The 115343-nt window shown below is 57.7% G+C and carries 106 protein-coding genes, 4 tRNA genes and 1 pseudogene (1 of these 111 running past the window's edge); 73 read left to right on the plus strand and 38 right to left on the minus strand.

Features of this window, described 5'->3' with window-relative positions; genetic code table 11:
• Nucleotides 1-83: 83 nt before the first annotated feature.
• The 8 genes from DIT71_RS06205 to DIT71_RS06240 form a co-directional block, all read right to left on the minus strand.
• Nucleotides 84-800, minus strand: coding sequence for a sensor histidine kinase (locus DIT71_RS06205; RefSeq protein ID WP_114612368.1), 717 nt, complete (start codon nt 798-800; stop codon nt 84-86).
• The gene (locus tag DIT71_RS06210) at nt 797-2440 is read right to left on the minus strand and encodes a tetratricopeptide repeat-containing response regulator (protein WP_114612369.1); all 1644 of its coding nucleotides are present in this window, start codon (nt 2438-2440) and stop codon (nt 797-799) included. The genes DIT71_RS06205 and DIT71_RS06210 overlap by 4 nt, the downstream gene beginning before the upstream one ends.
• The gene (locus DIT71_RS06215; protein ID WP_114612370.1) at nt 2437-5955 is read right to left on the minus strand and encodes a PAS domain-containing hybrid sensor histidine kinase/response regulator; all 3519 of its coding nucleotides are present in this window, start codon (nt 5953-5955) and stop codon (nt 2437-2439) included. The genes DIT71_RS06210 and DIT71_RS06215 overlap by 4 nt, the downstream gene beginning before the upstream one ends.
• Before the next feature lie 42 nt (nt 5956-5997).
• Nucleotides 5998-6504, minus strand: a complete 507-nt coding sequence (locus DIT71_RS06220; protein WP_114612371.1) for a hypothetical protein — start codon at nt 6502-6504, stop codon at nt 5998-6000.
• 96 nt (nt 6505-6600) lie between these two features.
• The gene (locus tag DIT71_RS06225) at nt 6601-8367 is read right to left on the minus strand and encodes a sodium:solute symporter family protein (protein WP_114612372.1); all 1767 of its coding nucleotides are present in this window, start codon (nt 8365-8367) and stop codon (nt 6601-6603) included.
• Nucleotides 8368-8372: 5 nt separating this feature from the next.
• Nucleotides 8373-8636 carry a DUF4212 domain-containing protein gene (locus tag DIT71_RS06230; RefSeq protein WP_114612373.1) on the minus strand — a complete coding sequence of 88 codons (264 nt, stop codon included), beginning with the start codon at nt 8634-8636 and terminating at the stop codon, nt 8373-8375.
• Between the two features lie 207 nt (nt 8637-8843).
• Complete coding sequence (locus DIT71_RS06235; RefSeq protein ID WP_114612374.1) at nt 8844-9554, minus strand: 3'-5' exonuclease; 711 nt, start codon at nt 9552-9554, stop codon at nt 8844-8846.
• Between the two features lie 17 nt (nt 9555-9571).
• Nucleotides 9572-11488, minus strand: coding sequence for a putative nucleotidyltransferase substrate binding domain-containing protein (locus DIT71_RS06240; RefSeq protein WP_114612375.1), 1917 nt, complete (start codon nt 11486-11488; stop codon nt 9572-9574).
• Between the two features lie 183 nt (nt 11489-11671).
• Here DIT71_RS06240 and smrA point away from each other — a divergent pair, with 183 nt between their 5' ends.
• The 6 genes from smrA to DIT71_RS06270 are packed head-to-tail and all read left to right on the plus strand — an operon-like array spanning nt 11672 to nt 15512.
• On the plus strand, nt 11672-12250 hold the full coding sequence (smrA, locus tag DIT71_RS06245; protein ID WP_114612376.1) for a DNA endonuclease SmrA: 579 nt from the start codon (nt 11672-11674) through the stop codon (nt 12248-12250).
• A gap of 45 nt (nt 12251-12295) precedes the next feature.
• On the plus strand, nt 12296-12487 hold the full coding sequence (locus DIT71_RS06250; protein WP_114612377.1) for a hypothetical protein: 192 nt from the start codon (nt 12296-12298) through the stop codon (nt 12485-12487).
• Nucleotides 12488-12541: 54 nt separating this feature from the next.
• On the plus strand, nt 12542-13168 hold the full coding sequence (locus tag DIT71_RS06255; protein ID WP_114612378.1) for a methylthioribulose 1-phosphate dehydratase: 627 nt from the start codon (nt 12542-12544) through the stop codon (nt 13166-13168).
• Entirely contained in the window at nt 13165-13725 is a 561-nt protein-coding gene (locus DIT71_RS06260) for a 1,2-dihydroxy-3-keto-5-methylthiopentene dioxygenase (RefSeq protein WP_114612379.1), read from the plus strand. The genes DIT71_RS06255 and DIT71_RS06260 overlap by 4 nt, the downstream gene beginning before the upstream one ends.
• A complete protein-coding gene (mtnC, locus tag DIT71_RS06265; RefSeq protein ID WP_114612380.1) occupies nt 13722-14414 on the plus strand; it encodes an acireductone synthase in 693 nt (230 codons plus the stop codon). Before DIT71_RS06260 ends, mtnC begins: the two co-directional genes overlap by 4 nt.
• Before the next feature lie 48 nt (nt 14415-14462).
• Nucleotides 14463-15512: a DUF3080 family protein gene (locus DIT71_RS06270; protein WP_114612381.1), complete on the plus strand. Its 1050-nt coding sequence runs from the start codon at nt 14463-14465 to the stop codon at nt 15510-15512.
• Nucleotides 15513-15527: 15 nt separating this feature from the next.
• On the opposite strand, the gene DIT71_RS06275 is transcribed toward DIT71_RS06270, so the two are convergent.
• From DIT71_RS06275 to wrbA, 3 genes are read right to left on the minus strand one after another with little or no spacing between them, the layout of a single operon-like run.
• Entirely contained in the window at nt 15528-17330 is a 1803-nt protein-coding gene (locus DIT71_RS06275) for a GspE/PulE family protein (protein WP_114612382.1), read from the minus strand.
• A 13-nt stretch (nt 17331-17343) separates the two neighbouring features.
• Nucleotides 17344-17712: a DUF2069 domain-containing protein gene (locus DIT71_RS06280; protein ID WP_114612383.1), complete on the minus strand. Its 369-nt coding sequence runs from the start codon at nt 17710-17712 to the stop codon at nt 17344-17346.
• A 28-nt stretch (nt 17713-17740) separates the two neighbouring features.
• Complete coding sequence (gene wrbA / locus DIT71_RS06285; RefSeq protein WP_114612384.1) at nt 17741-18346, minus strand: NAD(P)H:quinone oxidoreductase; 606 nt, start codon at nt 18344-18346, stop codon at nt 17741-17743.
• 133 nt (nt 18347-18479) lie between these two features.
• Between wrbA and DIT71_RS06290 the strand changes: the two genes are divergently transcribed.
• From DIT71_RS06290 to rpoS, 16 genes are all read left to right on the plus strand, one after another.
• The gene (locus tag DIT71_RS06290) at nt 18480-18947 is read left to right on the plus strand and encodes a TlpA family protein disulfide reductase (protein ID WP_227537982.1); all 468 of its coding nucleotides are present in this window, start codon (nt 18480-18482) and stop codon (nt 18945-18947) included.
• A gap of 44 nt (nt 18948-18991) precedes the next feature.
• Nucleotides 18992-22474 carry a DNA polymerase III subunit alpha gene (dnaE, locus tag DIT71_RS06295; protein WP_114612385.1) on the plus strand — a complete coding sequence of 1161 codons (3483 nt, stop codon included), beginning with the start codon at nt 18992-18994 and terminating at the stop codon, nt 22472-22474.
• Between the two features lie 176 nt (nt 22475-22650).
• Nucleotides 22651-23604, plus strand: a complete 954-nt coding sequence (gene accA, locus DIT71_RS06300) for an acetyl-CoA carboxylase carboxyl transferase subunit alpha (RefSeq protein WP_114612386.1) — start codon at nt 22651-22653, stop codon at nt 23602-23604.
• On the plus strand, nt 23588-24949 hold the full coding sequence (tilS, locus tag DIT71_RS06305; RefSeq protein WP_114612387.1) for a tRNA lysidine(34) synthetase TilS: 1362 nt from the start codon (nt 23588-23590) through the stop codon (nt 24947-24949). The genes accA and tilS overlap by 17 nt, the downstream gene beginning before the upstream one ends.
• Nucleotides 24950-25037: 88 nt before the next feature.
• Nucleotides 25038-26666, plus strand: a complete 1629-nt coding sequence (locus tag DIT71_RS06310) for a CTP synthase (RefSeq protein WP_114612388.1) — start codon at nt 25038-25040, stop codon at nt 26664-26666.
• Between the two features lie 2 nt (nt 26667-26668).
• Nucleotides 26669-27514: a 3-deoxy-8-phosphooctulonate synthase gene (kdsA, locus tag DIT71_RS06315; protein ID WP_114612389.1), complete on the plus strand. Its 846-nt coding sequence runs from the start codon at nt 26669-26671 to the stop codon at nt 27512-27514.
• A 180-nt stretch (nt 27515-27694) separates the two neighbouring features.
• On the plus strand, nt 27695-28990 hold the full coding sequence (eno, locus tag DIT71_RS06320; protein ID WP_114612390.1) for a phosphopyruvate hydratase: 1296 nt from the start codon (nt 27695-27697) through the stop codon (nt 28988-28990).
• A 158-nt stretch (nt 28991-29148) separates the two neighbouring features.
• Nucleotides 29149-29421, plus strand: coding sequence for a septum formation initiator family protein (locus DIT71_RS06325; RefSeq protein WP_114612391.1), 273 nt, complete (start codon nt 29149-29151; stop codon nt 29419-29421).
• Between the two features lie 38 nt (nt 29422-29459).
• A complete protein-coding gene (ispD, locus tag DIT71_RS06330; protein WP_114612392.1) occupies nt 29460-30158 on the plus strand; it encodes a 2-C-methyl-D-erythritol 4-phosphate cytidylyltransferase in 699 nt (232 codons plus the stop codon).
• 4 nt (nt 30159-30162) lie between these two features.
• Nucleotides 30163-30642: a 2-C-methyl-D-erythritol 2,4-cyclodiphosphate synthase gene (gene ispF / locus DIT71_RS06335; protein WP_114612393.1), complete on the plus strand. Its 480-nt coding sequence runs from the start codon at nt 30163-30165 to the stop codon at nt 30640-30642.
• Entirely contained in the window at nt 30639-31727 is a 1089-nt protein-coding gene (gene truD, locus DIT71_RS06340) for a tRNA pseudouridine(13) synthase TruD (protein WP_114612394.1), read from the plus strand. Before ispF ends, truD begins: the two co-directional genes overlap by 4 nt.
• Before the next feature lie 106 nt (nt 31728-31833).
• A complete protein-coding gene (gene surE, locus DIT71_RS06345; protein ID WP_114612395.1) occupies nt 31834-32598 on the plus strand; it encodes a 5'/3'-nucleotidase SurE in 765 nt (254 codons plus the stop codon).
• Nucleotides 32598-33254 (plus strand): protein-L-isoaspartate(D-aspartate) O-methyltransferase, encoded by a 657-nt coding sequence (locus tag DIT71_RS06350; RefSeq protein ID WP_114612396.1) that lies wholly within the window; start codon nt 32598-32600, stop codon nt 33252-33254. The genes surE and DIT71_RS06350 overlap by 1 nt, the downstream gene beginning before the upstream one ends.
• Nucleotides 33255-33328: 74 nt before the next feature.
• Nucleotides 33329-34222 (plus strand): DUF368 domain-containing protein, encoded by an 894-nt coding sequence (locus DIT71_RS06355; RefSeq protein WP_227538024.1) that lies wholly within the window; start codon nt 33329-33331, stop codon nt 34220-34222.
• A 305-nt stretch (nt 34223-34527) separates the two neighbouring features.
• A complete protein-coding gene (locus DIT71_RS06360; RefSeq protein WP_167507453.1) occupies nt 34528-35361 on the plus strand; it encodes a peptidoglycan DD-metalloendopeptidase family protein in 834 nt (277 codons plus the stop codon).
• Between the two features lie 192 nt (nt 35362-35553).
• The gene (rpoS, locus tag DIT71_RS06365; protein ID WP_114612397.1) at nt 35554-36555 is read left to right on the plus strand and encodes an RNA polymerase sigma factor RpoS; all 1002 of its coding nucleotides are present in this window, start codon (nt 35554-35556) and stop codon (nt 36553-36555) included.
• An 83-nt stretch (nt 36556-36638) separates the two neighbouring features.
• Here the strand turns inward: rpoS and nth are convergent, their stop codons facing one another.
• Genes nth through metG form a run of 8 tightly spaced genes read right to left on the minus strand, consistent with a single transcriptional unit; the run spans nt 36639 to nt 44874 of the window.
• Entirely contained in the window at nt 36639-37280 is a 642-nt protein-coding gene (gene nth, locus DIT71_RS06370) for an endonuclease III (RefSeq protein WP_114612398.1), read from the minus strand.
• Between the two features lie 28 nt (nt 37281-37308).
• The gene (locus DIT71_RS06375; RefSeq protein ID WP_114612399.1) at nt 37309-38025 is read right to left on the minus strand and encodes an electron transport complex subunit E; all 717 of its coding nucleotides are present in this window, start codon (nt 38023-38025) and stop codon (nt 37309-37311) included.
• 2 nt (nt 38026-38027) lie between these two features.
• Nucleotides 38028-38729, minus strand: a complete 702-nt coding sequence (rsxG, locus tag DIT71_RS06380; protein ID WP_114612400.1) for an electron transport complex subunit RsxG — start codon at nt 38727-38729, stop codon at nt 38028-38030.
• 3 nt (nt 38730-38732) lie between these two features.
• Entirely contained in the window at nt 38733-39782 is a 1050-nt protein-coding gene (gene rsxD, locus DIT71_RS06385; RefSeq protein ID WP_114612401.1) for an electron transport complex subunit RsxD, read from the minus strand.
• Between the two features lie 21 nt (nt 39783-39803).
• The gene (rsxC, locus tag DIT71_RS06390) at nt 39804-41630 is read right to left on the minus strand and encodes an electron transport complex subunit RsxC (RefSeq protein WP_114612402.1); all 1827 of its coding nucleotides are present in this window, start codon (nt 41628-41630) and stop codon (nt 39804-39806) included.
• A complete protein-coding gene (rsxB, locus tag DIT71_RS06395) occupies nt 41630-42211 on the minus strand; it encodes an electron transport complex subunit RsxB (protein ID WP_114612403.1) in 582 nt (193 codons plus the stop codon). The genes rsxC and rsxB overlap by 1 nt, the downstream gene beginning before the upstream one ends.
• Before the next feature lie 15 nt (nt 42212-42226).
• Nucleotides 42227-42808 carry an electron transport complex subunit RsxA gene (rsxA, locus tag DIT71_RS06400; RefSeq protein WP_114612404.1) on the minus strand — a complete coding sequence of 194 codons (582 nt, stop codon included), beginning with the start codon at nt 42806-42808 and terminating at the stop codon, nt 42227-42229.
• A gap of 32 nt (nt 42809-42840) precedes the next feature.
• The gene (gene metG / locus DIT71_RS06405; RefSeq protein ID WP_114612405.1) at nt 42841-44874 is read right to left on the minus strand and encodes a methionine--tRNA ligase; all 2034 of its coding nucleotides are present in this window, start codon (nt 44872-44874) and stop codon (nt 42841-42843) included.
• Nucleotides 44875-45036: 162 nt separating this feature from the next.
• Between metG and apbC the strand changes: the two genes are divergently transcribed.
• The 4 genes from apbC (at nt 45037) to DIT71_RS06425 (ending at nt 48921) form a co-directional block, all read left to right on the plus strand.
• Entirely contained in the window at nt 45037-46137 is a 1101-nt protein-coding gene (gene apbC / locus DIT71_RS06410; RefSeq protein WP_114612406.1) for an iron-sulfur cluster carrier protein ApbC, read from the plus strand.
• A 248-nt stretch (nt 46138-46385) separates the two neighbouring features.
• The gene (gene dcd, locus DIT71_RS06415) at nt 46386-46952 is read left to right on the plus strand and encodes a dCTP deaminase (RefSeq protein WP_114612407.1); all 567 of its coding nucleotides are present in this window, start codon (nt 46386-46388) and stop codon (nt 46950-46952) included.
• 28 nt (nt 46953-46980) lie between these two features.
• Nucleotides 46981-47580, plus strand: a complete 600-nt coding sequence (locus DIT71_RS06420; RefSeq protein ID WP_114612408.1) for a YjaG family protein — start codon at nt 46981-46983, stop codon at nt 47578-47580.
• Between the two features lie 69 nt (nt 47581-47649).
• Nucleotides 47650-48921, plus strand: coding sequence for a valine--pyruvate transaminase (locus tag DIT71_RS06425; protein WP_114612409.1), 1272 nt, complete (start codon nt 47650-47652; stop codon nt 48919-48921).
• Nucleotides 48922-48932: 11 nt separating this feature from the next.
• On the opposite strand, the gene DIT71_RS06430 is transcribed toward DIT71_RS06425, so the two are convergent.
• The 3 genes from DIT71_RS06430 to purM all read right to left on the minus strand — a co-directional run bounded on the left by DIT71_RS06430 (nt 48933) and on the right by purM (nt 51593).
• Entirely contained in the window at nt 48933-49763 is an 831-nt protein-coding gene (locus DIT71_RS06430; protein ID WP_227537984.1) for a DUF3108 domain-containing protein, read from the minus strand.
• Between the two features lie 85 nt (nt 49764-49848).
• A complete protein-coding gene (gene purN / locus DIT71_RS06435) occupies nt 49849-50532 on the minus strand; it encodes a phosphoribosylglycinamide formyltransferase (RefSeq protein WP_114612410.1) in 684 nt (227 codons plus the stop codon).
• Nucleotides 50529-51593, minus strand: a complete 1065-nt coding sequence (purM, locus tag DIT71_RS06440; RefSeq protein WP_114612411.1) for a phosphoribosylformylglycinamidine cyclo-ligase — start codon at nt 51591-51593, stop codon at nt 50529-50531. Before purM ends, purN begins: the two co-directional genes overlap by 4 nt.
• Before the next feature lie 198 nt (nt 51594-51791).
• On the opposite strand from purM, the gene DIT71_RS06445 reads away from it, so the two are divergent.
• From DIT71_RS06445 to DIT71_RS06465, 5 genes are read left to right on the plus strand one after another with little or no spacing between them, the layout of a single operon-like run.
• Complete coding sequence (locus tag DIT71_RS06445; protein WP_227537985.1) at nt 51792-53126, plus strand: DUF2066 domain-containing protein; 1335 nt, start codon at nt 51792-51794, stop codon at nt 53124-53126.
• A gap of 33 nt (nt 53127-53159) precedes the next feature.
• Nucleotides 53160-53720, plus strand: coding sequence for a CDP-alcohol phosphatidyltransferase family protein (locus DIT71_RS06450; protein WP_114612413.1), 561 nt, complete (start codon nt 53160-53162; stop codon nt 53718-53720).
• Nucleotides 53717-54415 carry a DnaA regulatory inactivator Hda gene (hda, locus tag DIT71_RS06455; protein ID WP_114612414.1) on the plus strand — a complete coding sequence of 233 codons (699 nt, stop codon included), beginning with the start codon at nt 53717-53719 and terminating at the stop codon, nt 54413-54415. The genes DIT71_RS06450 and hda overlap by 4 nt, the downstream gene beginning before the upstream one ends.
• A gap of 35 nt (nt 54416-54450) precedes the next feature.
• Nucleotides 54451-55248: a ParA family protein gene (locus tag DIT71_RS06460; RefSeq protein WP_114612415.1), complete on the plus strand. Its 798-nt coding sequence runs from the start codon at nt 54451-54453 to the stop codon at nt 55246-55248.
• Nucleotides 55249-55257: 9 nt separating this feature from the next.
• Nucleotides 55258-55596 carry a YqcC family protein gene (locus tag DIT71_RS06465; protein ID WP_114612416.1) on the plus strand — a complete coding sequence of 113 codons (339 nt, stop codon included), beginning with the start codon at nt 55258-55260 and terminating at the stop codon, nt 55594-55596.
• A gap of 5 nt (nt 55597-55601) precedes the next feature.
• On the opposite strand, the gene nadC is transcribed toward DIT71_RS06465, so the two are convergent.
• On the minus strand, nt 55602-56450 hold the full coding sequence (gene nadC, locus DIT71_RS06470; RefSeq protein ID WP_114612417.1) for a carboxylating nicotinate-nucleotide diphosphorylase: 849 nt from the start codon (nt 56448-56450) through the stop codon (nt 55602-55604).
• Nucleotides 56451-56674: 224 nt separating this feature from the next.
• Here nadC and DIT71_RS06475 point away from each other — a divergent pair, with 224 nt between their 5' ends.
• The 4 genes from DIT71_RS06475 (at nt 56675) to DIT71_RS06490 (ending at nt 62716) form a co-directional block, all read left to right on the plus strand.
• On the plus strand, nt 56675-58948 hold the full coding sequence (locus DIT71_RS06475; RefSeq protein ID WP_114612418.1) for a DUF1631 domain-containing protein: 2274 nt from the start codon (nt 56675-56677) through the stop codon (nt 58946-58948).
• 100 nt (nt 58949-59048) lie between these two features.
• The gene (gene ampD, locus DIT71_RS06480) at nt 59049-59675 is read left to right on the plus strand and encodes a 1,6-anhydro-N-acetylmuramyl-L-alanine amidase AmpD (protein ID WP_114612419.1); all 627 of its coding nucleotides are present in this window, start codon (nt 59049-59051) and stop codon (nt 59673-59675) included.
• Entirely contained in the window at nt 59675-60562 is an 888-nt protein-coding gene (gene ampE, locus DIT71_RS06485; RefSeq protein WP_114612420.1) for a regulatory signaling modulator protein AmpE, read from the plus strand. The genes ampD and ampE overlap by 1 nt, the downstream gene beginning before the upstream one ends.
• 123 nt (nt 60563-60685) lie before the next feature.
• Nucleotides 60686-62716 carry a methyl-accepting chemotaxis protein gene (locus DIT71_RS06490; RefSeq protein ID WP_114612421.1) on the plus strand — a complete coding sequence of 677 codons (2031 nt, stop codon included), beginning with the start codon at nt 60686-60688 and terminating at the stop codon, nt 62714-62716.
• 41 nt (nt 62717-62757) lie between these two features.
• On the opposite strand, the gene DIT71_RS06495 is transcribed toward DIT71_RS06490, so the two are convergent.
• The 5 genes from DIT71_RS06495 to DIT71_RS06515 all read right to left on the minus strand — a co-directional run bounded on the left by DIT71_RS06495 (nt 62758) and on the right by DIT71_RS06515 (nt 69356).
• Complete coding sequence (locus DIT71_RS06495; RefSeq protein WP_114612422.1) at nt 62758-63315, minus strand: cob(I)yrinic acid a,c-diamide adenosyltransferase; 558 nt, start codon at nt 63313-63315, stop codon at nt 62758-62760.
• Nucleotides 63315-64304 carry a ketopantoate reductase family protein gene (locus DIT71_RS06500; RefSeq protein ID WP_114612423.1) on the minus strand — a complete coding sequence of 330 codons (990 nt, stop codon included), beginning with the start codon at nt 64302-64304 and terminating at the stop codon, nt 63315-63317. The genes DIT71_RS06495 and DIT71_RS06500 overlap by 1 nt, the downstream gene beginning before the upstream one ends.
• 4 nt (nt 64305-64308) lie before the next feature.
• A complete protein-coding gene (locus DIT71_RS06505) occupies nt 64309-67161 on the minus strand; it encodes a valine--tRNA ligase (protein ID WP_114612424.1) in 2853 nt (950 codons plus the stop codon).
• Nucleotides 67162-67387: 226 nt separating this feature from the next.
• Nucleotides 67388-67876, minus strand: a complete 489-nt coding sequence (locus tag DIT71_RS06510; protein WP_114612425.1) for a DNA polymerase III subunit chi — start codon at nt 67874-67876, stop codon at nt 67388-67390.
• A complete protein-coding gene (locus tag DIT71_RS06515; RefSeq protein ID WP_114612426.1) occupies nt 67863-69356 on the minus strand; it encodes a leucyl aminopeptidase in 1494 nt (497 codons plus the stop codon). The genes DIT71_RS06510 and DIT71_RS06515 overlap by 14 nt, the downstream gene beginning before the upstream one ends.
• A 207-nt stretch (nt 69357-69563) precedes the next feature.
• Here DIT71_RS06515 and lptF point away from each other — a divergent pair, with 207 nt between their 5' ends.
• Both lptF and lptG read left to right on the plus strand, forming a co-directional pair.
• The gene (gene lptF / locus DIT71_RS06520; protein WP_114612427.1) at nt 69564-70667 is read left to right on the plus strand and encodes an LPS export ABC transporter permease LptF; all 1104 of its coding nucleotides are present in this window, start codon (nt 69564-69566) and stop codon (nt 70665-70667) included.
• A complete protein-coding gene (gene lptG / locus DIT71_RS06525) occupies nt 70660-71721 on the plus strand; it encodes an LPS export ABC transporter permease LptG (RefSeq protein WP_114612428.1) in 1062 nt (353 codons plus the stop codon). The genes lptF and lptG overlap by 8 nt, the downstream gene beginning before the upstream one ends.
• A 2-nt stretch (nt 71722-71723) precedes the next feature.
• Here lptG and DIT71_RS06530 read toward each other — a convergent pair whose 3' ends face one another.
• Nucleotides 71724-72260: an RDD family protein gene (locus tag DIT71_RS06530; RefSeq protein ID WP_114612429.1), complete on the minus strand. Its 537-nt coding sequence runs from the start codon at nt 72258-72260 to the stop codon at nt 71724-71726.
• A gap of 130 nt (nt 72261-72390) precedes the next feature.
• Between DIT71_RS06530 and alaS the strand changes: the two genes are divergently transcribed.
• The 7 genes from alaS (at nt 72391) to DIT71_RS06565 (ending at nt 77329) form a co-directional block, all read left to right on the plus strand.
• A complete protein-coding gene (gene alaS, locus DIT71_RS06535) occupies nt 72391-75021 on the plus strand; it encodes an alanine--tRNA ligase (RefSeq protein ID WP_114612430.1) in 2631 nt (876 codons plus the stop codon).
• Nucleotides 75022-75123: 102 nt separating this feature from the next.
• Nucleotides 75124-76359: an aspartate kinase gene (locus tag DIT71_RS06540; RefSeq protein WP_114612431.1), complete on the plus strand. Its 1236-nt coding sequence runs from the start codon at nt 75124-75126 to the stop codon at nt 76357-76359.
• 185 nt (nt 76360-76544) lie between these two features.
• A complete protein-coding gene (csrA, locus tag DIT71_RS06545; RefSeq protein WP_008172808.1) occupies nt 76545-76742 on the plus strand; it encodes a carbon storage regulator CsrA in 198 nt (65 codons plus the stop codon).
• A gap of 129 nt (nt 76743-76871) precedes the next feature.
• Nucleotides 76872-76961: transfer RNA gene (locus DIT71_RS06550), tRNA-Ser, on the plus strand.
• Between the two features lie 83 nt (nt 76962-77044).
• Nucleotides 77045-77121, plus strand: a tRNA-Arg gene (locus DIT71_RS06555).
• Between the two features lie 27 nt (nt 77122-77148).
• Nucleotides 77149-77225: transfer RNA gene (locus DIT71_RS06560), tRNA-Arg, on the plus strand.
• Between the two features lie 27 nt (nt 77226-77252).
• Nucleotides 77253-77329 (plus strand) — tRNA-Arg (locus DIT71_RS06565).
• 57 nt (nt 77330-77386) lie between these two features.
• Here DIT71_RS06565 and DIT71_RS06570 read toward each other — a convergent pair.
• Nucleotides 77387-77923 (minus strand): DUF2058 domain-containing protein, encoded by a 537-nt coding sequence (locus DIT71_RS06570; RefSeq protein ID WP_114612432.1) that lies wholly within the window; start codon nt 77921-77923, stop codon nt 77387-77389.
• A gap of 104 nt (nt 77924-78027) precedes the next feature.
• Between DIT71_RS06570 and dbpA the strand changes: the two genes are divergently transcribed.
• From dbpA to DIT71_RS18520, 7 genes are all read left to right on the plus strand, one after another.
• Complete coding sequence (gene dbpA / locus DIT71_RS06575; protein WP_114612433.1) at nt 78028-79401, plus strand: ATP-dependent RNA helicase DbpA; 1374 nt, start codon at nt 78028-78030, stop codon at nt 79399-79401.
• A 213-nt stretch (nt 79402-79614) separates the two neighbouring features.
• Nucleotides 79615-79872 (plus strand): OadG family protein, encoded by a 258-nt coding sequence (locus tag DIT71_RS06580; protein WP_114612434.1) that lies wholly within the window; start codon nt 79615-79617, stop codon nt 79870-79872.
• A 42-nt stretch (nt 79873-79914) separates the two neighbouring features.
• Entirely contained in the window at nt 79915-81714 is a 1800-nt protein-coding gene (gene oadA, locus DIT71_RS06585; RefSeq protein WP_114612435.1) for a sodium-extruding oxaloacetate decarboxylase subunit alpha, read from the plus strand.
• A 13-nt stretch (nt 81715-81727) separates the two neighbouring features.
• Nucleotides 81728-83050: a sodium ion-translocating decarboxylase subunit beta gene (locus DIT71_RS06590; protein WP_114612436.1), complete on the plus strand. Its 1323-nt coding sequence runs from the start codon at nt 81728-81730 to the stop codon at nt 83048-83050.
• Between the two features lie 168 nt (nt 83051-83218).
• Nucleotides 83219-83938 carry a deoxyribonuclease V gene (gene nfi, locus DIT71_RS06595; protein WP_114612437.1) on the plus strand — a complete coding sequence of 240 codons (720 nt, stop codon included), beginning with the start codon at nt 83219-83221 and terminating at the stop codon, nt 83936-83938.
• A gap of 175 nt (nt 83939-84113) precedes the next feature.
• Complete coding sequence (locus DIT71_RS18515; protein WP_406565104.1) at nt 84114-84197, plus strand: hypothetical protein; 84 nt, start codon at nt 84114-84116, stop codon at nt 84195-84197.
• A gap of 31 nt (nt 84198-84228) precedes the next feature.
• Entirely contained in the window at nt 84229-84414 is a 186-nt protein-coding gene (locus tag DIT71_RS18520) for an erythromycin esterase family protein (protein WP_406565105.1), read from the plus strand.
• 37 nt (nt 84415-84451) lie between these two features.
• Here DIT71_RS18520 and DIT71_RS06605 read toward each other — a convergent pair whose 3' ends face one another.
• From DIT71_RS06605 to imuA, 3 genes are read right to left on the minus strand one after another with little or no spacing between them, the layout of a single operon-like run.
• Complete coding sequence (locus DIT71_RS06605) at nt 84452-87574, minus strand: error-prone DNA polymerase (RefSeq protein ID WP_114612438.1); 3123 nt, start codon at nt 87572-87574, stop codon at nt 84452-84454.
• Complete coding sequence (locus tag DIT71_RS06610; RefSeq protein ID WP_114612439.1) at nt 87574-88992, minus strand: Y-family DNA polymerase; 1419 nt, start codon at nt 88990-88992, stop codon at nt 87574-87576. The genes DIT71_RS06605 and DIT71_RS06610 overlap by 1 nt, the downstream gene beginning before the upstream one ends.
• Nucleotides 88993-89000: 8 nt before the next feature.
• Nucleotides 89001-89690, minus strand: a complete 690-nt coding sequence (gene imuA, locus DIT71_RS06615; protein WP_114612440.1) for a translesion DNA synthesis-associated protein ImuA — start codon at nt 89688-89690, stop codon at nt 89001-89003.
• 126 nt (nt 89691-89816) lie between these two features.
• Here imuA and DIT71_RS06620 point away from each other — a divergent pair, with 126 nt between their 5' ends.
• Entirely contained in the window at nt 89817-90164 is a 348-nt protein-coding gene (locus tag DIT71_RS06620; RefSeq protein ID WP_114612441.1) for a 4a-hydroxytetrahydrobiopterin dehydratase, read from the plus strand.
• 69 nt (nt 90165-90233) lie between these two features.
• Here the strand turns inward: DIT71_RS06620 and DIT71_RS06625 are convergent, their stop codons facing one another.
• Nucleotides 90234-90473, minus strand: a complete 240-nt coding sequence (locus tag DIT71_RS06625) for a phage integrase N-terminal SAM-like domain-containing protein (protein ID WP_199490964.1) — start codon at nt 90471-90473, stop codon at nt 90234-90236.
• Between the two features lie 411 nt (nt 90474-90884).
• On the opposite strand from DIT71_RS06625, the gene DIT71_RS06630 reads away from it, so the two are divergent.
• The 5 genes from DIT71_RS06630 to DIT71_RS06650 all read left to right on the plus strand — a co-directional run bounded on the left by DIT71_RS06630 (nt 90885) and on the right by DIT71_RS06650 (nt 92595).
• Nucleotides 90885-91142, plus strand: a complete 258-nt coding sequence (locus tag DIT71_RS06630; RefSeq protein WP_022992576.1) for a type II toxin-antitoxin system Phd/YefM family antitoxin — start codon at nt 90885-90887, stop codon at nt 91140-91142.
• The gene (locus tag DIT71_RS06635; RefSeq protein ID WP_114612442.1) at nt 91130-91432 is read left to right on the plus strand and encodes a type II toxin-antitoxin system RelE/ParE family toxin; all 303 of its coding nucleotides are present in this window, start codon (nt 91130-91132) and stop codon (nt 91430-91432) included. Before DIT71_RS06630 ends, DIT71_RS06635 begins: the two co-directional genes overlap by 13 nt.
• A gap of 145 nt (nt 91433-91577) precedes the next feature.
• The gene (locus DIT71_RS06640; RefSeq protein ID WP_058092928.1) at nt 91578-91820 is read left to right on the plus strand and encodes a type II toxin-antitoxin system Phd/YefM family antitoxin; all 243 of its coding nucleotides are present in this window, start codon (nt 91578-91580) and stop codon (nt 91818-91820) included.
• Nucleotides 91817-92080: a Txe/YoeB family addiction module toxin gene (locus DIT71_RS06645; protein WP_114612443.1), complete on the plus strand. Its 264-nt coding sequence runs from the start codon at nt 91817-91819 to the stop codon at nt 92078-92080. Before DIT71_RS06640 ends, DIT71_RS06645 begins: the two co-directional genes overlap by 4 nt.
• Nucleotides 92081-92193: 113 nt before the next feature.
• Nucleotides 92194-92595, plus strand: coding sequence for a GFA family protein (locus DIT71_RS06650; protein ID WP_114612444.1), 402 nt, complete (start codon nt 92194-92196; stop codon nt 92593-92595).
• A gap of 39 nt (nt 92596-92634) precedes the next feature.
• On the opposite strand, the pseudogene DIT71_RS06655 reads toward DIT71_RS06650, so the two are convergent.
• Nucleotides 92635-92802, minus strand: a pseudogene (locus tag DIT71_RS06655) (type II toxin-antitoxin system ParD family antitoxin); the annotation flags it as partial.
• A 105-nt stretch (nt 92803-92907) separates the two neighbouring features.
• On the opposite strand from DIT71_RS06655, the gene DIT71_RS18525 reads away from it, so the two are divergent.
• The 3 genes from DIT71_RS18525 (at nt 92908) to DIT71_RS06665 (ending at nt 95299) form a co-directional block, all read left to right on the plus strand.
• Nucleotides 92908-93273: a SecDF P1 head subdomain-containing protein gene (locus tag DIT71_RS18525; RefSeq protein WP_406565106.1), complete on the plus strand. Its 366-nt coding sequence runs from the start codon at nt 92908-92910 to the stop codon at nt 93271-93273.
• Nucleotides 93274-93508: 235 nt separating this feature from the next.
• The gene (locus DIT71_RS06660) at nt 93509-93841 is read left to right on the plus strand and encodes a YnfA family protein (protein WP_114612445.1); all 333 of its coding nucleotides are present in this window, start codon (nt 93509-93511) and stop codon (nt 93839-93841) included.
• Between the two features lie 69 nt (nt 93842-93910).
• Nucleotides 93911-95299 (plus strand): DUF2254 domain-containing protein, encoded by a 1389-nt coding sequence (locus DIT71_RS06665; protein WP_114612446.1) that lies wholly within the window; start codon nt 93911-93913, stop codon nt 95297-95299.
• Between the two features lie 71 nt (nt 95300-95370).
• Here the strand turns inward: DIT71_RS06665 and DIT71_RS06670 are convergent, their stop codons facing one another.
• A complete protein-coding gene (locus DIT71_RS06670; protein WP_114612447.1) occupies nt 95371-95796 on the minus strand; it encodes an OsmC family protein in 426 nt (141 codons plus the stop codon).
• A gap of 1027 nt (nt 95797-96823) precedes the next feature.
• Here DIT71_RS06670 and DIT71_RS06680 point away from each other — a divergent pair.
• Genes DIT71_RS06680 through DIT71_RS06700 form a run of 5 tightly spaced genes read left to right on the plus strand, consistent with a single transcriptional unit; the run spans nt 96824 to nt 102235 of the window.
• Nucleotides 96824-99007: an OsmC domain/YcaO domain-containing protein gene (locus tag DIT71_RS06680; RefSeq protein WP_114612449.1), complete on the plus strand. Its 2184-nt coding sequence runs from the start codon at nt 96824-96826 to the stop codon at nt 99005-99007.
• Nucleotides 99008-99026: 19 nt separating this feature from the next.
• Nucleotides 99027-99365 carry a hypothetical protein gene (locus DIT71_RS06685; protein WP_114612450.1) on the plus strand — a complete coding sequence of 113 codons (339 nt, stop codon included), beginning with the start codon at nt 99027-99029 and terminating at the stop codon, nt 99363-99365.
• A 34-nt stretch (nt 99366-99399) separates the two neighbouring features.
• A complete protein-coding gene (gene yghU / locus DIT71_RS06690) occupies nt 99400-100278 on the plus strand; it encodes a glutathione-dependent disulfide-bond oxidoreductase (RefSeq protein WP_114612451.1) in 879 nt (292 codons plus the stop codon).
• Nucleotides 100278-101852 (plus strand): PQQ-dependent sugar dehydrogenase, encoded by a 1575-nt coding sequence (locus DIT71_RS06695; protein ID WP_114612452.1) that lies wholly within the window; start codon nt 100278-100280, stop codon nt 101850-101852. The genes yghU and DIT71_RS06695 overlap by 1 nt, the downstream gene beginning before the upstream one ends.
• A gap of 11 nt (nt 101853-101863) precedes the next feature.
• Entirely contained in the window at nt 101864-102235 is a 372-nt protein-coding gene (locus tag DIT71_RS06700; RefSeq protein ID WP_114612453.1) for a YidH family protein, read from the plus strand.
• A gap of 37 nt (nt 102236-102272) precedes the next feature.
• Here DIT71_RS06700 and DIT71_RS06705 read toward each other — a convergent pair whose 3' ends face one another.
• Nucleotides 102273-102521, minus strand: coding sequence for a thiamine-binding protein (locus DIT71_RS06705; RefSeq protein WP_114612454.1), 249 nt, complete (start codon nt 102519-102521; stop codon nt 102273-102275).
• 15 nt (nt 102522-102536) lie between these two features.
• Nucleotides 102537-104300: a gamma-glutamyltransferase gene (gene ggt / locus DIT71_RS06710; RefSeq protein ID WP_227537986.1), complete on the minus strand. Its 1764-nt coding sequence runs from the start codon at nt 104298-104300 to the stop codon at nt 102537-102539.
• A 108-nt stretch (nt 104301-104408) separates the two neighbouring features.
• Between ggt and purU the strand changes: the two genes are divergently transcribed.
• The 8 genes from purU to rpsA form a co-directional block, all read left to right on the plus strand.
• Nucleotides 104409-105263, plus strand: a complete 855-nt coding sequence (gene purU / locus DIT71_RS06715) for a formyltetrahydrofolate deformylase (RefSeq protein WP_114612455.1) — start codon at nt 104409-104411, stop codon at nt 105261-105263.
• Between the two features lie 127 nt (nt 105264-105390).
• Nucleotides 105391-107964 carry a DNA gyrase subunit A gene (gene gyrA / locus DIT71_RS06720; protein WP_114612456.1) on the plus strand — a complete coding sequence of 858 codons (2574 nt, stop codon included), beginning with the start codon at nt 105391-105393 and terminating at the stop codon, nt 107962-107964.
• Nucleotides 107948-109030, plus strand: coding sequence for a 3-phosphoserine/phosphohydroxythreonine transaminase (gene serC / locus DIT71_RS06725; RefSeq protein ID WP_114612457.1), 1083 nt, complete (start codon nt 107948-107950; stop codon nt 109028-109030). The genes gyrA and serC overlap by 17 nt, the downstream gene beginning before the upstream one ends.
• 2 nt (nt 109031-109032) lie before the next feature.
• Entirely contained in the window at nt 109033-110130 is a 1098-nt protein-coding gene (gene pheA, locus DIT71_RS06730) for a prephenate dehydratase (RefSeq protein WP_114612458.1), read from the plus strand.
• A gap of 29 nt (nt 110131-110159) precedes the next feature.
• Nucleotides 110160-111299, plus strand: coding sequence for a histidinol-phosphate transaminase (hisC, locus tag DIT71_RS06735; RefSeq protein ID WP_114612459.1), 1140 nt, complete (start codon nt 110160-110162; stop codon nt 111297-111299).
• On the plus strand, nt 111262-113532 hold the full coding sequence (locus tag DIT71_RS06740; RefSeq protein ID WP_406565101.1) for a bifunctional prephenate dehydrogenase/3-phosphoshikimate 1-carboxyvinyltransferase: 2271 nt from the start codon (nt 111262-111264) through the stop codon (nt 113530-113532). Before hisC ends, DIT71_RS06740 begins: the two co-directional genes overlap by 38 nt.
• Nucleotides 113529-114209, plus strand: a complete 681-nt coding sequence (cmk, locus tag DIT71_RS06745; RefSeq protein ID WP_114612461.1) for a (d)CMP kinase — start codon at nt 113529-113531, stop codon at nt 114207-114209. Before DIT71_RS06740 ends, cmk begins: the two co-directional genes overlap by 4 nt.
• A 131-nt stretch (nt 114210-114340) precedes the next feature.
• Nucleotides 114341-115343, plus strand: the 5' portion of a protein-coding gene (gene rpsA / locus DIT71_RS06750; protein WP_114612462.1) for a 30S ribosomal protein S1. 692 nt of this gene lie beyond the right edge of the window; 1003 of the gene's 1695 nt are visible here — the first part of the coding sequence; its start codon is at nt 114341-114343; its stop codon lies off the right edge, out of view.

A 115343-nucleotide genomic window follows, 5' to 3' on the forward strand; every position in this document is an offset into this window, starting at 1 on the left:
ATCGTCAGGCTCTTAAACCCGAAAAACCCCGCCAGCTGCCGCTGACGGGGTTTTTTATTGCCGGTAAAAATCAGCCCCGCATTTCAGGGTAGCCAGATCTCGAACACCCCACCTCCCAGGCTGCCACCATTATGCAGCCGGATGGAGCCGGCCCGTTCGCCGTCACTGTGGAGCTGCGCCACTGATGAGGCAAAGAACAGACCCAGACTGGTGCTCCCGCTCTTGAAATCGAGTGATTTGAAGCCGGGTGTGCCACTGTGCTGCATGCTCGCCGGGTAGCCGTCACCGTCATCCTCAACGCCAATGACCAGGTAGCCCTGCTGCTCTGAGGCGGTGAGCTTTATTTTGCTCTTGGTGTAACGGAGAGCATTATTGATGGTGTTGTTCAACACACCGGTCAACAGGTCCTCATCGAAAAATCCATTAGTATCATCGGCCTCGATAGCCAGTTCGATTCCCAGACCCTCAAGGAGTGGTGTGTGCCGGGCCATGTGCTCGGATAGAAAATCGGGGACAAAGTGTTCCTCAATATGGGCAGACAGGTTGTTCTCGCCAAGGCGGTATATGCCGAGAAGTTGCACCAGATCATTGTGCATACGCTCGGCTTCATACTGAAGGGTATTAAAGCGTGGAGACTCGCCAATCGAGTCGGCCTGTTCCTGACGTAGCTCGTCAAGTGAGTTCAAAAGCATGCCCAGAGAATTTTTCATGTCATGAACGGCCGATGCCAACACCATTGAGAAGTCGATATTCTGCGGCTCGCGGCCTCCGGTAGGAGTGTCGTGGTTTGTTTTGCTCATGACATCATTCCTTCCAGTTTTTTGCGCAAGGACATCATGCGCCGATATTGTCGGTGTTGCTCAGGTAGCCCGGACATTCCAGTCAGGTATTTCTCGCAACGCTGCAACAGTTCCTGGTCGTCAGGTGTCTGCTGGTATTTCTTCATCAACACCTGCACCAGGTTCAGATTGAGGGAGGCGTGCGAGGGCACTATTTCGAGGGCCTGGTTGAATGTTGAGACGGCCTCATCAAGTTTTCCTGCTTCGAAGGCCTTGATGCCGTCCCGATTCAGGGAACGCGCCTGCAACTTTTGCCGGAAACCTACGGGTTCATCAAGCAGGTTCTCGATTTTCTGCAGTAGCGCCGGATTGTCTTGACAGCGAGTGGCGAGCGATGCCAGCAGGGTCTTTGCCTCCTCGTTCCTGTCCAGTCTGAACAGTGTCTTGGCATAGTCGAGGCCCGCTTCCGGATCCATCAGGTCCGGATCTCCCAGCTCGTCGCCGATACTCTCGAGGGCCTTCTGGGCCTCGTTCATTCTGCCCTGGCCCGCATGGACCCTGGACTGGACAATACGACTTCTGATCTTGACGTCTTCCTGACCGGCGAAACGCTTTTCCATGCGACGCAGGATAGTAAGTGCTTCGTCAGCCTGGGCAGAGCCCTCGTCGGAAGTATCACCCTCACTGAGATCTGACAGCGCCTGCCCCAGCGCCAGGTAATGCCCTGAGCTGTCGTTAATGGAATAGGTGCCAAGGCCTACAGTCTGTCGCCAGGCGTCCGCGGCGGTCGCCATGTCCTGGTTGGACGCCGCCAGTGTCGCAAGGTGCTTGTGGCGTAAAAGGGCATTGGGAGAATGCTCTGCGGCCTTTTCCAGGATTTGCTGTGCCTGTGTCGGGCGTCCCTGTTTTTCCAGGGCTTCGGCCAACAGGTCGTAGGCTTCCATGTAGTCAGGATGCTTGGCCACCAGATCTTTCAAAGTGGTAACTGCATCGTCATAGTCCTGAGTGGCCACCAGAATTTTGCCGCGCCCCAGCCTGGCCCATGACAGATCACGCTGGGCCAGTACGTCGTCATGGATTTTCAGGGCATGACTGAAGTCACCGACCTGGTAGTAGAGGTCAGCGAGCGTTTTCATCAGCCATGTCTTGTAGCGGGGCCTGCTTGTTAGCGCCTGCAAACACAGAGAGATGGCTTCTGGGAAGTTTTCACGGTCAATTTCACGGTTGATGGGGAGCATGGCATTCCGTTGGGTGATCAGTCCGCTGAGCCGTTTTTCCAGCATGGCACGATTGATAGGCTTGGTCAGGTAGGCATCAGGCTGATACTCCCTTGCGCCCATGACCATTTCCTTCGATGTTTCAGCGGTTACCATCAGGAACAGCGAGGAGCGCTTCAGGAGTTTCTTGTGCCTCAGCTCCTCCAGAATGTGTTGGCCATTCTTCCCGTCACCCAGGTTGTAATCGCAGAGCACGACATCCACATGGTTGTAGGAACAGTACTGAATGGCAGTCGACGCATTCGGTACCAGTTCGATCTTGTCGGCCCCACAGCTGCGAAGCATCTGCCTCATGGACAGACGGAAATTTTCGAAGTCATCAACAACCAGATAACTGAGTTTCGCGAACGCGTTGCCGACGGTGTCGTCTTTGGGATCTGTCATGGGCGCTTCTGTTTGAGTAACTTGTTAACCAGCGCTCTGAGTGCAGCTGGTTTTACAGGTTTGTAGAGAATCTGATAGCCCCTGTTAATCGCATCCTCCCTGACCTCCGGAGCCATATAGCCGGTAATAAGTATGCCAGGTATATCATTAGTTGCCTCATCTCTCAATGCATCCATCGCATCAAGCCCGTTACGGTTATCATCAAGCTGGTAGTCGGCGAGAATAATGTCCGGCTCGGTGCCGTTCAGCTTGTAGCGGGCATCTTCGAGACTTTCCGCCGTAGTGACGTCACACCGCCAGTTGTCCAATAGCGCACTCATACCGTGAAGTATGGCCGGGTCATTGTCGATACACAGCACATGCAGCCCGCCAAGACTGGAAACCCGCCTGGATGCGGTGGCTGGCTTGGTGGCATGGAGGTCGCTGTGTTCGGGGGGAGCGACTGGCACAGTGATACTGAAAACACTGCCAAGACCCTGAATGGACCGTACGTTTACCGGATGGTTGAGCATGCCACAGATGCGGTCAACGATGGCTAGCCCCAGGCCCAGGCCCTTTTTGTCCCGGCCTTGCTGAAAGCGACGAAACTCCTCGAAGATATGGGCCAGCTGATCATCCGGGATACCGGGTCCGGTGTCCCAGACCTCAATGCGTAGATAGCCTTTCAGGCGGCGACATCCAAGCAGGATCTTGCCACTGGGGGTATAGCGGATGGCATTGGAGAGAAAATTCTGAACCACCCGCCTGAGCAGTTTGGAATCGGAGCGCACCCAGGCGCTGCTGGGCACCACGTGCAGGTCCAGCCCCTGGTCCTTGGCAATGGCAGAGAAGTCGGTTGCCAGGTGACGCATAATTTCATTAACCGGGAATACACCGATGTCGGGCTCCAGCGCACCGGCATCGAGTTTGGATATGTCCAGCAGTGTGCTGATGATTTCCTCGGCAGCACCCAGGGAGCTGTCAATATGTTCCACCAGTTCCGTCATTTCCGGGTCACGGGCCTTGCCGGCCAGGGCGGACGTAAACAGACGTGCGGCGTTCAGTGGCTGTAGCAGGTCGTGACTGGCGGATGCCAGGAAGCGGGTCTTGCTCTGGTTAGCCTGCTCGGCAACGGATTTCGCTTTGAGCATCTGCTCGTTGATTACCTGCAATTCCTGCGTACGTTCTTTTACCCGCTGTTCCAGGTAAATGTTGGTTTCCTTGAGTGCCTGCTCGGTGCGGCGCATGGCGGTTATGTCCTGGAATGTGGTTACATAACCGCCGCCGGGAATCGGGCTGCCGTCAATTCTCAATACCGTGCCATCCGGGCGCTGACGCTCGTAGGACATAGCCTGGCCCTCGCGCATTTTCTCGCAGCGGTCTGCAATGATCTCGTCAATGCGCCGCGCCGGCAGGTTGGCGTTGGTCAGATTGTAGCGCATCAGGTCTTCGACTGGCCGGCCGACGCGGACAAAGCCGGTGGGGTAGTTGAATTGCTCCAGATAGCGTTGATTCCATACCACCAGCTGTTGTTGATGGTTCACCAGGGAGACACCAAGGCTGATGTTCTCGATGGCAGATTGCAGGAGCTCACGGCTGAAGGTCATGGCCTGGGAAGCTTCATCGACGATGCTGACAACGTCCTCGATCTGCATGTCGCGACCGGTCAGAGTTGACTCAAGAACGACCCTTGCAGTTGAAGCCCCGATGACCGATGCCAGCTGGCGCTCAATGAACTTCATCAGGTGCGCTGAAGCCGGGCGGTGAAGATGCAGACGAATGGCGTTACGCCGCTCGTAGTTGCGGAAAATGGCCTCCGCGCGCTCGTCGCCCATAAATCGGTCCGCAATGGCCTGGAGATCGGAGGTCAGAATCTCGCCCTGCCAGCTTTGTTGCTGGGGAGTTTCCGCTTTCGGTTGGGGATCCTGAAAGAACGAAGCAATCTGGATTTTCTCCCGCACCCGCTGCCGGGTGAGCATTGACAGCACGATATAGGTGACGGTGTTGATGCCGAGGCTCCAGATAATGCCATGGCTGGTCTGGTCGAGCTGGGAGCCAAACAGGGCCGTGGGTCTGGTCCAGTTGATTCCCCAGATTCCCTGTTCGATGACAGTGTCATTGAGCCAGCCGGTTGAGGCCAGGGCCGGTAACAGCAGGGTGTAACACCACATCAGAAAACCCAGCCCAAGCCCCCACACTGCACCCGTGTGGTTGCCTTTTCGCCAGAGGATGCCTCCTACCAGGGCCGGGCCAAACTGGGCTGCTGCAGCGAATGAGAGAAGGCCGAATGCAGTCAAGCTGTAGTCTTCCCCGGCCATGCGATAAAAACCATAGGCGGTAAGCAGAACCACAAAGATGGCAACCCGCCGGATACTTAACAACAGATAGCTGAGATCCGAGCGTTTGTTCATTCTCGGCCGGAAAAACTTCAGCAGTGCCGGCATGATGATTTCATTGCTGACCATGGTGGCAATGGCTACAGAACAGACAATGACCATGGCGGCGGCCGCTGACCCGCCGCCAAGGAAGGCCAGTATGGCGAGCCATTGCTCGCCCGCAAAAATGGGCAGGTTGAGAATCAGTGCGTCGGGGTCCGAGGAGGCGGCTTGTGGGGACAGGAGCCCGGCAGCAGCAATGGGCAATACAAAGGCGCTGGCAATTACCAGATAAATGGGCATGGCCCATCGCGCGGTCTCGAAGTCCCGGTGGTCGGTGTTTTCCACCACCATGACGTGAAACTGTCGCGGCAGGCAGATGATGGCCAGCATCGCCACCAGTGTCTGGGTAATAAAAGCCGGCGCTTCGATGCCGTCGGTAGTGAGAGTCCCCACCAGCCCGGCATCGCGGACATTGTTCCACAGGTCGCCAAAACCGCCGTAAAGGCCATAGCCGACGAACAGTCCGACGGCGACAAAGGCGACGATTTTGATCAGGGATTCGAAAGCAATGGCCTGAATCATGCCCCGGTGATGTTCCGTGGATTCCAGATGCCGGGTGCCGAACAGGACCGTAAACACCGCCAGTACAAGGGTGATGTACCAGGCGGAGTCGTTCCAGGCGGCGGTGCTTAACTCGGTATGGGCGTTGCCGGAATCGGAGAGCACATTGAAGCCCATGGAAATGGCTTTAAGCTGCAGGGCGATGTAAGGAACACTGCCAATAAGCGCGAAGGCGGCGACCATGGCGGCCAGTGATTGCGATTTGCCATAGCGCGAGGCAATGAAGTCGGCGATCGAGGTGCTGTTGTTGCGCTTGCTGATGAAAATAATCCGGCGCAGCAGGGAGGCGCCAAAGACAAACACCAGTAGAGGTCCAAGATAAATGGGCAGGAAGCCGAGCCCCTCCTGGGTAGCGCGTCCTACGGCGCCATAAAAAGTCCACGACGTGAAATACACGGCCAGGGACAACGCGTAAATGTGGGTGCGCGCCAGTCGGCGTCGGTACAGGCCGGAGTGTTTGTCACCGGCCCATGCGATGACAAACAGAACGGAGATGTAGGTGATGGAAATTAAAACCAGCAACCAGGCACTAATCATAGAAACACGTTTCCGTAGGTCTGGTCCGTTCGCTCAGGGCGCTCAGGCGTTACAGACGGTGTTCAGAAGTGTGTCCTCGCTGTCGAGCACCTTCATATTGTCCAGACTTGGGCTGCCTTCGCTATTGAGCGGTACCAGCTCGCGGGTTTCACAGTTCAGGAGGTGAACCCGGTGTGAGATCGCATCTGTGACCTTCTGATTAAAACGGTAAAGCGTAAAGCGGACAACGTCAGGATTATTCGGTGCGTGGGCAAAACTATCCGTGTCAACGGCCGAAAAAGCGGTGACGTAAGGGACCACAAATGTCCATGGCCGCCAAAGAATGCCCTCTGATTCGGTATCCACTATTACCGCTTCTTCCGGGAGCAGCGTTTTCTTGTGGTCGTACCAGATATATTCGCCGTAGACCAGATAACCAAGCATGCCGAGTCCGGCGAAGGCAGGAATGAGCCACTTGGGGGCTTTTTTTCGAGTGAGCGCACGGATGCCCAGGGCAATACCGGCAGCCCCGAGACCGCAGAAAACGGTGGCAACTAACGTCCAGAACATAATTCGATTTCCTCAAAAAAGAACGGGCTTCCCAAGAAGGAAGCCCGTTCAGGTTCAGCCTGTCAGATTCTCATCTGTCATTGGCTGACGTGTTGCTTAGTGGTCCGTCGCGCCGCCGGCACCACGTGGGTAACGGACGCTTTCGACCAGCTCCTGAATCTCAATGGGCGGCTCTTCAGTCGCATTGGAGACCGTAAAGGCTACCGCAAAGTTGACGATTGCACCAATTGCGCCGATAGACAGGGGAGAGATCCCCAGTACCCAGTTTTCAGGAATATCCGCCAGGTTATTGGTGCCCGGAATGAACAGCCAGCCCTTGTACACAAAGATGTAGGCAAGGGTGAATACCAAGCCTGACAGCATACCGGCAATGGCACCTTTATTGTTCACTCGCTTGGAGAAGATGCCCATCATCAGGGCCGGGAACAGGGATGCAGCAGCGATACCGAACGCCAGTGCCACCACCTGTGCCGCGAAGCCAGGAGGGTTTGCGCCCAGGTAGGTTGCCACGACAATGGCGACAGCCATCGATATCCGGGCAGCCAGCAGTTCGCCTTTATCCGAAATAGCCGGATTGATGCGCCCCTTGATCAGGTCGTGACTTATCGCCGACGAGATTGCCAGCAATAGTCCTGCAGCGGTCGATAGTGCGGCTGCCAGACCGCCGGCGGCGATCAGACCAATGACCCACCCGGGCAGGTTGGCAATTTCCGGGTTGGCCAGTACCAGGATATCCCGGTTCACGACCAGCTCGTTACCTTCCCAGCCGCGGGCCTCGGCTTCCTCTTCAAAGGAGGGCACATCGTTATACAGCTGGATGCGACCATCGTTGTTCTTGTCCTCATACTGGATCAGACCGGTAACCTCCCACTCGCGGACCCACTGTGGACGCTCATCGTACTCGATCGGCGCAGCGGCGGTGCCGTCAGGATAGATGGTGGTCATCAGGTTCAGTCGAGCCATGGAAGCAACAGCCGGAGCTGTCAGGTACAGCAGGGCAATGAAGATCAGAGCCCAACCACCGGACCAGCGGGCATCAGCTACCTTGGGTACAGTGAAGAAGCGGATGATAACGTGGGGAAGACCGGCAGTACCGATCATCAGGGTCAGGGTGAACAGAACCATGTTCAGTTTGTTGTCCACATCCGCCGTGTACTCATTGAAACCGAGGTCGGTGATGACCTGGTTCAGTTTCGTGAGCAGGGGCAAACCGGATTCGGTGTGGGTGGAGAACATGCCGAGACCCGGAATCGGATTGCCGGTCAGCTGTATGGAGATAAACACCGCCGGGATGGTGTAGGCAACGATCAGAACGCAGTACTGGGCCACCTGGGTATAGGTGATCCCCTTCATGCCACCCATTACCGCGTAAAGGAAAATCACAACCGCAGCGATGATCAGACCAAGAGTCGCGTCGACCTCCAGGAAGCGGGAGAAGGCAACACCGGCACCCGCCATCTGACCAATTACGTAGGTAACGGACGCGACGATCAGGCAGATAACTGCGACCAGACGGGCGTTCTGGCTGTAGTAACGGTCACCGATAAACTCGGGAACCGTAAACTTGCCGAACTTGCGCAGGTAAGGTGCGAGCAGCATGGCCAGCAGCACATAACCACCGGTCCAGCCCATCAGGAAGGTCGAGTTGGCGTAACCGCCGGCGGCAATCAGGCCCGCCATGGAAATGAAGGATGCTGCAGACATCCAGTCAGCACCGATCGCTGCGCCGTTGGTGATCGGATGGATGCCGCCACCCGCGACATAGAAATCGCTGGTGCTTCCGGCCTTCGCCCAGATGGCGATACCGATATAGAGGGCGAATGAACCGCCTACAAATAACAGGTTGATTATAAACTGATCCATTGCCCTTACTCCTCGTGAACGCCGAATTTCTCATCGAGCCGGTTCATACGCCACGCGTAATGAAAAATCAGCACGATAAAGGTGAGAATCGAACCCTGTTGGGCGAACCAGAACCCGAGGTCGGTTCCGCCAACAGGAATCCCGGCGATCATGGGGCGAAGCAATATCGCAAATCCATAAGATACGAGGGCCCAGACGATCAGGCTCCCGAATATCAGGCGTAGGTTCGCCTTCCAGTAATTCACAGCATCGTAGTCATGACCTGACATAGGATCACTCCTGTTTTCTTGTTGTGGAGGTTGGGTGGGTTTTCTGTGACGTATGTGTTGTAGAGAAATTATTATTCATATAATTCTTCTCCGACTTGTTTTCCTCTTCGACTTTACCGGTCAACCGATATATAGATATTGGCAAAAGGTCTAATTCTCAGTTATTTGCCCGTCAAAACGTCCTGAAGCGCGACACAATTCAGGTTTTTATCCGGGCCGATGCATGCTTTTCAATTGCCGGTAGTACTTCAGTTTCTCATGAAAGCTCTTCAGTGTGTCGACACCGTTTTTGTGTGCCTTGTTAATAACCGCAAGGGTAAGTTCTGCTGTCGCCAGGGCATCAGCGGCGGCGTGATGACGGGCACTGACCTCCAGACCGAAAAAATCCGCCCAGTTATCGAGTCCGCGGCCACCGGTTTTTGCATCGGGGAAAAACGCCGGGAGCATCTCCGCCACGTCTAACCAGGTGTGGGGCTGGGTATATCCCAGGGTCTGCTTCAGGGCCTTTTCAAGGAACTTCTGGTCGAAAGCTGAATGGTAGGCGAGGATCGGGTCGCCGTTCATCCACTCCAGCAGGTGCAGCAAGGCGTCTTCAGTCTCATGGCCCCGGGTCAGGGCTTCCGGGCCGATACCGTGTATCAGCACGGTTTCACTGATATCCAGTTCGGGGCGCCGGAGGATCAGGTCGAACTGGTCACCCAGGTCGATGGCATTGTTATCGATGGCCACGGCACCGATGGCAATCACCTCGTCCTTCGCGGCGTTAAGGCCAGTGGTCTCGAGGTCGAGAACGATCAGTCTGCACTCACTCAGGCGCTGGTCCCCGACGATTTTCGGGGTCGGCAGATGTTCCCGATCCGGGCCGCCGGTACTGCCAGCCCTGAGCCGTTCAATCCAGTCTTTGATCTGCTCCAGCATATCGGTCAGCCCGGTTGTCAGAGTTGATAGGTCACTTCGAGTTTCTGCTGCAGGCGCTGGGCCTGACGGAAAGACTCACGCAGAATCCGACGATCCAGCGGGTTGAGGTCGTCCGGGTCGATGTAGTTGGACAGGGGTTCGTCGCGTTCCAGCTGTTCCTGATGCGACCTCATCCTTATGGCCTGAATCAGGCTGTAGGCTTCCTGCCAGGCTTTGGAATCCTTGGGATCGAAAACGCCTTTCTCTGCAAGCTTGTTCATGCGCTCAATGGTATTGGCCTCGCCAACGCCATTGGCGAGCGCAAATACCCTGACGGCCTCAACGAAGGGCGCCAGCCCCTGGCGTTTGAGGTCCAGCTTGTTTTTCTTGCCTTCCTGAACGTAGCGGAAATTGCGGAACATGGTCAGAGGTGGTTTGCGGGTAATAGCGTTACCTGCCAGCATTTTCTGGAACAGGGCATTTTTGCGGATGCGAGCAAGAACCTTATCCAACAGAGCATCAAGTGGTTCGGTAGGTCCGAATATGGACCGCATGTCCAGGAATATCGAGGAATAAACCAGGTTTTGCGGTGTCGAAGCATCAATGAACCGGATAAACCAGTCATCCCACTCCCTGCTGCTGAGGCACAACTTCGGATTGCTGGCCATGATGTTGCCTTTGCACCAGGTGAAACCGCATTCTGCCAGTTCCTTGTTGACGGTTTCGGCAAAGGGCAGCAGTTTTTCCCTGACCTGATCTTCGGTCATTCCATCGGGTACCTGGAACAGAATGCCATTGTCCTGGTCCGTCAGCAGGGTCTGCTCCTGGCGGCCCTCGCTGCCGAACGTCAGCCAGGTAAAAGGAATCCCCGGGTCGTTCTTCTTCAGGTTCAATTCCAGCACCCGGCGCACGGTGACATCGTTGAGGGTTGTAATAATCTTGACCACCTGACCGGAATCCGCGCCGTGTGCGAGCATGGAATCCACCAGCCTCGACACATCGGATCTCAGGCTGACCAGGGTTCTGAGATGGCTTGCCGTGCCTATGGTGCGGGCGAGATTGACAAGGTCCACCCGCTGCAGGGAGAACAGGTCCCGTTCCGAGACCATGCCAATCAGGCGATGGTCGTCGTCCACCACGCAAATGTGTGCAAAATGGTGTTCGGCCATGAGCATGGCGGCCTCAAACGCGTCGGCCTGGGCCGTCAGGCAGCAGGGATCTTTTGTCATCACCTGCCCGATGGGTGTCTCCAGCGGGCCTTTTTCCTCTGCCACCATGGTGCGCAGGTCCCTGAGGGTAAAGATGCCCGTGGGGTGGCGCTCGTCATCGGTGATGACAATGCTGCCCACGCTGTTCTCGTGCATGCGGGCGACCGCTTTTCTGACCGGCAAGTCCGGTGAACACACAATAGGATTGCGAATCGCGTAACGTTCCAGCGGCGTATCCAGTGAATTGCTGGAGCCGATAGAGGCCATGGCTCCGGACTGGATTCGCTGGTTGACCTGGTCCAGCAGGCTGCTTACGCCACGCAGGCAGAAATCGCGGAAGGGATCGCTCTGGGAAAACAGGGTGACGAAGGTATCGTGTTCAATGCTGAGGCAGAAGGTATCCCCGGAGGCGCGGTGAAGGGTGCGTGTGGGGCGCTCTCCGATCAGGGCCGCCAACGGAAAGCACTCACCCTGACTGATTTCGAAGGTGGTTTCCGTTTCGCCATCCTTGCCCCGGGCCCGTTCACCGCGGATGCGTCCCTGTTTTACGATATAGAAACGTTTTACCGGACCGTCCTCTGGCGAGAGTACGACATCGTTATCAGCATAAAACCGCAGCGACGCGTGTTCCGCCAGATGAGCCAGCTGGGCGTCATCCATGTTTGAAAACGGGGAATGCTCACGCAGGAAGCTCATGATGGCGCGGGTGTTCTGGGGGCGTTCGCTGTCCTGGGGTGCCGCGGTCATAAACGAGCTCCGTAGTGGTTGTTATGAGCCTGAAGTGTAGACCAGATTTTGGATCTGCTGCCCTAAGATTATGGTCTGATAGTCAATTATTTCCGCCCCTGTGGTGATGACGTAGCGGCTGTTCTTTATGATGGCGGAAGCGGGTGGTAAAGTCCCTGTAATCCGACTGCAGATGATACCGACATGACGACCAAAGATGAGCGCCTGAGCTTTCTGGAGGAGATGAAGGACGTCCGTCGCATCCGGAAGCCCAATAAGGCCGACGTGAAGACCCCCAAGGAGCTGACTCCCGGCCATCTGGAACGCCAGCGGTCCGCCATGGACCAGCCGCTGAAGGATCGCAATCCACTGACCGCAGACATCGTCGAACCGCTGACCGCGCACGATGTCCTGTGCTGGCAGCGACCCGGTGTTCAGCACGGAGTGTTCCGCAAGCTTCGTCTTGGTCAGTACCCCATCGAGGCACGTCTCGATCTGCATCGAATGACCGTGGAGGAGGCCCGCAGGGAGGTGTTCGGCTTTATTTCGGACTGTGTCCGCTACGGATTGCGTTCCGTTCTCATCCTGCATGGCAAGGGAGAGCGCAATCCGGACGGCATCGCCCAGCTCAAGAGTTACACCGCCAAATGGCTGCCGGAGCTGGATGACGTGCTTGCGTTCCATTCGGCCCAGAAGCGACATGGCGGCACCGGTGCCGCCTATGTCATGGTCCGTAAGGGCGACCATGACAAGCAGCGTAACCGTGAAATCCACGGTTCCTGAAGACAACTATCACCCATAGCCGATGAAATCGGCCCGGAGGAAAGCGTGAAACAACTGATCTTGGTACTTTTCGTGTCAGCAGCACTGGTCGGATGCAAGGATCGGGTTATCTGGGACGATAAGGGAAAGGTTGACGAGGCGACAACGGACCGTGAGGTCTGGGACTCTGAAGGGAAAATGCCAACCGGCGAACGAAAGATCTGGACCAATGAAGACGGTAAAGACATCGTAAAATAGGCCCTGATACTGCCCGCAAGCATTGCGGGTGACTCGTCCATTCCGAGGTGACCCTTGTTTGATGTAACCCGCTACGCCATTGCCGCTCAGTCCATTATCGATGCCGGCCGTTTTCTTTACGGCCGCGGCTGGTCCCCGGCCACCAGCAGCAACTATTCGGCAAGGATTGACGATGAGCATATTGCCGTCACAGTCTCCGGTCGCCACAAGGGCCAGCTGGTGGCTGGTGATGTGATGGTGGTGGACCTGGCCGGGAACGCTGTTCAGAGCAATGCCCGGTCTTCTGCTGAAACCCGGCTGCATACGGTTCTTTATCAGGCCTTTCCCGAAGTTGGTGCGGTGTTGCATACCCATTCGGTCAAAGCCACCGTGCTGAGCCGCCTGCTGCCAGCCGGAGAACCTCTGAAACTGCAGGGTTACGAGCTGCAGAAGGCCTTCGCAGGCATTGATACCCATGAATCTGAGCTGCTGGTGCCGGTTTTCGACAACACTCAGGACATTCCCTCGCTGGCACGGCAAGCCGGGGAATGGTTCCGACAGCACCCCCAGCAACCCGGTTACCTGATCCGCGGGCACGGTCTTTATACCTGGGGCAGGACCATGTCAGACTGCCTGCGTCATGTTGAAGCCTTTGAATTTCTTTTTGAATGTGAGCTTGAAACCATGAGGGTCCGCCGATGACTACCTTGAATGTTTTTGACCAGAACGCGCCTGCAAACCCCCGCGTTGTTACCGAAGACGCGGGTAAGATTGCCAACCTGCTGGCGGAACATGGCGTGAGGTTCGAGCAATGGACGACCCGGGACCTGCCTGCGGATGCCTCAGCGGAAGAGATCCTCGGCGCCTATGCTGATGAGATCCGGGCACTCAAGGATGAATGTGGCTTCCAGGCGGCGGATGTCATCAGCCTCAATCCGGATAATCCCCAGAAGGAGGTGTTGCGCAGGAAGTTCCTTGATGAGCATGTGCATAGTGAGGACGAGGTGCGCTTTTTCGTTCGTGGCCAGGGCCTGTTCTACCTGCATTTTGGAGATCAGGTTTATGCCGTGCTGTGCCAGAAAGATGACCTGATCAGTGTTCCGGATGGTACCCGCCACTGGTTTGACATGGGGCCCGAGCCGGAATTCACCTGCATCCGACTGTTCACCAACCCCGAGGGCTGGGTGGCAGACTTTACCGGTGAAGACATTGCCAGTCGGCTGCCCCGCTACGAGCGCCTGGCAGGAGCTGCCGGATGATCCGCGTTATCCTGACCGACATTGAGGGCACGACCAGTTCGATCTCATTCGTTCATGACGTGCTGTTTCCCTATTCGGCAGAACACATGGCTGATTTCGTGCGGGAAGGTGAGGCCGATAGCACCGAGATTCGCGAGCAGCTGGACGCCGTTGCGCAACTTTCCGGAGTTGCCAGGGACGATATTGAAGGGCTTGTCGGTGTGCTGGATACCTGGATTCGCGAAGATCGAAAGGAAACACCCCTGAAGGCCCTTCAGGGCATGCTCTGGGAGCAGGGCTACCAGCAGGGGGCTTTCAGAGGCCACGTCTATGAGGATGCAGCCGAATACCTTCAGCGCTGGCATGATCGGGGGCTGCGTCTGTTCGTATATTCTTCCGGTTCTGTGAAGGCACAGAAACTGATTTTCGGTTTTAGCGAGGCAGGGGACCTGACGCCCTTCTTTTCCGGCTACTTCGACACCCGTGTCGGTGGCAAGAAAGAAACAGAGTCCTATAACAACATCGTCAGTGAGCTGGGTGTCGATCCCGGCACCGTGTTGTTCCTGTCCGACGTGGAAGCGGAACTGCAGGCCGCTGAGGACGCTGGCATGCGCACGGTCTGGCTGATCCGCGAGGGCGACCTGCCACAGACGGACCGAGTGGTGGCCAGGGACTTTGCCGGCGTTGATGAACTGCTTCAGCAGCGTTGACCGGCGCTTAGTGCCTTCCTCTCTGAAAGACCTTGAGACGGAGGCTTCATGCCTGATACCAAATGTCTGACAGCGGTGGTTCTGTGCGTGTCCCTGACAGCTTGTGCGCCTGATTCAGGGGTCCCAGAGATGATGGACGGCTATGTGGAGCAGGTGGCCGAAGCCCTTGAGCTGAGTCCCTCCCTTTCCGGGGTTGCGCCAGTTCCACAGATTCCCCGACGGCGTGAGCGTGTCCTGGAGATGCCGGATCTGGATATGGGCATGCTGGATTTCCTGTCGCTCTATGGCTGTGAATTGCAGTACGTGGTTGGCGAGAAAAACTCCATAATGGGCCGGGTGATGCAGCCTCTGAATCGGTTGCGTTATGAAACGCGCTTCATTCGCGCCGCCCGGGACTGTATGCCCGAAGCCGAACGGGAAGGCGTCAAGGGAGAGCTGGAAGAGGCGATCGAAAGCAAATCCGAAACGCTCGCCATCGCCCTATGGAATGCAACCTGGGGCGTGGAGGAGATGGAGCGGTTGTTTACCCGCTCGCAGGGATATTACCCCAAGGGCAGCGGTGATCCCGTCGCCGCTGAACTGGCCGCTGGCGTCCGACAGCTCAACCAGACGGTGGCCGGCCTGCTGAACGGCGATACCAGTGAGCCGCTGGATTATGTGGGTGAAGTCCAGCAGCGCTGGCAGGCCGAGCACCGGGCAGGCCAGCTGATGAACAGCGCGCGCCTACTGGCGGCACGGCTTGACGATGCGACGGCTCTTCTTGTGGAGAGGATTGAAACCGACCCGTTGTGTACTCAGGCAACTGGCAGCGAGCCGCCGGGGGCGGTCGCGAAGGCCTATGTACAGGGGTACGTCGAAAGTGTAAAGCCCTACGTGGACAGCATCGACACGGCCAGGGGGACGTTGATCGAACCGCTGGGCAATCTGGCAACCCAGCAAACCGAAATCATGCCGGACGCGTTCCGGCAATGGTATCGTCAGTCCCTGGATACAGAAAACACCGCAAGCTTGTGGGGGCAGCTGGACCGGGCTGTAGAAGCCCACAGCCGGCACTGGCAGCAGCTTCTCGATCAGTGTGATGTCTCGCCGGAGCCCTGACTTCCGGGCGCCCGATTAACGCTGGCTTTCGGGAGTCACCCGCAGGATCTCTTCGACAGTGGTGGAACCGGATGACACTTTCTGGGCTCCGCTGAGGCGCAGGGATTTCATGCCGTTCTTGTAGGCATCTACCCTCAGTTGCTCCAACTCACACTGCTCGGTAATTTGCCGGATCAGGTTGCCGGAAAGCTGCATGATCTCGTACACACCTGCACGGCCATAATAACCGGTATTCCGGCACTCCAGGCAGCCCACCGGGTGAAAGACCTGTTTGGGGCTGGTTGCCTTCCAGGGGCGTGTCAGGCTCTGCCAGGCCTGCTCATCCACCGGCCCGGCTTCCTTGCAGTGGGGGCACAGGGTTCTGGCCAGCCGCTGCGCCATCACCCCCAGCACCGTGGCACGGATCAGGTAGGGCGGAATGCCCAGCTCCATCAGCCGGGTAATCGCGCTGGGGGCATCGTTGGTGTGCAGGGTGGACAGCACCAGGTGCCCGGTCAGTGCTGCCTGCACCGCCATTTCGGCAGTCTCGAGGTCGCGGATCTCGCCGATCATGATGATGTCCGGGTCCTGTCGCAGCAGCGCCCTGACGCCGGAGGCAAACGTGAGGTCGATATTGGTCTGCACCTGCATCTGGTTGAAAGCTGGCTCCACCATCTCGATCGGGTCTTCAATGGTACAGATGTTTACCTCGGGGGTGGCCAGCTGCTTGAGGGTCGAGTAAAGCGTGGTGGTCTTACCGGACCCGGTGGGGCCGGTAACCAGCACGATGCCATGGGGGCGGTCGGTAATGCCCTGCCATCGCTCCCGGTCTTCCTTTGAAAAGCCCAGTTGCTCATAGGATTTCAGCAGCACTTCCGGGTCAAAAATCCGCATCACCATTTTCTCACCAAACGCGGTGGGCATGGTGGCGAGGCGCAATTCCACCTCGCTGTTGTCCGGCTTGCGGGTTTTGATGCGACCGTCCTGGGGCCGGCGTTTTTCCGCTACGTTGAGCCTGCCAAGAATCTTCAGGCGGCTGGTCACGGCCATACCGACCTGGTCGGGAAATTCGTAGACGTTGTGCAACACGCCATCAATGCGAAAGCGCACCTGGGTGACGTTTCGTCGTGGTTCGATGTGGATGTCGGATGCCCGCTGGTCGAAGGCGTATTGCAGCAGCCAGTCGACAATCTTGACCACGTGCTGGTCGTTGGCGTCCGGGTTTTCACTGGCGCCCAGGTCCAGAAGCTGTTCAAAGTTCTGCGCACCTGCTGGACTCGCCGATTTGCTGCCTCCGGCCTTACTGACCGAGCTGGCCAACTGGTAGAATTCGACGGTGTATCGGCGGATGTCTTCAGGATTGGCCACGACCCGACGGATCTCCTTGCCGACCGCCTGTCGCAGATTGCCCTCCCAGTCATTCTTGAACGGTTCGCTGCTTGCGATCAGGATCTCATCGCGACCAATTTCAACGGCAAGAATGCCGTGACGCTGGGCAAAGGCATAGGACATCACCCGGGCAATAGCCGGTGTATCGATCTTCAGGGGATCAATGTGGTAATAGGGCTGATCGGCCCACTCCGCCAACCACTGGGTCAGTTTGTCCAGATCCAGTGTGCGGCCGGTCGTCTGGCTCTCCAGCCCGGCTTTTGCCACCAGTTCCAGCGGATGGCGATGGCTGGCGGGCCCGCTGCCACCGGTGAACGTGCTGATATTGGCTGACAGAACCCGCTCAGCGTCGTCCTGGCCAATCTCGCCGCTGGTTACCAGCGCAGTGCAGATATCCCTCAGTGTCAGCGTGCTTCTGTGGGGCGCCGGTGGATGGGTGCTGTCGGCCATTGAGCATTTCCTGTCAGGTTTCTGAAGCCGGCTGCGGGCGGTTCACCTTAAGATGGACCATGGCTACTGTAAACAGCAGGAAGGTCAGTACTGTAAGGATCAGCGGAGCGATATCGCCCTCGCTGAGCCAGGCGGATACAACGTGGCGGGTAAAATAGAAAATGACCACGAAGCTCAGCCAGATGTAGCCCCGGTTATTGCCCCGGAATACCGGAATGGCAAAAGCCAGTAGCGGGATCAGTTTGATGCTGAGCATGAGGGTTACCGAGACGCCCTCGGTCTGGACCGGGTAGAAGGTGGTAACCACCAGAGTCACCAGGGTTGCAAGATAGAGCGCAATGGTCAGTCTGGCCGTGATGCGTGCTTTGGGGTTGTGAAGCATTCGAGATTCCGTTGTGGGTGATTGGTTGTCAGTCACTTAGTTTTACGGCAAGCCCGGCCAGGCGTTCACCAAATGTCTGGCAAATTGTTTTTTCATGGTCGGTCACGGCCTGCTGCTCGCCGGTGCCCGCCCAGTGGGACGGGCCATAAGGCGTACCACCGGCCGTGGTTTCGTTGAGAGCATTTTCCGAGTAGGGCACACCGCAGAGCACCATGCCGTGGTGCAGTAGCGGCACCATCATGGTCAGCAAGGTGCTTTCCTGCCCGCCGTGGAGGCTGCCGGTGGAGGTAAAGGCGCCTGCGGGCTTGCCGGCAAGAGCCCCGTTAAGCCAGAGATCTCCGGTGCTGTCGAGGAAATATTTCAGGGGCGCCGCCATGTTGCCAAAACGGGTGGGGCTGCCAATGGCCAGGCCGGAGCAGTTTGCCAGGTCGTCCTTGCTGGCGTAGGGCGCACCATCATCCGGCACTGCTGGCAGTGACGCCTCTGTATCCGGCGAAACGCTTGGCACCGTGCGGATTCTGGCCTCAATGCCCGGAATCCGGGCTACGCCGCGGGCAATCTGGGTGGCCATTTCTGCAGTCTGGCCGGTGCGGCTATAATAGAGCACCAGGATGTATGGAGCCTCGGAAGACATGCTTCTCTCCTTTGGGGTGCGATCAGTTCGCGTTGTGGAAAATTCCGGTGGCTTCTGTCATGGTTCTTTCCTTTTCCAGCTCGGGTTGACCGCAAGTATGTTCAGGCGCCGTAGTCTAACAGGAGGACACTCCGTGCAGTACCCTGCAAAATCGCGTTATTCCCGCGGCTTGGGCGGGCCTGGAATCATACTGGCATTGCTGATGCTGGCGGGTTGCCAGAATCCCGAGTTTGAAAAGCCGGATGGGACGGTGCTGCAGTGGGAAAGCCTGCGTGGCCACTGGGTGCTGGTCAATTACTGGGCGGAATGGTGCAAGCCCTGCCTGGAGGAAATTCCGGAACTGAACAATCTCGACCGGTCCCCTGACATAGTTGTTCTGGGTGTCAACTTTGATGATATCCAGGGCCAGGAGCTGATTGAGCTGGGAGAGGCCATGGGAATCGAGTACGGCATGCTGGCGCAGGACCCGGGCCCTGAATTCGACTGGCAAACCCCGGTAGCCTTGCCGGCGACGTTTATCGTCAACCCCGAAGGAGACCTGGTTGAGGCCCGCTTTGGCGCCCAGACCGAGGAAGACATCAAAAAGCTGATCGGGCGCTGATTTCGCCCTGATCCGGAACCAATTAGCAGGAACCCCCCGGCGTTATGTCACAGACCTTTGTCCACCTCCGCGTGCACTCCGAATACTCCATGGTAGACGGGCTGGTGCGGGTGAAACCACTGATCAGTCGGGTTGCCGAACTGGGCATGCCAGCGGTCGGCCTGACCGAACAGTCGAACATGTGCTCCCTCGTGCGTTTCTACAAGGCTGCAATGGGCGCCGGGGTGAAGCCCGTGATCGGCGCGGACCTGTGGATTGAAAACCCGGAGGAGCCCGACAACCCTTTCCGGATTACCCTCCTGGCGCGGGACAAAGACGGTTACCTGAATCTCACTGAGATAGTCTCCCTGGGTTACACCGAGGGACAGCGTTTTGGCAAGCCCATTATCCAGCGCAAGTGGCTTGAATGCCGTAGCAACGGGCTGATCGCCCTGTCCGGTGCGCGCATGGGCGATGTGGGCAAGGCGCTGATGGCCGGCAAGCTGGATCTGGCCCGGCAGCGCGCCGAATACTGGACAAATCTCTACCCCGGATCATTTTACCTGGAACTGCAACGGACCGGCCGGCCCGGGGATGAAGACTGCCTGCACCTCAACATTGAGCTGGCAGAAGCCCTGTCATGCCCGGTCGTGGCCACTAACGATGTTCACTTCCTGCATGCGGAGGATTTCGAGGCTCACGAGGCGCGGGTCTGTATCGGCGAAAGCCGCACCCTTGATGATCCGAGACGGGATCGGCGCTTCAGCGACCAGCAGTATCTCCGTAGCGCGGAGGAAATGATCGAGCTGTTTTCGGACATCCCCGAGGCCGTGGAAAATACCGTCGAGATCGCCCGCCGGTGCTCGGTCCAGGTGCGGATGGGTGAGTACTTCCTGCCGAATTACCCCATTCCTGATGGCATGACCATGGATGAATACTTCCGCAAGGTGTCGGAAGAGGGTCTCGAAGAGCGCCTGGCCAAGACCCTGAAAAAAGATGATCCGGACTACGATCAGAAGCGCGAGGCCTACTATACGCGGCTGAATTTCGAGCTGGATATCATTACCCAGATGGGGTTTCCCGGCTACTTCCTGATCGTCATGGACTTCATCAAGTGGGCCAAAAATAACGGTGTGCCGGTGGGCCCTGGCCGGGGTTCCGGTGCCGGTTCGCTGGTGGCCTACGCCCAGCTGATTACCGATCTGGACCCGCTGGAATACGATCTGCTGTTCGAGCGCTTCCTGAATCCGGAACGGGTATCCATGCCCGACTTCGATGTGGATTTCTGCATGGAAGGCCGTGACCGTGTTATTGCCTATGTGGCGGAAAAATACGGCCGTGAGGCGGTGTCCCAGATCATTACCTTTGGCACCATGGCCGCCAAGGCGGTGGTTCGCGATGTGGCCCGGGTCCAGGGCAAGTCCTACGGGCTGGCGGACAAGCTGTCCAAGATGATTCCCTTTGAGCCGGGCATGACCCTGGAGAAGGCGCTCGAGCAGGAGCCACAACTGGTCGAGTTCCTGGAAAACGATGAGGAAGCCCAGGAAATCTGGGAAATGGCACTGAAGCTGGAAGGGGTCTGCCGTAACGCCGGCAAGCACGCAGGCGGTGTGGTCATCGCGCCCACCAAGATAACCGATTTCTCGCCCCTGTATTGCGACGACGAGGGCGGCAGCCTGGTGACTCAGTTCGACAAGGGCGATGTGGAAGACGCCGGCCTGGTTAAGTTCGACTTTCTGGGGCTGCGAACCCTGACGATCATCGACTGGGCTCTGAAGATGATCAATCCCCGCCGGGAAAAGCGGGGCGAGCCACCACTGGACATCAACGAGATCCCGCTGAACGACGTGCCGTCGTTCGAGATGCTCAAGAAGGCGGAAACCACGGCGGTCTTCCAGCTGGAATCCCGGGGCATGAAGGATCTGATCCGCCGCCTGCAGCCGGATTCCCTCGAAGACATGATCGCACTGGTGGCGCTGTTCCGCCCGGGGCCGCTGCAATCGGGCATGGTGGATGACTTTATCGACCGTAAGCACGGCCGCCAGCCGGTGTCGTTCCCGCACCCGGATTACCAGTACGATGGCCTGAAACCGGTGCTGGAGCCCACCTACGGGGTTATCCTGTACCAGGAACAGGTCATGCAGATCGCCCAGGTGATGGCCGGCTACACACTTGGTAACGCAGACATGCTGCGTCGCGCCATGGGCAAGAAAAAGCCCGAGGAGATGGCCAAGCAGAAACAGTTCTTCCTGGACGGTTGCGAACAGAATGGTATCGACAAGACCCTCGCGGAAAACATCTTTGACCTGGTAGAGAAATTTGCCGGGTATGGCTTCAACAAGTCCCACTCGGCCGCCTATGCGCTGGTGTCCTATCAGACGCTCTGGCTGAAAGCGCATTACCCCGCTGAGTTCATGGCAGCCGTGCTGACTGCGGATATGCAGAACACTGACAAGGTGGTCACGCTGGTGGAGGAGTGCCGCAGCATGGGGCTGGAACTGTTGGTGCCCGATGTCAGCCGCTCCGAGTTCACCTTCACGGTGAACGACGAGGGCGCAATCGTTTATGGCCTGGGCGCCATCAAAGGGCTTGGTGAGGGCCCGATTGGCAGCATCCAAGCTGGTCGTGCAGATGGTGAGCCGTTCCAGGACCTGTTCGACTTCTGTCGCCGGGTGGATCTGAAAAAGGTGAACAAGCGCGCCATGGAAGCGCTGATTCGCTCGGGCGCCATGGACAAGCTGGGCGCCGGGCGCGCTCAGCTGATGGCGAGCATAGAGAAAGCGATCCAGCAGGCCGGCCAGCAGTCCCGGAACGAATCCGCCGGTATGACGGATATGTTCGGCGAAATGCTCATGGGGGGGGAGGACGGAGATCCCTATTCCGATGTAGCGGATGTGCGGGAATGGCCAAAGAAACAGCGCCTGAAGGGTGAGAAGGATACCCTCGGGATTTACCTGACCGGCCACCCGTTCGACGAATACGAGAAGGAAGTCCGGCGGTTTGTGCGCTCGTCCATTGCCGAGCTCAAGCCGGCGCGGCAGCCCCAGCGGGTTGCGGGCCTGGTGGTCGCCCAGCGCTCAATGAAAACCCGCACCGGCTCCACCATGGCCTTTATCACCCTGGACGACCGCAGTGCCCGTATTGAGGCAACGCTGTTTTCCGAGGCGTTCTTCGAGAATCGGGAGTTGTTGCAGTCCGACCAGGTGATTGTGGTGGAAGGGCAGGTTAGCCACGACGACTACTCCGGCCAGATGAAAATGCGGGTGAATTCGGTGATGGACGTTGGCACGGCCCGGCAGCAGTTCAGCCGCGGGCTGAAACTGGCTATTCGTGCGGATCAGCTCCAGAATGGCTTGCTCGACAGGCTGGATTCTACCTTAAGGCCTTTCCGGTGTGAGGGCAGCCCGGTATGGATCGAATACAGCAGTGACAATGCCACTACGCGCATCGAGCTGGGCGAATCCTGGCGGGTACAGCCTGACGATGACCTTCTGCTTGAGCTGAAATATCTGGTGGGCGACCAGTCCGTAGAACTGGTCTATGATTGATAGTGTCCGGCAAGGTTCATCCCGGGTGTGGCGGACGTGCTGAAATGTTACGTTTTTGTTAGAAAGCGGACTCATACCAAGGTCCGCTTTAGCCATGGCCCCGGCGCTGCTATCTTTGTCCAAAATTCTGGTTTGGCGACTCACATTCTCGCCTTGCAAGCAAATGATGGAACATCATGAACCCTAACTATCTGGATTTCGAACAGCCTATAGCCGACCTTGAAGCCAAGATTGAAGAGCTTCGGATGGTGGGCAACGATACCGACATCAACATCACCGACGAGATCAGCCGGCTTCGCAAAAAAAGTGTAAGCCTGACTGAAAGCATCTTCTCGGACCTTCAGCCCTGGGATGTTTCAAGACTGGCACGCCATCCGCGCCGGCCCTACACCCTGGACTACGTCGATATGATCTTTGACGACTTCGATGAGTTGCATGGCGATCGTCGTTACGCCGACGACCAGGCCATTGTGGGTGGTACTGCCCGCCTGGACGGAAAACCGGTGATGGTCATTGGTCACCAGAAGGGCCGGGAAGTGCGTGACAAGGTAAAGCGCAACTTCGGCATGCCCCGTCCCGAGGGTTACCGTAAGGCCCTGCGGTTGATGGAGATGGCCGAACGCTTTCGCATGCCGATTCTGACCTTTATCGATACGCCGGGCGCCTACCCGGGTATCGGTGCCGAGGAGCGCGGCCAGAGTGAAGCCATTGCTTTCAACCTGGCGGTCATGTCGCGGCTGAAGACGCCGATCATCTCCACCGTGGTGGGTGAGGGTGGCTCCGGTGGCGCCCTGGCGATCGGCGTTTGCGATCAGCTCAACATGCTGCAGTATTCCACCTATGCCGTTATCTCGCCGGAAGGCTGTGCCTCCATTCTCTGGAAGAGCGCGGAATTTGCCTCCCAGGCGGCAGAGGCCATGGGCGTTACCGCCGATCGCCTGAAGGATCTGGGACTGGCGGACAACGTGATTAGCGAACCGCTGGGTGGGGCCCACCGCAACCCTGAAAAAATGGCCGAATCCCTGGGGCCAACCCTGAGCAAAGGCATCGCCGAGCTCAGTCGTCTGCCATTGGAGGAGCTGGTTGCCCGCCGCTACGAGCGATTGACCCGATATGACACGGGCCGGTAACCCCGGCTCCGGATCTGACTGGCCGGAGGCTCTGTATGCCCCGGTCAGGAACCTGCCTTCCCATTCACACCTGCGGGTCGCTCTAAGCGGTGGCATGGATTCTGCCCTGCTTCTCCATGTTGCTGCCGCATTGTACGCCGGTACCGGTCGGTTGCGTGCAGTCCACGTGAACCATCAGCTACAGCCCAATGCCGGGCAAACCGAAGGTTTCTGCCAGCAACTGTGCCAAAGGCTCGGTGTGCCACTCGACATCCGGCGCGTGGTTGTTCATGGCGGCGATAACACCGGGCAGGACGCGGCTGGGGGAGTTGAAGAAGCTGCCCGTAATGCCCGCTATCAGGTATTCGAAGAGATTCTCGGCTGCGGTGAGTTACTCCTGATGGCCCATCATGGCGATGACCAGGCTGAGACGGTACTGTTCCGACTGCTGCGGGGAACCGGTGTCGCCGGGCTGGGGGGCATGCCGAGCTGTCGCTCCCTGGGCAGCGGACGGGTGTACCGGCCGCTGCTGGGCTTCACTCGCGAAGAGCTTCAAGCCTGGGCCATGGAAAAGCGCATCGACTGGGTGGAGGACCCCAGCAATACCAACGAACGCTTCGATCGCAATTTTCTGCGGCAATCCATTATTCCCACGCTCAAGACACGCTGGCCGTCCCTGGTCGCCAGGGTGGCGCATACGGCCCGTTCATGCCGCGAGGGTGCTGAATTGGCCGGCAAGCTGGCGGAGCTCCGCTTCCGGCAATGTGCCAATGACCGGGGCGCACTTAACGTTGACGCGCTGATGGAACTTGCAATCACTGAGCAGAAAAACCTGCTGCACTGGTGGATCAGACGTCATCACCTTGAACCACCGACGGTTGCGGATTGGCCCCAGGTGCTGGTCGAGCTGCTGCAATCGCCCTCGGATCGTGAACCGCAGTTGCGTGGCACCGGCTTTGCGGTTCGGCGATACCAGGGATACCTGTACCTGGTTCCTGAACAAGCTCCGGTGCCCTCGGGCGTATCGGTTCTGGTTCCGGAGCAGGAACTGGTTTGGGGAGAGTGGCGATTGAGGCTTGACGCGTCGGAGAATCACAAAATACCGGCGCCCGAAATACGGATATCAACGAGGGCAGGGGGAGAGCGTCTGCGGCCAACCGCGCAGGGCCCCTCAAGATCCCTGAAGAACTGGCTGCAGGAAAAACACATTCCGCCCTGGGAGAGGGCCCGGCTCCCGCTGCTTCGGGAGATGGAGGATGGCAGGGAAGAAGTTGTAGGGGTTGGCGATCTGTGGCTTTCGTGCAAATACGGTGGAGCGGCCCCGGCCAGTGGCTGGCGCATTGTCGTGAGGCGGGAATGTAATTGAGAAGGTAGGGCCTTTCTGGTAGTCTGGCGTCCCATCTTGAGATGATAATCTCCCTCCTTCACCGAACCAGACAAATCACGGAATCTGCATGACGCGTTATATTTTCGTCACCGGCGGTGTCGTGTCCTCCTTGGGGAAAGGTATCGCATCAGCCTCTCTGGCAGCGATCCTAGAGGCACGCGGCCTGAAGGTCACTATTCTCAAGCTGGACCCGTATATCAACGTGGACCCCGGCACCATGAGCCCGTTTCAGCACGGTGAGGTTTTTGTCACCGAAGATGGCGCGGAAACGGATCTGGATCTGGGGCACTACGAGCGGTTCATCCGCACACCGATGTCGCGCCGGAACAACTTCACCACTGGTCGCGTCTACGAAGAAGTGATTCGTAAAGAGCGCCGTGGCGACTACCTTGGTGGCACGGTTCAGGTCATCCCTCACATTACCGATGAGATCAAGCGCCGTGTGGTTGAAGGCGCCTCCGGTGCTGACGTGGCAATGATCGAGATCGGCGGCACCGTCGGCGACATAGAGTCGCTGCCGTTTCTGGAAGCCTGTCGTCAGCTGAAAGTGGAAGTCGGCCCCCAGCGCGCGCTGTTCATGCATCTGACCCTGGTTCCGTACATTGCCACCGCCGGTGAGATCAAAACCAAGCCCACCCAGCATTCCGTTAAAGAAATGCGCTCCATCGGTCTTCAGCCCGATATCCTGCTGTGCCGTTCTGAGCACGAAGTGGATGCCAGTTCCCGGCGCAAGATCGCGCTGTTCACCAACGTGGAAGAGCGGGCGGTTATTCCGTTGCAGGATGCCAAGTCCATCTATGCCATCCCGCGTATGCTTCACGAGTTCGGCCTCGACCAGCTGGTCATCGAGCGGTTCGGCATTGATGCCAGCCCCGCGGACCTGAGCGAATGGGACGCAGTGGTTGAGTCCCTGATGAACCCGGACCACGAAATCACGGTTGCCATGGTCGGCAAGTACATGGAGCTGCTGGACGCCTACAAATCGTTGATCGAGTCGCTCCTGCATGCTGGCATCAAGACCCGCACCAAGGTCCGGATGAACTACATCGACTCTGAAGACATCGAGCGTGATGGCACGGGCGCACTGGACAGTGCTGATGCCATACTGGTTCCCGGTGGCTTTGGCGAGCGTGGGGTGGAAGGCAAGATTCGCACTGTACAGTACGCCCGGGAAAACAAGGTTCCCTACCTGGGCATCTGTCTGGGAATGCAGGTTGCCGTTATCGAGTACGCCCGCAACGTAGCCGGCCTGAAAGATGCCCACAGCACCGAATTCCGTGAACACACGCCGGAGCCTGTAGTAGGTCTGATTACTGAATGGCTGGATGCCAGCGGAGAGAAGGAAGAGCGCACCGAAGCATCTGACCTTGGCGGTACCATGCGTCTGGGCGCCCAGGACTGCGTGGTGTCAGAAGGCTCGACCATCGCCAACTGTTACGGTCGCAAAACCATCCGCGAGCGTCACCGGCACCGGTTTGAGGTCAACAACCACTTCCTGCCGCAACTGGAAGGAGCCGGCCTGCGAATCTCGGGCCGCTCGACGGACGGCAAGCTGGTTGAAGTGGTGGAAGTGCCCGACCACCCCTGGTTCGTCGCCTGCCAGTTCCACCCGGAATTCACTTCCACTCCCCGTGACGGTCATCCGCTGTTCAAGGGCTTTGTTGAGGCAGCACTGGCCCGCAAAAAGGAATCCTGATCATGGCGCAGAGTATGGTTAACGTCTCGGGAATCCCGGTCGCCAACGACAGGCCGTTCGTGCTATTCGGCGGCATGAATGTCCTGGAATCTCCGGAAATTGCCATGGAAGTGGCCGAGGCCTATGTCGAGGCCACCAGCAAGCTCGGCATTCCCTACGTATTCAAGGCGTCCTTCGACAAGGCCAACCGCTCTTCGGTACATTCCTTCCGTGGCCCGGGGCTGGAGAAAGGCCTGCAGATACTGGCTGACATTAAAAACAGGTTCGGTGTCCCCATCATTTCCGATGTCCATGAGCCGTCCCAGGCCGCACCTGCCGCGGAAGTCTGTGACATTATTCAGCTGCCTGCCTTTCTGAGTCGACAGACGGATCTGGTTGTCGCCATGGCGCAAACCGGTGCCGTCATCAATATCAAGAAGGCCCAGTTCCTGGCGCCCCAGGAAATGAAGCACATCATCACCAAGTGCGAAGAGGCCGGTAACGACCGGGTGATCCTGTGTGAACGGGGCAGTAGCTTCGGTTATAACAATCTTGTCGTCGATATGCTGGGCTTCGGCATCATGAAGTCGATGAATGTGCCGGTGATGTTCGACGTGACCCATTCTTTGCAGATGCCCGGTGGTCGTGCTGATTCAGCCGGCGGCCGCCGCGCACAGGTGACCGACCTTGCCCTGGCGGGTATGTCCCAGGGTCTGGCTGGGCTGTTCCTGGAAGCGCATCCCGATCCGGACAAAGCCAAATGCGACGGCCCCTGTGCGTTGCGGCTGAGTCAGTTGGAGCCGTTTCTTCAGCGAGTCAAAGCTGTGGATGATCTTGTAAAAAACTTTAAGCCTCTCGATACCGCCTGACTGGCGGTTTTTGCGTTCCAGAAGGACTATGGGAGTGAGCGGGAGCGGCCCTGCGAAAATGTGCGGAGCCATGGATGGCGGAGCCCAAACGCACATGGATGTGCTTGTAGCGTTTTTCGTAGGGCCGTTCCCGTTCACTCTTACTCCCAAATTTGAAATCAAACTTGGAGACAGAGAAGAATGACCAAGATTGCCAACATTAAAGGCCGTGAGGTACTGGATTCCCGTGGGAATCCAACCGTGGAAGCAGACGTTATCCTCGAAGATGGAACGCTGGGTACTGCATCTGCCCCTTCTGGAGCTTCCACCGGTTCACGTGAAGCTCTGGAGCTTCGGGACAAAGACACCAACCGGTATCTGGGTAAAGGCGTACTCAAAGCTGTTGAAGCGGTAAATACTAAAATCCGTGACGCTTTGATTGGTAAAGATGCAGCCGACCAGCGTGCTCTCGACAACATCATGCTGGAGCTGGACGGCACCGAGAACAAAGCCAACCTGGGCGCCAACGCAATTTTGGCCGTCTCTCTGGCAGCCGCCAAGGCCGCTGCTGCGTCACTGGGCAAGCCGCTGTACGCGCACATTGCCGACCTGAACGGCACTTCCGGCAAGTACAGCATGCCGGTGCCGATGATGAATATCCTCAACGGCGGCGAGCATGCCGATAACAACGTTGATATCCAGGAGTTCATGATTCAGCCAGTGGCGGCCACGTCGTTTTCCGAGGCCCTGCGTATCGGTGCGGAGATTTTTCACGCGCTGAAGACGGTTCTCAACAGCAAGGGCCTGAGCACGTCGGTGGGTGACGAAGGTGGTTTCGCACCGGACCTGCCTTCCAACGAAGGCGCCCTGGCGGTGATTCAGGAAGCGGTTGAGAAGGCCGGTTACAAGCTCGGTACGGATGTGACCCTTGCTCTGGACTGTGCATCTTCCGAATTCTACAAGGATGGCCAGTACCAGCTGTCCGGTGAGGGCAAATCCTTTGATTCCGCCGGCTTTGCCGATTATCTGGCGGGGCTGTGCGAGCGTTATCCGATCGTGTCCATCGAAGACGGCATGGATGAGAGCGACTGGGATGGCTGGAAAGTGCTGACCGAGAAACTCGGCGACAAGGTTCAGCTGGTAGGCGACGACCTGTTCGTTACCAACACCAGAATTCTCAAGCGGGGCATCGACACCGGCGTGGGTAATTCGATCCTGATCAAATTCAATCAGATCGGCAGCCTGAGTGAGACCCTCGACGCCATCAGGATGGCCCAGGATGCCGGTTATACGGCAGTGATCTCCCACCGTTCCGGTGAGACCGAGGACACCACCATTGCCGATCTGGCGGTTGCCACCTGTGCCGGCCAGATCAAGACCGGCTCCCTGTGTCGCTCCGATCGGGTTGCCAAGTACAACCAGCTGCTGCGTATTGAGGAAGCACTGAATGGCAGTGCACCCTATCGTGGCCTGAGCGAGATCAAGGGCCAGGGCTGAGCGCCATATCGTCCGGCGATCAGCTTTGAAGGCCATCGTGATTCCCAAATACAGAGACACGATGGCCTTTTTGTACAACTGGTTAGCATAACTTGTTGCTAAACTACACTAAGGTCTATACTGACTGTCCGGTTGTTGCATCGTAAACGGAATTCGCAATGAAGTTGCTCTGGTCCATCATGATAATCCTGATTCTCCTGCTGCAGGTGCGCCTGTGGGTCGGGGAGGGCAGTTTTGCCCAGGTATGGGGGCTGGAAAAGGCGATTGCCGAGCAGCGCGAGGAAAATGCCGAGCTGGGGGTTCGTAATGAGCGCCTCTACGCCGAGGTCCGCAATCTCCGTGGCGAAAAGGGCGCTGTTGAGGAGCGGGCGCGCATGAATCTGGGGCTGATCCGTAACGATGAAACCTTCTTCCTGGTGGTCGAGCAATAGCCCGCCAAACGCAAGACCTCCCAAAGCCGACCAAGCCCATGAGTAAACCCCGCTACTGGCTGATTGTTCCCGCTGCAGGCTCCGGCCAGAGAATGAGAGCGGACTGGCCGAAACAGTATCTTCGGCTGGACCAACGGTTTGTCCTCGATATCACACTTTCCCGTTTGCTGGATAATGCTGCTTTCGCCGGTTGCATGGTGGCCATCGGCCCCAATGACCAACGGTGGCCGCAAACGGACGCCAGCAGGGACCGCCGTATCAGTACCTGTATCGGTGGTGCGGAGCGCGCTGAATCCGTGTTGGCTGCCCTGGATGCGTTGTCTGATCGTACGCGGGAGGATGACTGGGTGCTGGTTCACGATGCGGCTCGCCCCTGCCTTCACCCCGACGATCTTGCGCGTCTGTTATCCGAGTTGCAGGATCATCCCGTGGGCGGCTTGCTGGCAACGCCGGTGGCCGATACCCTGAAGCGCACCGGGCCCGGGAACCATGACGTTGAAGCGACGGTCGATCGTCGCGATCTCTGGCGGGCGCTGACGCCCCAGATGTTCCGTTTCCTGGCGCTGAAACAAGCGCTTGAGAGTGCGATTGATTCAGACTATCCGGTAACCGATGAGGCCTCGGCGATTGAGTTTGCCGGTCAGATACCCTGTATCGTGGAGGGCCGACCGGATAACATAAAGATCACTGTACCTGCTGATCTGGCCCTCGCCGGTTTTATCTTGAAAAGGACCTGACACTATGCGAATTGGGCAAGGCTTCGATGTCCATGGTTTTTGCGCTGGCGATCACGTAATTCTCGGAGGTGTCCGTATTCCGTTCAGCGAGGGGCTCAGAGCCCATTCTGATGGGGATGTGCTGCTGCATGCCCTTGCTGATGCGTTGCTCGGGGCCTGTGCGCTGGGAGACATCGGTCACCTGTTTCCAGACACCAGTGACGAGTGGGCGGGAGCGGATAGCAGGGGACTGCTGCGCAGGGTCCGGGAGCGCGTGTCCGACGAAGGGTTCGTGGTGGGCAACGTGGACGCAACCATTATTGCCCAGGCTCCGAAAATGGCTCCCCATATCGAAGCCATGCGACTTAACATTGCCGAAGACCTCGGTATTCCCGCCAGCAGGGTCAGCGTCAAGGCAACGACCACTGAAAAGCTCGGTTTTACCGGCCGTGGTGAAGGCATTGCCTGCCAGGCTATCTGTCTGCTCGAGCCGGTGTCCTCATGATTGTGACGCCGGATTTGCCACAGGAAACGTCTGCCTGGCGCCTCGACTGGCCAACTTCGACCGGCGAACGGGTGGCCAGTGCCACCCTCAAGTCTACCCCCGATGATTTTTTCGTGGATGAAGATCTGTCGCTGCCGGATGAGCTGGCGACCGGCGGTGAGCACCTATGCATCCGGTTGCAGAAAAAAGGGGATAATACCGACTACGTGGCGCGACAACTGGCGGCGCTCTCCGGCTGTCGCCATTTTGACGTGGGTTTTTGCGGACTCAAGGACCGCCACGCGGTCACCCGCCAGTGGTTCAGTGTCTACAGGCCGGGCCGGGAGGATGAAGACGCCGCATTTCTTGCGCAAGTGGCGCAGAGCTGGCCTGTTATGGAGCATCACCGCCAGCCACGCAAGCTGCGCCGTGGGGACCACCGCGGCAATTTCTTCGAGTTGATCCTGAGAGACGTGTCGGGAGATGCCGATGCGGTTGACCGGGCTCTGACTCGGTTACGGGACGTCGGTTGCCCCAATTATTTCGGGCCCCAGCGATTCGGCCACAACGGCGCCAATCTTGACCGGGCACTGACCATGGATCCGTCAAAGCTGAACCGTCGTGGTTCACGCAACCCCAAGAAACCCGGCAGGGGCAGGGCAACCTCTGGCAGTGGCGACAGTAAAAACGTATTGTACTTTTCTGCAGCACGGTCCTGGTTATTCAACGAAGTGCTTGGTTACCGGGTAAAGACCGGCACCTGGCTGGAGACAATGGACGGGGAACCGGGTAGCGGTGAAAATCAGGGTATAATGGTCACCGGTCCTCTGTGGGGTGACGGTGGAACAGAAGCGGTATCTGCCCAGGGCGAGCTCGAACGTGCGCTGGTTGCTGAGTATCCCGGGCTGGCAGCTGTTTTTTCAACAACACGTATGAAGCCTGAGCGGCGGCCACTCAGGATGTTGCCGGGTGCGCTGGAGTGGCAATGGCAGGGCAGTGATCAGCTGTTGCTGAGGTTCTGGCTGGCACCTGGCCAGTATGCAACGAGTCTGCTGAGTGATGTGTTCGATATAACAGATGCGACCAGGGACGCCGGGCAGAGCTGATACTTTCCGGTCAAAACAGGGGCATGAGACCCCGACAATAAATTATCCCGCACCACTTTCCTGTCTGGAGAGGCGAAACGGGTAATCAAGGCTAGCGGAGAAAATCGTGCGGATTCTGTTGTCCAATGATGATGGCGTTCATTCTCCCGGACTGCAGGCCCTCTATGAGGGGCTTGTCGGTCTGGGGGATCTTGAAGTCGTAGCGCCGGACCGCGACCACAGCGGTGCCAGCAATGCGCTAACGCTGAACCGCCCATTAACGGTTGAAGATCACCCGAACGGATTCCGCTCGGTGGATGGGACCCCTACCGACTGTGTTCACCTGGGGGTAAATGGTCTGTTCGACAAACCGTTTGATCGGGTGGTCTCGGGCATTAATACCCATGCCAACCTCGGGGATGACATCATCTACTCCGGGACTGTCGCGGCCGCTACCGAGGGCAGAAACCTGGGACTACCGGCCATCGCCGTGTCACTGGTCAATGAGGGCCGCTTTCATTACGAAACCGCTGCCAGGGCTGTTCGGGCATTACTGGAGAGCAAAGACACCCTCACCCTCGGCCCCCGCTGCATCCTTAACGTGAATGTTCCGGATGTGCCCTGGGAAGATATCGCAGGGTTCCGCGTTACTCGCCTGGGCCACCGTGATCGTGCCGAGGGCGCGGTTCCAATGACCTGCCCACGGGGCAAGGCCCGTTACTGGATCGGCGCTGCCGGCAAAGGCCGGGACGCGGGCCCTGGTACCGATTTCCACGCTGTTCGCGAAAACTATGTATCGATTACCCCTGTGCATGTAGATATGACCCGGCACGAGGTGCTTGCGCCCTTGCGGGAATGGGTTGCGCTGCTGTCGGAACGGGAGGGGCGCTGATGGTTGCAGAGCTCGACGGTATCGGTATGACGTCCCGCAGAACCCGCATGCGGTTGATACAGAGGTTGGAGGCGGCGGGTATTGCCGATGAGCAGGTGCTGCAGGCAATGTCAGACACACCGCGCCATATATTCCTGGACGAGGCTCTCTCACATCGGGCCTATGAGGATACGTCGCTACCCATCGGCTACAGTCAGACACTGTCCCAGCCCTACATTGTGGCGAGAATGACCGAGGCATTGATGCGGCACAATCCGCGCAAGGTGCTGGAGCTGGGCACCGGTTCCGGTTATCAGACCGCCATCCTTGCGCAGCTGGTGGATCGGGTGTTCAGTGTCGAACGAATCAAGCCGCTGCAGGACCGGGCGCGTGACCGACTGCGCCAGCTTGGCCTGCGCAATGTCATGCTCAAGCATGCTGACGGGGGCATGGGCTGGCCGGACCAGGGCCCCTTTGACGGAATCATTGTGACAGCAGCCCCCCGGGAGATTCCTGCGGAGCTCAAGGATCAGCTCGCAGATGGTGGTGTGATTGTCGCCCCGATTGGTGAGGGCACCCAGATGCTGGTCGAGATGGTCCGGCACGGTGACCGGTTTGAAACGACCGATATCGAGCCAGTGCGTTTTGTACCCCTGCTGGGTGGGGTTGTACGGTGACCCCGGAGACCCAGGCAGAAAATCCTCCCGAGCTGTCCCGTTCCCATCATCCTTTTGCGGTGTTTCTTCGAGGCATGGCGATGGGGGCTGCGGATATTGTGCCGGGTGTTTCCGGGGGTACGATCGCCTTCATTACCGGTATCTATTTCCGCCTGCTGGAAGCTATCGGCGCCGTACCCCGGTCGGTCTTCAGGCACCTGTTCCGTGGCCAGTTGAAGGCATTCTGGCAGGCCTGTGACGGCACCTTTTTGCTCAGCCTGCTGGTGGGCATTGTTGCCAGTATTGCCACGCTGGCCTCTGCGATCAGTTATATCCTGGCGCAGTATCCCATTCTGATCTGGAGTTTTTTCTTCGGCCTGATCGTCGCTTCTGTGTGGCACGTGGGTCGTCAGGTCCGCCATTATGCGCCGGCGTTGATGCTGCCTTTCCTGGCCGGAGCCGTGTTCTCCTGGTGGGTGACCATGTTACCGGCAAGCGAGCTTGAGCCTTCTGCCCTGATCTTTTTCGGGGCCGGTGCCGTGGCCATATGTGCCATGATACTTCCCGGGATTTCCGGCAGTTTCATCCTGGTCATCATGGGAATGTACGTTCCGGTGCTCGATGCTATCCGGGCTTTCGAGATAGGGACGCTGCTGATCTTCGTCGGTGGATGCCTTGCAGGGCTGCTGTCTGTTGCCAGGCTCATTACCTGGGCGTTCAGGCATTTTCATGACCTGGTCCTGGCTTTGCTGACCGGTTTTATGATTGGTGCCCTGAACAAAGTGTGGCCATGGAAGGAGACACTGAGCTGGCGGACCAACAGTGCCGGGGAGCGTGTTCCGCTAAACGAGGCGAGCGTCAGCCCGCTGAGCTATGCTGAAATGGCGGGGCAGGATCCGCAGATTGTGGTGGCAGTCATCTGCGCTCTGTTGGGCCTTTCGCTGGTGTTGATGGTGGAATGGGCCGGCAAGAAAGAAGCGGCCAACTGAATGTCGTGCCGGGCCGAATCAGGCTCCGGGTTGAGGGGTGGTTAGCGGTTCCTGTCGGATAAAGTGTTACTTTTTGGTCATTGAAGATGTTTCGAGGGGTAACAAATACAACAAGCGGGTAACTTGGTTTCCCGGCGAAAATATGCAATAAATTAGTGGCTTACTTACAATATTTATAAACTGCCGTATTTTTTATACGAATTTTAAATAACGGGCATATTTTTATTCTTTTCAGATCAGTGCGTGGGTTTATCATCGCTTCAAAGGCATTCTTCCCGCGGCCCCCTTCCGGTGCCCCCGGTTCTTTGTGTTTGAAAAGGCGGGAGTATTATCGCGTCCTGCTTTTGTCACTGTTAAGCCTGGTGCTCATCCCCGCTGTGCTCAGCGGGTGTAACACCCAGGCCCTCTACCGTGACGACATTTACAACCCGCCCGTGTACTGGGGCCGGCATGTGGTCAAGCCCGGTGAAACTCTCTACAGCATTGCCTGGCGGTATGGTCGTGACTACAGGGAGCTTGGCGATGCCAACAATATAGCGCCCCCATACGATGTCAGGGCGGGGCGGGTGTTGAGGCTGGATGTTCGCGGAAATGTAACATCTTCCGGAGACAATCGGGGTGGCGGCAAGCCAGTGGCTTCATCGTCACCGGCACGTTCAGCCCCGGGTGTTTCCCGCCAGCAAGCCCCCAAACCGGAATCGAAGCCGTCGGTTTCGAGGGCACCGGACAGATCATCGCCGTTGTCGGGTCAGACCCAGACAGTCGCCAGTATCAACTGGCGCTGGCCGCACGTTGGCACCGTAATTGCAGGTTATTCGACATCCGGGAAAGTCAATAAAGGTATTGATATTGCTGGAAAAGAAGGAGACGCTGTCAGGGCGGCGGCAAGTGGTAATGTCGTCTATGCCGGTAGCGGATTACTCGGCTACGGCAACCTGATTATAGTGAACCATAACGAGCACTACTTGAGTGCGTATGCACACAATCGGAAGATTCTGGTGCGGGAAGGGGAGGATGTAAACGCCGGACAGGTCATCGCTGAACTGGGAAACAGCGGAACGGATCGGCCCAGATTGCATTTTGAAATCCGGAAAAATGGCAATCCCGTCGACCCGGCTCACTACCTTCCGTCCCGATGAGTCGGATTTGCAATATGAACCTGATGCCGGTATCAGTAACAGTTGAAATCCAAAAACAAGAACTGGCGGTCTGAACATCGCCGTTAGCTAGCAACAAATGTCCTGAACAAGAAATCGAAAAACAGCAGGCGCTTGCAACAATAACAACGCGCGAGCGAATACCCAGGAACATTGAAAGGCGGGGCAAGAGTTATGTCAGCAGAGCATGAAGAACTCATCATTGATCGTGTATCCGATGTCGAGGATGCCGACGACCAGGTGTTAGCAGAAGACAAGGTAGAAGATAAAGAAACAGCAGAAGCAGAAGCTGTCGAAACAGAAGGCGATATTCCGGCCCAGGGTCGATATTTCACCAGCCAGAAGCAGCTGGACGCCACCCAGCTTTACCTCAACGAAATCGGCTTTTCCCCTCTGCTTACACCGGAAGAAGAAGTGTATTTTGCGCGGCTCGCCCGCAAGGGTGAAGAATCCGGTCGCAAGCGGATGATCGAGAGCAATCTGCGTCTGGTGGTCAAGATCGCCCGCCGCTACGTCAACCGGGGTCTTACGCTGCTGGATCTGATTGAGGAGGGTAATCTCGGGCTGATCCGGGCAGTGGAAAAATTTGATCCGGAACGTGGCTTCCGCTTTTCCACCTATGCCACATGGTGGATCCGCCAGACAATTGAGCGGGCCATTATGAACCAGACCCGCACCATCCGGCTTCCGATACACGTGGTAAAGGAGCTGAATCTCTACCTTCGGGCCGCCAGGGAGCTCACCCAGAAACTGGACCATGAACCATCAGCGGAAGAGATCGCAACGTTGGTTGATAAGCCGGTTGCTGATGTGAAAAGAATGCTGGGTCTGAATGAGCGTGTTGCCTCCATGGATACACCCATCGGGACCGGCGGTGAGAAATCGCTACTGGATACGGTTGCGGATGAAGGTGCATCGGATCCGGCTGATCTGCTGCAGGACAACAACATGTGTTCCTGTGTGGAGAAGTGGATTGACCAGCTCAGCGAAAAGCAGCAGGAAGTCCTGTCCCGTCGGTTTGGCCTGAGGGGCTATCCCATCAGCACCCTCGAAGAGGTGGGCCAGGAGATTGGTCTGACCCGTGAGCGCGTTCGCCAGATTCAGGTTGAGGCGCTTCGTCGCCTTCGCGAAATCCTGGAGAAAGAAGGCCTGTCGGGAACCATGCTTTTCAAATAACAGTCTCCGTATGGCGCAAAAAAAAACGGCTCGCTTTCGCGGGCCGTTTTTTTTTGCGTTTGCCAACTGATAACCAGCCGTTTTCAGTCCAGATAATCCCTTTTCTGTTTGAACTCACAAAGATCCTCGATAATGCAGGCGCCGCATTTGGGCTTTCGCGCGGTACAGGTGTAGCGCCCGTGCAGAATCAGCCAGTGATGGGCGTCCATCAGGAACTCCTTCGGGACCAGTCGCATCAGGCGTTTCTCCACTTCCACGACATTCCTGCCCGGGGCGATACCGGTGCGGTTCGAGACCCGGAAAATGTGCGTGTCCACCGCCATGGCTGGCTGCCCGAAGGCGGTGTTCAGAACCACATTGGCGGTTTTTCGGCCCACCCCCGGCAGTGCTTCCAGATCCTCCCGGCTTTCGGGTACTTCGCCTCCATGCTTTTCAACCAGAATACGGCAGGTCTTGATAACGTTTTCAGCCTTGCTGTTGAACAGGCCGATGGTCTTGATGTATTGCTTGAGCCCGTCAACGCCAAGAGCCAGTATTGCTTCCGGTGTGCGTGCTACCCGGAACAGCTTATCCGTCGCCTTGTTTACGCCCACGTCCGTTGCCTGGGCCGATAATATTACCGCAACCAGCAGTTCGAACGGGCTGGAGTAATTGAGCTCGGTGGTCGGGTTCGGGTTGGCCTCCCGTAGCCGTGTGAAGATCTCAATGCGTTTCTGTTTGTTCATTGGCTCTCAGTCAACTGCAGTAGTGTATTCAGGAGATATTTCCGGTCACCCGCACCCGCTTGCTCCCGGAAGCTGCCGTAGCCGGCGCACTGGCCTTGCGGCGCTCTTCCAGGTGATTGTCGATGCCGTTTTTAAGGGCAATCAGCAGCCCGAGGCCCACGAACGCGCCGGGAGGGAGGATCATGAACAGCATGTCCGGGTAGTCGTCGAACGGGCGGATAACCCAGTCAGCGGCGGCTGGGCCAAGTAGCAGGTTCATGTCCACAAACAGGCTTCCCTGTCCGACCAGTTCACGCATGCCACCAAGAACCACCAGAACTGCCAGAAAGCCAATCCCCATCATGGTTCCGTCCAGCAGGGCAGGCCCCGGTGGGTTTTTGGACGCAAACGCATCGGCCCGGCCAAGGATGGCGCAGTTGGTCACGATCAGCGGTATGAAGATGCCCAGTATCTGGTAGAGCTCGTAGGTGAATGCCTGCATCAACAATTCGGCACAGGTTACAAAGGAGGCAATGATCATGACAAAAGCCGGCAGGCGCACCGATTCGCTGACGAAATTGCGGATCAGCGATACTGCAAGGTTGGAGCCCATCAGCACCATCAGGGTCGCGAGGCCGAGACCAATGGCATTAACAACGGTGCTGGTCACAGCCAGCAGCGGGCACAGCCCGAGTACCTGCACCAGTGCCGGGTTGTTGCCCCAGAGCCCGTCTTGAATGATGTCACGTGACGATTTTGTGGCCATGATCAGGAGTGCTCCGTGTTGGATGATTCGCCGGCAATCGCCTCCGGATTCAGGGTTTTCTCTCTCAGGGACGGAGTATCGTTGAGCCGCTCCCTTATTGTCTGGCGATTCTCGCGGAAGTAGATCAGTGCTTTCTGAACCGCCTTGACCACGGCCCGCGGAGTAATCGTGGCGCCGGTGAACTGGTCAAACTTGCCGCCATTCTTTTTGACGTTCCATTCCCGGTGAGGCGGTCGGCCCAGGGACTCGCCCTCAAAGCTCTTGATCCAGTCCGACTTTTTGGTCTCGATGCGGTCACCCAACCCCGGGGTTTCCCGGTGACTGGTTACCCGAACGCCAAGGATCGTGCCCTGCATGTCCACCCCAACCAGCAGATGTATTTCCCCTGAATAGCCGTCTGGCGCCACGATGGGCATGATCATGCCTACCGGACGATCATTCTGCCGGGCCACCCAGACTGTCAGAGGACCAGACTGCGCCAGGCGCTTACTGGCCGGGAGCTGCACGGTATCCCTCAGCAGGTCGTTGGTATGTTCACTTTCGGGAATAATCTCGAAAAGCGCCTGTGCCTCTGCCCGGGCTGCCTGTTCCTGAATGCGTTCTTCGGTGAATACCTGAGTCACTGCAATGGTGCCACCGGTAATAATGGCGAACAAGCCGAGCCCGATGGCATTGCGACGAATCGATTGAGCAATGGCGGCCATAAATTACCCCTGACTGCCCGGGACACCCCGGCGTGGCTTGTGATGACCGTAAGTCCGCGGTGGTGTGTAGTGGTCGATGAAGGGGACGGCAAAGTTCATCAGCAGAACGCTGAAGGCTACCGCGTCCGGGTAATTGCCCCAGGTGCGGATCAGGTAGATCAGGATGCCGATTCCCGCGCCATAGATCAGTTTGCCCTGATGACTGGTGGCGGCCGACACCGGATCAGTGGCAATGAAGAAGGCGCCGAGCATGGTGCCGCCTGCCAATACATGAAGTGAGAGGGGGGCATACAGGTCGGCATCGTTACCGAAGGCCAGGCTCATCAGCACAAGACCGCCAAGAAAACCGGCCGGTATATGCCAGCTGATGATACGTAGAAAAATCAGCAGGAGCCCGCCGGCAAGAAAAGCCGCATTGACCCATTCCCAGCCCCTGGCGATCCCGTCGCCGAATGTGGGATGGGTGAGTACCTCGGTCGCTGTGTGGCTGGCGATCTTGTGCTTGTACTCATCAAGGGGTGTTGCCATGGTCCAGCCATCCACCGCGGTCTGCTGGCCAGAGGCAATGGTTGCCAGGGTTTCGCCGAAGCCCGGGGCGCCTTCCCAGAGCATGGCCGGTGCCGCCCAGTTAGTGGTCATTGCCACCGGAAACGATACCAGCACCAGCGCATAGCCCACCATTGCCGGGTTGAAGGGATTCGACCCAAGCCCGCCATAAAGCTGCTTGGCGACAACAATGGCGGAAACAACTGCCACCGCCGACACCCACCAGGGTGCAAATTGCGGTAGGGACAAACCCAGCAACAATCCTGTAACCGCGGCCGTGTTGTCTCTGAGAAAAAAGCCGATCGGCTTCTTCCTGAGTCGGAGCAAGGCCGCCTCGGAGGCAATCGCGACGCCGATGCAGAAGAGCACGTTGATCAGGTTGCCCCAACCGAAAAACAGAGTCTGGGCGAACAGGCCGGGGAGTGCCGCGATCATTACCCACAACATGACGCGGGATGTCGGCCGGGCACTGTGGGCATGGGGAGAAGACTGCTGAACAAACGCCATGAATGTCGTGCCTGATGTCGTTTAGTGGGTGGACTGCGATTCGGCAGGCCGATCTGCCGGCTTGCCACGGGCTTCGGCAAGGGCTTCCTCGGCCCGCTTTACCCGGTCATGGTTCTTGGCAACGGCGCGTTCGAGCTTCTCTACGTTATCAGCCTGCTGGGCTTTCGCCTCTTCAAGCATGCCCTGCATGGTTTCCAGTTTCGACATGGCGTTGCTCAGTTGTTTTTCCAGATCCTCAATGTCCGGCTGTTCCTCGGCAGCCTTGGCCGGTGCCGGAGATTGGGCGGCCTCGGCTTTTGCCTTCTTGCGGGCCAGAGCCTGTTCGACCAGAGCGGACTTCGCCGATCGTTCATCAACCGCCTCACCGTCTGCTGCGGCTTTTTCCGCTTCGGCTTTTTTCTTCGCCTGGGCCTCGGCGGCGGCTTTTGCCCGTTCCCTGCGGCGAAGTTCTTTCTCTTCCTGCTCACGCTCAAGGCGCGCCTGGCGTGCTTCGAAGCGTTCCCGGGCACGGTCCGATTTCAGCTGTTCTGCCCGCTGAACCCGGATCTCGTCCTTGGCAAAACGATAGTACTGGACCAGCGGGATTGAGCTCGGACAGACGTAGGAGCAGGCCCCACATTCGATGCAGTCGAACAGGTTCAGGTGTTCGGCTTTTTCAAACTCGGTGGCCTTTGAGTGCCAGAACAGCTGCTGTGGCAGCAGTTCCATGGGGCAGACCTCGGCACAAAGGCCGCAGCGGATACAGGGTTGTTCCGGCGGTGGCGCCGGAAGCTCAGCGGCTGTCGCCGCAATGATGCAGTTTGTGGTTTTAATGACCGGGACAGCTTCGGTTGTCAGCGTATACCCCATCATGGGTCCACCGAGAACCAGGCGGCTGAGCCTGTCCTGCTGTACGCCTGCCTGCTCCAGCAGGTACTCGATCGGTGTGCCAATCAGCGCCTCAAAATTACCCGGTTCGTCGATAGCGTCGCCGGTGATGGTTACAACTCGGGCGATCAACGGTGTGCCCTGGAAGACCGCCTGCGATACAGCAACGGCGGTTCCGATGTTCTGGCACATAACACCGATATCCGCGGGTATGCCACCACTGGGCACCTCCATGCCGGTCAGAATCTGGATCAGCTGTTTCTCGCCACCGGATGGGTACTTGGTTGGCACAACCGCGATTTCGGTCTGGGTGCCCTCGGTTGCCCTGCGCAGAGCGGCTATGGCTTCCGGCTTGTTGTCTTCAATGCCGATCACGCAGCGTTCCGGACGAAGAATCCACGCCATGACCTTCAGCCCGGCAACAATCTCCCCGGCTTTTTCCCGCATGGTCATGTCATCAGCGGTGATGTAGGGCTCGCATTCAGCACCATTGAGTATCAGGGTATTGATCTTGCGGTCACGGGGTGGCCGGAGCTTGATGCTGGTCGGAAAACCGGCGCCGCCCATGCCGGCAATGCCGGCATCGCGGATGATCTCAAGAACCCGGTCACGGCCTAGGGCGCGGAAGTCGCTCAGTGGATGCCGGGAACACCATTGGTCCTCACCATCCGGCTTGAGCGTGATACACCAGTCAGCCATGCCCGAGGGGTGGGGAACCGGATGCTCTGCAATGCTTTCGATGATGCCAGAGGTGGGCGCATGCACGGGAACGCCCATGCCGGTCTGGATATCCGCGACTTTCTGGCCTTTGAGGACCCGCTCTCCGACTTCGACAATGGGTTCTGCCGGATCCCCGATATGTTGCTGAAGTGGCAGAATCAGCCGTTCCGGAATGCCGGAGCGGCGGATCGGGCGAGCGGTTGAGATGTCTTTGTGCCCGGGCGGGTGAATGCCGCCTGCGAAATCCCACAATTGCGTCATCAGGCACTGGCTCCCTGGCGATCGGTGGCGATGATTCCCCCCGCCGCCGGCGGCGTCCAGGTCCAGGAACGGATATCCGGCTCCACCGTGATCATGTCTATGCAGTCCACAGGGCAGGGCTCCACGCACAGGTCGCAGCCGGTGCATTCGCTTTCAATGACCGTATGCATGTGCTTGGCGGCGCCAAGAATGGCGTCTACCGGGCAGGCCTGAATGCATTTGGTACAGCCAATGCATTCGTCCTCACGAATCACGGCCACTCGCTTTACCTGTTCAACCCCATGCTCGGCATCCAGGGGTTCCGGCTCAACATCCAGCAGGTCCGCAAGGGCCTTGATGGTGGTTTCACCGCCGGGAGGGCACTTGTTAATGGGGCCGCCTTCGGCGATGGATTCGGCATAGGGGCGGCAGCCAGGATAGCCACACTGTCCGCACTGAGTCTGTGGTAACAGGGAGTCAATCTCGTCTACCAAAGGGTTGCCTTCCACCCTGAAACGCTCAGCGGCGAAACCCAGCAGGGCACCGAACACGAGGGCCAGGGCCAGAAGAACCAATACGGCAACAAGAACGCTTGTCCACATAAACCCGCTACTCCATCAAACGCTCACCAGGCCGCCAAAGCCCAGGAACGCCAACGACATCAGCCCGGCGGTCACCAGCCCGATCGCGGCCCCGCGAAACGCAACCGGCACATCGGCAACAGCGATACGTTCACGCATGGCGGCAAACAGGACCAGAACCAGAGAAAAACCGGCGGCAGCGCCAAACCCGTAAAGAACCGACTCAACGAAGTTATTGTTTCTGTTTATATTGAGGAGCGCGACCCCGAGTACGGCACAGTTTGTGGTGATCAGGGGCAGGAAGATACCGAGCACCCGATAAAGCAATGGGCTGGTTTTGCGGACCACCATCTCGGTGAACTGCACGACGACGGCAATCACCAGGATAAAAGTGATGGTCCTGAGAAACGCCAGGTCCAGAGGTTCCAGCAGATAGGTATAGGCAAGGTAGCTGCACACCGACGCCAGCGTCAGCACGAAGGTGGTGGCCAGAGACATGCCCATGGCGGTTTCCAGCTTCCCGGAAACGCCCATGAACGGGCACAGGCCCAAAAACTGAACCAGCACGAAGTTGTTCACCAGAATGGTGCTGACCAGAATCAGCAGATATTCGGTCATTCGCCTTGCTCCCTTGGCCCGGCAGCCGGCGCCTACATGATGCGCATGCCGGGCGTGGCACCGGAGTCCGGAGACAGGATAAAGATATCCTCACCACCCGGGCCTGCGGCCAGAACCATGCCTTCGGACATACCGAACTTCATCTTCCGCGGCTTGAGGTTGGCAACCATCACGGTCAGTCGCCCCTCGAGATCCTCAGGCCTGTAGGCAGACTTGATACCAGCAAACACGTTGCGTTCGCCATGCCCCACGTCAAGAGTGAGCCGAAGAAGCTTGTCTGCGCCTTCCACATGCTCCGCTTTCACTATTTTAACAACCCGGAGGTCAACTTTCGCGAAATCCCCGAATTCGATCTCGTCGGCGATCGGCTCAACATTGGCGGCAGGCGCCGGCTTTCCAGTCGCTGCAGGCAGTTCTTCCCGGGAAGCGTCCAGCATTTTTTCAATCTGGTCCATGTCCACACGGTTCATCAGCGGCTTGAACTTGTTGATGCCATGGTTTTGTAGTCTCTGCTCCCGCTTGTTCCAGTCCAGTGGGGCATTGAGAAATCCTTCCGAGGCTTTTGCGGTTTGCGGAAGTACCGGGGCCAGGTAGGTCATCAGTAAATGGAACATGTTGATGGCGTTGGTACAGATGGCTTGCAGGTTATCGTCCTGACCATCCTGTTTGGCGATTACCCAGGGCTGCTCATCGTTCACGTACTGGTTGGCGATGTCCGCCAGCTCCATGATGCGACGCATGGCGCGCCCGAATTCCCGTGCCTCGTAGAAGTCTGCGATTTCATCCCCGGCATCAATGAACTCTTTCAGCTTGTCGTGCTCGGTTACGTTACCGAGCTGGCCGTCAAAGCGCTTGGTGATAAACCCGGCGCTGCGGCTGGCAATGTTCACCACCTTGCCGACCAGGTCCGAATTAACGCGTGCGGCGAAGTCTTCCAGGTTCAGGTCCATGTCATCGACGCTGCCAGTAAGCTTGGCGGCGAAGTAGTAGCGCAGATACTCGGGATTCAGGTGGTCCAGGTAGGTGCGGGCCATAATGAAAGTGCCCCGGGACTTGGACATCTTCTTGCCATTCACCGTCACAAAACCGTGGGCCCAGACCGCACTTGGCGTGCGGAAGCCGGCACTGTGAAGCATGGAGGGCCAGAACAGGGCGTGGAAATTGATGATGTCCTTGCCGATGAAGTGATACACCTCGGCGGTGGAGTCCGCTTTCCAGAAATGTTCGAAATCAATGCCTTCACGGTTGCACAGATTCTTGAAGCTCGCCAGGTAACCAATGGGGGCATCCAGCCAGACGTAGAAATACTTGCCCGGCGCATCCGGAATTTCGAACCCGAAGTAGGGTGCATCGCGGCTGATGTCCCATTCCTGGAGTCCGGCATCCAGCCATTCGGCCAGTTTATTGGCCACCTGGGGCTGCAAAGTGCCGCTGCGGGTCCAGTTGGCGAGAAAATCCGCAAACGCCGGCAGGCGGAAGAAATAGTGCTCGGATTCCTTCTCGATGGGCGTGGCGCCGGACACCGCCGAGCGGGGGTCGATCAGCTCCGCTGGGGTGTAGGTGGCACCACAGGCCTCGCAGTTATCGCCGTACTGGTCTTCGGTCTTGCACTTGGGGCAGGTGCCCTTGATGAAACGGTCCGCCAGGAACATGTTCTTTTCAGGATCGAACGCCTGGGTGATCTTGCGGGTGGCAATGTGGCCGTTTTCCTGCAGCTGGCGGTAGATGTACTCCGAGAACTGACGGTTTTCCTCGGAGTGGGTGGTATAGTAGTTGTCGAAGCGGATATGGAAGCCGCCAAAATCCTGCTGGTGCTCTTGCCGGATACGGTCGATCAGGTTTTCGGACGAGATGCCCTCCCGCTCGGCCCGCAGCATGATCGCAGTACCGTGTGCGTCGTCCGCACAGACGTAGTAGCAGTTCTGACCACGCATTTTCTGATAGCGCACCCAGATATCGGTCTGAATGTATTCCAGCAGATGGCCCAGATGGATGGGGCCATTGGCATACGGCAGGGCGCTGGTTACCAGAATATCGCGCTGTTGCTTTGAACTCGCTTGCGTCATGTTTGGTCCGAACCTTCATTCGTCAGGAGTTGGTCGTTCTCGTTAACCGGCCTTATCGGGAATCAAAACTCCTTATGGCCAGAAACGGGCACAGATGATACCTTCCAAGCAAAGTTTTTTCACCCGAAACACCTGCTTTCAGCGCTTTATCCGGAGACTCCGATGGCTCAGATTTCACAGCACGCCCTTGAAACTGCCGTAAAACAGTACCGCGACCCTTACCTGGGAAAGGACCTGTACGAGCTGGGTGCAGTGAAATCCCTGGCCGCAGACGACAGTGGCAAAGTCACAGCCATGATCGAATTGCCGTATCCCTCCAGGGGGATCGCCGGGGCGCTTAAAGAATTGCTGACTAACGCCATTGACGACGTGGAGGGCGTTGACAGTGTCGATGTACACGTGGGGCAGCGCATTCACTCCCACAAAGGCCAGAAAGAGATCCAGTCGGTGCCCGGTGTCAAAAATATCATCGCCGTTGCCTCCGGCAAGGGCGGCGTGGGCAAATCCACCACCGCTGTCAACCTGGCCCTGGCCCTGCAGGCCGAAGGCGCCCGTGTGGGCATACTGGATGCCGACATCTACGGCCCCAGCATCGGCATGATGCTGGGCGTGCCCGAGGGCAAACGCCCGGACACCCACGAGAACAAGTACTTTATCCCCATGGAAGCCCACGGCCTCCAGGCCAACTCCATGGCTTTCGTGGTCACCGACAAAACCCCCATGGTCTGGCGCGGCCCCATGGTCAGCGGCGCCGTCATGCAACTGTTGCAACAGACCCTGTGGAACGAGCTGGATTATCTGATCATCGACATGCCCCCGGGCACCGGCGATATCCAGCTCACCATCGCCCAGAAAGTCCCGGTCACCGGCGCGGTGATTGTCACCACGCCCCAGGACATCGCCTTGCTGGATGGTAAAAAAGGCATCGAAATGTTTCGCAAAGTGGAGATTCCGGTGCTGGGTGTAGTGGAAAACATGAGCGTCCACATCTGCAGCAACTGCGGCCACGAAGAACCTCTCTTCGGCCACGGCGGCGGCGAACGCATCGCCGAAGAATACGGCACCACATTGCTGGGCCAGCTACCGCTGCACATGACCATTCGCGAACAGACCGACGGCGGTAAACCCTCGGTGGTAGCGGAACCGGACTCGGAAGTGGCAAGACGCTACAAGGACATCGCCCGCCGGGTAGGGGCGGAACTGTCAACGAGAGAAAGAAACCTCACCGGCTCCATCTCCAGCGTCTCCGTAACCGAACACTGATCCCGGTAAACAGGCTGATCCACGCAAACTGTCAGATCGCGGCTGTGGAGGGGGCGGGTTTGAAACTGTGAAAAACATGGATGTTTTTCTCAAGCCTACATGGACGTATTAACGGCGTGTTTCAAACCCGCCCTCTTCGCAGCCGCAGCCCCCAAGCTAAAGGTGGAATTCAGCAGGCCAAAGCTTCGACAGACAAAAACCGAACAGGTAAACTACCGCCTCTTTTTTATGGATACGAGACGTCACCCATGAGCATCAAATCCGACCACTGGATTCGCCGGATGTCCCGGGAACACGGAATGATCGAGCCTTTTGAGTATGATCAGGTCAGTGAAACCGGAAAAGGCCGCGTAATTTCCTACGGCACCTCCAGCTACGGCTACGATGTCCGTTGTAGTAACGAATTCAAAATCTTCACCAACGTCCACTCCGCCACCGTGGACCCGAAGAACTTCGACGAAAACAGCTTCGTCAACTACACCGGCGACGTCTGCATCATTCCGCCAAACTCCTTTGCCCTGGCCCGCACCGTGGAATACTTCCGTATCCCCCGCAGCGTACTGACCATCTGCCTCGGCAAGTCCACGTATGCCCGTTGTGGCATCATCGTCAACGTCACTCCCCTTGAGCCGGAGTGGGAAGGGCAGGTGACCCTGGAGTTTTCCAATACCACCAACCTGCCGGCCAAGATCTACGCCAACGAAGGCGTCGCCCAGATGCTCTTCTTCGAGTCTGATGAAGTCTGCGGTACCAGTTACAAGGACCGTCGTGGAAAATATCTGGGACAAACCGGCGTCACCCTGCCGCGCGCATGAATGCCTTTATTCCCGGGAGAGATCCACAGTGAATGCCAATCAGTTTCTGAAAGCAGTATCACAACTGCAGGGCTGGCGGGAATTCACCTTCCTGATGGCCCTCGCGGAGCGCTCCTTTCCCAACTACGCCCTGTTCGCCGATGCTGTCGAGCTGAAAACCGGCGCCAAAATGCGTCAGTTACTCGATCTGGGCTGGGAAATGCTGCAGAAAGACGCTTCCGAAGCGGCCATTCCCCAGCTGTTGGCAAAGCTGGAGGCCCTGTCACCGGACGTGAATGCCTACGACGCCTATGGCGTCTATCCGGCTTTTGATTTCTGCCAGCTGCTGGAGCAGGCCCTGCTGAACCGGCTCAACCCGGGCAAGCATCGCGCTACCGAGGCCTCGCAGATGGCTACCGCAACAGTAGTTAACTTTATTGAGCTTTCCGAGGGGGAACACCTGGAGGAAGATGAGCTGGTGCGACTGCTGGAGCAGCACCCGCTGATGAAAGAGGACAAGGTCTTTCAGCGTGACCTGATCCTCGCTCTCAAGCGCCAGCGCACGCCCACCAGCCAGTTTGTTGAGCGCATCCGGGAGGATGCCGCCAACGAGGGCGTGAGCAACCTCGGCATTTCCCTGAACGACTGACCGGCGGCACTGCCGGCTCTGTCCTACACTGGGACTACAACCCGTTTTGGACTGGTACCCACAAGCACCATGAAACTCTCTTCGTTCGGCCGAAAATTCACCGCGGATGCGGGCATTACCTCCCTGATGGATGACCTTGGCAACGCCCTGGCATCCGGTGACGACATGATCATGATGGGCGGGGGTAACCCCGGTCACATCCCCGAGATCCAGGCGCGGGTTCAGCAGATCCTGGCGGATATGGCCCGCAGCGAGGGAGACACCCGGCGTCTGGTGGGCATATACGATCCGCCACAGGGTGAAAAACAGTTTATTGCCTCGTTGGCGGAGCTGTTGAACCGGGAGTATGGCTGGGGGTTGAAGCCAGAGAATATTGCCTTGACCAATGGCAGCCAGGCCGCCTTTTTCATGCTGTTCAACATGTTTGGTGGTGACTATGGCAACGGAGTACGCAAACACATCCTGCTCCCCCTGGCACCGGAATACATCGGTTATGCCGACGCAGGCATTGAGCCCGGGCTGTTCCACGCGGTGCAACCGGATATTTCCTTCACCGACGCCCACGAATTCAAGTACCGCGTGGATTTTGACGCGGTTGAAGTCACTGGTGAAACCGGCGCCATCTGCGTGTCCCGCCCGACCAATCCCACTGGCAATGTAGTCACCGATGACGAGCTGGCCCGCCTGGAAGCGCTGGCACGCCAACACAACATTCCCCTGATAGTGGATGGCGCCTACGGTACGCCTTTCCCGAACCTGGTATTTGTGGATGCGACCCCCCACTGGAATGAGCAGGTAATTCTCTGTCTCAGCCTGTCAAAGTTTGGCCTGCCGGCGGTACGTACCGGTATCGTTATCGCGGCGGAGCCGGTAATCAAGGCATTGTCGGGTATCAACGCCATCATGAATCTGGCCACTGGCAGTTTTGGTGCGATGTTGGCGGAGCCCCTTGTGCGCTCCGGTGAAATCCTGTCCCTCAGCCGGGATGTAGTCTGTCCTTTCTACAAGGCCAAGATGGAGCGGGCGGTTGCCGCGTTCCGTGACGCCATGGGTGAGGACAGTTGCCGCTGGTACGTCCACAAGCCCGAGGGTGCCATGTTTCTCTGGCTATGGTTTCCGGACCTGCCGATTACCAGCCTGGAGCTGTATCAGAGGCTGAAGGCCAGGGGTGTGCTGGTGGTATCCGGGCACTATTTCTTCCCGGGCTTGCCGGAGGATGGCTGGCGCCATCGCCATGAGTGCCTGCGGGTTACCTACTCACAGGACGATGACCGGGTTGCCGCAGGGTTGCGGTTGATTGCGGAAGAAGTGAAGGCAGTCTGGTCTGCCGTCAGTCCATAGGCTGGCGCTGGTCAGGGTCCGACCGTAGCATCGTCAATGGTCAGCTCGTACCTGCTGCCGTCCGGCTCCACCTGCAGGAATCTGACCAGCAGGTTGTTCCGTTCCGGCGCGAACCACATCAGGGACTGTCGCTTGCTGTCACTGTCACGGACTTTCTCTGCCTTGAGAGTTTTGTAGGTGTCGCCATTGACGCTCAGTCTTTCCTGATCAATGACTGCGAACTGATCGGTGTCGTAGTCGCCCTTGTCGATGACCCGGTATTCCATCTCACGCTTGCCGGCCTTGATGTCCTGGCTCAACTGCAGCTGGTAACCCATGGGGTCCAGCGTGCCTTCTTCCAGTTCCAGCGAAAAACTATCGCCCCGGTGGTGACCGCTGACCACCATCTGATCCCAGTCAAAATCAATGGCCTGTTCCCGGGTCTTGATCAGGAAGCCGGAGAGCTTGTACCGGTAACGCAGGGGGATTACCCGATTGTTCTCCCAGCGAAAGATCAGGGATTCATCGATATCGGCAATGAAGGAGTCGACATCGGTACGGAAGCGCCAGGTGCCGTCATCCCGCTGTTCGAGAATGCGGCGGGCGCTGCCGCTGAGGGAAATGCCCCTGTCCATGGATGCGTTGTAGCTGAGCTCCATGGGAAGGAGAGGAATGTCTTCCGCGCTTTGCGAAGCATCCGCACCTTCTAAAGCATCCGCAATTTCCGGGGCCTGTTCGCTTTCTGGCGCCGGGACTTCGCCTGAACCTTGAGGTTCCCCCGACGCCTGCGAAACATTGGCGCCAACTAGCAGCATCCAGGCCAGTATGGCTGACAGGATTGCGTAGCTGCGTTTCAGGGTCATAGACCTTCTCCGGTATGACAATGGCGACTGTAGCCGTATATGGACAGTCTAACGCGCGTGATTGCTCCCGGAGATGACGATAAAGTCACTCGGCTGACGCTTCAGGGCCGTCGTCCGGAAGCACCATGGGTCCATTCAGAGGCTGGCCATCGAACACCACGTAATCGGAGCCAAGCTGGATGCGACCTTCACAGAACCAGCGTACAACGATGGGATAAAGCACGTGCTCCCTCTGCTGGACCTTCTCGGCGAGGGTCTCTGGGGTGTCGTCCGGGGCCACGGTGACCTCTGCCTGGGCGATAACCGGGCCGCCATCCAGTTCCTCGGTGACAAAGTGAATGGATACACCGTGCACCTTGTCGCCCGCCTCCAGTGCGCGCTGATGGGTGTTCAGCCCGGTGTATTTCGGCAGTAGGGACGGGTGAACGTTCAGCAGGGTGCCCCGCAATGCCTGTACAAAATCCCTGGTCAGAATGCGCATGAAGCCGGCGAGCACAATCAGATCCGGGTTGCGGCGGCGGATCTCGGCCATCAGCGCGCCGTCGAATTCCTCGCGGGAGCCATAACGGGTATGGTCCACGGTGAACGTGTCAATGTTCGCCTGTGCCGCCCGTTCCAGAGCGAAGGCCTTGGGGCGGTTGCAGCCAACAGCGACAATCTTGCCCGGAAAGTCCCGCTCACGGCTGGCGTCGATCAGGGCCTGCAGATTGGTGCCGCTCCCGGACGCGAGAACCAGGATACGGGGTGCGGTTACGGGATCTGCCTTCATGCCGACAACAGCCCTGGCGCATAGCGAACCGATGCTGAAGAACCAGAGTCTTCCGCCGACTCAATGACGCCGATCTGCCAGACTTTCTCTCCCAGTGCGTTCAGGGTGTCCACGGCCAGCTCCCGCTGGTTGGCCGGGATGCATACAATCATGCCAACGCCGCAGTTGAAGGTACGGTACATCTCGTCGCTGGCAACCCCGCCGGCGTCTTTCAGCCACTGGAAGATGGGGGGCAGCTTCCAGCTGTCGGTGTCGATTGCAGCAACCATGCCGTTGGGAAGTACCCGGGGAATGTTTTCCGGCAGGCCGCCTCCGGTGATGTGGGAAAGTGCGCGGACATCGACTTCGCGGGCCAGTTGCAGCAGATTTTTCACGTAGATACGGGTTGGCGCCATCAGCGCGTCTGCAAGGGTGACGTCGGCAATGGTCTGGTTCAGGTCGGCGTTGCTGACTTCGAGGATCTTGCGAATCAGGGAGTAGCCGTTGGAGTGAGGGCCGGAAGAGCCCAGTGCCAGCAGGACGTCTCCAGACTGCACGCGGCTGCCATCGATGATTTCGCTGCGTTCGGCAACACCCACACAGAAGCCGGCCAGATCGTAATCGTCGCCTTCATACATGCCGGGCATTTCCGCAGTTTCTCCGCCCACCAGCGAGCAGCCCGCCTGTTCGCAACCGGTGCCGATGCCTTCAACGACCTGGGCTGCCACATCCACGTTCAGTTTGCCCGTGGCGTAGTAATCGAGGAAGAACAGCGGCTCTGCGCCGCCTACAACCAGATCGTTAACGCACATGGCAACAAGGTCGATGCCGATGGTGTCATGTTTCTGAAGCTGCATGGCAAGCCTGAGTTTGGTGCCTACTCCGTCTGTACCGGACACCAGGACTGGCTCATGGTAGCCCTGGGGGATGGCAACCATGGCGCCAAAACCACCGAGGCCGCCGAGAACCTCCGGGCGGCGTGTGCGCGCGGCGGTATTTTTGATCCGTTTGACGAGTTCGTTTCCTGCGTCAATATCAACGCCGGCGTCACGATAGGTGAGGGAGGGCTTCTGTTCGCTCATGGGGTGCTTAACCGTTTGGACAATGGATCAGGCGGCGGATTTTAACAGGTGCGGGGTGGCGCTCCAAATGCAATTGCCATGTTTGCCGCTGTGCCAGCGTACACAGGTTGTGTTGACTTTCTGCAATCCCGGTTAGCTACTCACACCAGGGGGGTTGGTGTATCCTATGCGCCATTCAGACGAATTTCAGGGTGTTTCATGCCAGACTCAGGAAAAATCTCGATGCGGGCAGCGCAGATAATCCGTCGGTCAATGCAGATGTTCGGTCTGTTGGCGCTGATAGCCGCTCCGGCTGCCGCCGTTACCGTCACCGGACTGTATTCGGTGGAAGTGCCGGTGGCGAGCTCCCAACCGGAAGATTTGGAGCAGGGGTATGCGGAGGGCCTGAGCCGTGTATTTGTGCGAGTTTCCGGGACCAGGGACGTACTTGGCAATGACGGCGTCGACGCATTGCTTAACGATGCTGAGTCCCTGTTGCAGTCCTATCAGTTCCTGCGTTCAGATGAGAACAACCATCGTTTGCGCATGTCCTTTGGCGCTGTAGGGGTCAATCGGGCACTGGCGTCTGTTGATGCGCCCGTTTGGGGAGCGAACCGACCTCTCACCCTGGCATGGATTGCGGTCGAGGAGAGTGGGCGACGCACGCTCGTGCACGCTGACGCGGAAAACGGCGGAGCGGATAATCAGTGGCGGAAGGTATTCCAGGACGCGGCTATTGACCGTGGCCTCCCCGTAAGTCTTCCCCCGGAGGATTTCCGGCAGGACAGAGAACTGCTGTCTGATATCTGGGGGCAGTTCACCTCCAGTCTCAGAAGCGCCTCGGAAGAGCTGGAGCATGATCTGATATCGCTGGTGCGTGTCAGCCGGTCAGGCTCCCAGTGGCGGGCCGGGTGGGTGTTTGATGGCATGGGCCTGGATAGCACGGAGCAGTCAGTCACCGCTGATACCAGGGAAGAGCTGGCAGCCAGGGTTATCGGACGCTGGGCCGAAATGTTTGCGGATCGCTACGCGGTGGCCGGAAGCGATGTCGGCGAATCGCCGCAGGTCGATATTGTGGTGCATGGTGTGACCACACTGACCGATTACGCCGGTGTGAGTAGTGCGCTCGAGAAGTTGTCCCCGGTAACAGACGCTGGTGCCACCCAGGCCAGAGCCAGCCAGTTGAAGTTACGGGTTGTTTTTTCAGGGGAAATGGAGCAGCTGAAACAGTACATAGCGCTGGATCCCCGCCTGGTGCCGCTGTCTGATGCGGAAGTATCCCGGATACCGGTCAGCGAAAGCAGTGATTCTGGAGGCGGCAGCGATTCCGCTGAATCTGGCTCCGAGGAGTCAGTTGTGCAGACGCCCGAAGGCGGCGTCGCTCTGGCCGAGGACAGTGCCGAGAACACCAGTGCTACTGCCAATCCCCTGTTTGTCTATGAGCCGTTGCTGGTCGATGAAGAGGAGTCGGAGCAGGCATTCGAGTCACTGTACCAGGTGCTGCACTACCGGTGGCAGCCGGCTTCAATCATTGACCCGGAAAACGGAGAGTAATTCCCGGGTGTCGCAAGGAGAGGGAGGCGTGTCATGACGACGCAACGCTGGCGCTGGATTCCCAATGCCCTGACGTTTCTGCGTATCATGATGATTGTTCCTTTTGCGGCTGCCCTCCTGGCCACGGAATACCGGCTTGCCCTGGTGATCTTCTTTTTGGCGTCGGCCACCGATGCGATTGACGGCTTTCTTGCCCGTCATTTCGACTGGCGGACCCGGTTGGGCGCGATTGCGGACCCTCTTGCCGACAAGGCTCTGCTGATAACGGCTTACCTCATGCTTACCCTTACCGGTGTACTGCCGCCATGGCTGTTCGGGCTGGTGCTGGGAAGGGATCTCGTAATTGTTGGTGGCGGGCTGGCTTTCCACTACGGGGTTGGTCGTTTTGATTTGCAACCCTCGATCCCCGGTAAACTCAACACGCTGATCCAGATACTGGTCGCGCTGGCGATTATGGTTCTGCTGGCGGGCTTGCCCATGCCGTCGTGGGTTCTCGATGCGGGAATTCTTCTGGTGGCGGTTTCCGCCGTGTTCAGCGGGGGGCACTACATTGCCGTCTGGAGTCTGAGGGCCTGGAGGATCAAGAGACAGTGAGTGCATCCCAACTGGCGCTGGGCGTGAAGCTACGTGACGACGCCCGCTTTGATAATTTTCACGGAGACAGAAACGCAGCGGCGGCAGCCCGGCTGAGAGACGTCTGTGAGAGGGCTGATCCGATGCCGGTCGTTGCAGTCTGCGGCGACGCCGATACCGGCAAGAGTCATCTGTTGCAGGCCGTCTGTCACCTGGCCGAGCGTCGTAACCAGAGTGCCGTGTGCGTCAGTGTGAACGAACTCTTGCCGTTCGGGCCCGAGGCGCTGGACGGCCTTGAGCACCAGTCGGTGATCTGTCTGGACGACCTCGACCTCATTGTCGGCCAGGAAAGCTGGGAAGAAGCCGTCTTCCATCTGTACAATCGGGTAAACGATCGCGGCAGCCTGATGGTTGTCAGCTTGTCGGAAGTGCCCGGCGAGCTGCCATTTCTGTTACCGGATCTGGTATCAAGGCTGCGCCACGGCTTGACGATTCAGCTGGGAATATACCGGGATGATGACCGGTTGCGAATTCTGATGGCCCGGGCAGAACAGCGTGGACTGGTTCTTGGCGATGACGTCGCGGTCTATATTCTAAGGCGTGCGCCGCGGAAGCTTGCCGATCTGCTGGCGATTCTGGATCGCCTGGACGAGAACTCATTACGTGCCCAGCGGCGGCTGACGATACCCTTCGTCAAGTCGGTGATGGGTTGGTAGGCGATTAAATACAGGGAAAAGGTCAGGGGAAAAAGATGAGACGAGTAGTGTTCAATCAGAAAGGTGGTGTGGGTAAATCCAGTATTACCTGTAACCTGGCGGCCATCAGTGCCGCCCGGGGCAAGCGCACACTGGTCGTCGACCTCGACCCCCAGGGCAATTCAACCCATTACCTGCTGGGTAGGCCGGCAACGGAACTGAAAGACACCGTAGCGGACTACCTGGAGCAGATGGTGGCGTTTACGGTGTTTAACCGGCGCGCCGATGAGTTCGTTCACGCCTCACCCTTCGACAACCTGTTTGTCATGCCGTCCAGCCCGGAACTGGACTTTCTTGAACACAAGCTGGAAGCAAAGCACAAGATTTACAAATTGAGGGAAGCGCTCAAGAAGCTGGGGGAATCGTTTGACGAAATCTATATTGATACGGCGCCGGCGCTGAATTTCTATTCCCGTTCCGCTCTGATCGCAGCACAAAGATGCCTTATTCCCTTCGACTGTGACGATTTTTCACGCCAGGCGCTCTACAGCATCCTCCAGGAAATCCAGGAGCTCCAGGAAGACCATAATGAAGACCTGGTGGTGGAGGGGATTGTCGCCAACCAGTTCCAGCCGCGAGCCAGTTTGCCCAAAAAACTGGTTCGCGAACTGATGGACGAGGGCCTTCCGGTATTGCCGGTAAGACTGTCCAGTTCGGTCAAGATGAAGGAGTCCCACCAGAGCCGTCAGCCTCTGATCCATATGGCTCCCAAACACCCACTGACAAGGCAGTACGAAGACCTGTACCGGGTGCTTCATGGAGAAGCTGTCGATCTGGAACCACTGGCCGACTGAGAGCGAATTATGGCAACACAGTCCGATCATATCGCCCAGGTAGCCGATCGCCTGCTGCAGATCGAGATCGAGTTGCGGCAGATGGGGGCCTGGGAAAGCGATCCGCCACCTGATGAGGCACTGCAAAGCGCGAAACCGTTTGCGGTGGATACGCTGGAATTCACCCAGTGGCTTCAGTTTGTGTTTGTCTGGCGCATGAAAGTCCTGATCGAAAATCAGCAGCCGCTGCCAGAGGTATCCGGTATGGCGCCTATGGCCGAGGAGCATTTCCGGGGCCGGGCCGAATCCGGTCGCGGCCTTATCCGGGAACTGGCGGAGATGGACCGGCTGCTGTCCGGGCGGTCCTGATCCGTTCAGCTGGTCTCTTCCAGCCGCATGGAGAGATCCACGGCCCGGACATCCTTGGTCAATGCCCCGATGGAAATATAGTCCACGCCCGTTTCTGCGACCGGCACCAGGGTCTCGCTATTTATGCTGCCCGAGGCCTCCAGCCTGGCGGCACCGGCGGTGCGGGTAACCGCTTTTGTCATATCCTCCAGCGAAAATTCATCCAGCATGATAATGTCCGCGCCGGCGGCAAGGGCCTGCTCCAGCTCTTCGGGGTTTTCGGTTTCCACTTCCACGGGACGGCCAGGGGCAATGCGGCGGGCTTCTCTTACCGCGTTGGCGATCGAACCGCAGGCGGCGATATGGTTTTCCTTGATCAAGAACGCGTCCCAGAGGCCGATACGGTGATTGTGGCAGCCGCCGCAGGTTACCGCGTATTTCTGGGCCAGTCTCAGGCCCGGAAGGGTTTTGCGGGTATCAAGCAGTCTTACACCGGTATGGGCGACCCGGCGCGCGTATCCGGTGCATACAGTGGCGACACCTGAAAGCATCTGCAGCCAGTTCAGGGCCGCCCGCTCGGCGGTAAGCAGGCTGCGGGCGGGGCCGTCCATGGTAAACAGTAACTGGTCCGGAGACACTTCGTCCCCGTCTTTGACCTGCCAGTCGAGAGTAACTTTCGGGTCCACCTGCCTGAATACCTCCTCAACCCAGGCCTTGCCGGCGATGGTGGCGGTTTCACGAGTGATCACCCGTCCCCGGCTTATCCGGTTTTCGGGTATCAGCATGGCGGTGATGTCACCCTCTCCGATGTCTTCCCGGAGGCTCTGGGCGACGGTTTCTACGCGTGATTGGCGAAGCAGTTCTGCTGGAATCATGGTTGTGGGTTCCGGTCCTGGATTTGGGATCTGGGCACGTGATCGATTCGGGGTAGTGATTCTAAAGCCCGGCCGCGTATTCGCCAAACGGAGTGAACCGGAATGCCAAACTGTGACGGCCATCACCTAATCACAAAAGGTGACAAATTCTGACACAAGATGACGGGGCTAAGGCCTAAGATGTCTGATAGCACAGTTTCCCCGATAACGTCCGGAGTAGCCGAATGGCGCAGGATAACAAGGTTGTAAGTCTCAGAGCCCAGAAGGTGCCAGGCAGAGTTTCCCTGCCGGCCTCGCTGGTGCGCCTGCGTGACGTATCCGGTCAGTCACTGAAGTCGGTCCTGTCGGGTTTCTTCGACAAGGCTGACGATGCGCTTTTTGAGCTCGCGGACAAGGCTGGCACCAACCAGGACCAGGTTGCCTATTTCGATGCGATGCGGGAACTCAGGTTACGTCGCAAGAACATGACGGTGTCGGTCCTGCAATACGTCAGCCGCGCATTCAATGAAATTGGTTCTTTCCGGCCGCTCGGCGGCAGCGGCGCGCTGGATGAAGTCGACCAGGACTCCCTTGCCCTGGTCGATCACGCGGATCTGGAACAGCAGGTTGCTATCGATAATCTGATTAACAAGCTTCGCAACCAGCATGCCGAGGCAATCAGATCACTGAATGTTCGTGTATCCCACCTGGTGACCTCTGCCAGGCTTGATGACAGCCAGATGCCTCTGAGCCCGGAAGTGATCTGTGGTGGCGTTGCCGAGGCCTGTGCCGACCTGGAAATCGATATCCGCGCCAAACTGGTGGTGCTGAAGCTGTTTGATCGCCTGTTGGTTGGCGTTCTGGGCGATGTATACAAAGATGCCAACCGGACGCTGATCGCAGAAGGCGTTATGCCAGACATGCGCCGCGCACCGGTGAAAGGGCATTCGTCGCCGGGAACACCCGCTTCCGGGGCTGGCCATGGTGGCGGCTTTCTGTCGGAGCATACGGGGGCTGATGCTGCGGGGCCATTGACCGCTCCGTCCGGCGATGTCCGCGCCACCTTCTCGGAACTCAGTGCGTTGTTGCGCCAGGGACAGGCCCAGAGCGCCGCAACTGGCGGAGCGTCCAGGGGCGCCGCGTTGCTGGATACCGGTACCCTGATGTCGCGGCTGAGCGATATACAGGCGCAATCCATACACTGGGGGCAGGGGCAGGTGGTGTCCCTGTCAGAGCAGCTACAGCCGGTGCTTCGGGCTGAGGCCGGAGGCGCGCTCAATGTCGGCCAGGTGGATAACGATGTCATCAACCTCGTCTCCATGCTGTTCGACTTTATTCTTGAAGACCGTCAGCTACATCCGGTCATGAAAGCGGTTATCGGGCGGTTGCAGATTCCCGTGCTGAAGGTGGCCCTGAGCGACAGGAACTTTTTCAATCGCGGTGGGCATCCGGTAAGAAAGCTCCTCAACGAGCTGGCCATGTCGGCCATAGGCTGGACCGAGAAAAAAGCAGGCCAGCGCGATCCCCTGCGGGAAAAAATTGAATCAGTCGTTGATCGTGTACTGAATGGCTTTACCGACAACGTCGAGATATTCAGCGAGCTTCTCAGTGACTTTGGTCATTTCATGGACCTGGATCGCCGTCGCAGGGAGCTGGTGGAACAGCGCCTCCGCGACGCGGAAGAGGGTCGGGCCAAACAGGAAAGGGCTTCGAGGGCCGCGGACGTTCTGTTGAGCGAACAGATGGGCGGCCGTGACCTGCCACCCCAGGTGATCACCCTGCTGAACGAGGCCTGGTCCAAGTACCTGCAGTGGATAGTCCTTCGCGAGGGCGAAGACAGCGAGCGCTGGCAGGCGGCGTCTGCCCTGACTCGCCAGTTGGTCTGGAGCGTGGATCCAAAGCCGGTCGAAGAGGGCACCCGCAGTGAACTGCTGAGGGCAATCCCCGGTATCGTGGATGGGCTGAGGTCCGCAATGCAGGAGATAGCCTGGGACCCGTTCGCCACCGACGCCGCCATACGGGATCTGGAGTTGGCCCATGTGGACGTGTTCCAGCGCCTGGTGACAACATCCCGGCAACCGGCGCCCACTGAAGAGCCGGAACAACCGGAGCCTCCCCGGAGCGAAGTTGCCATCGCTGCGCCAGATAGTACCCAGGAGGCATTACCGCCTGCTGGCGTAGTGACAGAAACGGTTATTCCCGAGCCTGGCGATGCTGTGGAAGCGAACAGTCACATCGATCCACAATGGCTTGGGCGAGCCGACAGCCTGCGTGTCGGGTCCTGGATCGAGCTGATCCGCGAGGGTGGCAAGATCCGCTGCAAACTGGCCGCGTTTATCAAGGCCACGGGCAAATACATTTTCGTCAATCGCAGTGGTGCGAAAGTGGCTGAGTATCACCGTGAAGGCCTTGCCGCAGCAATGGCGGCAGAGGAAATCACCATGCTTGATGATGGCCTGATTTTTGACCGCGCCCTGGAGTCGATCATCGATAATCTTCGCAACAGTCGCAAGGATTGATTGCATAGCAAGGCCGGCCACTTTGTGCTTCAATCACAGGCACCAAAGCAACAGAGGCGGATTGCTGAAGAACATCCGTCGCCGGCCAGCTGGAAACACATTGTCTGAACAAAACGCGCCCCACCGCTCCACTGAACCCCCAGAAACCCCGGCTTCCCGCCTGCGCCGCACGGGACGTGTGACCACAGCACGGTGGTGTCCTTCACCCAACTTCGGCGTGCGTCCGGATGGCGCAGGCATTTCCCTGCTGGTCGTTCATAACATCAGCCTGCCGCCAGGGCAGTTTGGCGGCGACGCCATAGAGCGATTTTTCTGCAATCAGCTTGATGGCTCTGCTCACCCCTATTTCGAGACGATTGTCGGGATGACGGTGTCGTCCCATTTGCTGATTCGACGTGACGGGGAATCCGTACAATTTGTCAGCCTGCTGGACAGGGCCTGGCATGCAGGCCGGTCATGCTTCCAGGGTGAGCGGGAATGCAACGACTTCTCGATAGGCATTGAGCTGGAGGGGGCGGATGACATTCCCTACACCTCCGCCCAGTATCAGACACTGGTGGAGCTGTCACAGATGATTATGGCGGCCTGGCCGGAGATTACGCCTGAGCGGATTACCGGCCACAGTGATATCGCGCCGGGCCGGAAAACCGACCCCGGCCCGGCGTTCAACTGGCGTCACTACCGGGAAATGCTGAGTGCCCGGCGGCAAACCGGGAGCAGTGGCTGATGGTGCTGGTGGTGTTTCTACTCGCGTACCTGACCCGGCGCAAGCTGGATGCCGCAAACACCATGCCGGGAGATGCGCTCTGGCGTGCGGCCTTTCGTGCCGGCAGTAAAACTTCCGCCGGCAAAGAGGCTGTAAAGTGGAAAGGGCTGCTGATGGTCACAGTGCCGTCGGTGTTGCTGGCAGTTGCCATGTGGTATCTGGCTGAACTGGGCTGGAAAGTGGCGACCTATCCCCTGGAATTCGTTTTGCTGGTCATGCTGATGGGGGCACCAGGCTGGAAAGCACCGCTGGAGGCCTACAGTTCGTCCTGGGCCAGAGGTGACATGCAGGCTGCCTGGCATCACATCAAGGACAACCTCCCTGCCAGAGATCGAGGTGCTGCTGCATCTCCGGACGAGATGCACCTGCTCCTGTCTCGCACCTTGCTGGTCAATGTATTTGAGCGATTTTTCCTGATTGGCTTCTGGTATGTGGTTGGTGGCCCCGCGGCTGCCTTTTTTGCTAGGGGAGTCATTGCGTTGCGCGATCACTGGCCACAGGCGGCTGCAAGGCCTGGTTACGCAGCGTTGGCAGAGCTGCTGAACTGGTTACCGTCCCGTTTGTTGTCATTTACCTTCGGCGTGGCCGGAGATCTTGCAGGCTGGATAAGCGAGAGGAAAGGTGCTCTGTTCGGTGTGACCCTGACAACGGACCAGGTTCTGATGGGAGCGGCCAACGCTGCGCTCACTGGCTATGCTCTGGACCCGGGACGATTTTCACGGATTCATCCTGACGAATGGCCCGGATATGGTCGTCGCAGTCTGGATGCGATCCGGAATTTGCTGAATCGAAGTATGCTGGTGTGGATCTGCTTGTTGGCTCTGCTGGTAATTGCGGGGGTTATGTAAGCATCACGTTTAAACAAAAATTACATTTTTACTCCGAAAAAACCTCAAGTTTGTAGTACTTTAGTCGATAAATTAACAATAGAATCATGTTTCATTTTTTCGATGCCTTGAGTGGGAGTACACGTGAACCAGCTTATCAAGCCTGCAGTGTCGTTGATGAACCGGCTGCCGATGTTCTACAAGTTCAGCCTGATCAGCGTCCTGTTTCTGCTGCCTATTGTTGCCCTTTCCTGGCTCGTGATCAGTGAGCTGAACCGGTCAGTGGATACCATGACCCGGGGTGTTGAAGGCCTTGAGCAGCTCGAGAAGGTGGATGCGCTTCTCCAGGCGTCCTTCGAATACCGTGATTTCCGGGCTCCAGGCAAGATCAAGGACGACAGCGAACTGCTCTCCCGGTCCGAAGCAACAGCAGAGCGGATTGACAGTCTTCTTGAAGCGCTCGCCGGGGCGGATGCACGGTTCGACACATCCGGCAACTGGGCTGAGCAGGTTGCTCTGCTGCGGGACGAATGGCAGCAGCTCAGATCTGCGGACAGCTACCTTGGTAATATCGACCCTCAGTTCAAGTACTATCAGGAATTCGTCCAGAAAGTCAGAGCCATGCTCTCTGCCACCATTGAAATTTCCGGTCTCGGCCAGGACGCTTCACGGGAAAACCTGCTGCTGCTCGGGCTTGTGCGGGAGGCCCTGCCGGATGCCGAGAGCATGATCGGGCGGGCCCGCTCCTTCGGGATCTACGCACTGGTTGAAGGGCAGGTCGGCTATGGGCTTAGTGACGCGCTGAATGAAATCTACGACGCACTCACCAATCGTTCCTCACTGCTTGGCTCCTCGCTTTCGGTAGCTCTCGATACATCGCCGGGGTTGGCGGACAATACCGGTAATGCCATTAAAGGTATCGAGAGCAGCCTGATGGATATTCGGGATGAGCTTGATGTCAATGTCATCACCCCCATGCGTCTGGAGCTGCCATGGCAGGATTTTAACCGTTCCGTCGAGAACGAACTCGTTCATTACGATGCCCTCACGGCGGGCATTTTTGATGTCGTCAGCGCTAACCTGAACGCGCGCCTGGACGGCGAGATTCAGCAGCGGCAGTTCATTATTGTTGCTCTTGTTACCGTTCTGCTGGTGGTGGTCTATCTCTATATCGGCTTCTTCATATCAGTTCGCACGGCAATCAACCGGTTCAGTCAGGCGGCCCGTACTGTGGCGGCGGGCGACATGACAGCCCATATAGATCTGGATAACCGTGATGAACTGGGTGAACTGACCACAGAGTTCAACAGCATGACAGCCCGGATCGCAGAGCTGATTCGATCCGTCAGCAGTACCACAACGGATGTCGATCGCCAGGCAACCCGGGTCAATGAGACGGCCGCCGCCAACAGTGAAGCAGTGGCGCGTCAGATGGAGGAATCCGGCCAGATCAACGAAGCCATGAGCCAGATGGTGGAAGCGGTTAACGAGGTGACAGAAAGCGCTCACAGGGTGTCCGACAGTGCCGGTACGGCAGAGGAGGATACCGAGAAAGGACGGAAAGTGGTGGCGGATACTGTTGAGACCATTAACCGTCTCGCCACCGAAATTTCGGGCGCGGTCGAGGTGATTAATCGGGTCAACGCTGACAGCGATAACATCAGCCAGGTGTTGGTGGAAATCAAGGCGATTGCGGAACAGACCAACCTGCTGGCGCTGAATGCTGCCATAGAAGCAGCACGTGCCGGGGAGCAGGGTCGTGGTTTCGCGGTCGTTGCAGACGAGGTGCGTTCACTGTCTCAGCGCACTCACAAGTCTACGGAAGAAATCGAGGGCATGATTTCTCGTCTGCAAAATGGCGTTAAAGACGCGGTAGCAGCCATGACCAACAGCCATGAGGTAACCGAGACCACAGTCAGGAAATCGTCAGAAGTCACGGAAGCACTGGACCGGATTGCGCAGGGCATTTCCACCATCGTGGATATGAGCCACCAGATTGCCCAGGCCGCCGAGGAGCAGTCTGCAGTCGCGAAGAACGTGAACACCAACGTTGAGCAGATCAGCGTGCTGGGCCGTAAAACCGCGGGTAACGCCGAAGAGACCCTGGCTTCTTCCCGCGAAATGTCCCAACTGACTGCTTCGCTGCAGCGGCTTGTGGAAGCCTTCAGGGTCTGAAACACGCCGGGCCTCCGGAACCGGAGGCCCGGGTTACAGGCTCACAGGCCTGATTTTTTCTGTTCCCACAAAATCTCTTCCCCGTCATTGCGCCTGGCCAGACTGCGGGCAAACACGAATAACAGATCAGACAGCCGGTTCAGGTAATGCCTGGCGTCGGTATTGATGGAATCCTCATGGCTCAGGGCCACAACCACGCGCTCGGCCCGGCGGCATACCGCGCGGGCCATATGGCACTGGGCCGCGGCGGGAGAGCCGCCGGGAAGGACAAAGTTCTTCAGCGGAGGCAGGTTTTCATTGTGGGTGTCCAGAGTCTGTTCCAGCCATTCGATGTGGTTGTCGCCGATGACCTTACTGCCGGGAATGGCAAACTCGCCCCCCAGATCGAACAGGTGATGCTGGATCCGGCGCAGATTGTCCACCAGTTCATCGTTGCTATCCAGGCACTCAATCAGAAGCCCGATGTGACAGTTCAGCTCATCAGCGGTACCCATTGCTTCCACCCGCTGGGCATTCTTGGCAATGCGATTGCCGTCTGCCAGTCCGGTAGATCCGTCGTCTCCGGTACGTGTGTAGATTTTGGAAAGGCGATTGCCCATCAGGATACTCCCGGCTTGATGTGGTTGGTTGAACTTCCGGCCTTTGCACCAGCCGACAGTTGTTTTACCCGTTCTGTCAGCATTTGGTTCACCGGCACTTCAATTCCATGATCTTGTCCCCGGCGCGCAATATAGCCATTGATGAACTCTATCTCGGTGGTCCGGCCCTGTTGCCGGTCGCCCAGCATGGATGATGTGTTCTGCGCCGTGCGTCGGGCAACCGTTTCGATGCGCTCACGGATTGTGTCGGGAGCCAATGGCTGACAGTCTTCAGCACAGAGGACCGCCGCGATTTCGGCACACAGGCCATCTATGTGCTCCAGATAAAACCGATGGTTGAGGATGTCGCCATTGCGGCAATTGAGAATGGCGGTAAAGGCGTTGATACCGGCATTGATCACCAGTTTGTTCCACAGCCTCTGATAAATGCTGGCTTCGCTATGGACCGTCAGGCCACTGCTCGCCAGGGCCCGCACCACGGCGTCCAGTAACGGTCTTGCACTGTCTGTGAGCGCGCCGATCCAGGTTTCCCCCCTGCCAGCATGAACGGTTTGGCCCGGCTCCGGTCGATTGGCGCCCTCGGTGGTGCTGGCGGCAAGAATCGGTCTGCGCGGCCAGCGTTCAGCGACTGCCTGCTGGCTTCCCATGCCGTTCTGGAAAAGCACGAGGGGGGTGCCCGAGGGTATGTCGGGGAGGCGGGATTCAAGGGCGCGGAGCGTATCGCCGGCCTTGGTTGTGACCAGCAGCAAAGAGGGTTGGTCTATCGAGCTGGACAGCCAGGGAATCTTAACCGACAGGGCAGAGCCATCGACCCTTTCAAGTCTGTAGCTTAGAGAGTCCCGGTCCGGTGCATCAGAGCCCTTGCGGGGCAAAAATGCCACCTTGTCGGCAGGCAGGTAGCCCGCCCACAACTGGCCGAGAGAACCGGCCCCGAGAATGGCAATAACTCCATTCCCGGGTAACGGTTGCTTCTCCTCGCGTCCGCTCATGGGGTTACATGGCCTCGATGGCAGCCCGCTGCTGATTGAGGCGCTCCATGCTGCCCTGGGCGTCCCGGAGCTTGTCCTGCTCTTTTGCCACGACTTCTGCAGGCGCCTTGGCGGTGAATTTCTCATTGCCAAGCTTGCCTTCCAGTCGACCGACTTCTTTCTGCAGGCGTTCCAGTTCCTTGTCCAGGCGTTTGAGTTCGGCGTCCTTGTCGATCAGGCCGGCCATGGGTACCAGTACTTCCATCTCGCCGACCAGCTGGGTGGCAGACATGGGTGCTTCGCCGCCAGTAAACCATTCCACGCTTTCGAGCTTGGCCAGGGATGCCAGGAACTGGCGGTTTTCGTCCAGGCGGCGCCTGTCTTCCGGGTCTTTTCCCCGGAGCAGTACCGGAATGGACCTGGCCGGAGAAATGTTCATTTCGCCACGGATGTTCCGTACCGCAACAATCACGCCTTTCAGCCACTCGATATCGGCAGAGACAGCCATATCCTGCTTGCTTTCGTCAGGCTCGGGGAAAGGTTGCAGCATGATGCTGTCACCGGCTTTTCCGGCCAGGGGCGCGATACGCTGCCAGATTTCCTCGGTGATGAATGGCATGATCGGGTGGGCCAGACGCAGAACCGCTTCAAGCACACGAACCAGTGTGCGTCGGGTGCCGCGCTTGGCCTCGGCGCTGGCGTTGTCATCGTTCAGCACCGGCTTGGAAAGTTCCAGGTACCAGTCGCAGTATTCGTTCCAGATAAACTCGTACAGCGCGTAGGCGGCCAGGTCGAAGCGATACTGGTCCAGGTGACGGATCACGTCCTGCTCGCAGGTCTGGAGCTCGCTGATGATCCAGCGGTCCGCCAGGGACAGTGCTACTGGCTCGTTGTTAACACCGCAATCCTCGCCCTCGGTGTTCATCAGCACGTAACGGGCGGCGTTCCACAGCTTGTTGCAGAAGTTGCGATAACCTTCCAGGCGCTTCATGTCCCAGTTGATGTCGCGACCGGTAGTGGCCATGGCTGCCAGGGTGAATCGCAGGGCATCGGTACCGTGGGCGGTGATGCCTTCCGGGAACTCCTTCTTCGTGCGCTTGGCGATCTTCTCGGCCAGCTTGGGCTGCATCAGGTTGCCGGTGCGCTTTTCCAGCAATTGATCCAGCTCGATGCCGTCGATCATGTCCAGTGGATCTATGACGTTGCCCTTGGACTTGGACATTTTGTCGCCATGTTCGTCGCGGATCAGGCCGGTAACGTAAACCGTCTTGAAGGGGACCTGCGGCGTGCCGTCTTCGTTCTTCATGAAATGCATGGTCATCATGATCATCCGGGCAACCCAGAAGAAGATGATATCGAAACCGGTGACCAGCACATTGGTAGGGTGGAAGGTCTTGAGGCGCTCGGTAATTTCCGGCCAGCCCAGGGTGCCGAACGTCCACAGGGCGGAGCTGAACCAGGTGTCCAGAACGTCCTCGTCCTGGTGCAGCTCCAGGTCGGCGGGCAGGTTATGCTTCTGGCGAACTTCGTCTTCGTTGCGGCCAACGTAGATGTTGCCCCCAGCATCATACCAGGCGGGAATGCGGTGGCCCCACCAGAGCTGGCGGGAAATACACCAGTCCTGGATGTCACGCATCCAGGAGAAATACATGTTCTCGTACTGTTTGGGCACGAACTGGATGCGACCGTCCTCGACGGCTTCAATGGCAGGCTTCGCCAGGGTCTTGGCGTCTGCAAACCACTGGTCCGTCAGCATCGGCTCGATGATCAGGCCGGAACGGTCGCCACGGGGTACGCTCAGCACGTGGTCTTCCACTTCTTCAACCAGGCCCTCGGCGTCCATGTCCGCAACGATCTGTTTGCGGGCTTCCTCTCGGGTCAGGCCGGCGTAAGCGGCAGGCAGGCTGCCGTCTACGTCCGTGTTTTCGGTGCCATCGGGATTGACCACTTCGGCCATGTCGCGGATGCAGGCGTCCTGGGTCATGACGTTGATCATCACCAGGTTATTGCGCTTACCCACTGCATAATCGTTGAAGTCATGGGCCGGGGTGATTTTCACGCAGCCGCTGCCTTTCTCCGGGTCGGCGTGGGTATCGGCAATAATGGGAATGCGGCGGCCAATCAGGGGCAGGTCAACAAACTTGCCAATCAGGTGCTGGTAACGCTCGTCATCCGGGTGCACCGCAACCGCGGTGTCGCCCAGCATGGTTTCCGGACGAGTTGTGGCGACCACCAGGTAATCCTTGCCGTCCTGTGTTTTCTCGCCGTCGGCCAGCGGGTAGCGCAGATGCCAGAAAAAGCCTTTTTCTTCCTTGTTTTCCACTTCCAGATCGGAGATGGCGGTATGCAGTTTCGGGTCCCAGTTGACCAGGCGCTTGCCGCGATAGACCAGGCCTTCGTCATACAGGCGGATAAAGACTTCCTGCACCGCCCTGTAGAAGCCGTCGTCCATGGTGAAGCGTTCGTGGTCCCAGTCCACGGAGTTGCCCAGGCGGCGCATCTGGCCGGTGATGGTGCCGCCGGAGTGCTCTTTCCAGTCCCAGATGCGTTTGATGAAGTCTTCCCGGCCCAGGTCGTAGCGGGTCTTGCCTTCTTCCGCCGCCAACTTGCGCTCAACCACCATTTGCGTGGCGATGCCCGCGTGATCGCTGCCTACCTGCCAAAGGGTGTTGCGGCCCTGCATGCGTTTGAAGCGGGTGAGCGTGTCCATGATGGTGTGCTGGAACGCGTGGCCCATGTGCAGGCTGCCGGTGACGTTGGGTGGCGGAATGGCGATGCTGAATGACTCACCTTCGCCGGAGGGGCGGAAGTACCCTTTGGATTCCCAGTTTTCGTACCACTGGCGCTCGATGTTTTCTGGCTGGTAGGTTTTTTCCATGGGTTTCTACTGGTGACCGTTTGGTTGATTCACAAGGGAAATTTGAGACAGCCGATTATACATGGTCCGTTGGTTTGCGGCGAACCGGGGTGCAGGGGTATGGGGGTGGTGTTTATTTCCCGCCAGGAAAAGGTGTCTGAGCGAAGCGAGTTCTTTTCCCAAGGGAAATAAACACCACCACCGCGCTCCTCCCCCAAACCAGCAGTCCTACAAAAGGCCCAAAACCTCACCGCTTCCTCTGATCATGCACCCGAGGCTCAATCCCCAGCGTACGCAGTTGCTTAAAGTGAGATCGTGCCTGTGTCAGAACCGTTTCATCGTTATGGGCAACCAACGCCAACCGCTTGAACCGGTCCGCGTCCGCCGGCAGGGTGGCCGAGAGGATGATCACCGTATCCCAGTCCTCTGCCACCGGTGGGCAAAGCAATATACCAACCGGATCGGTGCAGGTAGTGGCGGAATCGGGAACGATGCTGTGGGGAATGAAAGCGTCGGGGCTGAAGTTCCAGAGCAGGTCGTCCAGTTCCTGGGCGTGCTGCATGGTGTCGCAGACGATGCCCACCCGGTCTCCCTGCTGTCGGGCCTTGGCCACCAGTTTGGCGGTGTGGAGGTTGCGTGCAGCAGGGGTGTTCTGAACGAGGATGTGGAACCAGTAAGCCTGGTTCCGTTCATCCTGTGCGCCCGGGTTTTGCGAGCGGGAGCTACTTTCCGGCATGGGACATCAGGTAGTCGACCAGCATGGGTACCGGGCGACCGGTGGAGCCCTTGGCCTTGCCTGAGTTCCAGGCGGTGCCGGCGATGTCCAGGTGGGCCCAGCGGTAGTCTTTTGCAAACCGCGACAGGAAGCAGGCAGCGGTGATGGTGCCGGCCGGGCGACCGCCGATGTTCTGCATGTCCGCGAAGTTGCTGTCGAGCTGGCTCTGGTATTCGTCCCACAGGGGCAGGCGCCAGGCGCGATCGCCGGCGCGCTCACCGGCGGCCAGCAGGTCGTTGGCCAGTTCGTCGTTGTTGCTCAGCAGGCCAGTGGCGTGGCTGCCCAACGCAATGATGCAAGCGCCGGTCAGTGTCGCCATATCAACCACGACTTCCGGGTCGAACTTCTTGACGTAGGTGAGGGCATCGCACAGCACCAGGCGACCTTCGGCGTCGGTGTTGAGGATTTCGATGGTCTGGCCAGACATGGAGGTAACGATATCCCCCGGGCGTGTCGCAGTGCCACTGGGCATGTTTTCGGCGGCGGCGATGACGGCGACCACGTTGATCCTGGGCTTGGTTTCGGCGATCGTCTTCATGGCACCGAAAACGGCAGCGGCCCCGCCCATGTCGTACTTCATCTCATCCATGCCTTCGCCAGGCTTGAGGCTGATGCCGCCGGTATCGAAGGTAATGCCTTTGCCCACGAGTACGTAGGGCTTGTCTTTTTCCTTGCCGCCACGATACTCCATAACAATCAGCTTGGCGGGCTGGGCGCTGCCGGCAGATACGGAAAGCAGGCTATGCATGCCCAGCTTCTTCATCTGCTTCTCATCAAGCACTTCGGTCTTTATGACGTCGTTGTCTTTCGCCATCTGCTCGGCATGTTCGGCCAGCCAGGTGGGGTGACACACATTGGGTGGTGTGTTGCCCAGGTCACGGGTGAAGTTCATGCCACGGCCGGTAGCCAGGCCGAGGTTGAAGGCGTCTTTCAGTGACTTACCGGCGGAGGAGGCAGCAACTGTTACTTTGGCCAGTTTGCGGTCTGACAGTTTTTCGCTCTTGAATCCGCTGAAGCGGTAGAGCTGCTCTTCCAGAGTGCGGCCGATCAGGTTCAGGCGTGCCGCTTCCGAACTGGTGGCGTCATCGCCGGTTACCAGGGTGTCGCCCAGGCCGACCAGGACGTGCTTCGAGGGGCCATCCTTGATCTGGCTGGCCATGGCAATCAGCGCCTTGCGGTAGTTGGCCGGCGTGCGGTCCTTATCTGAGCCGGTACCCACCACCAGCAGGCGCGACCAGGGTTGTCCGTCCAGGGGAACCAGCAGGGTGGTTGCATTCTTACCGGTGGCGTCCCCGTTTTTATGCAGGGTCTTGATCAGTCCGCCCAGGGCTTCGTTTGCCTGTGTGGTGGAGGCAGGCCAGTCGCCTTTCTCCGGCAGGGCGACAACAAGGCAATCCGCTTTGGTATCGGCAATGGGCTTACTGCTCAGGGTAAAATTCATGGCAACTCCCGTTGGTTGTTCTGATGGAGGACAGATCCCGGCCGGGTTTGCTGTCCGAATGGCTATAGCATTGGGGTTCGGGGTCAAATTATCAAGCGCTGACAGCTTGTTAACCCTGTGGCCTGTCATTCGGGTCCAAGGTTACTTAGAATACGGCGAATCCCGATTTCCATCGACTCCGGTCGCATCCGGCTCTGAGAGACCGAATTGAGCATCGTTTTCCGATACCTTACCCGCCAGGTGATTGTCAGCATGCTTGCCGTTTCCGGCATTCTGCTGATGGTCTTCATGAGCGGCCGCTTCATCAAGTATCTGGCCGATGCCGCCGCTGGCGAACTGGCCGGCGATGTGCTGTTCCAGATTATGGCTTACCGTTTTCCCGGTTTCCTGGAACTGATCCTTCCGCTGGGCTTTTTTATCGGCATTCTTCTGGCATACGGGCGGATGTATCTGGAAAGCGAGATGACAGTGCTGTTTGCCTGCGGGGTCAGTGAAAAGCAGTTACTGGGTAAAACCCTGATCGGCAGTATTCCGGTGATTCTGACCGTGGGTGCCATGAGCCTCTACATATCGCCCTGGGGCATGAAACAGGTGGAAGGCATTTTCAATGAGCAGCGCCAGGCGACAGAGTTCGAAATGCTTGCCCCCGGGCGTTTTCAGTCCCTGTCTTCCGGGGGGCGAGTCACCTACACCGAAGGGTTGAGCGACGACAGGCGACGTCTTGAAGGCGTTTTTATCGCCGAGTACAACAAGAATGGCAAAGGCCTGTCGATTATCACCGCCCGCGAGGGGTCCCAGTTAATTGATGAAGAGACCGGCAGCCGGTTTCTGGTTCTCGAAGACGGTGCCCGATTCGAGGGCATCCCCGGTCGTCTTGATTACGACGTGACCGGTTTCGACGCCTACGGCTTGAAAATTCGCAGCGGTGACGCCGGGGACAAGGAGCTGGAAGAGGGGCTGAGCACCATGGATCTGATGGCGTCGGATAACCCGGAGCACCGCGCCATGCTGCACTGGCGATTCACCCTGCCGCTGATCGTGCCGATCGTGACCCTGTTGGGTGTTCGGCTCAGCCGCGTGAACCCGCGGCAGGGGCGATTTTTCCATCTGCTTCCGGCAATGCTGGTCTATATCACCTATCTTGGCCTGCTTATTGTCGCCCGTGACGCACTGGAAAACGAAAAGGTGCCGGAGTGGATTGGCTTGCTCTGGGTTCACGCCATCTTCCTGGTGCTCGGACTCTGGCTGCAATTCGGCCCCGCCTGGCTTTATCGCAGGCGCCTGATTCGGGAGGGCCGTACCCGTGCGTAAGATCGACCGTTATGTGATGAGCACGGTAGGCGGCGCCATGTTCCTGGTGATGCTGGTGGTGTTGTCCCTGGATCTGATTTTCGCATTTATTGCCGAGCTGGATGACGCCGAAAACGATTACCAGATGCTGCAGGCCCTGGCGTACGTATTTTTGACGCTGCCCCGCCGTATTTACGACTATCTGCCGCTCGGTGCGTTCATGGGATGCCTAGTCGGGCTGGGGTCCATGGCCAGTTCCTCTGAACTGACGGTTATCCGTGCCGCCGGCGTATCCCTGAAGCGTATTGTCTGGTCGGCCATGAAACCGACCCTGGTGATCGTACTGATCGGCGTATTGATCGGCGAATACGTTGCGCCCCCGGCGGAGCGGATGGCCCAGAGCCAGAAAGCGATGGCCCAGGGAGCGGGAGAAAATGTGACGTCGGCATCGGGTATCTGGCACCGGGAAGGTGAAGTCTTCATGCATCTGAACGCCGTTCAGCCCAACGGGGTGCTGCACGGAGTATCGCTGTTTCGTTTTGATGACGAGCGCTGGCTGGTGTCTGTCACCTTTGCTGAGAGGGGCATCTATCAGGGTGATGACTGGTTGCTGGAAAATGTCACCACTACCAGGCTGAGTGACGATGGAGCCACCCAGGAAAAACACCAGGCGCTGCGCTGGCAGACCGGTCTGTCGCCGGATGTGCTCAGCGTGCTGATTGTGAAGCCGGAGGACCTGTCTATCTCCGGCCTCTATACCTATGCCAGCTACCTGGGAGAGCAGGGGCTGAATGCCGCCAACTACTGGCTGGCTTTCTGGAAGAAAGTGCTCATGCCGCTGGGTACAGCGGTGATGGTACTGGTGGCCATTTCGTTTGTGTTCGGTCCCCTCAGGTCGGTAACCATGGGTTTCCGGGTGTTTACCGGCCTGATTGTCGGGTTGTTGTTCAAATACATGCAGGATCTGCTGGGGCCCATGAGCCTTGTTTTCGGCTTCAATCCGGTACTGGCGATTATCCTGCCAATCGCCATTAATGCAGCGGTTGGTGCGGTGCTTATGCGACGGGCAGGGTAACGCTATTTGCCGGAATCTTTCGGCACCGATGCAACGATACTGCCGGATGCGCGGTCTGTCAGGGACAGGCCGTTAATGGGGTAGAATAGCGCGATGATCGCCGGGATGGTCACGAAAAGAGTAGCGGCGTTGAGGTAATAGGCCCCCAGCAGGGCAACGAACAGAATCGCGGCTGCGGCCACATAGCGTTTCAGTGCCTGTGTCCAGGACACCGATGTGCCGTCCAGGTTTTCAATGCGAATGCGCCATACCTGCATGCCCAGCGTCTGGCCATTCCTCGTCCAGAAGTAACCGAAAAACAGATACAGTGTCAGGAACAGTACAAACGTGAGTATCGGGTCCGCATCCAAAGTGCCGGCCTCCGCCATTTCCTCGTACTTGTCCCAGCCGGTAAACCAGCCCGCAACAAGTGTATAGGCCCAGGTCGTCACCAGCAGTACGGCAACGCTGATCAGTGCATCGTAAATCACAGCCACGAGTCGCTTGATGAACGGAGCAGGCGGTAACAGTTCATCAGCGGTGTGAAAGCGGCGGGGCATGGTGTCTCCTGTGATGTTTCACGTTTTTCCTGTTCTCGGCGTGTGCTAGAGTAGCGGATTTGCACTCGCATGTAAGTATGTGTCTTTTAACGTGCACCCGAAGGGGTTTATACAAGGGTATCAAAGGGCTATGAAAACCGCAGAGTTGCGACAGGCATTTCTCGATTACTTCAAGCAGCAGGGCCATACCATCGTACCGAGCAGCTCGCTGGTGCCGGCCGATGACCCGACGCTGTTGTTTACGAACGCGGGAATGAACCAGTTCAAGGATGTGTTTCTGGGCCGTGAAAAGCGTGACTACACCCGCGCGACCACGTCGCAAAAATGCGTTCGTGCGGGCGGCAAGCACAACGACCTGGAAAACGTGGGTTACACCGCGCGCCACCACACCTTTTTCGAGATGCTGGGCAATTTTAGCTTCGGTGACTACTTCAAGCGTGAAGCCATCAACTTTGCCTGGACCTTTCTGACCGGTGAAAACTGGCTGAATCTGCCAAAAGAAAAACTGTGGGTGACCGTTTACGCCTCTGACGATGAGGCCTTTGATATCTGGAACCAGGAAATCGGCGTTCCGGCTGACCGTATTGTGCGTATTGGTGACAACAAGGGCGCCCCTTACGCCTCCGATAACTTCTGGCAGATGGGTGACACCGGCCCCTGTGGTCCCTGTACTGAAATTTTCTACGACCATGGTCCGGAAGTTGCCGGTGGTCCTCCCGGTAGCCCGGAAGAAGACGGCGACCGCTACATCGAAATCTGGAACGTGGTGTTCATGCAGTACAACCGCCAGGCGGACGGGGAAATGCTGCCGCTGCCGAAGCCGTCGGTGGATACCGGCATGGGGCTTGAGCGTATCACCGCGGTGCTGCAAGGGGTTCACAGCAATTACGAAATCGACCTGATGCAAGACCTGCTGAATGCAGCTTCTGACATTCTCGGTGGCGTGAACACCACTGAAGCCTCACTGCGGGTGGTGGCGGACCACATTCGCTCCTGCGCCTTCCTGATTTCCGATGGGGTGATGCCATCCAATGAGGGGCGGGGCTTCGTGTTGCGCCGGATCATTCGCCGGGCCGCGCGCCATGGTAATAAACTGGGTGCAACCGGTGCCTTCTTCTACAAGCTGACCGGGGCCCTGGTGGAATTGATGGGCGATGCCTATCCGCAACTGGTCAGCAGCCGCAAACAGATAGAAAAAGTACTGCTGCAGGAAGAAGAGCAGTTTGCCAAGACCCTGGATAAAGGTCTGCGCCTGCTGGAGCAGGACATCGCCGGGCTCGCGGGTTCCGAGATTCCGGGTGAAACCATTTTTGCTCTTTATGACACTTACGGTTTCCCGGTGGACCTGACCAATGATATCGCCCGCGAGCGTGGTCTGACCCTGGACTATAAAGGTTATGAAAAGGCGATGGAGCGTCAGCGCGAGCGCGCCCGTGCCGCCAGCAAGTTCGGTATGGATTACAACGCCGCCGGCCTGAATATTGAGGGTTCCACGGAATTCACCGGTTACGAGCATATCGACGGCCATGAAACCATTCGCACCGTGCTTGTTGATGGCGCCGAGAAAAATGCCCAGGCCGGCGAGGAAGCGGTGGTGGTGCTGGAGCGCACGCCGTTTTATGCGGAATCCGGCGGTCAGGTGGGCGATACCGGCCTGCTGACCTGGAGCGGCGGACGTTTCAAGGTCACCGATACCCAGAAGGAAGGCAACAACCACCTCCATATCGGCACTGTGATTGAGGGTGAGCTGTTTCCCGGCCTGGAAGTGGATGCCCGCATCGACCATGCCCGGCGCGAACGTACAAAAAAGAACCACTCGGCCACGCACCTTATGCATGCAGCCTTGCGCAGGGTGCTCGGTGAGCATGTTACCCAGAAAGGGTCGCTGGTAGATCCGGACAAGTTGCGTTTCGACTTTTCCCACTTCGAACCGGTAACACCGGAGCAGTTGCGGGAAATCGAGCACCAGGTGAATCAGCAGATTCTGGACAATACCCCGGTCCAGACCGAAATCACCGACATGGAACAGGCCCAGGAGAAGGGTGCCATGGCGCTGTTCGGTGAAAAGTACGGGGATACCGTCAGAGTGCTGAGCATGGGCTCCGATGATTATTCCGTGGAACTCTGCGGTGGTACCCATGTCGCGCGCACCGGTGACATCGGCCTGTTTCGCATTACTTCGGAAAGCGGTATTTCCTCTGGCGTTCGCCGGATTGAGGCGGTGACAGGTTTTGGCGCCCTGGAGTGGGTCGAGGAGACCGAGCAGGCCCTGCGAGAGGTGTCGAAGCTGGTAAAAGGCTCCCGTGAGTCGCTGGTGGAGAAGGTTCAGCAAACCCTGGACCGCAACCGCCAGCTTGAGAAAGAGATCAATGCGCTTCAGGCAAAACTGGCAAGCTCTGCCGGAACTGATCTGGCCGGTTCTGCCGTGGATATTGGCGGCCTGAAAGTGGTTGCTTCAGAAATGCAGGGCGCGGATCGCAAGGCGCTTATGGAAACTGCGGACCAGCTCAAGAATAAGCTCGGCGAGGGCGTTGTGGTGTTGGCCAGTGTTGAAGACGGTAAGGTGACCCTGGTGGCAGGAGTGACCAAGTCGGCGACTGGCAGGATCAAGGCCGGTGACCTGATGAAGCATCTGGCGGCCCAGGTTGATGGCAAGGGCGGTGGCCGTCCGGATATGGCCCAGGGCGGCGGCAATGACCCCTCTAAGTTGGCGGATGCCCTGGCCGGTGTCCCCGCCTGGGTCGAGAAAAATATTGCATAGGTAGCTGTTGCGGCAACCGGCGGGCCTTTATAATCCCGCCGTTTGATCGTCTGAGGCAGGGCATGGCCCCGCTGTTCGTCCACGTCTGGTATCGGAAAATAAATGGCGCTCTTGGTTCAGAAATTTGGTGGTACCTCGGTTGGCACCACAGAACGAATTGAAGCGGTTGCTGAGAAAGTCAGTCGCTTTCGCAAGGAAGGTCATGACGTGGTGGTTGTGGTGTCCGCCATGAGTGGCGAGACCAATCGCCTGATCGGCCTCGCCAATGAAATCATGGAAGAACCCACGCCCCGGGAAATGGATGTGCTGGTTTCGACCGGTGAGCAGGTGACCATCGCCCTGCTTTCCATGGCTCTGCAGAAGCGTGGCTGCGATGCACGCTCCTACACCGGGGCTCAGGTGAGGATTCTGACCGACAGCAGCCACACCAAGGCGCGCATCAGGCAGATCGATGAACAGCGCATGAGGGAAGACCTCGACGCCGGCCGCGTGGTCGTGGTCGCAGGCTTTCAGGGCATTGATGAGAACGGCAGCATTACCACCCTGGGTCGTGGCGGATCGGACACCACGGCCGTTGCCCTTGCTGCTGCATTGAAGGCTGATGAATGCCAGATCTACACGGATGTCGACGGTGTCTATACCACCGATCCAAGAGTGGTCGACAGTGCGCGCCGGCTGGAGCGGATCACCTTTGAAGAAATGATCGAGATGGCGAGTCTGGGCTCGAAAGTTCTTCAGATTCGCGCGGTGGAGTTTGCAGGTAAATACAATGTTCCTTTAAGGGTTCTTTCCAGCTTCCAGGAAGGTGAAGGCACCCTGATTACTCTTGAGGATGAAAGCGCCATGGAACAACCGGTCGTTTCCGGCATAGCCTTTAACCGTGATGAAGCCAAGCTGACGATTGCTGGCGTGCCCGATACGCCAGGCAGTGCGTTACGTATTCTGCAGCCTGTCAGTGATGCCAATATCGAAGTGGACATGATTGTTCAGAACGTGGGTGCGGATAATCGCACGGATTTCACGTTTACCGTGCATCGCAACGATTTCAAGCGTGCTCAGGCTGTTTTGCAACAAGTGGCCGATGAGCTCAGCGCGCGGGAGGTTAGCGGTGACAGCAAGATTGCCAAGGTCAGCATTGTTGGTGTGGGGATGCGCTCACATGCCGGTGTGGCAACCAAAATGTTTGCCGCACTGTCCAACGAAGGTATCAATATTCTGATGATTTCCACCTCCGAGATTAAAATCTCTGTGGTGATTGATGAAAAATATCTTGAGCTGGCGGTTCGGGCACTTCATAGTGCATTCGAGCTGGACAAGCCAGTGGTTGAGGAAGCCTGATTGTTGGCGGGCATACCGTCCGTTTTGCTGGGCTTTCTGTAGAACAAGGGAATCATTTGCAGGCTTGTGTCTTCAGGTGTGCGTATAAGTGATTATGCGCCTTTTGATTGGCAAGTGATCTCACTATAAAAGTAAGCAGTATACATTTGTCGGAACAGGTAGCTCTGGATAAGGGAGTAAAGGACATGTTGATTTTGACCCGCCGTGTCGGCGAAACCCTGATGGTCGGTGACGATATCACCGTAACCGTGCTTGGGGTGAAGGGGAACCAGGTAAGAATTGGTGTAAATGCCCCGAAAGAAGTGGCGGTACACCGTGAAGAGATCTATCAGCGTATTCAGAGCGAAAAAGGCTCTGAAGAGCCGGAGCCCGGCAATAGCTGAGAGTGTAGAAACGCCGTTCGGGGGGAAACCAGGACGGCTTTTCTGTATCAGGGGGGAGCGTGCTTTGAAAAAACTCGTGTCAACCCTATGAAATCAGAAAAATTATGGTAGTATACGCCCCGTTCTCAAGGAGAGGTGGGTGAGTGGCTGAAACCAGCTCCCTGCTAAGGAGCCGTACGAGCAATCGTACCGAGGGTTCGAATCCCTCCCTCTCCGCCATTTCTTTTCGGAGATAAGAGAGAACCGTTTGAACTGACAGCGGTCGGTTTGGATGAAGGTCAGTAGTTCAAGAATAGCGATGCGCGGCTGTAGCTCAGCTGGATAGAGTACCTGGCTACGAACCAGGCGGTCGGAGGTTCGAATCCTCCCAGCCGCGCCATTCTCGAACAGACCTGCAAAGTTTAAAGCGGCTGTAGCTCAGCTGGATAGAGTACCTGGCTACGAACCAGGCGGTCGGAGGTTCGAATCCTCCCAGCCGCGCCATTCTCGAACAGACCTGCAAAGTTTAAAGCGGCTGTAGCTCAGCTGGATAGAGTACCTGGCTACGAACCAGGCGGTCGGAGGTTCGAATCCTCCCAGCCGCGCCATATCAAGACCGAGACGCCCCGGATTGTGAACTTCACGATCCGGGGCGTTTTGCTTTATTACCACATTAAATCATCCGGTATCTCATAACCTGCATAGGGGTCATCATCGCCCTGATCATCACTTTTGCGGTCGTGCAGGACCACCACGGAGCTCTCGTCGCGCTCCATGATCTTTCGTGCTATACCCTCCGCAACAATCTCATAGGCGTTGTTCACAAATACAATGGCTAGCCGGCCCCGTGACAACTGGTCAACCATGGTGTCGTCCACAAAGATCTTCTTGATCTTCCTGTCGTGCACGAACTGGTAGGAAGTCTCCCCCCGGGATCGATCGAGGCGGTTGGTCGCTACCAGCTGCCGGATCTGCGCCAGGATTTCCTTTTTCTCTGCTTCTTTCTGGCGCTCAAGGTTCAGTTGCCGATCCCGTTCCGCCTTTTCTTCCCTTGCCTGGCGCGCGCGGACCTCGGCCTCGCTGACTTCAACAGTGCCTTTGGGCTGCTGTTTGCGCTTCTTGTGTTTTTCGTTGCGAATGGCCTTGGCCTTTTTTTCATCGGCCAGGCCGGCCTTTAACAGCTGATCCTGAAGTGATGGCATTCAATGCTCCGTGACGGTTTGCTATTTCTGGTAAACTGGTCCCAGTATACGCCCGGAAGGCTTCCGGTCGAACCCATCCCTTATTGCTATCTCCAGGAATTTTTATGTCTTCATTCAGTCAGCTGGGGCTTTCCCGGGCCATGCTCGAGAACTTGTCGAGGCTTGGCTTTGAGAATCCGACGCCCATCCAGATCGGGGCCTTGCCCCATGCACTGGGGGGTAGTGACCTGATTGCGATGGCCCAGACAGGCAGTGGCAAGACCGCGGCCTTTGGTATTCCTCTGGTAGAAAAGCTGAACCTGCGCAAATTCGTTATTCAGGGCCTGGTACTCTGCCCAACCCGGGAACTGGCGGACCAGGTTGCCAAATCACTGCGGGAACTGGCGGTTGCACGGGATAACGTGAAAATACTGTCTCTGTGCGGTGGCGTTTCCATTGGTCCCCAGATTGGTTCGCTCAGCCATGGTGCCCATATTGTGGTGGGGACCCCCGGACGGATTCAGGACCATCTGCGCAAGGGCACTTTAAAGCTGGACCACCTGCAGACTCTGGTTCTGGATGAGGCCGACCGGATGCTGGATATGGGTTTCCAGGACGCGGTGGAAGACATTATCAGCCAGGCACCGACCAAAAGGCAGACGTTGATGTTCTCCGCCACCTGGCCGGACAATATTCGCAAGCTCAGCGAACAATATCAGCACAATCCGGTGGATGTGAGAATTGATAGCCAGGCCATTGACTCTGACATCAGCGAGCGTTTCTACGAAATCGCGCCGGGGCAACAGGTTCAGGCGCTGGCAGCATTGTTGTCGCTGCACCAGCCGGCTTCCTGTATTGCCTTCTGTACCAGAAAGCAGCAGTGCGATGAGGTGGCCAGCGAACTGAACGACATGGGCTTTGCGGCCTTGCCCCTGCATGGTGACCTGGAGCAGAGGGACCGTGACAGTGTTCTTGTCCGTTTCGGTAATCAGAGTTGTTCAGTGCTTGTGGCGACCGACGTTGCGGCGCGGGGCCTCGACATCAAATCGCTGCCGTTGGTGGTAAACGTGGAGCCGGCACGGGATCCGGAAGTGCATACCCATCGTGTCGGGCGCACGGGCCGGGCAGGCGAACAGGGCCTGGCCGTGACATTCTGCACACCGTCCCAGGCTCACAAGATCAACCGGCTGGAGGCCGGGCGGAAACAGGCCGTGGAGTGGGGTGACACGGGGAATCTGCTGGTAACGCCGTTGCAGCCATTGAGTCCCGCAATGAAAACCCTGTGCATTGCCGGTGGTCGCAAAGACAAGGTCAGGCCCGGAGACGTAATGGGTGCGCTTACCGGTGAAGCGGGACTTCCGGGCAAGGCCGTAGGCAGAATTGATCTCTTTGATTTTCAGTGTTTTGTGGCTGTAGAGAGAGAATCAGCCGCTACAGCCCTGAAAAGGCTGGAGCAAGGTCGCATCAAAGGCCGGAAAATGCGTGTACGTTATGCATGAATGAGAATTGCTTTTACCCGCCCGAAGCCCGTCAGCACGGGCCGAAGCGCTCGGAAACCACCTATTGAAACCTGCAATTAGGTTGCTCAGTGGGTCGGAAAACGGTAAATTACGCGGGATTTTGTCCGCCGAATTGCCGCGGCTATGGGCCCGGCCCAATGGGTATCAGGCAAATCGGAAAAATCAATCACTCAATACAGGTAGCTATTCGTTATGAATGAGCTGATGTCACAAGCCATTGATCTGATGGTCGCAGGCATGGGGTTTGTATTCGCATTCCTTATCATACTGGTGTTTGCAACCCTGCTCATGTCAAAACTGGTCCTCCGGTTCGGCCCTGCTGAGCCCGAACCTGCTGTGCCGGCCCGTAAATCACGTGCAAAGCCCTCAGCGCCTTCGCCAGTTGATCCTGACACCGCTGAAGCGATTAAAAAAGCGATTGCACAATACCGGTCACGCCACAAGAAGTGACCTGGCAGACAGATTAGAACCTTTAAACAGAAGGCTGACACGATGACTGACACAAAGAAACCGCTGGGGATTACGGACGTTATTCTGCGTGACGCCCACCAATCCCTGCTGGCCACCCGCATGCGGCTTGACGACATGCTGCCCATTGCCGAGAAGCTGGACAAAGTTGGCTTCTGGTCACTGGAATCCTGGGGTGGTGCGACTTTTGACTCCTGCATCCGCTATCTGGGCGAAGATCCGTGGGAGCGTATCCGCGAGCTGAAAAAAGCCATGCCCAACACGCCGCAGCAAATGCTTCTGCGCGGCCAGAACCTGCTGGGCTACCGGCACTACGCGGATGATGTGGTAGACCGTTTCTGTGAGCGTGCCGCCGAAAATGGCGTGGATGTGTTCCGTATTTTCGATGCCATGAACGATCCCCGTAACCTGGATCGCGCCATCAAGGCTGTTCGGAAGACCGGCAAGCATGCCCAGGGTACCATTGCCTATACCACCAGCCCGGTGCACACCATCGACATGTGGGTAGAGCTGGCGAAGGAAGTCGCGGACATGGGCGCGGACTCCCTCGCCATCAAGGACATGGCTGGCATTCTCAAGCCTTACGTTGCTTTCGATCTGGTCAGCCGTCTCAAGAAAGAACTGGATATTCCGATCCACATGCAGTGCCACGCAACAACGGGTATGTCTACCGCAACCGCGGTCAAGGCAGCGGAAGCCGGCATCGACAACGTTGATACGGCCATCTCCTCCATGAGTATGACCTATGGTCATTCGCCCACCGAGGCGGTAGTTGCGATTCTGGAAGGTACCGATCGTGACACCGGTCTTGATCTCAACCTGCTTGAAGAAATCGCCAGTTACTTCCGTGAAGTCCGTAAGAAGTACGCCAGGTTCGAAGGCAGCCTCAGGGGCACCGACTCCCGCATCCTGATCGCCCAGGTTCCGGGTGGCATGCTGACCAACATGGAAAACCAGCTGAAAGAGCAGAACGCGGCCGACAAATTCGACCAGGTTCTGGATGAAATCCCCAAGGTACGCGAAGACTTGGGCTTTATCCCGCTGGTAACACCGACGTCCCAGATCGTGGGTACCCAGGCGGTGCTGAACGTTTTGACCGGTGAGCGCTACAAGTCGATCTCGAAGGAAACTGCCGCGATTCTGAAGGGCGAGTACGGTGCTGCACCGGCGCCAATGAACAAGGAGCTGCAGGAGCGTGTTCTGGAGGGAAAAGAACCAGTGACCTGCCGTCCGGCCGACCTGATTGAGCCGGAAATGGACAAGCTGACCGAAGAGCTCCGGGGCATCGCGAAAGAGAAAGACATCAAGCTTGCCGACCAGGAAGTGGATGATGTTCTGACTTATGCCCTGTTCCCGCAGATCGGCCTCAAGTTTCTCGAGAACCGTGGCAACCCGGATGCATTCGAGCCGGTACCTACCAAAGAAGACGCAGCCGCGGCATCGGCTCCGGCCAAGAAGGGCGCTCCGGAGACCTACACCGTGGAAGTTAACGGCAAAGAGTACGTGGTTGCCGTTAATGAGGGCGGTGAGATCAGCCAGATCGAAGGCAAGGACGGTTCCAGCGCATCAGCGCCAGCGGCCTCCTCGCCCGCGCCAGCCCCTGCGGGCGGCGGCGAGCCTGTTCCGGCGCCGCTGGGTGGCAACATCTTCAAGGTACTGGTTTCTCCAGGTGACGTCGTTGAAGAAGGCGATGTGATGATCATCCTCGAAGCCATGAAAATGGAAACCGAGGTGCGCGCACCCAAGGCCGGTACCATCGGCGAAGTCTTCATCAAGGTCGGTGATGCCGTTTCCGTTGATGATGAAATGCTGACAATCGCATAAGGGCCAGCATTCCATGGATAAATTAATGACGTTGTGGACGGGCAGTGGCCTGTTCAATATAGAGCCTGGACAGGTGGTGATGATTCTCATCGGCCTCGGGCTTTTGTATCTTGCGGTTCGCAAGAAGTTCGAGCCCTTGCTGCTGGTGCCGATTGGTTTTGGTGGCATTCTGGCGAACATTCCGGAGGCAGGGCTTGCCCTGTCTGCCGCGGAAAATGCGATTCACTTTGCCAAGCCTCAGGCTATGGCCGCCCTGGCGGGTGTTCTGGACGTCTCCTATCAGGCCGGCCAGGCGGTAACGCCGGAGATCAAGGAGGCATTCAAGGCTGCCTACAAGGATGCCAGTTACGCGTCCATAAGCATGGCCAATGCGGTTGCCCAGGATAATGGCTATGGCAACGGCATGCTCTACAACTTCTACACCGTTGTTATCGGTAGCACCATTGGGCCGCTGCTGATTTTCATGGGTGTAGGGGCAATGACGGACTTTGGCCCGCTGCTGGCGAACCCGAAGACGCTGCTGCTCGGCGCTGCCGCCCAGTTTGGTATCTTTGGTACCGTACTCGGTGCGGCGCTGCTGGACTGGCTGGGCATCCTCGATTTCACTATCCTGGAAGCGGCTGCTATCGGCATTATCGGCGGTGCAGACGGGCCCACCTCCATCTATGTGTCCAGCGTGCTGGCGCCTCACCTGATTGGTGCAATCGCGGTCTCGGCCTATGCCTACATGGCGCTGGTGCCGATGATTCAGCCCCCCATCATGAAGGCACTGACCTCGCAGAAAGAGCGGGCCATCAAAATGACCCAGCTGCGTCCGGTGACCAAAAAAGAGAAGATTGTCTTCCCTATCGTGGTGCTGGTTGCGGTTGCGCTGTTCCTGCCGGACGCTGCTCCGCTGCTGGGTATGTTCTGCTTCGGTAACCTGATGCGCGAGTGTGGTGTGGTCGAGCGTTTGAGCGACACCGCCCAGAATGCGCTGATCAACATCGTAACCATCTTCCTGGGCCTGTCGGTTGGCTCCAAGCTGATGGCTGACAGCTTCCTGGACGGCCAGACCCTGGGCATCCTGGGGCTGGGCATTGTGGCCTTTGCGGTAGGTACGGCCTGCGGTGTTTTGATGGCAAAACTGATGAATGCCTTCGTGAAGGAGCCCATCAATCCGCTGATCGGTTCTGCCGGCGTCTCCGCGGTGCCGATGGCTGCACGGGTGTCCAACAAGGTTGGTCTTGAAGCCAATCCGCAGAACTTCCTGCTGATGCACGCCATGGGACCCAACGTGGCTGGTGTTATCGGCTCTGCGGTCGCGGCTGGCGTGATGATCAAGCTGCTGGGCTAATTGTTTTGCCGTAGTACCCAAAAAACCCCGCGAAAGCGGGGTTTTTTTTCAGAGTTTTTCAGGAAATATTTCAGCTATTGACTTGTTACTAACCTGACTGCAGTTTGAATTGAAGTGAGGCGCAATTTATGGAGGTGTGACTTGGGTGGAGCTGATTGGTCGGATTTGATGGAACATTGGGCCGGGCTGACCCCCAAGCAGGCGATGGAGTTGCAGCGCCAGGCTGCCAGCCAGGTAATCACGGTAGACGACCTGCCGGAAGTCAGAATGGTGGCGGGCGTGGACGTGGGCTTTGAGGGGCACGAGACGGCGCGGGCTGCGATTGTCGTCCTGCGCCTGGATGATCTGGAGCCTGTTGATTACGCGGTTGCCAGATTGCCCGCACCGATGCCCTATATTCCTGGCTTACTGTCGTTCCGGGAATGTCCGGTAATACTGAAGGCCCTGTCCCGGCTTACCATAAAACCCGATGTCCTGCTCTGTGATGGCCAGGGCATTGCCCATCCCCGTCGGCTGGGAGTGGCCTCCCATACCGGGCTGCTGACCGGGCTGCCCAGTATAGGCGTTGGCAAGAGCCGACTGATCGGCAGCCATGGGTCGGTGCCCGAAAACAGGGGTGAATGGACTCCACTGGTGGATAAGGGTGAAGATATTGGCGCAGTGCTGAGAACGCGGGCGGGAGTAAAACCATTGTTCATTTCACCGGGACACCGCATCAGTCTTGCCGCTGCTGTTCATTACGTCATGCGTTGCACCACCCGTTACCGCCTGCCAGAGACGACTCGCTGGGCCGACGGCGTTGCGTCTGCTCGCAGTCATCGGTGGCTTGACCAGTTAAAAAAACTTCCGCGCGCCAGGGGTCCTGAAGGCTGTGTTTCTGCTGACTGACCATACGGATTAATGGTGGACGACATTCTGGTGATCCCTGTTGAGACGTCTGCCTTCGTGTGAGAACGAGGTGGTCGCGCAACTGGTCGAGCTTCGGCGCAAGGCTCCGGACTATGTTCGTCAGGACGGCATATCATCGGCCTCGTCGTGGGGAGGTAAAGTTGAGCACAAGGCGGTGCGTAAAGCCTTGCCGGAGAGTTACGAATATCTCTTTCATCAAACCGGGGAAGCAGCTTTCTTTCTTTCTGGAGCTTGGTGAGAGAACACCTGCGATATTACGCTTACCCCGCCTGGAGCGGGCCATTGGTGTACTTTACCTGCCCCAGTCGGGGCGCCAAAGCCACTATTTCTTTTGTGAACTGGCGAGGCAGTTTGATGCGGTGTTCCATTTTGACCGAATACACGCCCTGGAACCCCTGGAAAATGCCTCCCAGTGGGCCAGGGAAACGCCCGAGACCTATCCGTTTGGCGTCTAGGGGGAGAAGGTATGGCGGCCCCCGAGCCGCCTGACGGTCAGTGGAAATCTCTGGAATCGACCGGTAATGTGTGGATCAGATGGCTGAGGTCGGACAGTTTGCCCGCCATCACATGAACGATATCTCCCTGCTTTTCCAGAATCCCCTTCACATGCAACAGCCGTGCTGTTAATAACGGCTTCCGCTGCCGCCGAGCTGTTTCCAGCCACACCACCACATTCACGTTCCCGGTTTCATCTTCCAGGGTCACGAAGGTCACACCGGAAGTGGTACCGGGACGCTGGCGGCCGGTGACCAGGCCGGCAACCTGAACCGGGCGGCCCGGCTGTATCGTTTTAAGCTGTTCGGCGTTAAGGCAGGATTTCAGGTGGCCCTGTTCACGGAGCAGGGCCAGTGGGTGACGTTGTAACGTCAGGCCCTGGCTGGCGTAGTCGGCGAGTACGTTCTGGCCTTCAGTCGGTTCCGGCAGGTGCACGCAGGTATTGTCCGGCAGGTATTCAGCGTCGCTCTCGCCAGCAAAAAGTTCGGCGGGTTGTTCGTGACCGAGGAGTTGCCAGTAGGCCTGGTGGCGGTTGGCGGTGAAGTCGGGCATGGCGTTGGCGCCGGCCAGGAGTTCCATGTCTCGCTGGTTCAGGCCGGCGAGTCGGCGGAGCTCGCTGGAGCTTCGGTAGCCCTGTGGCGGGCGATGCTGGCAAAGTCTTTCGCCACCGCTGCTGGACAGGCCCTGTATCAGCCTCAGTCCCAGACGCAGGTGGCGGCAGGGGCCTTCAAGGGTGTGGTCCCACTGGCTGTGATTTACATCCGCTGGCAGCACAGTGACATTATGGCGGCGGGCGTCCTGAACCAGTTGGGACGGTGAGTAAAACCCCATGGGTTGGCTGTTGAGCAGGGCACAGTAAAAGGCCGTCGGATGGTGACGCTTGATCCATGAGGACACATACACCAGCAGCGCAAAGCTGGCGGCGTGGGATTCCGGGAACCCGTAGCCGCCGAAGCCGCAAATCTGCAGGTACAGCCGCTCGGCAAAATCGGCATCGTGACCTCTTTCCAGCATGCCATTGACGAGCTTGTCGCGGAAGGGAGTCAGGTCACCGTGGGATTTCCAGGCGGCCATGGCACGACGGAGCTGATCGGCTTCGCCGGCGGAGAACCCCGCGGCTACCATGGCCAGCTTGATCACCTGTTCCTGGAAAATAGGGACCCCCAGGGTACGTTCAAGCACTTTCCTCACGGCATCGTTGGGGTAGTCCACCGGTTCCAGGCCGTGCTTGCGTCGCAGGTAGGGGTGCACCATATCACCCTGGATGGGGCCCGGGCGGACGATGGCAACCTCGATCACCAGGTCGTAATAGGTGCTCGGTTTCAGGCGCGGCAGCATATTGATCTGGGCGCGGGATTCGACCTGGAAGACGCCGATGCTGTCACCCTTCTGGAGCATGGCATAGGTGGCTGGGTCTTCCTCGGGCACATCCTGCATGGTGAAGGACGTGCCCTGTTGATCGCTGATCAGATCCAGGGCCTTGCGTATGGCGGTCAGCATGCCCAGGGCAAGCACGTCCACCTTCATCAGGCCCAGGCTTTCCAGGTCGTCCTTGTCCCACTGGATTACCGTACGATCGGCCATGGCGGCGTTCTCTACGGGCACCAGTTCAGCCAGTGGGCCAGCGCTGATGACAAAGCCACCCACATGCTGGGACAGATGGCGTGGAAAACCGAGCAGGGTATTCACCAGGGTGAAGAACTGGTCGGCCACATGCTGATTGCGGGTCAGGTGCTTGTCGAGAATCTGCTGGCGCCAGTCGCTGGCCTTGTCCCGCCAGTCGATGCCTTCCAGAAGCTGCTCCACCATGGCCGGATCAAACCCCAGGGCCTTGCCTACATCACGGATGGCACTGCGGGGGCGGTAGCGAATAACCGTTGCCGCCAGGGCAGCCCGTTCACGGCTGTAGCGCCGGTAGATGTACTGGATGACCTCTTCCCGCCGCTCATGTTCGAAGTCCACGTCGATGTCCGGTGGTTCATTCCGGTCTTTGGAAATAAAGCGCTCGAACAGCAACTCCACCCGCGCGGGATTGACCTCGGTGATTCCCAGGCAGTAGCACACGGCGGAGTTGGCCGCCGAGCCGCGCCCCTGGCAGAGAATGCCCTGGTTGCGGGCAAAGGCGACGATGTCGTGGATGGTAAGAAAGTAGTGCTCATACTTCATCTCCGAGATCAGTGCCAGCTCTTTGCGGATCAGGCCCTGAACGCTCAGCGGCGTGCCTTCGGGGTATCGCCGCCGCTCGCCGTCGCGGGTCAGCCGTTTCAGGTAGGCCGCCGGTGATTCTCCTTCCGGCACCAGGTCTGGTGGGTATTCGTAACGCAGGCTGCCAGGCTCGAAGGTGCACTGCCCGGCAATCACCATTGTTTCGCGGAGCCAGGTATCCGGGAACAGACGCTGCAGAACCGGCAATGGCCGCAGATAGCGCTCTCCGTTCTGGAACAGGCAGTGGCCGGCGTTTTCCAGGCTGGTGTGATTGCGCAGGGCGGTGAGTACGTCCTGCAGTGGCTGGCGATCCCGGCTGTGCATGTGCACCTCGCCGGTGGCGGCCACCGGACAGCGTAGGTGGTCAGCAAGCCATCGCACTCGGGCCAGTTGCAGTTCCTCCCCGGCCTCAAGAGTGCGGGCGGCGGCTATCCACAGGCCCGGTTCAAACAGGCGTTGCAACCATTCACCGCAGGCCAGGGCCTGATCCGCATCGGCCTCGATGGTTGCCGGCGGCAGCCACAGGCACAGGCAATCATCCAGTCTGTGGGTTTCAATGTCCCGGAAAAACAGCTGGTACTGGCCTTTTTCAGCTCGCCGCCGCCCGGTGGTGATCAGCTGGCAGAGCTGGCCATAACCCTTGCGAGTACGGGCCAGGAGAATAAAACGGGGAACTGCGGCACCGGGTGGGGCGTCGTCAAGCTCAAACCAGCTGCCGGTAATCAGTTTTACCGGGCTTCCCTTTAGCGCGGCCCAGGCCCGTGGGATACCGGCTACCGAACAGGCATCGGTGATTGCCAGTGCGGAATAGCCCATTTCCAGAGCTCTCCGGGCCAGCTCCTGAGGGTGCGAAGCGCCGGTCAGGAAGGTGAAGTTGCTAAAGCAGAACAGCTCTGCATAGGCAGATTCCCTCATCAGCCAAACCACCCATGGACAAACCAGCCATCCCGAACATCCCTGAATACCCAGGCAAGTTGTCCGTTGGCCAGTTGTGCAATGTAGTAATCCCTGTGAACCCTCTGGCCATCCCACCAGCCACCGCTGATGCGCTCCGGCCCTGAAAACCACAGGAGCGGAGCCTCGGTCAGCGGTTGCGGGCCCTTGAGCAGCCAAAGGGGGCGGCGGGGCAGTTGGGTGTAATCCGGCAACCGGGTATTCTGCCCGCGCAGAACTTCAGCGGCCGACCAGGCCCGCTCCGGCCGGTGATCCGCCTGTGGCGATAACTGCCTCAGGGCGTTGTCACCCAGGCGCGCCTGCAGGCGGCTGATCAGGGTGTGCCAGGCTTCGTTCAGGTCCTGGGTTTCACCCAGGAGATCCTGACCGGTGACGGCTTCCCGCCCGAGGAATCGCTTGACCGACAGCACCAGTGAGATCACCGGCGCTCTCAGCGGGTGCTGCTCAAACCGCAGTCGGATCAGGTTCAGGAAGGCCTCGGCCCGGTGTTCGGGGCCGGACGTGCGAATTCGCAGGCGGGTAGGCTCCTGATGCCGGTGCTGTAGAACCAGGAACAGGCTGTCGGTATCCTGCTGGCGCCAGCACAGGTCTTCCTCCAGTTCGGAGAGGATGCGCTGCAGCGGAAACAGCAGGCCCTGGGACTGTTCAATTTCCTGCACAAAGTCCGCCTGCTGGCGAAAGGCGTGGGGTGGTTGCCAGGGTGTTTTTGGGTCCGCCCGTTTGCCCTGGATTTTCTGCACATGGGCCAAGGTTTCCGGCGACAAACGGCGGGCCAGCTCATTGGATGGTAAAGCAAGGACTTCACCCAGGGTGTTCAGGCCAATCCGTTGCAGCCGGGTACGGGTTTTATCATCAAATTCCGCAGCCATCAGGGACATCTGCCCCAGGGCTCGCAGAATATGGCCCTTGTCTGATGTGCATTCACCCTTGCCCGTGCGGGCAATCAGCCGGGCTGCCAATGGCGTATGACCGATGGCAACCCAGGCATTGAGTTGGCGCTCGCTCAGGCCCTGTTCCACGGTCTGCCAGACGGCGGCCAGCCCCCCATAAAGCCTTTGCAGGCTGCCCACTTCCGCCAGCAGGCCATCCGGTGGTACCAGAACGATGTGGGCCGCATAGCGATACAGCCAGCGGGCCTGGTCTTCCAATATCCGTGCTTCCTGCTGGTGGTCGGCCCTTACCATGCCCAGCTCCGGCACCAGGCTGATGGCGGTTTTCAGGCGCATACCGCCCCGCACACCCTTGGACTGCGCTTGCGGGCAGGCCTGGATGACTTTCTGGCCCGAACCTTCCACAACGGCCAGCGCCCCCTGGTTTTCACGGGAGCGGCGGATATGGTCCAGCAGCAGGTGAGGGAAGTGCAGATATAACCACAGCATGAGGCGCCTTACCCGGCCCGGCCAGACCAGGGGCCCTGAACCACCCGGGGTGCCTCCTGAAAGGCCAGGTCTGCCCTGTGCTTCATGGCCAGTGAACAACATTGCCCGGGCCAGCTACCACGGCGCTTCAGCACATTCACCTTGAGATCCTGCTGGTCCCCGGGAGCCAGTTCCAGGCGCAACGCGGCCGGGGAATTCTGTTCGGCGTAGCGGCGCTCACGAAACAGCACGCATACGTTACTGCCGGCCTCAGCCGCCAGTTGCAAGCGCCGGATTTCCCGCGCGGCCAGTTTCCCGGGCCAGGCCATCACCAGGCCGGTTACCGGCGAGCGCAGGCAGTTTTCAAGGGTCCACAGGAAGTCGCCGTCTTCTGCCGTATTGATCAGCACCACCTGGTCCATATTAACACCTTCCCTGGCGAGAGCCGGGGCATAAGGCGTGTGAGGTGGGTTCAGCCAAAATACGGTCTTACCGCCATGAGACAATCTTTGCATCAATGGCAGCATCAGCTGCAATTCACCAATACCAGGGACATCCAGCAAACACTCGCTTAATGCGCCCCTGGGCCAGCCTATGCCACCGAGCTGGTTGTCCAGAGCCTGGTAACCGGTGGGCTCGGAAGGCTGGCCTGTGTGAATATGGCGGTGCCCCTGCCAGATACGGGCATCCTGCATCAGTGTGTTCAGAATCTCGCTCATGGAAAACTCTCAATATACTGTCTAAATATACAGTATTCTGAACGGCAGGTGATTTCAAGCACCGGGTTGATAATCTGGCGAAGGGAACCCACGCTTGTAGTACAGCCATCAACCATGGAGGTTGAAATGAGTGATCTGAAAGCACACAGCTGTGAAGCCTGCAGCCCGGACGCACCCAAAGCGACTGAGGAAGAAAAGCAGCAGCTGCACAAAGACGTTCCAGACTGGGAAATTCTGGACATTGACGGTGAAGAACAGCTTCATAAGGTCTACAAGCTCAAAAACTTCATCAAGGCCTTGGAGTTCACCAACAAGATCGGTGAGCTTGCCGAAGAAGAAGATCATCACCCCGTAATTGTTCTGGAGTACGGAAAAGTCGCAGTGAACTGGTGGAGCCACGAAATTGGCGGCCTGCACAAGAACGACTTTATCCTGGCAGCGAGAACCGACGCTGCGTTCAACGACATGCAATAACCTCAATCGTGGCGGGATCTGGTTTCCGCCGCGGTCCTTCCTTGAGGCTATAAGCCTTTATCAATCCGGCTACGCACACCAAAATCGCCCTTGCGTGGAGCCAATTAAACGCGCTACCAAATGAGATTCATCCTGTAAGTGACAGGCGAAAGGATGTTGCATGCCTTGAAAGCGTATAAAACGCTTGATCCAATGACAGTAGGTTTGCTCGGTTTTATAAGCCATATTGCGGCTGCGGACCAGCGCACGAAGCCGATCCATGAAGCGGGTAGGGTTTTCCGGCAGTTTGGGTGGGATGTCCAGGATCATTCGCTCAGCCTCCATGCTGTTTATTTATACAGTACTATAGGGCTGGCTTTGCGTATATTCACGCAGAAAACCGGAGATATACGACAACTGTCGCAAAATTCCGTCAATTTCTCTTTAAGTGGCTTACAACCCCATGAAAATTATGGAATAGTTAATAAGGATTGGCCGAAAATAAGCGGCCGGATGCTTTTGGAGAAATTCAATAATTGACGCCTATCTTGCGGGCAACTACTTTTTAGAGCTCAGTAGTTTACTGATATAAAAAGAAAATTTGATGGTGGCATGCAAAGCGTTGGGAGATAGAGCGTTTGGGATAGATGTCATTTGTCGTTGAATTAGCTGTTAGCTGTGATTGCCCCACCTGAAAAGTGATACTATAGTATCACTACTAGTCTGATTCAGGGTGAGCCCATGAAAGTCGAGCTTGTTACGAACCTCAAGCGCCAAGCCACAAAGATTCTGGCAGATCTGCACTTGTCTAAAGAGCCGATACTGATCACGGAGCATGGTCAGCCATCCGCATACCTTGTCGATGTGCAGGATTACGAGTTTATGCAGCGCCGACTTGAGCTGCTTGAGGGGCTCTCACGGGGAGAGCGTGCTGTACTTGAGGGAAGAACGTACAGCCAAAGTGAGGCCAGGGAGAAAATGAGTAAATGGCTGAAGTAATCTGGACGGAGCCTGCCCTTCAAGAACTGGATGCCATAGCTGAGTACATTGCTCTTGATAATCCTGTTGCCGCAAGTCGTCTGGTCCAAGAAGTTTTCGATAAGACCGAGCGCTTGGAAGATTTTCCCCAATCCGGACGGATTCCTCCAGAGCTCCCTAATTCGGTATACAGGGAGGTAGTGGTTCCACCGTGTCGCATTTTTTATCGTGAGGATAAGAAGCGGGTTCTCGTTCTCTATGTCATGCGAGAGGAGCGGCAGCTTCGTGCGTACATGCTTGGGAACAGCTAACCAGGCGCGTCACTCGGATGTCTTTGTCTCCGCTTCGCTACGTCAAAGTCACCGGTGCGCTTGGGCGTTTTGCGGGGCGTTCGTCTTGACGTACGTACCCAAAGGCGTACACTTGGTGAAAATTTGAACACACAAGAGGTGCGTCATGACCGGAATCACAGCAACTGAGGCGCGCAGCAACCTATATCGGTTGATCGACGAGACCGCCGAGTCCCACCAACCAATCGTCATCATGGGTAAGCGGAACAAAGCCGTCCTGGTTTCCGAGGAAGACTGGTCCGCAATTCAGGAAACACTTTACCTGCTCTCAGTACCAGGTATGCGGGAGTCTATTCGTGAGGGGATGGATACCCCCGTGGATGAATGCGATGAGGAGCTGGACTGGTGACATGGAAGTTGGTTTACACCAAGCAAGCCCAGAAAGATGCAAAGAAGTTGGCCTCCAGCGGCCTCAAACCAAGCGCCCAGGAACTGTTAGCGCTGATAGCGGAAGATCCATACCGCAAGCCGCCTCCGTTTGAGAAGCTCATTGGTGATCTTGCGGGGGCCTATTCACGCCGCATCAATATTCAGCGTCGTCTTGTCTACCAAGTGCTAGAGGACGAGCAGGTGGTGAAAGTCCTCAGGCTCTGGAGCCACTACGAATAAATGCATAACCAGCCGTTGTTGCCGGACAATTTTTCCACCGCTTCGCGGCTCCAAAATTGCCGCAAAGCTTCGCGTTATGTGTGCGTCACCTGCAGGCCATAGAAGGGAATCCTATGACTAAGCATGTTGGTTCTTGCCTATGTGGCACAGTGAGGTTCGAGGTGCACGGAGACTTCGACAGCTTTTACCTGTGTCATTGTGACTATTGCCAAAAAGATACGGGATCTGCTCATGCGTCAAATTTATTTTCGCAGTCAGCTAAACTGACCTGGCTGGCGGGTGAGGATGCGGTGACTTCCTTTACGCTTCCAGGTACTCGCCACAACAAAAGCTTCTGTGGATCGTGTGGTTCAGCATTACCAAGCACTCAACTTACAGATTTGCTCGTCGTTCCCGCAGGGTGTTTGGATACTGAAGTCTCTGTGTTGCCAACTGCGCACATCTTCATGTCGAGCAGAGCGGTTTGGGAACGAGCTATTGGTGACGTGCCAGAGTTCGAGGGATTGCCAGAGTAAGCGAAGATCACATAGCCAGCGACTGTTGGCGGACTGGCCTTCCTTAAGCAGTTTGCGTAGCGTAGTCGGGCGGGTTTCGGACTCTTCAAGCAGGCGCAATCCTGCACGAACAACTTCGCTGATTGAGCTGTATCGGCCATTTTTGAGTTGTTCCGCAATGAACGCATCAAAATGTTGGCCAAGAGTGATGCTGGTGTTCTTTTGCATGATGTCACCTCACCAGTACCAATAATTGGTATGTTTTGGTCAAGGTGACATTACAATGCAATTCGCGCGACAAGCTCGTGAGCCGGGCGTTAGGACATCGTGATGATGAAATGGGTCGCAACCCTTTTGCTGGTTACCCCCGGTGCTGTTCTAGCAGAGACTGAGCTAGACTTTCACTTGTGTTCGGCTTACGTGCAGCAATCGGCAGTAGGTACACAGATCGAAAGTGAATGGCCGGTTCACGTAAAGTTGACAGAGCTTGGCACCACAAGTTTTGCGCGTTTCACCGATGCAAACATTGGCAGAATGAGCCGAATTATTGTCGATGGTCGCGTATTTTTGAGAGCGACGATATGGACGCCAATCACTAGTGGAACCTTACAGGGACAATTCAGCTCCCGGGATGTTGCTAACGCATGGCAGCGAACTTTTGCTGGAGAATTACCCCCATCTCCGTGCGGTGTGAGCTGAGAAATGCCTAACCAATGGCTCAAGTACGTTCCCTGAATACTTTCAAGCGCTCAAGTTCGGCCCTACGTTTCCTGTTGGTTCAGTCACATTCCATGAGGCATTTGCGGCCGAGATCTAACAAATTGTTGTCGTATGTTCTGGGACTGGCGGCTCTACACCGTAGGTCCATTTTGCTGCGCTGCATGGGCGCCGTTAAACGTTGGCATTATGTGTTACTGCCAAGGAGTAGGTTCTTTTGCCTGAGTTGAAAACCGTTGGCCTATTCCTCGTTACCGCTTTAGCGGAGATTGTGGGCTGTTATTTGCCTTATCTCTGGCTTCGCGAGGGTAAAACTATCTGGCTTCTGGTGCCAGGTGTGCTGAGTCTTGCGGCGTTTGCTTGGCTGCTGTCATTGCATCCGACCGCTGCGGGCAGAGTCTATGCTGCGTATGGTGGCGTTTATATTTTCATGGCAATACTCTGGTTGTGGGCAGTAGATGGCATCCGCCCGAGCGCCTGGGATTTAGTTGGCTCAGCCGTTGCTTTGGTGGGTATGGCAATCATCATGTTTGCGCCGCGCACCACATAACCAGTGCATCAAATACGCTCCCGCCAGATCGGCCTTGGATTACATGTAAGCGAAGGAGGTGCCGTTGTCGTGAGAGGGCAACTCTTCAAGTACTGGAATCGCGTTCGTTCCAGTTTCTGGTTCATTCCGGCGGGTATGGCCGGCTTAGCCGTGGTGCTGGCACTCGTGAGCGTCACCGTGGACGAACCGTTGACGGCGTGGTTGTCGCTCAACTTGGGCTGGACGTTCACCGGTGGAGCGGAAGGGGCGAGCGCAGTGCTGGGCATCGTCGCCGGATCGATGATTACCATCGCCGGTGTAGTCTTCTCGATGACGTTGGTCGCCCTGTCGCTGGCTTCGTCTCAACTGGGACCCCGTCTGCTGCGCAGTTTCATGCGCGATTCCACCACGCAGGTGGTCCTCGGCACGTTCATCGCCACCTTTCTGTACTGCTTGCTCGTCCTCCGCACGATCCGCCGTGCGGAGGAGGCCGCTTTCGTTCCGCACCTGTCGGTCACCCTCGGAGTTCTCCTCGCGGTGGCGAGTGTGGGAGTATTGATCTACTTCATTCATCATGTGTCTGTTTCCATCCAGGCCAACGAGACCGTCGCGCGGATCAGCAAGGAACTGCTCGGGAGAATCGACCAGCTTTTCCCGGAACATATAGGACGGGGAGCGCCAATGATCCCGGAGGAGACACCCGACGAGGGCTTTTCCGGGACGTTCGAAAAGCACGCTCGGCCAGTCGAAGCGGGGGCAGACGGCTATCTCCAGTTCATTGACGGTGCGGCCTTGCTTTCGCTGGCGGTGGAGGAGGACGTGGTAATTCGACTGGAGCGAAAGCCTGGGACCTACGTCGTTGCCAGTTGTCCTCTGGCGCTGATCTGGCCAGCGAGTAGAGCGAGCGACCGGTTTACGGATCAGGTCGGTTCCCTATTCGTCCTGGGCAATCAGCGGAGTTCCGACCAGGACATCGAGTTCGGGATAAACCAGCTGGTAGAAATCGCGGTCCGGGCTCTCTCCCCCTCGCTGAATGACCCGTTTACGGCGATAACGTGTGTGGACCACCTGGGCTCCGTTCTGTGTCGTTTGGCAACACGAGCTATGCCGTCGCGTTATCGCCATGATCACCAGAATCAGCTTCGCGTGATTGCACCGGCCAATACGTTCCCGGAGATCGCGGATGCAGCTTTTAACCAAATCCGGCAATATAGTCGCTCCAGCGCTGCAGTCACTATCCGCCTGCTTGAAACGATCGCCGTGGTCGCGGGATTCGCGCATCGACCAGAGGACAGAGCAACTCTCTTAAGGCATGCTGAAATGATCTCCCGAGGGGCTATGGAGGAGCTGCCCGAAAAAGAGGACCGCCGGGCGGTGGAAGAGCGCTGCCAGGCGGCAATTCGGTTGTGTAGCGAAACGGCCGCCGAACAACAGCATGCAGCGGACAGCTCTGCCGCTGATGCTGATGCTGGACGTTAGGCAATCGTGATGATAAATGGGTCACAACCCTTTTGCTGGTTACCCCCGGCGCTGTACTAGCAGAGACTGAGCTAGTCTTTCAGGTGAGCGTCCATGGTGATGTCTGGTTTCAGGGCTTTTGACACCGGGCAATTCATCTTGGCGGTGTTGGCTGCTTCGAGGAATTTTTCCTGGTCAATTCCGGGTATTTTCGCAGTCACGTCAAAATGGATGGCCGATATTTCAAAACCGCCGTCTCCCTCGCTCAAGGTGACGCTGGCCTTGGTATCAATGCTGTCAGGCACATGATCGGACTCACCCAGGATCATGGACAATGCCATGGAAAAACAGCCTGCATGGGCGGCCCCGAGAAGTTCCTCCGGGTTGGTACCATTGCCATCCTCAAAACGGGTCTTGAAGGAATACTGCTGTTCTGAAAGTACTCCACTTTCCGTGGAAACCGTACCCTTGCCTTCCTTCAGGCTGCCTTCCCAATGTGCACTTGCGTTGCGTTTCATGGTGCCTCCTTTCCGTTTCTGTTTGCTGTGTTACCTTCCGGGTTTCCGGGTTCATGGGCCCGGCGTTTAAAGCTTCCGAAATGAACCCTCTTTGACTTAAACATGGCAGGCGCACCCCGTCAACCGGGCCGTCGCTTCGCTCCGCTTTAAAGCTGAAAAGTCAAATCGTGGCACCAGGTACCCATCCGTGTAAAAATTGAGTGATACGCGAACAAGGGGCTCATTCCATGAATCGGCAGAAAACTGATGACAAGACGTTCCACCTTCCAAAAGAGGAGCGAGTCCAATTGTTTCAGCGAGGGGTGTTGAGTCTGGAGTCAGTTGTCAGTCGCGTCAGGTTTGAGTCGTAATTATGCCCAGTTGTTATAGTTGCAGGAAAAGGTTTGAACCCTCAGCGCTCAGGGTCTGGTATTCGAAAAACTATTGTGAAAGGTGCGGTAAAGGCCTCTTTGGTGACGACTATTACCGTTTTTCTGAAAAACCCGACCTCACAGTCCAGAAGACCATAACGGTCTACCTGAAAGTAATTGTTTACTCGGTCACTGGCGTGGGGTTGCTGGTTCTTCTGTATTGGCTCGCATAAGCACCCAGGGGGTGGGCCAGAACCGGCATCAGCCAGATGCCGATTACCTGGAATCCGGTATTAGCGAAGAGTCTGACTTGACCGCTTTGGCATCCGGCGCTTTATCGGCTCGCCAGGGAGTTCCTCCGCAGGTTGCATAGTTGCTGCAGTCAGCAAGGCAGCCCCGGCATGGTAACCGGGATGGTGTTGCTGAAGTGTTAGGAGACGTAAGCTGTGGCATGGGATTCCTGTTGTGTTGAACACCGGTTTAACGATACGGCTGCATCGGGCATTTGGATGCCCGCGCCGCAACTCTTCGCCAGTAATCCGGGTAGCTGCAATGCTTTACAATAGGCGCAAGCGAGACATTTAACCAGCACCCAAGACGACAGCCGTCAAAAACTGGATAATGGCCGCCATTCAAGGCTGCGCCCCTGCCAAATTCTCCAATCCGGATACTTCGTAATGGAAATCAACGTCAATTTTCTCGACAACCTCAGGCTTGAAGCCAAGTTTGACGATTTCACCGTCGTTACTGACCAGCCAATCCGCTACAAGGGCGATGGGTCGGCGCCCAGTCCTTTTGACTACTTCCTGGCGTCCTCGGCTCTGTGTGCGGCCTATTTTGTGCGCGTTTATTGCCTGGCTCGGGACATCCCCACCGAGAATATCCGTCTGTCACAGAACAACATCGTGGATCCGGAAAACCGCTACAACCAGATTTTCAAGATCCAGGTAGAGTTGCCGGAAGACATTTCCGACAAGGACCGGCAGGGCATTCTGCGATCCATCGATCGTTGTACCGTCAAGAAGGTGGTGCAAACTGGCCCCACCTTCGAGATTGAAACAGTAGAGAGTCTGGGTGCGGATGCCCAGGCTCTGCTGATGACCAGGCCGGAGGGTGGCACCAGCACCTACATCGAGGGCAAGGATCTTCCACTGGAGCAGACCATCGCCAACATGACCCGCATCCTCGAGGATCTGGGCATGAAAATCGAGATCGCATCCTGGCGGAATATCGTGCCCCACGTGTGGTCCCTGCACATCCGCGATGCCGCCTCGCCCATGTGTTTTACCAACGGCAAGGGCGCCACCAAGGAGAGCGCGTTGTGTTCGGCCCTGGGTGAATTCATCGAGCGGCTGAACTGCAACTTCTTCTACAACGACCAGTTTTTCGGGCAGGACATCGCCAACAGCGAGTTTGTCCATTATCCCAACGAAAAGTGGTTCAAGCCGGGCCCCGAAGATGCACTTCCGGAAGGCATCCTTGACGACCATTGCCTGGCCATCTACAACCCGGAGGGCGAGTTATACGGCTCCAATCTGATCGACACCAACTCCGGCAGGACCGAGCGCGGCATTGTCTCTTTGCCTTTTGTGCGCCAGTCAGATGGTGAGGTGATTTATTTTCCCTCGAATCTCATTGAGAACCTCTACCTGAGCAATGGTATGAGTGCGGGTAATACGCTGCAGGAAGCCCAGGTGCAGTGCCTGTCCGAGATCTTCGAGCGGGCTGTGAAGAAGCAGATTATTGAACAGGAGATTGCGCTTCCGGACGTACCCCGGGAGGTGCTGGAAAAATACCCGGATATTCTGGAGGGCGTGGAAGCGCTGGAAGCACAGGGCTTTCCAACGCTGGTCAAGGACGCGTCGCTGGGCGGCCAGTTCCCGGTAATGTGCGTCACCCTGATGAACCCGCGCACCGGTGGCGTATTCGCGTCTTTCGGTGCCCATCCGAGTCTGGAAGTGGCGCTGGAGCGCAGCCTTACGGAATTGCTGCAGGGCCGCAGTTTTGAGGGTCTGAACGATGTGCCGCCGCCCACCTTCAACAGTCTTGCGGTCACCGAACCCAATAATTTTGTGGAACACTTTATTGACTCCACCGGCGTGGTGTCCTGGCGCTTCTTCAGTGCCAAATCGGATTATGATTTCTGCGAGTGGGACTTTTCCGGCACCAATGCGGAGGAGGCCGCCTGCCTGTTCGGGATTCTCGATGACATGGGCAAGGAGGCCTACGTGGCTGTCTACGAAGAGCTGGGTGCGCCGGTCTGCCGTATTCTGGTACCAGGGTATTCCGAGGTCTATCCGGCCGACGACCTGATCTGGGACAACACCAACAAGGCGCTGGACTACCGGGAGGACATTCTCAACCTTCATTCCCTGGACGACGATCAGTTGGCGGACCTGGTGGAGCGCCTGGAAGAAAGCCAGATGGACGACTACACGGACATCATCACCCTGATTGGCATCGAGTTCGATGAGAATACGGTCTGGGGTCAGCTCACCATTCTGGAACTCAAGCTGCTGATCTACCTGGCTCTGCAGCAGCATGAGGAAGCCCTTGAACGGGTGGAAGCCTTCATGCAGTTCAATGACAACACGATCGAACGCAACCTGTTCTACCGCGCGGTGAACGCAGTGCTGGAAATTACTCTTGATGATGAGCTGGAACTCGAAGACTACCTCGTCAATCTTCAGCGCATGTTTGGTGAGGAGACCATGGAAGCCGTGGTAGGCTCGGTTAATGGCAGCATCCGCTTCCATGGCCTGACGCCGACCAATATGCAGCTGGAAGGGCTGGAGAAGCATCTGCGACTGGTCGAAAGCTATAAAAAGCTGCATGCAGCCCGTGCAGCAAAGTGGAACTGATTCTTTGGAGTAAGTCCCTATGAAGAAAACCCTTTTGGTATCGGTGTTCCTGTCCCTTTTCAGCCTCAACGGCTGGGCCCAGGAAGTCGATTATGACAAGCGCAACCTGCATATTTTCTGCGCAAGTCACCTGGCTATCCTTGGTGACTTGCTCATCGAAAAGGGTGATGACTACAAAGCGCTGGTGTTCTTGTCAGATAAGCATGGCGATGAAGCGCGAAAAATGGGGGCGACCGATGAACACTTCTCCGATGTTGCCAGCTATCTGAAAACTGTCCGTAATAACAACAAAGGGAAGTGGGACAGGCTGACCTCCCGTAGTCGGGACGTCTGTTTTCCCAGTTCCAGAACAGGTTGAAATTCGCAGATCCCTTGAGAGCGAGGATGATTGAATGACCGACAACACCTACACGCCCCCGAAAGTCTGGAAATGGGATGCCGAGAGTGGCGGAGCCTTCTCGGAAATCAATCGGCCGATTGCCGGGCCCACCCATGACCAGGAGTTACCGGTTGGCAAGCACCCGTTCCAGGTCTATTCACTGGCAACCCCCAATGGTGTTAAAGCCACCATCATGTTCGAGGAATTGCTGGAGAGAGGCATCAAAGAGGCGGAATACGATGCCTGGCTGATCCGCATTACCGAGGGGGAGCAGTTTGGCAGTGGGTTTGTGAAGGCGAATCCCAACTCCAAGATTCCGGCAATGATGGACCACAATCATGAGCCTGCCGTGCGGGTATTCGAGTCCGGATCCATCCTGCTGTACCTGGCCGAGAAGTTCGGTGAGTTCCTGCCCGCTGAACTTGTGGCCCGCACCGAAACCCTGAACTGGCTGTTCTGGCAGATGGGCAGCGCGCCTTTCCTAGGTGGTGGATTTGGTCATTTTTACGCCTATGCGCCGGAGAAGTACGAGTACCCGATCAACCGCTACACCATGGAAGTGAAACGTCAGCTTGATGTGCTGGATCGCCAGTTGGCGGATAATCGCTACATCGCCGGGGATGAATACACCATCGCGGATATCGCTATCTGGCCCTGGTACGGTGCGCTGGTCAAGAACAAGCTCTACGATGCAGGGGAATTCCTTGAGGTCCACACATACAGGAACGTTGTGCGCTGGGCTGATGAGATAGCACAGCGCCCGGCCGTCAAGCGCGGGCTGATGGTCAATCGCACCTGGGGTGATGAGAGCAAGCAGTTGCATGAGCGCCACGACGCCAGTGACTTCGAGCTGCGCACCCAGGACAAGTTGGAGCCTTCCGGAGACAAGTAATGGTGGCTTCAGTGACCTGGTGGAACGTGGTTCTTGCATTTGTGGTCGCCCTCATCGTGGGCTCGGTGCTTGGCAGTCTGGTGCAGACCCAGTTTAATCTCCAGGCACTGGAATCCCTGGGAGTAGACATCAGCATGGCAACACGGCTGGAAACCAGCGCTCTGGATCTGCTCAGCTTCGCACCCCTGTATGCCATTCTGTTCGGGGTCAGCTTTCTGTTTTCACTGGGTATTGCGTCTCTGATCGTGAGGCTGGCAGGCAATGCCGGGCGTCTTTGGGTGTACCCGATAGCCGCTGCTGTGGGGCTTTGGGTGGCATTGCGGGTCGTGGATGCACTGGCGCCGATGCCGACGCTCATCGCCGCCACCAGAGAGTCTGGAGGCTTGATTGCCATGCTTGTGACCGCCGCCATTTCAGGCTGGTTATTCGCTGTCCTGGTTTCCCGCGCGGCTCGCGGGATTTCCGCGGTGCCGGTTATGGCGCTCGTGATGGCCGGCGGCCTGGCTCTGCCCGAGTCGGACGCCGTGGCGGATGAGCAGCGGAGCTATCAGATTGAAACCCTTGCCCGGGGCCTTGAGCATCCCTGGTCGCTCGCCTTCCTGCCAGACGGCAGGATGCTTGTTACCGAGCGACCGGGCCGCTTGCGTCTGTTGACTGCCACGGGTGAACTGGTTGAGGAGCCGGTCTCCGGCGTTCCTCCGGTATTTGCTTCTGGCCAGGCCGGGCTGTTTGAGGTGCTGCCCGCGAGCGACTTCGAACAGAGCAGGGCGATCTATCTGAGTTATGCCTGCGGCACACTGCAGGCCAATCACACGTGTCTGGCCAGGGGTGAGCTTGGCGAAAAAGGCTTGAATAATGTGACCGAGATTTTCCGGGTACAGCCGGCCAAGGAGGGCGCCGCCCATTACGGCGGCCGGCTGGCATGGTTACCGGATAATACGCTGGTTTTAACCCTGGGGGATGGTTTTGACTACCGGGAACAGGCCCAGCGACGGGAAAATCACATGGGCAGCATTGTCCGGCTGAACCCGGACGGCAGCGTTCCGGAAGATAACCCGTTTGCGGGCAGCGACCGGTACCGGGGCGAGATATACAGCTATGGCCATCGCAATGTGCAGGGACTGGTCTACGACAGTGAAAAGGACCGTCTCATTGCCCACGAACACGGGCCCCGTGGCGGTGACGAAATCAATGTCATTCGTGCGGGCGCCAATTATGGCTGGCCCATCACCACCCACGGCCTGGATTATACCGGCGCGCGGGTGACACCGTTCACGGAACGGGAGGGCATTGAACCGCCCCTGTTACACTGGACCCCCTCCATTGCGCCCTCTGGCATGACCCTCTACACCGGGGATCTGTTTCCTCAATGGCAGGGCGACCTGCTGGTGGGAGGACTGGTGACCAGGCAAGTGCACCGCGTGAGCCTGGAGAGCGGCGAGGCGAGGGAGGTCGGTGTTCTGTTTGGTGAACTGGGCGAACGCATCCGGGATGTGCAAACTGGTCCGGGCGGCGCGGTTTACCTGCTTACCGACAATGCTGATGGCCGTGTCCTGAAAGTAACGCCGGAATAGAAAGGAAACCCATGTCTGACCTGAAAGACCCGAGAGTTCTGTTTGCCGCCGAGCGTACTCTGCTGGCTTGGAATCGCACCAGCCTGTCGTTCATTGCGTTCGGTTTTCTGATCGAGAGAGCGGGGCTGCTTCTGCATGTTCTGGCACCGGAGAGAGCGGCGGGGCTGAATGCCATGCTGGGATTCTGGATTGGCGTGCTATTTATCCTTCTGGGGGCCTTTGCGGCTATATGGTCCTCCCGTCAGTTTCGTGCTTTGCTGCGGACCCTGAGCCCGGCGGAGTTCCCCGCTGGATACGGCTTTCGCTGGGGGCTCGCGGTTAACATGGTGGTGGCCTTCCTGGGCCTGGTGCTGGTAGGGGCGTTGTTTATCGGCCGCGGGTAGTGGCTACCCGCGGCTCTGAGTTTGCAATGCGGCAGTGCTACCGGGGCCTGCGGTCGCCCTCCATGATCTTGGCCACAAACACCGCTTTGCCGTACTCCTCGAACGACCACTTCATGGTCTCTGAAAGCACCTTCATCACCTCATCATACTCGCCGAACATTTCAGTGCTCATGCGCCCGGGATAGATCTCCAGGCCGCTTTTCTCCAGCCGCTCGATGAGCGCCCGGATCGGTGGTTTATAGTCATCGGTGAGTGGATAACAACTCAATTGCACTGACAGAAACATAGTACCTCCCCGGGTTCAGTAACCCATGGCTGATGATGTGCTGCGGCGCGGATCCGCGCCGCCATAAAGAGTGCCATCGCTGTCAATCAGGATGCTCTGGATAGCACCCATGGCACTACCGGTTACCACCTTGTGGCCTTTTTCCTCCAGCAACCGCACGGTATCCGGGCTGACGCCCTGCTCAATGCGGATCTCGTCCGGCAACCATTGGTGATGGATCCTCGGTACACTGACCGCAGACTGTATGTTCATATTATGGTCGATCACATTAAGCACCACTTGCAAGGTGGTCGTGATAATCCGCGAACCACCGGGGCTGCCGGTGACCAGGTAGTTGCGCCCATTGCGCCTGACAATGGTGGGCGACATGGAGCTCAGCATACGCTTGCCGGGCTCCACTCTGTTGGCTTCCCCACCGATCAGCCCATAGGCGTTGGGTTCGCCCGGTTTGGCGCTGAAATCGTCCATTTCATTGTTCAGCAGGAAGCCGGCACCGGTAACGGTGATGCCGGAGCCGTAACTGAAGTTGATGGTGTAGGTGTTGGAGACGGCGTTGCCCCAGCGGTCAACGATGGAAAAATGGGTGGTCTCAGGGCTTTCATAGGCGCCCGGGTTACCGGCCCGAATCTCAGAGGAGGGGCGGGCTTTGTCCGGGTCGATGGTTTTCCGCAGAGCCTCGCCATAAGCTTTGCTGGTCAGCCCTTTCAGGGGAACCTCTACAAAGTCCGTATCCCCCAGAAACTCGGCACGGTCGGCATAGGCGAGTTTCATGGCTTCAGCCATGTAGTGAATGCCGGCTGCGGAATTGTGGCCAAAATCGGCCAGCGGATAGCCCTCCAGGATATTGAGAATCTGAACGATGTGGGTGCCACCGGAGGAGGGTGGCGACATGGAATAGATGTCGTGCCCACGGTAGTTGCCATGAACCGGCTGGCGGATTTGCGGCTGGTAGTTTTTCAGGTCGTCCAGGGTGATCAGGCCATCATGGCGTTCCATCTCCTCCACGATCAGTTGCGCGGTTTTGCCGCTATAAAAACCGTCAATGCCCTGATCGGCAATGCGCTGGAGGGTGTCTGCCAGTTCGGGTTGGCGGAAGCGTTCACCAGGCTGCCAAGGCGATCCATCGTCTTTATAGAAAGTTGCGAGGCTGGCAGGCCAGCGTTGTAGACGGTCCCGGGCCTGTTCCAGACCTTCGGTGAACCGCCCCGGCACAACAAACCCCTCCCGTGCCAGTTTTATCGCTGGCGCCAGCGCCTGCTTCAGGGGCAGGGTGCCATGCCGCTCCAGTGCCATGGCAAAGCCGGCAACGGTGCCCGGTACTCCAGCTGCCTTGTGGGTAAAGCGGCTACGGTTCGGCACCACATTGCCGTCGTCATCCTGGAACATCCTTTCCGTGGCAGCGGCCGGCGCTTTTTCGCGGTAGTCGATGGCTTCGACGGCTTCGCCGTTGCCGGGTGCATAGAGCATGAAGCCGCCCCCGCCGATGTTGCCGGAACGAGGCTGGGTGACAGCCAGGGCAAAACCGGCGGTTACCGCCGCATCCATGGCATTACCGCCGTTTTCAAGAACCTCCAGTGCCAACCTGGTTGCCAGCGTGTGGCTGGTGGCAACCATGCCGTTCGTTGCTTCGACCGGATGATACCGCTCGCCCTCAAGAATCGCATCGGCGGCAACCGTTTGCAGTGATAAGACCACTGCAAGGGCAATGGCCAGTGTCGTGGGCAGTGAGTGGCTCGGTACGGCTTTTTGAGTCCATACCTGTAGGGGGTGTCTGTGCATGTCAGTGCGCCTCGTTTCTGGTGCTCAGATAGGCTATCATAGCCGGTCATTTTTCGGGGTGTGAACCCGCGCGCCCGCTTTCCCGGATCAGATTAAGGAAAGGCTTCCATGGAGCATACCTATCGTCTTGTGATTTCCTGCCCGGACCGGGTGGGGATCGTTGCCAAGGTCAGTAATTTTCTTTCGACCTACAATGGCTGGATAACCGAGGCGAGCCACCACTCGGATACCCAGACAGGCTGGTTTTTCATGCGGCACGAAATCAAGGCCGATTCGATTCCGTTCGGGCTTGAGCAGTTCCGCATTGCCTTTGAGCCCATTGCCCGCGAGTTCGATATGAACTGGCACATTGCTGATTCCGCGCAGCCCAAGAAAGTGATCCTCATGTGCAGCAAGGAATCCCACTGCGTGGCTGACCTGCTGCATCGCTGGCACAGCAAGGAAATCAACGCCGAGATCGTTGCGGTCATCTCCAACCATGAAGATCTCAGGCGCATGGTGGAATGGCATGAAATACCCTACCACTATATTCCCGTGGACAAGAACAACCGCGATGAAGCCTTCGGTGAAGTGGACGGATTGATCGAAGGCTATGAAGCCGATGTGGTTGTTCTGGCCCGCTACATGCAGATCCTGCCCGCAAGCCTGTGCGAAAAATATTCGGGCAAGGTGATCAATATCCACCACAGTTTTCTGCCGTCCTTCGCCGGCGCCCGGCCTTACCATCAGGCCTACAGCCGGGGTGTGAAGCTTATCGGAGCCACCTGCCATTACGTAACACAGGATCTCGATGAAGGCCCGATTATCGAGCAGGATGTGATCCGCATCAGCCACAGTGATTCGATCGAGGATATGGTGCGCCTGGGCAAGGACGTGGAAAAAAATGCCCTGTCCCGGGGATTGCGGGCGCACATCGAAGATCGCGTGATCACCTACGAAAACAAGACCGTGGTTTTTGACTGACGGCAGCTGCCCTATGCTCCGCCAAGGGGTTGAATGTGGTAGTATTGGCCGCTTGTTAAAGAATAACTATGGGGCGCTCTGAAGGGCCCTGAAACGACTTCCAGCAAATGCAAAGGAACCTTTCTCGATGGGTGAGTTAGCCAAAGAGATCCTGCCGGTAAATATTGAAGACGAACTGAAACAGTCCTACCTCGATTACGCCATGAGCGTTATCGTCGGTCGGGCGCTTCCGGACGTGCGGGATGGCCTCAAGCCGGTACACCGCCGCGTACTGTTCGCCATGTCCGAGCTGAACAACGACTGGAACAAGTCTTACAAGAAGTCCGCCCGTGTGGTGGGTGACGTTATTGGTAAGTACCACCCCCATGGTGATTCCGCGGTCTACGACACCATTGTCCGGATGGCCCAGCCTTTTTCACTGCGCTATCCGCTGGTGGATGGCCAGGGCAACTTCGGTTCCATTGACGGCGACAACGCAGCCGCCATGCGTTATACCGAAATCCGCATGGAGAAGATTGCCCATTCCCTGCTGGCGGATCTGGAAAAGGAAACGGTGGACTTCGTCCCCAACTACGACGGCACCGAGCAGATCCCGGAAGTGCTGCCCACTCGCGTTCCGAACCTGCTGGTTAACGGCTCCTCCGGCATCGCCGTGGGCATGGCAACCAACATTCCGCCCCATAACCTCACGGAAATCGTGAATGGCTGCCTGGCACTGATCGACAACCCGGACATGACCATCGATGACCTCATGGAGCATATTCCCGGGCCGGACTTTCCCACCCAGGGCATTATCAACGGCCGCGCAGGCATTGTTGAGGCATACCGCACCGGCCGTGGGCGTATTTATATTCGTGCCCGCCATGAAATCGAGCATGACAAGAAAACCAACCGCGACGCCGTCATTATTACCGAGCTGCCTTACCAGCTGAACAAGGCGCGTTTGATCGAGAAAATCGCGGAGCTGGTCAAAGAGAAGCGGCTGGAAGGTATTACCGAGCTGCGCGACGAGTCCAACAAGGAAGGTATCCGGGTAGTGATCGAGTTGCGTCGCGGTGAGAATCCGGACGTAATCGTCAACAATCTCTTCACCCATACCCAGTTGCAAACGGTATTCGGTATCAACATGGTCGCCCTGATTAACGGCGAGCCGAAAATTCTCAACCTGAAGCAGATGCTGGATGCGTTCATCCGCCACCGCCGGGAAGTGGTCACCCGCCGGACCATCTTTGAGCTGCGCAAGGCACGGGAACGCGGGCATATCCTCGAAGGCCTGACGGTAGCCCTGGCGAATATCGACGAGATTATTGCGCTGATCAAGGCTTCCCCGGGCTCCGCCGAGGCGAAGGAAAAACTGATGGCCCAGGGTTGGGCGCCGGGTGACGTTCTGGGCATGCTGGAGCGGGCGGGTGAAGATGCCTGCCGTCCGGACGACCTGCCGGAAATATTTGGCCTGCGTAATGGCCTGTATCACCTCTCGCCGGAACAGGCCCAGGCAATCCTTGACCTGCGCCTGCACCGCCTGACCGGTCTCGAGACCGAGAAGTTGCAGAATGAGTACAAGGACATCCTCGAGAAGATTGCCGGCCTCCTGGAAATCCTGGGGGACCCGGACCGCCTGATGCAGGTGATCCGCGAAGAGCTGGAAGCCATCGTCACCGAGTTCGGTGACAAGCGTCTTACCGAAATCACCAGTTCCAAGCGTGACCTGACCATTGCCGACCTGATCGACGAGGAAGATCTGGTGGTGACCATTTCTCACGGTGGTTACGCCAAGACGCAGGCGGTAGAAGACTATCAGGCCCAGCGCCGTGGTGGCCGTGGCAAGGCCGCAACCTCGATGAAAGACGAGGATTTTGTCGAAAAGCTGCTGGTTGCCAATTCCCACGACACCATTTTGTGCTTCTCCAACCGCGGCAAGGTGTACTGGTTGCGGGTGTTCGAGATTCCACGCGCCAGCCGCGCATCACGCGGTCGCCCGATGGTCAACATCCTGCCGCTGGATGAGGGCGAGCGTATCACCACCTTCCTGCCGGTACGTGATTATCCGGAAGATCAGTATGTGCTGATGGCGACATCGGCCGGTGTGGTCAAGAAAACACCGCTGCCGAACTTCTCCCGCCCACGCAGCAGTGGCCTGATCGCGCTGTCGCTGGATGAGGGTGACACCCTGATCGGCGCGGCCATCACCAAGGGTGACGCGGAAGTCATGCTGTTCTCCACAGCCGGCAAGGCCGTGCGTTTCAATGAGGAAGCGGTACGCCCGATGAGCCGAACGGCTCGCGGTGTGCGCGGTATCAAGATGCAGGGCGGGCATCACGTGGTGTCGCTGATCATTCCCGAAGAGGGCGCGGTGCTGCTGACAGCCAGTGAAAACGGCTACGGCAAGCGCACCACCTTTGACGAATTCCCTTCCTACAGCCGCGGCAGTCAGGGCGTTATCGCCATGCAGTGTTCCGAGCGTAACGGTAATCTGGTCACGGCGCTGCAGCTGTTCGACGGGGACGAAATGATGCTGATCTCGGACAAGGGCACACTGGTCCGTACCCGCACCGATGAAGTATCCATTCTGAGCCGCAATACCCAGGGTGTTCGCCTGATCAAACTGAGCCAGGAAGATGAGCGCCTTGTGGGTGTTGAGCGTATAGCTGAAACCGATGCGGAAGAGGTCGACGGTGAGGACGATGAGCAGGGCGTATAATTTCTGTGCGGGTCCGGCAACTTTGCCGGAGCCCGTGCTGCAGCAGGCACGGGAAGAAATGCTGGACTGGCACGGCACCGGCATGTCGGTGATGGAAATGAGCCATCGTGGAGATGAGTTCGTGGAAATTGCCGACACTGCGGAAAAGGACCTTCGGGAACTGGCCGGAGTTTCCGACGACTACGCGGTGCTTTTCATGCAAGGAGGTGCTTCCAGCCAGTTTGCGACCATCCCGCTGAACCTGCTGGGTGACAAAACCTCTGCGGATTATGTCAACACCGGTATCTGGTCGAAAAAGGCGATTGCGGAAGCGAGCCGTTACGGCCATGTCAACGTGGCGGCAAGCAGCGAAGCGGACGGTTTTACCAGCATCCCTGATCAGGAAAGTTGGAATACCCGTGCCGATGCGGCTTACCTGCATTACACGCCCAACGAAACCATCGGCGGTCTGGAATTTGACTTCGTACCCGACAGTGGCTCCGTGCCCCTGGTTGCGGATATGTCGTCCACCATGCTGTCGCGTCCCCTGGAGGTGTCCAGGTTCGGGCTGATCTACGCCGGCGCCCAGAAAAACATTGGTCCGTCCGGGCTGGTGGTGGTCATCATTCGCAAGGATCTGCTGGGCAGGGCCCGCAAGATTACGCCCACGATGATGAATTACCAGGTGTTTGCTGATAACGATTCCATGTTCAACACCCCGGCGACCTATTCCTGGTATCTCGCCGGCCTGGTGTTCAAATGGCTGAAAGCGCAGGGCGGCGTTACCGCCATGGGCGAAATCAATCGTCGCAAGGCCAGCAAGCTGTATGGCTTTATTGACAACAATGATTTCTACGCCAATCCCATTTCGCCGCGTTTCCGCTCCTGGATGAACATACCTTTTACTCTGGCTGACGATGCCCTGAACAATGCCTTCCTTGAGGGGGCGAACGAGCGTGGCCTGCTGAACCTCAAAGGTCACCGGTCCGTGGGGGGCATGAGGGCCAGTATCTACAACGCGATGCCTGAAGCCGGCGTCGATGCACTGATCGATTACATGACCGCGTTTGCGAAGGAGCGGGGCTGATCATGAGTGATGAGCAGGCCCGCCTCGGGCAATTGAGGGACGAGATTGACCGGCTGGACCGGGAGATTATGGACCTGATCAGCCAGCGGGCTGAATGTGCCCAGGAAGTGGCCCGGGTCAAGATGGAAGCCCATCCCGGTGAGGATGTGTTTTTTTATCGTCCGGAGCGGGAGGCCCAGGTGCTGCGGCGCATCAAGGAGAGCAATCCCGGCCCCTTGTCCGGCGAAGAGATGGCCCGGCTGTTCCGGGAAATCATGTCCGCCTGTCTCGCCCTGGAAAAACCCATGCACATCGCTTTCCTTGGGCCCATTGGCACCTTTACCCAGGCGGCCGCGCTCAAGCACTTCGGCCATTCCGTGATCAGCGTTCCGTTGCCGGCCATCGATGCGGTTTTCCGTGAGGTGGAGTCCGGCGCCGCCCACTATGGCGTGGTTCCGGTGGAGAATTCCACCGAGGGCATGATCAACCATACCCTCGACATGTTCATGACGTCGCCGCTTAAAATCTGCGGTGAAGTCCAGCTGCGGATCCACCATCACCTGATGGTGTCGCCGAAGCACAAAGGTGAGGAAATCGTTCGCATCTACTCCCATCAACAATCGTTCGCCCAGTGCCGGCAATGGCTGGATGCCCACCGCTATGGCATCGAGCGGGTGACCGTCAGCAGTAACGCGGAGGCGGCAAGGCGCGCGGCGGAAGAGCCGGGCACGGCTGCCATTGCCGGTGATATGGCGGCGGAGCTCTACGGCCTGGAAATGCTGGCTACCAGCATCGAAGACCGTCCGGACAATACCACCCGCTTCCTGATCATCGGCCGCGAGGCAGTGCCTGCCAGCGGCAATGACAAGTCGTCCATACTGGTGTCCATGCGCAACAAGCCCGGTGCGCTTTACCAGTTGCTTGAGCCATTCCACAAGCACGGCCTGAGCCTGACCCGCATTGAAACCCGACCGTCGCCGAGCGGAACCTGGGCTTACGTGTTCTACATCGATTTCGAGGGTCACGTGGATGATGCGCAGGTCAGTAAAGTGCTTTCCGAGATTGATGAGGAAGCGGTGGAACTGAAGCGTCTTGGCTCCTATCCCATCGGGGTCCTGTAACGAAACACGAACGTCTGAGGAAGGGTTGAATGTCGATTGATTACCAAAGTCTGGCGGTCAAAGGTGTGCAGGCGTTAACTCCCTACCAGCCTGGCAAGCCGATTGATGAGCTGGCACGGGAACTGGGCCTCAACCCTGACAGCATCATTAAACTGGCCAGCAACGAGAATCCCCTTGGGCCGAGCCCGAGAGCCCTGGCTGCGGTCCGGGAAGCATTGCATGACCTGTGTCGCTACCCTGACGGTAACGGGTTTGAGCTGAAGCAGGCGTTATCGGCACGATTTGGCGTGAAACTGTCACAGCTTACCCTTGGCAATGGATCCAACGATGTTCTGGAAGTCATTACCCGCTGTTTTGCGGATCAGCAGTCGGAGGTGGTGTTTTCCCAGTACGCCTTCGCCGTGTATGCGCTCGTCACCCAGGCAATAGGCGCCACCGGTGTGTCGGTTCCCGCCAGAGATTATGGCCATGATCTGGATGCCATGGCAGAGGCGGTAACCGACCTTACAAAACTGGTGTTCGTCGCTAACCCGAACAACCCCACAGGCACGGTTCATGGTGCCAAAGCGATCGGGGCATTTCTTGATCGGATTCCGGCGCGGGTGCTGGTGGTTCTGGATGAGGCTTACTGCGAATACCGGCAGGCTGACGACGCTGTGGACGCTCTGGCTCTGCTTGAGCGCCACCCCAATCTGATCATCACCCGCACCTTTTCCAAGGCCTGGGGGCTGGCCTCCCTTCGCGCTGGTTACAGCATCAGTTCTGCAGAAATTGCTAACGTTCTCAACCGTGTGCGTCAGCCATTTAATGTAGATAATCTGGCGCTGACGGCGGCGACCGCCGTGCTTGACGATGAAGAGTATCTGCAGCGCTCCCGTGAGGTGAATGCCGAGGGCATGAAGCAGCTGGAAACCGCCTTTGGCAAAATGGGACTGGCGTATATTCCGTCAGCCGGTAATTTCATTGCCGTGGATGTTGGTGATAAAGCCGCCGACGTCAACCAGTCCCTGCTGGAGCAGGGGGTTATCGTGCGCCCCATCGCCGGCTATGGCATGCCCAGGCATCTGCGGGTTTCCATCGGCCTGCCGGAGGAAAACGACCGGTTTATCGAATCCCTCGCTCGCGCCCTGGATGCATTGCCGGCCGCTGAATCTGGTCGGGGAGTTTAAAGTGTCCGGAGGCCAGCCACTATTCCAGCGTGTTGCCATCATTGGTCTCGGCCTGATAGGGGGTTCGTTGGCCAGGGCCATCCGTGAAAATGCCCTGGCCGTGACCGTCGTTGGTGCAGACAAGCGGGCGGATGAGCTGGCGCTTGGCGTGGAATTGGGCATTATTGATGAGGCTGCGGGTTCGGTCGCCGAAGCAGTGGCGGGCAGTGACCTGGTGGTGTTGGCGGTGCCTGTGAAGGCAACGAGAGCTGTGCTGGAGGAGATCCGGCCACATCTCGGAAACAGCGCCGTGTTGACGGATGTTGGCAGCACCAAGACCAGTTTTGTCGCTGATGTGGTGCAGGTATTTGGCGAGCTGCCGGCAAAAGTGATACCCGGCCACCCCATAGCCGGTTCCGAGAAGAGCGGCATCCGCGCAGCCAACCCCAAGCTGTTTGCCGGGCATAAGGTTATCCTGACTCCTGCAGATAACGTCAGCCAGGCAGATCTCGAAAAGCTCCAGGCCCTTTGGGAAAGTTGCGGCGCTACCGTGCTTACGATGTCCGTGGCGTACCACGACGAAGTTCTGGCCGCTACCAGCCATCTGCCGCACCTGATCGCCTTTTCATTGGTGGACACGCTGGCTGGCGAGGATGAGAATCTGGATATTTTCCGGTACGCGGCCGGAGGTTTTCGTGACTTTACCCGCATTGCGGCCAGCGACCCGGTCATGTGGCACGATATATTTCTCTCCAACCGCGACGCGGTGCTGCGGGTGATAGACCATTTCACCTACGATCTGGACCAACTCCGTACCGCTATCGCCGATCAGGACAGTGCAACTCTGTTGCGGGTTTTCAGTCGCGCCAAAGCGGCGCGGGAACATTTTTCAAAGATGCTTTCAGGGCAGGCTTACGTGACAAACAACAGTCAGAAACAGGTAACGTTCCGTCTACAGCCCGGTGGTCGGGTTTCCGGCAAAATCCGTGTGCCGGGTGACAAATCCATCTCCCATCGCTCCATCATGCTGGGCGCTCTTGCCGACGGCATCACTGAAGTGAAAGGTTTCCTGGAGGGGGAGGACAGCCTCGCTACCCTGCAGGCTTTCCGTGATATGGGGGTGACCATTGAAGGGCCGGACAATGGTTTTGTCCGCATTCACGGGGTAGGTATCGATGGCCTGCAGGCACCGCGTGGTCCGCTTTACCTGGGTAATTCCGGAACTGCCATGCGCCTGTTTTCGGGGCTGCTCGCGGCCCAGTCCTTCGACTCCGAGCTGACCGGCGACGAGAGTCTGTCAAAACGGCCCATGGGCCGTGTCGCGGACCCGCTGCGAGCCATGGGTGCGGTGATTGATACCGCAGAGGGCGGCCGACCACCACTGAAGATCCGCGGCGGCCATAGGCTTACCGGAATCCACTATGACATGCCAGTGGCCAGTGCCCAGGTGAAGTCTTGCCTGTTGCTTGCCGGGCTCTATGCCGAAGGTGTTACCTCTGTGACCGAGCCGGCGCCAACCCGCGATCATACCGAACGAATGCTGGAAGGCTTCGGCTACCATGTCCATCGCGATATGGCGACAGCGAGCGTTACCGGCGGCGGACGCCTCACGGCATCGGCAATTGATGTGCCTGCGGACATTTCCTCCGCGGCGTTTTTCCTGGTAGCGGCCAGTATTGCGCCCGGCTCTGAACTGACCATCCATCACGTCGGCATGAACCCTACCCGAGTCGGAGTGATCAATATCCTGCGCTTGATGGGGGCCAATATAGAAGTCCTTGAGGAGCGGGTGATTGGCGGTGAACCGGTTGCTGATCTACTCGTCCGGTCTGCCGATCTCAAGGGCATTGACATTCCCGAGGATCAGGTGCCGCTGGCTATCGACGAATTCCCGGTGCTGTTCATCGCCGCCGTTTGCGCGGAGGGCAGAACCGTTCTGCGTGGAGCCGAGGAGCTTCGCGTCAAGGAAAGCGACCGAATCCAGGTGATGGCCGACGGCCTGCTTGCTCTGGGTGTGGAAACCACCGTCACACCCGACGGCATTATCATTGAGGGCGGGCAGACCCTGGGCGGCGGCACCGTTGATAGTCACGGCGACCACCGGATTGCGATGGCGTTCTCGGTGGCCTCATTGAGGGCCAGTGGCGACATTGAGGTGACTGACTGCGCCAATGTGGCCACGTCATTCCCAGGTTTTGTGGAGCTGGCCAGGCGCACCGGCATCCATATTTCCGCCCAGGGAGCTGAGCAATGATGGAAACCAAGGCACCGGTTATTACCGTGGATGGCCCGGGGGGATCCGGCAAGGGAACGATTACCCAGATGCTGGCCAGCAGACTGGGCTGGCATCTGCTCGATAGCGGTGCGCTTTACCGGCTTACCGCGCTGGCTGCCGAGAGGCAGGGTGTATCACTTGACGATGAAGCCGCGCTGGTTGAGCTCGCGGCCAACCTGGATGTTGCATTTGAACCCACACCTCCGGGCGAGCCGGCAAAGGTGTTGATGGGGGGTGCCGATGTGACCGCAGATATACGTACGGAAACCTGTGGCGATAACGCCTCCAGGGTGGCGGTCATGCAGCCTGTTCGCGATGCACTGCTTCAGCGCCAGCGCGACTTCCGCAAGCCCCCGGGGCTGGTGGCGGACGGTCGCGACATGGGCACGGTGGTGTTCCCGGATGCCCCGGTGAAGATCTTTTTGACCGCCAGCGCCGAAGAGCGTGCGCAAAGACGTTACAGCCAGTTGAAGGACGCCGGGGTCGATGTTAATATTGACGCCCTTTTAGAGGAGATACGGGTGCGCGATGAGCGGGATATAAACCGCGCCGCCGCCCCGCTCAAGCCCGCAGACGATGCGCAAGTCATTGATTCGACAGGTTTGAGTATAGAAGAGGTGCTAGTCAGAGTAATGGCCGCAGCGGGTCAGGCCTGACTACACCTTTTTGTCGTTGAAATTCCGGGTTCGGCGTTATCGGCCAGCCACTGGCTGGATCCGGATTGAAACTAACAGACCGTGTTGCTGGTAGCACGGAGTAAACTTGCGTTGATCACATAGGACACATAATGAGCGAGAGCTTTGCGGATCTTTTTGAAGAAAGCCTAAAAGACATTGACATGCAGCCGGGTTCCATTGTTCAGGGAACCGTAGTTGACGTCGATAATGACTGGGTCACCGTTAACGCCGGACTGAAGTCCGAAGGCGTTATCCCCGCCTCCCAGTTCCTTAACGAAAAAGGCGAGTTGGAAGTTGCTATTGGCGACGTTGTTGACGTAGCTCTCGACGCTGTTGAAGACGGCTTCGGCGAAACCCGTCTGTCCCGTGAGAAAGCCAAGCGTGCAGAAGCCTGGAAGGTACTCGAGAAGTCCTTCGAAGCTGAAGAAGTGGTTAAGGGTGTTATCAATGGCAAGGTCAAGGGTGGTTTCACCGTCGATCTGGCTGGCATCCGCGCCTTCCTGCCGGGCTCTCTGGTAGATGTTCGTCCGGTTCGCGATACCGCGCACCTGGAGAACAAGGAACTCGAATTCAAGGTTATCAAGCTGGACCAGAAGCGTAACAACGTGGTTGTTTCCCGCCGCGCCGTTCTGGAAGCTGAAAACAGTGCCGAGCGTGAAGCTCTGCTCGAAACCCTGACCGAGGGTATGGAAATCAAGGGTATCGTCAAGAACCTGACCGACTACGGCGCGTTCGTGGATCTGGGTGGTGTTGACGGCCTGCTGCACATTACCGATATGGCCTGGAAGCGCATCAAGCATCCGAGCGAAATCGTCAATGTGGGCGATGAGATCACTGTCAAGGTACTGAAGTTCGACCGTGAGCGTAACCGTGTATCTCTGGGTCTGAAGCAGCTGGGCGAAGATCCCTGGGTCGATATCAAGGGTCGTTATCCGGAAGGCACCAAGGTTACCGCACGTGTAACCAATCTGACAGACTACGGCTGTTTTGCCGAGCTGGAGGAAGGTGTTGAAGGTCTGGTTCACGTATCTGAAATGGACTGGACCAACAAGAACATCCATCCGTCTAAAGTCGTTCAGGTAGGCGACGAAGTGGAAGTGATGATTCTGGATA

Origin of the sequence: Marinobacter vulgaris, from assembly GCF_003344045.1 — a bacterium.
Lineage (GTDB): Bacteria > Pseudomonadota > Gammaproteobacteria > Pseudomonadales > Oleiphilaceae > Marinobacter > Marinobacter vulgaris.

Bases quoted from the DNA above. Each gene is read 5' to 3' on its own strand.
- DIT71_RS06700 (WP_114612453.1), top strand. From the start codon at position 101,864: ATGTCTGACCTGAAAGACCCGAGAGTTCTGTTTGCCGCCGAGCGTACT.
- rpoS (WP_114612397.1), top strand. From the start codon at position 35,554: ATGTCAGCAGAGCATGAAGAACTCATCATTGATCGTGTATCCGATGTC.
- DIT71_RS06230 (WP_114612373.1), bottom strand. From the start codon at position 8,636: ATGTCAGGTCATGACTACGATGCTGTGAATTACTGGAAGGCGAACCTA.
- rsxA (WP_114612404.1), bottom strand. From the start codon at position 42,808: ATGACCGAATATCTGCTGATTCTGGTCAGCACCATTCTGGTGAACAAC.
- DIT71_RS06670 (WP_114612447.1), bottom strand. From the start codon at position 95,796: ATGAAACGCAACGCAAGTGCACATTGGGAAGGCAGCCTGAAGGAAGGC.
- accA (WP_114612386.1), top strand. From the start codon at position 22,651: ATGAACCCTAACTATCTGGATTTCGAACAGCCTATAGCCGACCTTGAA.
- DIT71_RS06215 (WP_114612370.1), bottom strand. From the start codon at position 5,955: ATGATTAGTGCCTGGTTGCTGGTTTTAATTTCCATCACCTACATCTCC.
- DIT71_RS06355 (WP_227538024.1), top strand. From the start codon at position 33,329: ATGGCGATGGGGGCTGCGGATATTGTGCCGGGTGTTTCCGGGGGTACG.
- DIT71_RS06590 (WP_114612436.1), top strand. From the start codon at position 81,728: ATGGATAAATTAATGACGTTGTGGACGGGCAGTGGCCTGTTCAATATA.
- mtnC (WP_114612380.1), top strand. From the start codon at position 13,722: ATGATCCGCGTTATCCTGACCGACATTGAGGGCACGACCAGTTCGATC.
- rsxB (WP_114612403.1), bottom strand. From the start codon at position 42,211: ATGTGGACAAGCGTTCTTGTTGCCGTATTGGTTCTTCTGGCCCTGGCC.
- nfi (WP_114612437.1), top strand. From the start codon at position 83,219: ATGGAACATTGGGCCGGGCTGACCCCCAAGCAGGCGATGGAGTTGCAG.
- purN (WP_114612410.1), bottom strand. From the start codon at position 50,532: ATGAAGGCAGATCCCGTAACCGCACCCCGTATCCTGGTTCTCGCGTCC.
- yghU (WP_114612451.1), top strand. From the start codon at position 99,400: ATGACCGACAACACCTACACGCCCCCGAAAGTCTGGAAATGGGATGCC.
- rsxG (WP_114612400.1), bottom strand. From the start codon at position 38,729: ATGGCCGCCATTGCTCAATCGATTCGTCGCAATGCCATCGGGCTCGGC.
- ispD (WP_114612392.1), top strand. From the start codon at position 29,460: ATGAGTAAACCCCGCTACTGGCTGATTGTTCCCGCTGCAGGCTCCGGC.
- ispF (WP_114612393.1), top strand. From the start codon at position 30,163: ATGCGAATTGGGCAAGGCTTCGATGTCCATGGTTTTTGCGCTGGCGAT.
- DIT71_RS06685 (WP_114612450.1), top strand. From the start codon at position 99,027: ATGAAGAAAACCCTTTTGGTATCGGTGTTCCTGTCCCTTTTCAGCCTC.
- smrA (WP_114612376.1), top strand. From the start codon at position 11,672: ATGACGACCAAAGATGAGCGCCTGAGCTTTCTGGAGGAGATGAAGGAC.
- DIT71_RS06220 (WP_114612371.1), bottom strand. From the start codon at position 6,504: ATGTTCTGGACGTTAGTTGCCACCGTTTTCTGCGGTCTCGGGGCTGCC.
- DIT71_RS06225 (WP_114612372.1), bottom strand. From the start codon at position 8,367: ATGGATCAGTTTATAATCAACCTGTTATTTGTAGGCGGTTCATTCGCC.
- purU (WP_114612455.1), top strand. From the start codon at position 104,409: ATGGAGCATACCTATCGTCTTGTGATTTCCTGCCCGGACCGGGTGGGG.
- DIT71_RS06240 (WP_114612375.1), bottom strand. From the start codon at position 11,488: ATGACCGCGGCACCCCAGGACAGCGAACGCCCCCAGAACACCCGCGCC.
- wrbA (WP_114612384.1), bottom strand. From the start codon at position 18,346: ATGTCTTCCGAGGCTCCATACATCCTGGTGCTCTATTATAGCCGCACC.
- kdsA (WP_114612389.1), top strand. From the start codon at position 26,669: ATGGCGCAGAGTATGGTTAACGTCTCGGGAATCCCGGTCGCCAACGAC.
- serC (WP_114612457.1), top strand. From the start codon at position 107,948: ATGAGCAGGGCGTATAATTTCTGTGCGGGTCCGGCAACTTTGCCGGAG.
- csrA (WP_008172808.1), top strand. From the start codon at position 76,545: ATGTTGATTTTGACCCGCCGTGTCGGCGAAACCCTGATGGTCGGTGAC.
- DIT71_RS06620 (WP_114612441.1), top strand. From the start codon at position 89,817: ATGAGTGATCTGAAAGCACACAGCTGTGAAGCCTGCAGCCCGGACGCA.
- DIT71_RS06475 (WP_114612418.1), top strand. From the start codon at position 56,675: ATGGCGCAGGATAACAAGGTTGTAAGTCTCAGAGCCCAGAAGGTGCCA.
- DIT71_RS06500 (WP_114612423.1), bottom strand. From the start codon at position 64,304: ATGAGCGGACGCGAGGAGAAGCAACCGTTACCCGGGAATGGAGTTATT.
- DIT71_RS06515 (WP_114612426.1), bottom strand. From the start codon at position 69,356: ATGAATTTTACCCTGAGCAGTAAGCCCATTGCCGATACCAAAGCGGAT.
- DIT71_RS06235 (WP_114612374.1), bottom strand. From the start codon at position 9,554: ATGCTGGAGCAGATCAAAGACTGGATTGAACGGCTCAGGGCTGGCAGT.
- hisC (WP_114612459.1), top strand. From the start codon at position 110,160: ATGTCGATTGATTACCAAAGTCTGGCGGTCAAAGGTGTGCAGGCGTTA.
- gyrA (WP_114612456.1), top strand. From the start codon at position 105,391: ATGGGTGAGTTAGCCAAAGAGATCCTGCCGGTAAATATTGAAGACGAA.
- DIT71_RS06280 (WP_114612383.1), bottom strand. From the start codon at position 17,712: ATGCTTCACAACCCCAAAGCACGCATCACGGCCAGACTGACCATTGCG.
- DIT71_RS06605 (WP_114612438.1), bottom strand. From the start codon at position 87,574: ATGAGGGAATCTGCCTATGCAGAGCTGTTCTGCTTTAGCAACTTCACC.
- DIT71_RS06495 (WP_114612422.1), bottom strand. From the start codon at position 63,315: ATGGGCAATCGCCTTTCCAAAATCTACACACGTACCGGAGACGACGGA.
- dnaE (WP_114612385.1), top strand. From the start codon at position 18,992: ATGTCACAGACCTTTGTCCACCTCCGCGTGCACTCCGAATACTCCATG.
- DIT71_RS06445 (WP_227537985.1), top strand. From the start codon at position 51,792: ATGCCAGACTCAGGAAAAATCTCGATGCGGGCAGCGCAGATAATCCGT.
- DIT71_RS06325 (WP_114612391.1), top strand. From the start codon at position 29,149: ATGAAGTTGCTCTGGTCCATCATGATAATCCTGATTCTCCTGCTGCAG.
- oadA (WP_114612435.1), top strand. From the start codon at position 79,915: ATGACTGACACAAAGAAACCGCTGGGGATTACGGACGTTATTCTGCGT.
- DIT71_RS06580 (WP_114612434.1), top strand. From the start codon at position 79,615: ATGAATGAGCTGATGTCACAAGCCATTGATCTGATGGTCGCAGGCATG.
- DIT71_RS06375 (WP_114612399.1), bottom strand. From the start codon at position 38,025: ATGGCCACAAAATCGTCACGTGACATCATTCAAGACGGGCTCTGGGGC.
- DIT71_RS06510 (WP_114612425.1), bottom strand. From the start codon at position 67,876: ATGCCGGAAAGTAGCTCCCGCTCGCAAAACCCGGGCGCACAGGATGAA.
- rsxC (WP_114612402.1), bottom strand. From the start codon at position 41,630: ATGACGCAATTGTGGGATTTCGCAGGCGGCATTCACCCGCCCGGGCAC.
- ampE (WP_114612420.1), top strand. From the start codon at position 59,675: ATGGTGCTGGTGGTGTTTCTACTCGCGTACCTGACCCGGCGCAAGCTG.
- nadC (WP_114612417.1), bottom strand. From the start codon at position 56,450: ATGATTCCAGCAGAACTGCTTCGCCAATCACGCGTAGAAACCGTCGCC.
- apbC (WP_114612406.1), top strand. From the start codon at position 45,037: ATGGCTCAGATTTCACAGCACGCCCTTGAAACTGCCGTAAAACAGTAC.
- DIT71_RS06630 (WP_022992576.1), top strand. From the start codon at position 90,885: ATGAAAGTCGAGCTTGTTACGAACCTCAAGCGCCAAGCCACAAAGATT.
- tilS (WP_114612387.1), top strand. From the start codon at position 23,588: ATGACACGGGCCGGTAACCCCGGCTCCGGATCTGACTGGCCGGAGGCT.
- DIT71_RS06460 (WP_114612415.1), top strand. From the start codon at position 54,451: ATGAGACGAGTAGTGTTCAATCAGAAAGGTGGTGTGGGTAAATCCAGT.
- DIT71_RS18525 (WP_406565106.1), top strand. From the start codon at position 92,908: ATGAAATGGGTCGCAACCCTTTTGCTGGTTACCCCCGGTGCTGTTCTA.
- DIT71_RS06625 (WP_199490964.1), bottom strand. From the start codon at position 90,473: ATGATCCTGGACATCCCACCCAAACTGCCGGAAAACCCTACCCGCTTC.
- DIT71_RS06260 (WP_114612379.1), top strand. From the start codon at position 13,165: ATGACTACCTTGAATGTTTTTGACCAGAACGCGCCTGCAAACCCCCGC.
- DIT71_RS06650 (WP_114612444.1), top strand. From the start codon at position 92,194: ATGACTAAGCATGTTGGTTCTTGCCTATGTGGCACAGTGAGGTTCGAG.
- DIT71_RS06740 (WP_406565101.1), top strand. From the start codon at position 111,262: ATGCATTGCCGGCCGCTGAATCTGGTCGGGGAGTTTAAAGTGTCCGGA.
- DIT71_RS06680 (WP_114612449.1), top strand. From the start codon at position 96,824: ATGGAAATCAACGTCAATTTTCTCGACAACCTCAGGCTTGAAGCCAAG.
- purM (WP_114612411.1), bottom strand. From the start codon at position 51,593: ATGAGCGAACAGAAGCCCTCCCTCACCTATCGTGACGCCGGCGTTGAT.
- DIT71_RS06635 (WP_114612442.1), top strand. From the start codon at position 91,130: ATGGCTGAAGTAATCTGGACGGAGCCTGCCCTTCAAGAACTGGATGCC.
- DIT71_RS06270 (WP_114612381.1), top strand. From the start codon at position 14,463: ATGCCTGATACCAAATGTCTGACAGCGGTGGTTCTGTGCGTGTCCCTG.
- DIT71_RS06570 (WP_114612432.1), bottom strand. From the start codon at position 77,923: ATGCCATCACTTCAGGATCAGCTGTTAAAGGCCGGCCTGGCCGATGAA.
- DIT71_RS06705 (WP_114612454.1), bottom strand. From the start codon at position 102,521: ATGTTTCTGTCAGTGCAATTGAGTTGTTATCCACTCACCGATGACTAT.
- nth (WP_114612398.1), bottom strand. From the start codon at position 37,280: ATGAACAAACAGAAACGCATTGAGATCTTCACACGGCTACGGGAGGCC.
- ggt (WP_227537986.1), bottom strand. From the start codon at position 104,300: ATGCACAGACACCCCCTACAGGTATGGACTCAAAAAGCCGTACCGAGC.
- DIT71_RS06310 (WP_114612388.1), top strand. From the start codon at position 25,038: ATGACGCGTTATATTTTCGTCACCGGCGGTGTCGTGTCCTCCTTGGGG.
- DIT71_RS06640 (WP_058092928.1), top strand. From the start codon at position 91,578: ATGACCGGAATCACAGCAACTGAGGCGCGCAGCAACCTATATCGGTTG.
- pheA (WP_114612458.1), top strand. From the start codon at position 109,033: ATGAGTGATGAGCAGGCCCGCCTCGGGCAATTGAGGGACGAGATTGAC.
- dcd (WP_114612407.1), top strand. From the start codon at position 46,386: ATGAGCATCAAATCCGACCACTGGATTCGCCGGATGTCCCGGGAACAC.
- cmk (WP_114612461.1), top strand. From the start codon at position 113,529: ATGATGGAAACCAAGGCACCGGTTATTACCGTGGATGGCCCGGGGGGA.
- DIT71_RS06465 (WP_114612416.1), top strand. From the start codon at position 55,258: ATGGCAACACAGTCCGATCATATCGCCCAGGTAGCCGATCGCCTGCTG.
- imuA (WP_114612440.1), bottom strand. From the start codon at position 89,690: ATGAGCGAGATTCTGAACACACTGATGCAGGATGCCCGTATCTGGCAG.
- DIT71_RS06275 (WP_114612382.1), bottom strand. From the start codon at position 17,330: ATGGCCGACAGCACCCATCCACCGGCGCCCCACAGAAGCACGCTGACA.
- DIT71_RS06205 (WP_114612368.1), bottom strand. From the start codon at position 800: ATGAGCAAAACAAACCACGACACTCCTACCGGAGGCCGCGAGCCGCAG.
- eno (WP_114612390.1), top strand. From the start codon at position 27,695: ATGACCAAGATTGCCAACATTAAAGGCCGTGAGGTACTGGATTCCCGT.
- rsxD (WP_114612401.1), bottom strand. From the start codon at position 39,782: ATGGCGTTTGTTCAGCAGTCTTCTCCCCATGCCCACAGTGCCCGGCCG.
- DIT71_RS06505 (WP_114612424.1), bottom strand. From the start codon at position 67,161: ATGGAAAAAACCTACCAGCCAGAAAACATCGAGCGCCAGTGGTACGAA.
- DIT71_RS06350 (WP_114612396.1), top strand. From the start codon at position 32,598: ATGGTTGCAGAGCTCGACGGTATCGGTATGACGTCCCGCAGAACCCGC.
- alaS (WP_114612430.1), top strand. From the start codon at position 72,391: ATGAAAACCGCAGAGTTGCGACAGGCATTTCTCGATTACTTCAAGCAG.
- DIT71_RS06450 (WP_114612413.1), top strand. From the start codon at position 53,160: ATGACGACGCAACGCTGGCGCTGGATTCCCAATGCCCTGACGTTTCTG.
- dbpA (WP_114612433.1), top strand. From the start codon at position 78,028: ATGTCTTCATTCAGTCAGCTGGGGCTTTCCCGGGCCATGCTCGAGAAC.
- truD (WP_114612394.1), top strand. From the start codon at position 30,639: ATGATTGTGACGCCGGATTTGCCACAGGAAACGTCTGCCTGGCGCCTC.
- DIT71_RS06210 (WP_114612369.1), bottom strand. From the start codon at position 2,440: ATGACAGATCCCAAAGACGACACCGTCGGCAACGCGTTCGCGAAACTC.
- DIT71_RS06430 (WP_227537984.1), bottom strand. From the start codon at position 49,763: ATGACCCTGAAACGCAGCTACGCAATCCTGTCAGCCATACTGGCCTGG.
- DIT71_RS06425 (WP_114612409.1), top strand. From the start codon at position 47,650: ATGAAACTCTCTTCGTTCGGCCGAAAATTCACCGCGGATGCGGGCATT.
- DIT71_RS06610 (WP_114612439.1), bottom strand. From the start codon at position 88,992: ATGCTGTGGTTATATCTGCACTTCCCTCACCTGCTGCTGGACCATATC.
- DIT71_RS06695 (WP_114612452.1), top strand. From the start codon at position 100,278: ATGGTGGCTTCAGTGACCTGGTGGAACGTGGTTCTTGCATTTGTGGTC.
- DIT71_RS06540 (WP_114612431.1), top strand. From the start codon at position 75,124: ATGGCGCTCTTGGTTCAGAAATTTGGTGGTACCTCGGTTGGCACCACA.
- DIT71_RS06530 (WP_114612429.1), bottom strand. From the start codon at position 72,260: ATGCCCCGCCGCTTTCACACCGCTGATGAACTGTTACCGCCTGCTCCG.
- metG (WP_114612405.1), bottom strand. From the start codon at position 44,874: ATGACGCAAGCGAGTTCAAAGCAACAGCGCGATATTCTGGTAACCAGC.